Source organism: Vreelandella sedimenti (assembly GCF_013416325.1).
In the GTDB taxonomy this organism is placed as follows: domain Bacteria; phylum Pseudomonadota; class Gammaproteobacteria; order Pseudomonadales; family Halomonadaceae; genus Vreelandella; species Vreelandella sedimenti.
On record NZ_JACCGK010000007.1, the window covers coordinates 115344 to 229315 of the forward strand.

The following is a 113972-nucleotide window of genomic DNA, read 5'->3' on the forward strand; positions in this document are numbered from 1 at the left end:
GATAGAAAGATACGCTAGAAAGCCAATAAACGCCTCCATCCCTGCACGGGCTGAATCACCAGAGATCTGTGCAATGGTGATTGGCCCGGACAAATTGGAAGGCGAGATAAGCCCGACAAACATTTTGCGTATGGCATCTAAGGTTAAGAGCGTCATCTCTCCAGTGCGCGAGACAGCTTGGCCTACCGCTTCGATAGGGCCGTAACGGATTTCACGCTGAAACGCTGCTGGCCACTCAACCTGCTCGGCGCCTGCGCCGATATAACCAATTTCAACCCCATTTTCCAAGCGGTTACGCACAGGGGTTAAGTCGACATTCGACTGTTCCCCGTTACGCTCATAGGTAAGCTGCAGGGTTTCACCAGGACTACTTCGCACCATATTAACGAAGTGCATCCAATCATCTACTGGTTCGCCATTAATCGCCACCATCCTATCGCCCGCCTCAAGACCTGCTTGCTCGGCGGCCTCTCCGCTCACTACTTGGCCTAAAACGGCCGGAAATTCCGGCTGCCAAGGAGTAATACCCAGCGATTGCAGCGGCTGTGGCGGGTCTTGGCGAACCAAATAATCAGCCACCGATAAGCCAAAACGTTGAGGGTCGCTCGCGCCTTCGGGGCGGGCGTCTATATCCAGCTCACCGCTGAAACCAATAATCGATACCAGCTTAAGGTTAACATCTTCCCAGGAACGCATCTCATCGCCCTGAATGGCGACAATCTCATCGCCATTGGCAAGTCCGGCTTCAGCGGCAGGCGAGTCAGGCGCAACGCTACCGACCATTGGCGACACCACCGTGGTGCCCGCCACGAACAGTGCCCAGTAAGCCACAATCGCTAACAGGAAGTTAGCGATTGGCCCTGCCGCCACAATCGCAATGCGTTGCCACACCGTTTTGCGGTTAAACGCCTGGTCAAGTTGCTCTTCCGGTACCGGCGCCTCACGCTCATCGAGCATTTTGACATAACCACCCAATGGAATGGCGGCTATCGCGAACTCGGTGCCGTGGCGGTCAACCCGAGACCATAGCGGCTTACCAAAGCCTACAGAAAACCGTAGCACTTTGACCCCACAGCGCCTCGCCACCCAAAAATGGCCAAACTCGTGGAAAGTCACTAACAGGCCCAACACCACTATGACCGCTAAAATATTCTGTATAAGGCCCACACTGAACTCCTTAATGCCCCGCTCTAACGACCAGCCCAGCGAATGCTTAAGCGTATCATTTTGTTACCAGTTCCAGCGCCTGCTGTCGCGCCCACTGATCCGTTGCTAATACGCTATCAAGGCTATCAACACAGCCTTGATAGGGGCGCGACAAGACGTCGGCGACCAGTTGCCCAATGGCTGTAAAGCCGATTCGCCGCTGCAGGAATGCTTCAACCGCAACTTCATTGGCAGCGTTGAGCACAACGGGTGCCATGCCCCCTTGCCGCATCGCTTCACGGGCAAGCCCTAAACAGGGGAAGCGAGTTTCATCGGGGGCTTCAAAATCAAGCCGCGCCACCTGAAAAAGATCCAGTGTCTCAACCCCGGCATCAATTCGCTCCGGCCACGCTAGACCGTAGGCGATGGGGATGCGCATATCAGGATTACCCAACTGTGCAATCACCGAACCATCTTGATACGCCACCATGGAGTGAATCACGCTTTGCGGGTGCACCACCACCTGGATTTGTTCGGGCGTGGCGTCAAATAGCCAGCAGGCTTCAATAAGCTCTAGCCCTTTATTCATCAGTGTGGCGCTATCCACAGATATTTTACGCCCCATTGACCAGTTCGGGTGAGCGCAGGCCTGTTCGGGAGTGACATTGTTGATATCCGCCTGGCTCCAGGTACGAAACGGCCCGCCAGAGGCCGTTAGCAGCAGTTGACGAACCCCGTGCCTGACAAGTCCGCCGCGGTGCTCCGCAGGTAGACACTGGTAAATGGCATTATGTTCGGAATCAATCGGTAGTAATGTTGCGCCAGAGCGGGAGACGGCCTCCATAAACAGCGCGCCGCTCATCACCAGCGCCTCTTTATTGGCCAATAGCACGCGCTTGCCTGCTTCCGCAGCGGCTAGGGCAGGCAGTAAGCCCGCCGAGCCGACAATGGCCGCCATTACGCAGTCGACGCTGGCGTCCCGGGCAACATCACACAGCGCCTCTGGGCCTGCGCTCACGTCAGTTGACTGCCCAGCCCGCTTAAGCTCTTGGCGCAGCCAAGCGGCATCGGCTTCATCATCCAACACGGCGACCGCAGGACGATGCGCCAAGCACTGTGCTAGCAGAGCCTCTTTTGAGGTGTGCGCGGTCAGGGCATGCACGCAATAGCGGTCTGGGTGACGACTAATCACATCCAGCGTGCTAGTGCCCACAGAGCCTGTCGAGCCGAGCACGGTCACACGTTGCATATTAGCGAGTCGGCTCATAGCGGCGGCACCCGAGCAAATACCTCAACAAGTACTTCCACATAGAACAGCGCAAACAGCGGTATCGCCGCGGTGAGGCTATCAATGCGATCCAGCACACCGCCATGACCGGGAAGCAACTGGCTCGAATCTTTGATATTACGATGGCGCTTGAGCATGCTTTCCAGTAGATCCCCTAGCACAGAGGCCAAAGTGACCACAGCGGTGATGAGTATCAGGGTAATTCCCCCCACCAGGCCCAGCGGCAACCACAGCGCAAAGAGGATAGCCAGAATAGTGGTCGCCGCTAAGCCGCCGTACACGCCCTCCCATGATTTGCCAGGACTCACGTGGGGAGCCAATTTTCGCTTGCCCCAGTGACGCCCCACAAAGTAGGCGCCGATATCCGCGCACCAAACCAGCAGCAGCACAAACAGCAGCCAAGCCATACCGATGTCACGCAGAACGTTAAAGCCCACCCAGCAGGGCAATAGCACCCACAGGCCCATCGCCAGGCGCCGCACGGTGGCCTGCCACTGTTCACCCGCTGCAGGGTAGCGGGTTACCCAGTAGAGATTCACCAGCCAACCGGCAGCGGAGAACCAAAGCGGCCATATTGATGCGGCGGCCCCGGCCAGCCACATGACCAACATCAACACTGCCATCACGGCCACTAGCTGAGCACGCTGCGCCGCACGGGTAACGCCCGCCAGATTGGCCCACTCCCAGGTGGCGAGTAGCACCATCAACGCCGTAAATAGCGCAAAAGCGCCGCCGTCTAAACCAAACAGGCCAGCTAGCACCAGGGGTGCTAGCCAGGCTGCGGTGATAATCCGCTGTTTAAGCACCCTGCGCCTCTATTTGTTCGTCCGTCATGCCAAAGCGACGACGGCGCTGGCAGAAGTCGTTTAATGCCGCGTCAAACGCATCCGCACCGAAATCGGGCCATAGCAGCGGGGAAAAGTGCAGTTCAGCATAGGCCAACTGCCAAAGCATAAAGTTGGATAACCGCTGCTCACCACTGGTACGTATACACAGATCCACCGGCGGCACGTCATCAGCCCCCATGGCAGTGTCGAAGCACGCTTCATCGATTTCCTCAGGCGATAACTCCCCAGCCGCCACCTGTTCGGCTAAGGTGCGCGCCGCCCGCGCGATATCCCACTGCCCCCCATAGTTGGCGGCAATCACCAGATGCATCCCCGTATTGTCTGCGGTTAACGCTTCAGCACGCTGAATATGCTTTTGGATGGCGTGGGAAAAGCCTCGCTGTTCGCCAATGATCGAGAGGCGCACATTACGTTCATTGAGCTTTTTGACTTCACGCTTAAGCGCCATCAAAAACAGCTCCATCAAGGCGTTGACCTCTGCGGCCGGACGCTTCCAGTTTTCGCTGGAGAAAGCAAACAGGCTGAGCGTTTGCACTTCGCGCTCGGCGGCTCGCTGAATCACCGCACGAACGGTTTCCACTCCGGCCCGGTGCCCACGCACCCCCGAAAGCCCGCGCGCGCGCGCCCAGCGGTTATTGCCATCCATAATGATGGCAACGTGAGACGGCGGGGCCTCCCCGGCCAGAGAAGACGCGCTGGCGTCGTCCGGCTGTTTTTCAGGAAGCTGCGGTGACGTCATGGATTCTCGCACCAAAGATCAGTCATAAAAAAACCAGCCAGAGTGTGGCAAAACGGGCAGCCAAAGCTGCCCGTGGCTGAATAAAGCACAGGTTTATACCTGCATGAGATCCTGCTCTTTTGCAGTCAGCGCTTTATCGATCTCAGCAATATACTTGTCGGTCAGCTTTTGAATCGCATCTTCGCCTTCACGCTGATCGTCTTCGGTAATCTCTTTATCTTTTAACAACGACTTGAAATCACCGTTAGCATCACGACGTACGTTACGTACGGCAACGCGAGCGTTTTCAGCTTCGCTACGCGCCTGCTTGATATAACCTTTGCGGGTCTCTTCGGTGAGCATCGGCATTGGCACACGAATCACGTTGCCTGCACTGGCCGGGTTCAAGCCAAGATCAGAGGTCATGATGGCCTTTTCGATCTTCTGCACCATGCCCTGCTCCCACGGCGCAATTGTCAGCGTGCGGGCGTCCTCAACGTTGACCGATGCTACTTGGCTAAGCGGCACCTGGCTGCCGTAATAATCCACGGTAACGGCGTCTAAAATGCTCGGGTGAGCACGACCGGTACGAATTTTATTGAAGTTGCTATGCAGCGCCTCAACGCTTTTTTGCATGCGCGAATCGGCATCTTTCTTAATATCGTTGATCACGTCATTACCCTCTGTATATCAGCGTGCCTTCCTTGCCCCCTACGACCATATTCAGTAGGGCACCAGGCTTATTCATATCAAATACCCGCACCGGCATATTATGGTCACGTACCAGGCAGATAGCGGTCAAATCCATAACGCCCAATTTTTGATCCAGAGCGTCATCGTAAGAGAGCTGGTCGTACTTCACCGCATCCGGATGTTTTACCGGGTCTTTATTGTAGACGCCATCGACCTTGGTCGCTTTGATCACTACGTCGGCGTCCACTTCAATACCGCGCAAACAAGCTGCAGAATCGGTGGTGAAGAAGGGGTTGCCTGTGCCTGCAGAGAACAGCACTACGTCCCCGGAGGTTAAGTAGCGAATGGCCGTGCGACGGTCGTAATGCTCTACAACGCCGCTCATTGGTATAGCCGACATCACGCGCGAGCGGATATTAGAGCGCTCTAACGCATCACGCATTGCCAGCGCATTCATTACGGTCGCCAGCATGCCCATATGGTCACCGGTGACGCGATCCATGCCAGCCTCATTGAGCGCCGCACCGCGAAACAAGTTGCCACCGCCAATCACGATGCCTACCTGCACCCCAATACCGACGAGCTGGCCGATCTCTAACGCCATCCGATCAAGCACTTTGGGGTCAATACCAAAATCGTGTTCACCCATCAGCGCTTCGCCAGAAAGCTTGAGCAAAATACGTTTGTATTTTGACTTCGAACTCTCAGCTTTGCCTTTGCTGGGTGCTACTGGGGTAGGCTCTTGAACATCACGCGACATGGCATCTCTCCTGAGGCAGACCTGAACACAGGCAGGCGGGGCAGCCCCGCTGTATAAACCCGTTATCAGGGTCGGCTAACTAACACCGGTTATACAGGGGCCGGATACGCGAAGGCGTGCGCTCAAGCGCACGCCATCTTTTTTCTGAAACCTCTGACCTCAGCGACGGCCAGCCTGTTCCATAACTTCTTTAGCGAAGTCGACTTCTTCTTTCTCGATACCTTCACCAACTTCAAAGCGTGTGAAGCTTACCACTTCGCCGCCTGCGGCTTTCACGTACTCAGCCACAGTCTGGTTCGGGTCTTTAACAAACGGCTGCTCGGTCAGGCTGTTTTCTGCCAAGTACTTTTTCAAGCGGCCCTGAACCATTTTCTCTGCGATCTGCTCCGGCTTACCGGCCATATCCGGCTGCGCCAGAATAATCGCTTTTTCCTGATCCAACTGCTCTTGGGGCATATCGGCAGGATGCGCAACCGCAGGATTGATCGCCGCCACATGCATCGCAACGTCTTTCGCGACTTGCGAATTGCCGCCTGTTAGCACGGTCAGAACGCCAATACGGCCACCGTGGACGTACTCGCCTACCAGGCCACCGTCAACAGCGTTCACTACGATGGCACGACGCACACCGATGTTCTCACCGATTTTCTGAACCAACTGCTCGCGGGCAGTTTCCAGCTCGCCAGCCATAACGGCGGCAACATCTTCGCTTTTCGCGGTGAAGAAAGCACCGGCGATTTTGTCAGCAAACGCGATGAAGTTGTCATCACGAGCAACAAAGTCGGTCTCGGAGTTGATTTCAACCATTACGCCGTAGCTGCCATCTTCCGCTACACGCGTAACCACTACACCTTCTGCGGCGATACGATCGGCTTTCTTCGCTGCTTTTAGGCCGGAGCTTTTGCGCAGGTTTTCAATCGCAACTTCGATATCACCGTCGGCTTCGGTGAGTGCTTTTTTACACTCCATCATGCCGAGACCGGTACGTTCGCGAAGTTCCTTGACCTGAGAGGCGCTGATAGCTGCCATGAGAATTCACCTCTGAAATGGTTCTATGAGAGTTAGACGCAACACAGAGTATAGGCATGATAAATGACCATCATGTATCACACTGCCCTATGTCTCTCTGTATTGCGGGGCCGGTATTGAGTGCCGGCAAATTCGTCCGCTCAGACAGTTCATCTGTAGCGGGAAAAAGGGGGCAAAGCCCCCTTTATCTTGATGCGGCACACCTGCTCACCGCACCCACTGCTGCGATTACTCGGCGGCAGTGTTGTCTTCAGTTGCAGCGGCCTCTTCGGTCACTTCAACAAACTCTTGAGCGTTGGCTTCTTTAGCACGGCCACACGCATCCGCAATCGCTTTTACGTAGATCTGGATAGCGCGGATAGAGTCATCGTTGCCGGGAATTACGTAGTCAACGCCATCGGGGTTGGAGTTAGTATCCACCACGCCGATAACCGGGATGCCCAGCTTGTTGGCTTCGTTGATCGCGATGCGCTCGTGGTCAACGTCGATCACGAACAGTGCGTCCGGTAGGCCGCCCATGTTCTTGATACCGCCGATAGAACGCTCAAGCTTGTCCTGCTCGCGAGTCGCCATCAAGACTTCTTTCTTGGTCAGCTTCTCGAAAGTGCCGTCTTCGCGCATGGTTTCAAGATCACGCAGACGCTTAATGGACTGACGGATGGTCTTGAAGTTAGTCAACATGCCGCCCAACCAGCGATGGTTGACGAAAGGCTGACCAGCACGGTTAGCTTCTTCTTTAATTACCTTGCTAGCGCTGCGCTTGGTGCCAACAAACAAAATTTTGTTGTTGGATGCCGCCATCTTCTCGACCACATCGATCGCTTCGTTCAGCGCCGGAAGGGTGTGCTCAAGGTTGATGATGTGAATCTTGTTGCGCGCGCCGAAGATAAATTTGCTCATCTTCGGATTCCAGTACTTGGTCTGGTGGCCGAAGTGAGCACCTGCTTTAAGCAGGTCACGCATATTAACGTGAGACATGGTAGAACTCCTAAAACTCGGGTTAGGCCTCCACGCACCCCATGGATCCGACCGTTGACCACGTTAGACGCTGCCAGCGGCACCCGGGACCATGTGCCGGTGCATGTGTGTTTTTAAGGCTTGATAGTAAGCATCGCGCCCGTAAGTCGAGCACGCTGCGGATTCATCGCCCTGCCCTACTGCGTACTTCCCAGCCAAGAAGCTCGGAATCACGATTGCAGGAAAGCGCGCGGCTTTATACCATAGATCATTGCCAAGATGAAGTCGCACCCCGTTTGACGGTCTTAAATTGCGCCATTCAATTTTCCATTCTGCATTCATATCGAGCATTCATGAACGTTCCTATCAAGACGCCTTCTGAAATCGAACACATGCGCGAAGCCGGGCGCCAAGCGGCTAGCGTGATTGAAATGATCACCCCGCACATCCAGGCGGGCATTAGTACGGGGGAGATCGACCGTCTTTGTCATGAGTATATTGTTAACGAGCTGGGTTCGACCCCTGCACCGCTGAACTACCATGGTTTTCCCAAGGCGACCTGCACGTCGATCAACCATGTGGTGTGCCACGGCATCCCCGACGACGCCAAGAAGCTCAAAAATGGCGATATCATGAATCTGGATATCACCGTTAAGACCACCGACGGCTACCATGGCGACTCCAGCGTGATGTTCGTAGTGGGTGAGACGATTCAGGGCGAACGGCTGTGTCGCATTACTCAGGAATGCCTGTATAAAAGCATCGAGCTGGTGAAGCCCGGTGTGCGCCTCTCGGAGCTTGCCCGCGTGATTCAAAAACATGCCGAAAGCAACGGCTACTCCGTCGTTCGCGACTTCTGCGGCCACGGCATTGGCGCCGAATTCCACGAAGAGCCGCAGTTTTTACACTACGACGGCTACGCACTGGATGCCGACATTCAGCTCGCCGCAGGCATGTGCTTTACCATCGAGCCGATGATCAACGTCGGCGGGTATAAAACCAAGGTGCTACGCGATGGCTGGACCGCCGTTACCAAAGATCGTAGCCTTTCAGCGCAGTGGGAACATACGCTGCTGGTGACCGAGGGCGGTGTAGAAGTACTGACCGCGCGTGGCGATGAAGACTTCAGTTTTCTACCCAACTGATGCTACTACACCACCACCGGTTTGAGCCGGACACCACGCTTTACGACCTGGATCTTTTCCGCACTGAGCTGGCCGGATCTCGCTCGCCGGTAGCCCCCTTTAAGGCCGCGCTGCGCGAGCTACAGGCGCGTCTGGACGACCAGTTTCGCGCTGGTGCAGACATTCGCGACCTTGTGCGCGGCCGCGCCTGGTACCTGGATCAGCTGCTGGCGATTGCCTGGGCACAGCATGAGTGGCCCGACGATGGTATTGCACTGGTGGCGGTAGGCGGCTATGGCCGTGGTGAGCTACACCCCCACTCTGATATCGACCTGCTGCTGCTACTGGAGCAGGACGATGATACCGCCTATCGTGAACCGCTGACCGCCTTTATTACCTTCTTGTGGGATATTGGCCTGGAAATTGGTCATAGCGTTCGCTCGCTTAGCGACTGCGAGCGGGAAGCCGAAGCAGATGTCACGGTGATTACCAACCTGCTCGAATCTCGCCTGATTGCGGGACCAGAGAGTCTGCGCGAAGCGATGCGCGAACGCCTCAGCGCCGAACATATTTGGCCCGCCGACCGCTTTTTTGAAGCCAAGTGGCAGGAGCAGATTTCCCGCCACTACCGCTACAACAACTCCGAGTACCACTTAGAACCGAACCTTAAAAGCTCCCCCGGCGGGCTACGCGATATCCAGATGATCGGCTGGGTGGCCAAACGCCACTTCGGTACAGAGCAGTACACCGATATCGTCGCAAACGGCTTTATGAACGATGCCGAACTGCGCATTTTAAGCCAAGGGCAGGCGTTCTTGTGGCAGGTGCGTTATGCCCTGCATATGCTTACCGACCGCGCCGAAGACCGCCTGCTGTTTGATCACCAGCGCACCATCGCTGAAATGTTTGGCTTTCGCGATACGCCGGAACGTCTGGCGGTTGAACAGTTCATGAAGCGCTACTACCGGCATGTCACCGCGCTGGCGGGACTCAACGATATGCTGCTGCAGCACTTTGACGAGGTCATCCTGCGCGGCAAAGAGGCGCTGGAAACCGTCAAACTCAACGAGCGCTTCGAGACCAAAGGCGGCTATATCCAGGTGCGCTCGCGGACACTTTTCCGTGAACGCCCTGCGGCGATGCTGGAGCTATTCCTGCTGATGGCCAAGCACCCCGAAATCGAAGGAGTGCGTGCCGATACCATCCGACTAATTCGCGATCATCGCCACCAGATTGACGACCACTACCGGGAAGATCCGCGCCATCAGAGGCTCTTTATGGCTATTCTGCGCGCCCCCGGCAATGTACCCCGCCAGTTGCGGCGCATGAACCGCTACGGGATTCTGGGCAAATACCTGCCCGAATTTGGCCGCGCCATAGGGCTGATGCAGCACGACCTTTTCCACATTTACACAGTCGATGCCCACACCCTGCTGCTGCTCAAATTTCTGCACAATTTCCGCAAACCGGAAGCGAAGGGTGACTTTCCTGTGGCGGTGGCATTGATGCAGCAGTTGCCCAAGCTCGACCTGCTGTGGATCGCCGGACTGTTTCACGACATTGGCAAGGGGCGCGGCGGCGATCACTCGGAAATTGGCGCCCGGGACGTTGAGCATTTTTGCCAGCGCCACCACGTCTCGCCCCACGACACTAACCTGGTCAGTTGGCTGGTTGAGCACCATCTATTGATGTCGATGACCGCGCAAAAGCGCGATATCAGCGACCCCGATGTGATTCGTGATTTTGCCTTGATCCTGCGTAACGAAACGCGCCTGGACTACCTTTACGTGCTCACCGTGGCCGACATCAATGCCACCAACCCCACACTGTGGAACGGCTGGCGGGCGTCGCTGCTGCGCCAGCTGTACGCCGAAACCAAGCGTGCCCTGCGCCGCGGCCTGAATAATCCGCCCGACCGCGACGACTGGGTGCGGGAAACGCGCACCGAAGCACGCTCTTTGCTGCAAACCATCGGCGTTAATCGTGAACAAATCGATCATCTTTGGGAATCGCTAGGGGAAGACTACTTCCTGCAGTACGCCCCCAGCGAAATCGTTTGGCAGACCCAGGGCATTCTCAATCACAACCAGTCGCCGCTGCCGCTGGTGCTGATCAGCGCGCCGACTGCGGACATGTCCGAAGGCGGCACCAAAGTGTTTATCCACACCCGTTCGGTGGACGACCTTTTCGCGGCTACCGCCGCTGCCATGGAGCAGTTGGGGCTCTCGATTCACGATGCGCGCATTGCGACCTCCCACAACGATTGGACGCTAAACACTTTTATCGTGCTCGACAGCCATGGTCAGCCCATACGTGACCCAGGCCACATCGAAGAGATGCGCCGGCACCTGGTGGAAGAGCTCGATGACCCTGATGATTACCCGGATATCGTCACCCGCCACACGCCGCGCCAGCTCAAGCATTTCAAGGTACCCACGGAGGTGCTGATTGAGCAGGATCCGGCCAATGAGCGCACGCTGCTGGAACTAACGGCCCCCGACCGCCCCGGCCTGCTGGCCCGGGTGGGGCGTATCTTTATGGAGCAGGATATCTCGCTTTCCGCGGCAAAAATCGCCACCCTCGGCGAGCGGGTAGAGGACGTCTTTTTCATCACCACCAAAGCAGGCGAACCATTAACCGACCCCGAGCGCCAGCAGCAGCTACGCGAACGCCTGATTGAAGTGCTGGGGGTTTAAGAAGCAACTGCGTTTAAGAGTGCAGGTAACTAGGTGCCGTGGGCAGGTTGGAGCGAGGGTCTTTCGCCAGGGCCGGAAAATGTTCCCAACAATTCTGGCATTTCCGCCATCCATGGCGGTCAGATGTCGAAAGTAGCGCCCACGGACGGGTTCACAGCGCCCTCGCGGAAACCTGCCCTCGGCACCGACAAGCCAGTTCACGAACTATGATCACCCAGTTAGGTTTGAGCCTGCCACGGGGCTTGCCTATAATCGACGGTTTACGCCGCCAGCCATCAACGGACACATCATGAACGCCGACCTCGACGCCCTGCATCCCTACCCGTTTGAAAAGCTGGCCGCGCTGAAAGCCGAATTAACGCCCCCGGCTGACTTGGCGCATATTCCGCTGACCATTGGCGAACCCCAGCACGCGCCCTTTCCTGCAGCGCTTGAAGCGCTGGTGACGCACCAGCTGGAAATGGCCCGTTATCCCGCGACCAATGGCCTGCCAGCGCTCCGCCAAACCATCGCCAACTGGGCAAGCCAACGCTTTCAACTGCGCGAACTCGACAGCGAACGACACGTGGTGCCCGTTAACGGCACTCGGGAAGCCATTTTTGCCTTTGTGCAGGCAGCGTTGGATCGCAGCCGCCCGGCGAAAGTTGCGGTGCCCAATCCGTTTTATCAAATTTACGAAGGTGCGACGCTGCTGGCAGGCGGCGAGCCGCTTTATTTAGACTGCACCGCTGAGAATAATTTTCGACCTGACGTTAACGCCGTGCCCGCCGCGACGTGGCGCGACGTGCAAATCGTCTTTATCTGCTCGCCGGGCAACCCCACCGGTGCAGTCACGTCCCTTGATGAATTTAAGCAGCTGATTGCCCTCGCCGACGAACACGACTTTATTATCGCCTCGGACGAGTGCTACTCGGAGCTCTACCTCGACGAAACCGCCCCACCGCCGGGGTTGCTGCAAGCCTGTGCCGAGCTGGGTCGTGATGACTACCGGCGCTGCGTGGTGTTTCACTCGCTCTCCAAGCGCTCCAACTTGCCGGGCCTGCGCTCGGGCTTTGTCGCAGGGGATGCGACACTCCTCACGCCGTTTAAGCGCTACCGCACTTACCATGGCTGTGCCATGTCGCTGCCGTTGCAGCACGCCTCCATCGCCGCCTGGCAGGACGAGCAGCACGTCCGCGCCAACCGCGACGCCTACCGCGAAAAATTTAGCGCGGTCACCAAGGTGCTTGCCCCAGTCATGGATTTTCCCGCGCCACAAGCTAGCTTTTACCTATGGCCTGCGGTGCCCGATGGCGACGATATCGCCTTCACACAGAGGCTGTTTGCCGAGCAGCACGTTAGCGTACTGCCCGGCAGCCTAATGGGACGCAGGGGTGAAAATGGCGTTAACCCCGGCGCGGGGCGCTTGCGCCTAGCGCTGGTGGCTGAGCTAGCGCCCACTCTTGAAGCCGCCCAACGAATTCGCCATCTCGTCGAGCGAGGTTAACAACATTCTCTGGTTCAACATTCTCAGGAGGTCGTATGCTGACGCTGTATATCATCGATAACTGCGATACCTGCTGCAAAGCGCGTAAAGCGTTGGATGAAAAAGCGCTGCTGTATAAAACCCACGATCTGCGCAAAGATGGTCTATCTGCTGCGCTACTAGAACATATTTTACATCGCGTGCCGCTTGTGGAGGTCATTAACAAACGTAGCAAAACCTGGCGTGAACTTTCCGATGAGGAAAAAGATTACGACGCCAACTCGGCCCGCCAGCTACTGATGAAACACCCCACGCTGCTGAAGCGGCCGCTGCTCGAAGTAGACGACTCCACTATTTTAGTCGGCTACCGCGAGGGCGATTACGACAAGCTCGGCTAAGTACTCAAGTGGCTAAGTGCTTCAGCAACTAGAGACTTGAGAAACTAAGCACTTAAGCAACTAGGCACCTTGGTTTTGCCTGCTTTTCTTCACTATTTATCACTACAGGACACCTTCTTATGCTGAGCTTTGCGCTTGGAATCGGCACCCAAAACACCCAGGGCGACTGGCTGGAAATCTACTACCCGGCGCCGTTGCTCAACCCACCAACCAGCCTGGTGGAAGCCGCTAAACAAGCTTTGGACGCCCCCCAAGGCAACGCCGCCATCAGCTTTTTGCCCGAAGACTGCACACGCCTGGCCAAAGCGTTAGAAGCCGCGGGGCACTCCGCCCAGGCAGAGCTTGCCGAAGCGCTCTCTGCCAGCCAGCGCCCGCTGGTCGCCATGTTCCTGGAGAGCGACGAATCGCCACAAACCGCGCCAGAGGTGTATTTAAAGTTACACCTGCTGTCGCACCGCTGGGTCAAACCTCACGGCCTCGATCTCACCGGCATGTTTGGCCTGCTGCGCAATATTGCCTGGACCAACGAAGGCGCCATCGACATTGAAGAGCTGCCTATGCGCCGCTTGAAGGCACGTATGGCGGGCCGCGCGCTGTCCGTCGACTGTGTCGATAAATTCCCCAAAATGACCGACTACGTGGTGCCTACCGGTATTCGCATTGGCGACACCGCCCGTGTACGTCTGGGTGCTTACCTGGGCGAAGGCACTACCGTCATGCACGAAGGCTTTGTCAACTTCAATGCGGGCGCCGAAGGCCCCGGCATGATCGAGGGCCGCATCTCAGCTGGCGTGATGGTCGGCAAAGGCTCCGACTTAGGCGGCGGCTGCTCCACCATGGGTACTCTCTCCGGCGGTGGCAATATCGTCATTAAGGTCGGGGAAGGCTGCTTGATCGGCGCCAACGCGGGCATCGGCATTCCCCTGGGTGACCGCTGCACGGTAGAAGCAGGGCTGTATATCACCGCTGGCTCCAAAGTGACCTTACTGGATGATCAGGGCCAGGAAGTCAACACCGTTGCCGCCCGCGAGCTGGCCGGGCAAGACGACCAGCTATGGCGCCGCAACTCCCAGAATGGCCGCATTGAGTGCTTGACCAATAAAAGTGCTATCGCCCTGAACGAGGCGCTGCATGCCCACAACTGAGCCTGAAGGACTGTCGCCGACGCTCACGCTCGCCTTTGAACTGCTCAGCCGGGCCTCGGTGACGCCGGACGACGAGGGCTGCCAGGAACTCATGATCGAGCGCTTAACGGCGCTCGGTTTTCATATTGAGCGGCTACCGTTTGGCGACGTAAAGAATTTCTGGGCGGTTCGCGGTCATCACGGCCCAGTGGTGGCCTTTGCCGGTCACACCGACGTGGTGCCCAGCGGCCCCTATACCAACTGGCAGTACCCACCGTTTGAGCCCTGCATTGATGATGAGGGTATGCTGTGCGGACGCGGTGCGGCGGATATGAAAGGCAGTTTGGCCTCAATGCTGACCGCCGTTGAGCGCTTTGTGGCCAACCACCCGGATCACGATGGCCGTATTGCTTTTCTGATCACCTCCGATGAAGAAGGGCCGGCAGTCGACGGCACCCGCGCGGTGGTCGAGCACCTGCGCGAGCGTAATGAGCGGCTCGACTACTGCATTGTCGGCGAGCCATCCTCGACCACGCGCCTGGGCGATGTGATCAAAAACGGTCGCCGCGGTTCACTGGGCGCCACGCTGCACATTAAAGGCGTGCAGGGCCACGTGGCCTATCCGCATTTAGCGCGCAACCCCATTCACCAGGCCATGCCAGCGCTGGATGCGCTAGTCAACGAGCACTGGGACGCGGGCAATGACTTTTTCCCCGCCACCAGCTTTCAGATTTCCAATCTGCGCGCAGGCACCGGGGCCACCAACGTGATCCCCGGCGATGTGGAAGTGGTGTTTAACTTTCGCTTCTCCACCGAGGTGACCTCTGATGAGCTCAAAGCGCGCACGGAAACCATTCTCGACCAGCATGGATTGGAATATCAGGTAGACTGGACGCTCAACGGCGAGCCGTTTTTAACCGCAGAGGGCGCGCTGGTCGACGCCGCCATTAAAGGCGTTGAAGCGGTGACCGGCGAGCGACCGGCGCTCTCTACCAGCGGCGGCACCTCGGATGGCCGCTTTATCGCCACCCTTGGCGCTCAAGTGGTCGAGCTAGGCCCGCTCAACGACACCATCCACAAGGTCAATGAGCGCGTTCGCGCCAGCGACCTGGACGACTTAAGCCGGATTTACGAAGCGACACTGCAAGCGCTACTTTCCTCCGGCGAGGTAAACCTATGATGGAGCGTTACCCCGATATAGAGATTTACCTGGCCAGCGTGTCGCTTGATGCGCTCAATGAGTGGTTGAAAAGCACACTAATCGCGCCACCGCTGAGTCCTGCAGGCAAAGGCAAATGGCAAACCCGCGGCCAATACCAGGGTGACTGCGTGCCGGTATTGCTGGTAGACAAAGCCGCTGATGGCTTTGCCAGTCTATGGTTTGATAGCAACCACACGCCGTGGATGACCGACCAAGAGTGTGCCCAGCAGGCCGCAGAAGCGCTGCAAACCGAAATACGTTGTTCACTGGGCGGCTGGCACCCCGGTGATGACCCTGACCGCTTCTGGCAAGTGCTGCCCGGTGGCAAAGAAGGGGCAATAGAGTGGCCCGATTCAGGGCGTTAATCGAGTACTTAAACGTAAACGACCCCGCCGAAGCGGGGTCGTTACTATCCAACGATCAATTTAACTAGCCGTTGGGCTCACTCAATAATACTGACATCGTCGGCCTGCAAACCACGCTCATTTTTAATCACGTGATAACGCACGATTTGGCCTTCTGCCAGCATACGCGGGCCACGACCACGAATTGCACGGAAGTGTACAAACACATCTTCGCCATTATCGCGGGTAATAAAACCGTAGCCTTTGTTGGTATTGAACCACTTTACCTCACCCTCTTCGCGGCCATCGTTAGGATCGATGATGTCTTCCTCCTCATCATCGTCCAACGGTGCGGCCGCTTGGGGTTGGCGCGTTGCTGGCTTGGGACGAACCACAGCATCGGACGCCACCACGATCGAGGGCGCAAAAGCGGCAGACGCTAATGTGCCAATACACAGAACAATAAAACTACCTATCGCAACGGCAATATAGACACCGCTAACTCCACTGATTGCCAACTCGGCCATCCACAGCTCGGCGAGGGCACTATCGGTTAAATGAACAATCCCCGCCAGCAAAAGTGGCGTGGGGGCGGCAAGTAATACACTGATTAAGAAACAGCGAAACACAACTTTTGGGTTCATAGAAAAAAAAAGCTCTCTTGTTGTATGGGTAACAGACGAAGGACAATACCCGCACTATCAGGCCCATTCCCAATAGCACCGGCATACTACTACATAAGGTTGCAATGTTATCATGACCCACGAATTATCGCCTGTTGACCTGGCTCAACGTCTTGAATCTTTAGAGAGTCGCATAGCCCATCAAGAGCACTGGCTGGATACCCTGGATCAAGCGGTGGTACAACAGGAGCGCCGCCTGGAGAAACTGGAGCAGCTCAGCGGCCTAATGCGCGAACGCCTGCGCGAGCAGCACCAGGCACTCCAGGCAAGCGAACCTCAGGGCGGCCAGCGCCCCGAGGATGAACTTCCGCCCCACTACTGAGCTAACGCCGGCCCCGGATGCGGCTAATTAATTAGCCGCCAGCCGTTTGCTTCCAAAAGCTTAGCTTCCAACAACGCTCGCAGGATCGCTGCTTTCCAGCCCAAAGACATCCGCTACGGCCTGGTAGGTGACTTGACCCGCGTGCACGTTTAGGCCCGGTAGGAAGTGTGGGTCGTCACGCAGCGCCTGCTGCCAGCCCTTATCTGCCAGGGCGAGTACAAAGGGCAGCGTGGCGTTGGTCAGCCCCTGGGTGGACGTACGTGCTACCGCGCCGGGCATATTGGCCACGCAGTAGTGCACCACCCCATCGACGATATAGGTCGGCTCGGCATGAGTAGTGGGCTTACTGGTTTCAAAACAGCCGCCCTGATCGATCGCAACATCGACCAGTACGCTGCCAGGCTTCATATCGGCCAGCATACTGCGAGTGATTAGTTTTGGCGCAGCGGCGCCGGGCACCAGCACCGCCCCAATGATCATGTCAGACTCACGGGTGGCCGTTTCCAGCGCGTCTGCGGTGGAATAAACCGTTTTGATGCGGCCCTGATAACGGTCATCCAGTACTTCAAGCCGCGCTAACGACTTATCCAGAATGGTGACCTCTGCACCTAACCCTAGCGCCATGCGGGCAGCGTTCTCACCCACTACACCACCACCAATCACGGTCACCTTACCTGGTGCCACACCCGGCACACCGGGCAACAGCACGCCCGCACCGCCCTGGGCCTTCTCCAGGCTGTGGGCCCCAGCCTGGACCGCCATTCGTCCCGCTACGGTGCTCATAGGCGCCAGCAGCGGTAGGCCACCGCGGGCATCGGTAATGGTTTCGTAGGCGATACAGGTGGCACCGCTTTCCATCAGTCCACGGGTAAGGGGCTCTTCGGCGGCCAGGTGCAGATAGGTGAACAGCGTATGCTGTGGGGTGAGTCGCACCACCTCGTCCGGCTGCGGCTCTTTCACCTTGAGGATCAGCTCGGCGTTGCGCCACAAAGTGTCCACATCCGCTTCTATTTGTGCACCGGCGGCTTGGAAATCAGCATCGCTAAAGCCTGCACCTTCACCGGCTCCGGCCTGAACACTCACCTGATGACCGCGCCCGGCTAATTCCCGTGCGCCGGTGGGTGTTAAGGCCACGCGATACTCGTGATTTTTGATCTCTTTGGGGACGGCGATTTTCATTGGATTTTTCCTGTGCTTTTAAAGGTCAGTCATGTTGTTAAGCAAATTACAGCACAGCTAACGTTGACCACCACCCCAGGAACGCAAAACAAAAAAAACGCCGGTTAAGGCGTTTTTTAGGAGAAAAATCTAGCGACTGCCGGTTCTGCACGAAAAAATCCACTTCGTTTTGCGTCACTACTCCACAATAACTGCGTTGCCGTAGATACGCCGATACTCCTCGGGCAGGCGTTTGGGCCGCCCCGTTGAAAGCGCCACGCAGGCAAAGCGTGTACGGGCGTAAAGCAACGTTTTAGCGTCTTCGACACGCACCAGCTGAAAACGGCGGGTCAAACTGAAGCGCTCGTCACAATCGACAATCCAGGTAGCCAGCTGTAGTTCGTCGCCTGCAAAGGCAGGCGCAAGATAATCCAGCTCGTGGCGGTGAACCACCATGGCCCGGTCAAGCTCTCGGTAACGCTCGATAGAGAGGCCGAGCGCGACCGAGTGCGCCCAGCTAATCTGCTCAACCCAACGCAGGTATTCGCTGTTGTTGACGTGCTGATAAGCATCGATCGCCTCATCAGCTACGCAGATATCGATCACAAAGGGATCGGGCAGCGCCCACTCCATCACCTAACTCCTGTGTACCTTGACTCCCCTGTACTCGGGCTTCGCTGAATCCTAGCCGCCTGAACTAGTCGCGGAACACACGCACGCCCAGCGCCTTCAGGTAAGACGTTTCAGGGATAGCCGGATGTACAGGGTGATCAGGCCCTTGGTGACCTTGGAAAATCACCTGTCCGTGACGATCCTGGTGGCGAACTGCACCACGCACTACGTCCATTAAACGCTCGGGCGCCAGATGCATGGAGCAGGAGGCTGACATTAGCAAACCATCGCGACCCAGCAGGCGCATAGCCTCGCGGTTCAGGCGAGCGTAGGCGCGCTCGCCATTGGGAATATCCTTGCGCTTTTTGATAAACGCGGGCGGGTCAAGAATGACTACGTCAAACTCTTCGCCTTCTGCCTTCAACGCCGCTAACGCTTCAAACGCATCCCCCTCACTAACAGCTACCTTATCCTGTACGCCGTTCAGCTCGGCATTCCGTGCAACCTGGTCTAGCGCTGGGCCTGACGAGTCCAGGCACAGCACTTCTTTCGCGCCATGAACGGCAGCTTGCACCCCCCAACCGCCTACGTAGCTGAATACGTCCAGCACGCGCTTACCTTCTACATTGCGATTGACCCATTCGCGATTAACCCGGTGATCAAAGAACCAGCCGGTCTTCTGACCGTTAAGCACCGGCACCACAAAGCGGGCACCGTTCTCTTCGAGCACCACTTCGTCAGGCAGCGTACCTTTGATGACGTCAACATGGGCCTCAAGACCTTCCTGACGACGGCCGCCAGTATCGTTACGGAAAACGATCACTTCCGGTTTGATGACTTTTTCCAGCGCATCGACAATTTCATCCGCCAGCGCCTGCATACCCGCGGTATTGAGCTGCACGACGAGGACATCACCAAAACGATCAATCACCAAGCCTGGCAACAGGTCGCCTTCGCCGTGAATCAAGCGATAGAACGGCTGTGCATAAAGGCGCTGACGTAGTGCCAACGCTTGATTAAAGCGGTGCACAAACAGCGAGCGATCCAAACGCATCTCGGGGTCGCGAGACATCACCCGGGCGGCAATTAACGAATGGGGATTCACATAAGCGACGGCCATCACTTTGCCATTGGAGGCTTCTACCAGTGCAGTTTCGCCTGCCGCAAAGTTTTTCAGCGGCGTCTCTTTGATATCCACCTCATTGGAGTAGATCCAAAGATGGCCCGCTTTCAGGCGACGGTCGGCATTTTTATTCAGGCGCAGGCGTTGGGTCACAGCAATCTCCAAAAATTTTGTCTTAAAACCTTGTCTTAAAAACCTTTGTCTTAAAAACCCGTGTCTTAAAAACCTGGGCTTAAAAACCTGGGCTTAAAAACAGAGGCAAGGTAAAAAGATGAGGCAAAGCAATACTTAAATAAAACAGTAGCACTTACTAGATAAGCATTAGCGCTGGCAGCCGGGGCAGAACACACTAGCACGCTGGCCAAGCGTAATGCGACGAAGCTCAGCGCCACAGCGCAAACAAGGCTGGCCGTGGCGACCATAAACATTAAGGCGCTGAGCAAAGTAGCCGGGCTCACCCTGGCCACTGACAAAATCCCGCAGCGTGGTGCCACCTTGTATAATCGCCGCTGCCAGCACTTCTTTCACGGCCAGGGCCAAGGCGTCATAGCGAGCACGGGAAACTCTTCCCGCCGCACGGCGCGGATCAATACCGGCCATAAAGAGCGCTTCTGCCGCATAGATATTCCCGGCACCAACAACCACCTGGTTATCCATCAAAAACGGCTTTACCGCCACGCGCTTGTTGCGCGAGAGCGTGTAGAGCCATTTGCCGTTAAACGCATCAGACAGCGGCTCTGGGCCCAAGTGAGCAAGACGTTTATCCTGCGCTGCGTCTGCGGCCTGCCAATCCACAAAGCCAAACCGACGGGGATCATGATAGCGCAGCACATAGCCGCTGGCAGTCACCACGTCCACATGGTCATGCTTTTTAGGCAAATCCCCCACCCGGGCAATCCGCAGACTGCCCGACATACCCAAATGCCATAGCAGCGTCGCGCTAGCGTCACCTTCAAGCGCACCGCCAGCCTGGATAGGGATCTGCAGGTATTTTGCCCGCCGCATCAACACTCCAATGCGCGCACCGATCAGCCGCTCGGCCAGATCATCGGGTACGGGCACACGCAGCCGCGGCTGACGCACCAGCACTTCGGTGACTTCCTGACCTTCAATATAGGGAGCAATCCCGCGTCGGGTGGTTTCAACTTCAGGAAGTTCGGGCATATTTAGATATCGTACCTGCCTGTAGTGACAGCCTAATGAAGGTGGTTTAGCGAAGCATCCGACACACGAAAGACATGCATGCAAAAACCCGGCTTGAGGCCGGGTTTTTGAACAGGCACTCGCCTGCAGTGGAAGCTGATCAACATCGCAAAAGCGATTACTTGATCTTGGCTTCCTTGTAGATCACGTGCTTACGGATGACCGGGTCGAATTTCTTGAATTCGAATTTATCCGGAGTGTTCCGCTTGTTCTTATCAGTGGTGTAGAAGTGGCCTGTACCGGCACTGGACACCAACTTGATTTTATCGCGCATGGTTTGACTCTCCCAAAATGCGTGGCCCAAAATGCTTGGCCCAAAATACCTGGCCCAAAGGGCTTTGTATAATAAAGCTGGCTTAGATAGCGTCGCCACGCTTACGAATAGCAACCAAAACTGTGTCGATACCTTTCTTGTCGATGATGCGCATTCCTTTAGTGGAAACGCGCAGCTTGACGAAGCGGTTCTCAGACTCAACCCAAAAACGATGGGTGTGCAGGTTCGGCAAGAAACGACGACGTGTCTTACGCTGGGAGTGTGAAACGTTATTTCCAGTTACCGGACGCTTGCCGGTAACCTGACATACTTTGGACATTAGAGCCTCCAACTGCTTGGCCAGGATATAATAACCTGAGTGTTCAAAACTGTCGGGCAAACCGGAGCAGGGAAGGTGTCGACGCCGTTAACCGCCAAGCTTTATCCAAATCCGTTATTCAACCCAAGTTTAAAGGTGGCACTTTATACCAGAGCACCCGACTTACAGCAAGCAAAACCCACAAAAAAGGCCGGAAAAGCACTTTTTTGCTCATTTTACTTAATCAATACTGCATGGAGCAGTGCATTCTGATGCTGCTTATAGCCAGCCGCGCTCGGCAAAAGAGATCACTTCTCCGTCCCCCACCACGAAATGATCCAGCACGCGCACGTCAAAAAGTGCCAGCGCCTCTTTGAGGCGTTCAGTGATACGTCGATCAGCATCGCTTGGCTCTGCCACACCAGAAGGGTGGTTATGCGCCAGGATAACGGCGCCAGCGCTCAACTCTAACGCGCGCTTGGCAACTTCGCGTGGGTAAACGGAGGCGCTGTCTAGGGTACCGCGAAACAGCGATTCATAGCGAATAATTCGGTGCTGAGTATCCAAAAAAAGCACCGCAAACTCCTCATGCCCTAAATGGCGTAGCTGCGAACTCAGATAGTGGCGCACCAAGGCGGGTGATGTCAGCGCACTGCCCCGCGCCAACTGGCTGGCTAAATGGCGCCGCGATAGCTCAAGCGTCGCTTGGAGCTGAGCGTACTTGGCGCTACCTAACCCACGAGCAGCACAGAAGCTTTCCTGATCGGCCTCTAACAGTTGGCGCAAACCACCGAAGCTGCTGAGCAAGTCCCGCGCTAAATCGACCGCCGAACGCCCCTGCACGCCAACGCGCAAAAAAATTGCCAGCAACTCAGCATCTGAGAGCGCCTGGGCGCCAGTATTTAATAGCTTTTCCCGGGGCCGCTCACCTTCCGGCCAGTGATTGATTCCCATCACACCTCATCCGCGCTGCCCATCTTACGTCCACCGAAGCCAGCCTCAATACGCATCGCTTAACAGTAATAAGCCTCATTAAACCTAGCTTAACCTTGTTTGTGCTCAATATGCCAAATTGTTGGTGCCAATGGTATGGTAAGCCTCCTTACGAACGCGGATATGGATCACTGACCATGACCTCTGCTGTTAACTCGACAAGCGCGTCGACGCTCGCTGGCAAACGCGTACTGCTCGGCGTCAGTGCGGGTATCGCTGCCTACAAAAGCGCGCTGATTGTGCGCCTGCTCAAGCAGGCGGGCTGCGAGGTGCGCGTGGTGATGACCGACGGGGCCCAGGCCTTTATTACCCCGCTCACGCTTCAGGCGCTCTCCGGCGAGCCTGTGCGCACCTCTTTACTCGACCCCGAAGCCGAAGCCGGTATGGGTCATATTGAGCTGGCCCGCTGGGCGGATATAGTGCTGATCGCTCCGGCGACTGCCGACCTTATCGCTCGTTTGGTGCACGGTATGGCCGACGACCTGCTCACTACGCTCTGCCTAGCCTCAGAAGCGCCTAAATTGATTGCCCCGGCGATGAACCAGGCGATGTGGCGCCACCCCGCCACCCAGCGCAACGTAGCGCAGCTTGAGCGTGATGGCTGGCAGCCGATAGGCCCCGCCGCCGGTGACCAAGCCTGTGGCGATGTGGGGCCGGGTCGCATGAGCGAGCCTGAAGAGATTTTTAGCGCGGTAACGGCGCTGCTTGCAGCCCCTATCACCACAACGCCTCGCTCACATGGTCCCCATATTGTGATTACCGCTGGCCCTACCCGTGAGCCACTGGATCCCGTGCGCTACATCTCCAATCACAGCTCGGGGAAAATGGGCTTTTCCCTGGCTGCAGCCGCGGTAGCTGAAGGGGCCAAGGTGACGCTGATCAGCGGGCCGGTTAACCTACCCACTCCCCAGGGCGTCACGCGGATTGACGTTGAGTCAGCCGAGCAGATGCACGCTGAAGCTCAGCGGCTAGCGCCTCAAGCGGCACTGTTTATCGGCTGCGCGGCTGTCGCCGACTATCGCGCGGCAGCCCCTGCCGAACATAAGCTCAAAAAGCAGGATGATAGCGACACACTCACCCTGACCCTGGTTAAAAATCCCGACATTATCGCTGGCGTCGCGGCACTGCCCGCCAAACAGCGCCCGCTGGTGATCGGTTTTGCCGCCGAAACCCAGGAGGTTGAGCGCTACGCACGGGATAAATTACAGCGCAAAGGGCTGGATATGATCGTCGCCAACGACGTCTCCCAGGCTGGCCTGGGCTTTGGCAGCGACCAGAACGCCGCCTGGATACTCTGGCGCACCCCTCAAGGCGTCGAGAGCCGCTCAGAAGCAGCGCAGCCGAAAACCCAGCTGGCCACCACCATCATCCGTCAAGCGCTCGCCCTGCTACCCACAACAGCCCCTACGAAAACATCTGGAGAATCCCCATGAGTGCCCGCCCCCGCCTTCAGTGCAAAGTATTAGATGAGCGTTTGCACGACTACCTCCCTGCCTACGCGACAGCTGGCTCGGCGGGAATGGATCTGCGCGCCCTGCTGGATGAGCCGTTAATATTAGCGCCCGGCGATTGTCAGCTCGTACGCACCGGCATTGCCATCTATATTGAAGATCCGGGTTTGGCAGGCATGATCCTACCGCGCTCCGGTTTGGGGCATAAACATGGCATCGTGCTGGGCAATTTAGTGGGTTTAATCGACTCAGATTACCAGGGCGAACTAATGATTTCGGTCTGGAACCGTGGTCAGAGCTCGTTTACGCTAGCCCCCTTCGATCGGCTGGCACAGTACGTGCTTGTGCCTGTAGTACAGGCCCAACTCTCCTTGGTGGACGCGTTTGAAGACTCCTCAAGGGGCGGCGGCGGGTTTGGCAGTACGGGCAGTCAGTAACGAGTGGACGCGCCTGTTTAGGAACCCTCTTAAGGAAACGTCTATTTAGCTGGGAAGCCCTATGAACGCACAGTCTGTACCCGCTTCGATTTTCCGCGCCTACGATATTCGCGGTATCGTTGACGACACGCTCACTGAAGAGACGGTAGAAATGATCGGGCGTGCTGTCGGCTCTGAGGCCGCCGCGCGGGGCGAATCCAGCGTGGTAGTCGCCCGCGACGGTCGCCTTTCAGGCGCTCGGCTGCAAGCGGCGCTGATGCGTGGCCTGAACACCGCAGGGCGTGACGTGATCGATATCGGCATGGTGCCCACCCCGGTGCTGTATTTCGCCACTCACATACTGGAAGGCACCCACTCAGGCGTAATGGTCACCGGTAGCCACAACCCGCCTGACTATAACGGCTTTAAAATTGTGCTGAGCGGTGAAACGCTCTCTGGTGATGCAATTACTGCCCTGTTTGAACGTATCCAGTCCGGCAACCTAGATAGTAGCTTAGACAGTGGTCATGGGAGTATCACCCAGCAGGATGTTCGTGAACGCTATTTAACGCGCATTTTAGGTGACGTTAAGATCAACCGGCCGATCAAGGCCGTGGTCGACTGCGGCAACGGCGTTGCCGGGGAGCTCGGCCCGCAGTTGCTGGCAAGGTTAGGTATTGAGACCATCCCGCTGTTTGCGGAAATTGACGGCCATTTTCCCAATCACCACCCTGATCCGGGCAAGCCGGAAAATGTCCAGGATCTGATCCGCAAAGTGCACGAAACCGGGGCCGACATTGGCCTTGCCTTCGATGGTGATGGCGACCGCCTGGGCGTTGTCACACCCACTGGCAAGCTAATTTATCCCGACCACCTGCTGATGGTGTTTGCCACCGATATGCTCGCGCGCCAGCCCGGGGCCAAGGTTATTTTTGATATTAAGTGCACCGGCAACCTGGTCAAAGTGATCAGCAAGGCCGGCGGCGAACCGGAAATGTGGCGTACCGGACACTCGATGATCAAGGCGCGTATGCAGGAAACCGGCGCTCAGCTTGGGGGAGAGATGAGCGGGCACATTTTTTTCAAAGAGCGTTGGTATGGCTTTGACGATGGCCTCTATGCCGCCGCTCGGCTGGTGGAGATTCTCGCCAACCAAACCGACGACGCCGATTCATTTTTTGCCAACTTCCCCCAAGACGTTGCCACACCGGAAATTAATATTGCGGTTACCGACGATAACAAATTTTCTGTGGTGGATAAGCTTGCTCGCGAGGGCGACTTCGGCGAAGGTATCAAAACAACTTTGGACGGAATTCGCGTTGACTACCAGGATGGCTGGGGGCTGTGTCGCCCCTCTAATACCACGCCTGCACTGGTCATGCGCTTTGAAGGTAAAGACGAGACCGCGCTAGCACGCATCAAAGCAGTTTTTAACGACGCGCTTCGGCGCGTCGCGCCAGACATTGAGCTACCCGACTAGACAGATAGCCCTTCAAATATCTCTTAAGATAGCTCGGCAAATAGCTCTTAAAATAGTTAGGCGCTGAAGGGATCGCGACCACCTAGAAAGCGCGACCCTCACCACTCAATCAGCATAAACGTTAGCAGCATAATAAACGTTCGCAAGGGACAACCTCATGAGTTCAGCCAGTCGCGATCCCCAGGTCGTTGTGGAGGTGCTTTCCGAAGCCCTCCCGTATATTCAGCAGTTCTCCGGCAAAACCGTGGTGGTCAAATATGGCGGTAACGCCATGACCGAAAGCACCCTGATCGACTCCTTTGCCCGCGATATCGTGTTAATGAAGGAAGTCGGCATCAACCCTGTGGTGGTGCATGGCGGCGGGCCGCAGATCGGAGACCTGCTCAAAAAGCTCAACATTGAGTCACGCTTCGTCAACGGCATGCGCGTTACCGACTCGCAAACCATGGACGTGGTCGAGATGGTGCTGGGCGGCTTGGTCAACAAAAGCATCGTCAACCTGATCAATCAAAGCGGCGGTAAAGCGATTGGCTTGACCGGTAAAGATGGCTCACAAATTCGTGCCCGCCAGCTCAAGGTTGAGCACCAAAGTCCCGAAATGACGGCGCCCGAGATCATCGATATAGGCCATGTCGGCGAAGTGGAATCGATCTCAACCGAGCTTATCGAGATGCTGGCAGCGCGTGACTTTATTCCGGTGATTGCACCGATTGGCGTCGACGCCGCAGGCCACAGCTACAATATCAACGCTGACCTGGTAGCGGGCAAGATCGCCGAAGCGCTCAATGCAGAAAAGCTGATGCTGCTCACCAATGTCGCCGGGTTAATGAACACCGAAGGAGAAGTGCTCACCGGTTTAAGCACCGCTCAGGTGGATGACCTGATCGCCGATGGCACGATTTATGGCGGCATGCTGCCCAAAATCCGCTGTGCGCTGGATGCAGTGAAGGGCGGCGTGAACAGCTCGCACATTATTGATGGCCGTGTCCCCCACGCGGTGTTACTGGAAATTTTCACCAATGCTGGGGTAGGTACTCAAATCAAGGACGCGAGCTAACCGCGACGGAGGTCACATTATGAGCGAAGATCAAAAACCTCGCCGCCGCGAGCAAATTCTCCAAGCCCTGGCATTGATGCTCGAGGAAGATAGCGGCAAGCGCATTACCACAGCCGCCCTCGCCCGCCAGGTAGGCGTTTCAGAAGCGGCGCTCTACCGCCATTTCCCCAGCAAAGCGCGTATGTTTGAGGGGCTGATCGACTTTATTGAAGAGAGTATTTTTGCCCGCATCACGCGTATTTTAGAAGACGTTCCCGACGCTACCTCCCGCTGCGGTACCATACTCGCGCTGCTGCTGGGCTTTGCTGAGAAAAATCCTGGCCTGGCACGGGTGATGGGCGGCGACGTACTCACCGGCGAAACCGCCCGGCTACGCCAGCGGGTCAACCAGCTGTTTGAACGCCTGGAAATGCAGCTTAAGCAGATTCTGCGCGAAGCCGAACTGCGTGAAGGCCTACGCCCCACGATTCCGGCCTCTGCCGCTGCCAATTTGTTAGCGGCCCAGGCGGAGGGGCGAATTTCACAGTACGTGCGCAGCGACTTTAAGCGCCTGCCCACCGAACACTGGGAAGATCAGTGGTCGCTGCTATCAGCCCACTTACTACGCGCCACGGCACAGCCTGCTTGAGCTCGCGTGCTGGCTGCACAAAAAACCGGCTCCCTTTTATTAAAAGGGAGCCGGTTTTTTTAATGCTGAAAAGCCACAAATTGTGCGTTCAGTGTGGTCTTAGGCGACCATCTCTTCACCCATTTTCTGACGCAGTTTTTTCATGGCATTTTTTTCGAGCTGGCGAATACGCTCCGCGCTGACGCCGTAAACGTCGGCCAGATCATGCAGCGTCTCTTTACTATCGGCTAGCCAGCGGCGCTGGAGAATATCCCGCGAGCGCTCATCAAGGCCTTCGAGGGCAAGCTGCAAACGGCGCGTCGAGTCTTCCTCGAAGTTGCTATCTTCCAGCTGTGTGGCAGGGTCGGAGGCAGAATCATCGAGGAAATGCACCGGTGCTTGATAGGTGCTCTCTTCATCATCGCCTGCCGGGGCATCATAGCCTGCATCGTAAGACGACAAGCGCCCTTCCATATCGCGCACAATCTCGGGCTTAACGTCGAGATCTTTGGCGATGGCGGCCACTTCGTCGTTGTTCAACCACGCCAAGCGCTTCTTCGCACCGCGTAGGTTAAAGAACAGTTTGCGCTGGGCTTTGGTCGTGGCAATCTTAACGATCCGCCAGTTACGCAGCACAAATTCGTGAATTTCCGCTTTAATCCAGTGCACGGCAAATGAAACCAGACGAACGCCCTGGTTCGGATCGAAGCGCTTGACGGCTTTCATCAAGCCAACGTTACCTTCTTGAATCAGATCCGCTTGAGGCAACCCATAGCCCGAATAGCTACGCGCGATATGCACCACAAAGCGCAAATGCGACAGTACCAAACGACGAGCGGCTTCCAAATCGCCTTCATCATAGAGGCGATAAGCGAGTTCGCGCTCTTCATCGGCCGTTAATACCGAAATTCCATTGACCGCGCGGATATAACCGCCCAGATCGCCGCCGGGCGAAAGCTGCCCCACCGGTAGAAGACTAGTGCTCATGTGCAGGTGGTCTCCCCTGTAACCCATCGTGGTTGACGTAGCACGTTATCAATAACCTATTACAAAACCGTGATACTAATTCAGTCATACACATTCAGTCATACGAATGTCTGCGCTACTGAGACCTTAACGCAAGCATAAAGTTCGCAGGTTAAGCATTACCAGCAGTATCGCATTAACTGCCTAAAATCCATCAATTATCTTGGCCGAATACTCGAAAGGTGACGAGTCACCGCCAACCAGGCACCCAACCAGCCTAGTAGTGTACTGCAAGATAGCAGAATTGTAGAGCCTGTCACGTCGAGTTGGGGTAAAGAAAAACTCGCCCCGTAACTTGCCGCCAGAGCGGATACCGGCAGGGAAAGCCAGTGATTGCCCAGATCTAACAAACCCAGCGCCAACAGCCCTCCGCCTAAGCCGTACCAAGCACCGCTGTATAGGAAAGGCCGTCGCACAAAAGCATGCGTGGCACCAATAAGCATCACGACTTCAATTTCCCGGCGACGACTCTCCACCGAGAGACGAATGGTATTACCGACCACCAGCAGCACGCCTAAACCAAACAGCACCCCTAGCGCCAGTGCTACACGGCGACCTAGCTCGGCTAAGTTTCTCAGTCGCTCTACCCAGGCCAGGTCAAGACGCACCTCATCCACCCCAGCGAGCGCTTCAAGACGGGTGGCCAACTGCTGCATGGCAACCGGGTCAACGCTTTCCGGGCGCACCACCATACTAATAGGCAGCGGGTTACTCTCCAGCCCTGCCAAGGCATCATCGAGCCCCAGCGACTGCTGGAACTCCGCCATACCCTGCTCGGCGCTGATCAGTTGGGTTTCGAGCACGTCCGGTTCCGCGTTGACCGCCTCTTCAATACGCAGCGACTGGGCATCATCGGCACTCAACTCCAGGTAGACCGTTAGGGTGGCGCTCTCATCAAGCTCAGCATCCAGCAGGCGGGCACTATCCAGGGTTAGCCACAGCGCCGCAGGTAGCACCAGTGCAATAGCGATCGCCAGCATGGTCAGAAGATTACCCAGCGGATAGCGTATCAAGCGCTGAAAGCTATCCCACCCCATGCTGCGGTGATGGCGCCCCCATGCCCGCAGGCGACTGGAAAAGCGCGTTTGCTGCGACCTGGCGCCTCGCTGTGGCGCTTGGGCTTTCTCCACCGCTGGTTTAACAGCGGCTTTGTGAGGCGTTTTTAATGCTGCTCCCTGACGACGCTTGGGTGTCGCGGATGACCTCATACCGCCCCCCCATCGGCTACCAGCCTGCCGTCGCTTAAGCGCAGGATGCGGTGGCGCAGTCGGGCAATTAGAGCCAAATCGTGGCTGGCGATCATCACCGTGGTACCAATCCGATTAAAGTCCTCAAACAGCGCCATTATATCCGCCGAAAGCTGGGGATCCAGATTGCCCGTTGGCTCATCAGCCAGCAGCAGCGCGGGCTTATTAACCACCGCCCGGGCAATGCCTACCCGCTGCTGCTCGCCGCCGGAGAGTTCTATGGGCAACGCCTTTTCACGATGCAGCAGCCCCACTTTATCTAACGCGGCACGCACACGGCGGGCGGCCTCCCGAGGTTCAACCCCTTGAATCTCCAGCGGTAGAGAAACATTGTGAAAAATGCTGCGATCAAAGAGCAGTTGATGATCCTGAAAGACCACACCGATTTGGCGCCGATAGAACGGCACTTGGCTGGCATGCAGCTGAGCAATGTCATGCCCCGCTACGACGACGCGCCCACGGCTAGGTTTCTCAAGACGCATCACTAAGCGTAGTAGCGAGCTTTTCCCCGCCCCGGAGTGGCCGGTAAGAAACACCATTTCGCCCCGGGCAACCCGAAAGTTAAGATGCGCCAGCGCTTCAAAGCGTCCACCGTAGCGTTTTCCCACATGCTCAAAGGCGATCATGCGCTGGCATCGTCCCCTTGGCGGTCAAATAGCGCTTGGACAAAATCATTGGCCTCGAAGGGGCGCAGATCGTCAATACCCTCCCCCACGCCAATAAAACGAATTGGCGTTTCCAGCTGTTTAGCCAACGCGAAAATAATCCCACCTTTTGCGGTGCCGTCCAATTTGGTGAGCGTGATCCCGCTGACCGGCACGGCGTCATTAAAGGTGCTGGCTTGGGAAATCGCGTTTTGCCCGGTGCCCGCATCCAGCACTAGCATCACTTCGTGAGGCGCGGTGTCATCTAGTTTCTGCATCACCCGGTGAACTTTTTTCAGCTCTTCCATCAGATGGCTTTTGTTATGCAGCCGACCGGCGGTATCGGCGATCAGTACATCAACACCCCGCGCAGTGGCGGCCGCTACCGCATCGTAAATCACCGAGGCGCTGTCCGCGCCGGTGTGTTGGGCGATGACCGGCACCTTGTTGCGCTCGCCCCAGACTTTGAGCTGCTCGACAGCGGCGGCACGGAAAGTGTCACCGGCCGCCAACATAACGCTTTTGCCTTCGCGCTGAAAACGCTGGGTTAGCTTACCGATGGTGGTGGTTTTACCCACGCCATTAACACCCACCACTAAAATAACAAACGGCCCCTTGCCTCCTTTTGCCAGCACAAGCGGCTTGGCGACCGGCGCCAGCATGGCGGACAACTCTTCTTGCAGGCCACGGTAGAGAGCTTCTGGGTCGTTCAACTCTTTGCGCGAGACCCGCGCCTCTAGGCGACCAATAATCTCAGTCGTCGCGTCAATGCCCACGTCGGCCATTAACAGCTGCGTTTCCAGATCTTCCAGCAGTTCGTCATCGATCTGTTTTTTACCTAAAAACAGATCAGCGATGCCATCGGTTAAGTTGGCACGGGTTTTCCCCAGGCCTGACTTGATACGCGCAAACCAGCCTTTCTGGTCGCTTTTGGCAGCCACCGGTTTCTCTTGCAAGGCGGGCGTTTCACGGGCTGGCTCTGGCTCTGGCTCTGGCTCTGGCTCTGGCTCTGGCTCTGGCAAAGTTTCTGGCGCTTTTGAGGCCTCTTCAACAACGCCCGTGGAGGTCTCGGGCGTCGCAATGTCCAGCTCATCGGTTTGCTCTTGAGGCTGTTCCTTTAACTGCTCCTCCTGCGCCTGCTTGTCTTGAGGCGCCTGCTGCGGATCTTGCTTATTCTTGCGTTTAAAAAAACCAAACATGAGTGCTACCCGACATAAATAGTGAACATTAAGGTTATGCTAACACCGTAACCCAAGACTTTGGATAAACAGCCCGTTACAATCCGCTTCATGACACGACAACGCCCCCCTCGATCCTCTACATCCCGCCGCACACCAGCTAAGCGGGGTGGTCAACAACTTGGCAAACCTATTGGTAAGCCACTTGGTAAGTTACGCATCATCGGCGGTGAGTTCCGTCGCCGTCAGTTGCCGGTGCTGGATAGCCCTGGTTTGCGTCCAACCCCAGACCGCGTGCGTGAAACGCTGTTCAACTGGCTCGGCCAACAGCTTTACGGCCAGCAAGTACTCGACCTGTTCGCAGGTACCGGTGCGCTAGGCATTGAAGCGGTGTCTCGCGGCGCCTCCTGGGTCGATTTTGTTGAGCGCGACCCACAGGTAGCGGCGCAGCTGTCGACCAATCTGGCATCGCTCAATATTACCGCAAGCGCGGTGCATGTTAACGATGTTCAGGCCTATCTGACGCGCCCAGCCAAGCCCTATACACTGGTCTTTCTTGATCCGCCGTTCCATCAGCAGTTGGCCGCGCCCTGCTGCTCGGCATTGGAAACTAGCGGCTGGCTGGATAACGAGGCAATGATTTACCTGGAAACCGAGACGTTGCTGGCTCCCAAGGTGCCCGCCAACTGGCTATTGCACCGCGAAACCCAGGCGGGCGAAAGCACTGCGCGGCTCTATCAACGTCAAGCACCGTAAACAGCGCTTGCCGCCACGCGGCGGTGGCGTTACGCTCGCCTCATTCGCCCCTACTGACAAGCTTTGTTTTTGTTTATTTGGGTGCCTTTTTATGACCTATTTTGGGTTTTTGTTTTTACGCTAGGGAGAGATACATGAGTCTGGAGCTATTTAATCAACTTGAACAGAAAGTCACCGACACCGTTGATGCACTGGAGATGATGAAACTGGAAAATGAAGAGCTGCGCGGCGAAAACGCCAAGCTGAAAGAGGAGCGCGAAGAGTGGGAGCGTCGCCTCAACAGCCTACTCAGCAAGTTCGACAGCCTAGAAACAACTAGCGCTTCGTAACTAGCTTTGCGCTACTTGGAGTATCTGCGACATGAGTAGCGCGTCTTCTCGCCCAGCAGGCCCTTTGGCCGCTGGGTAATAGCCTTTGCGCCGCCCATCTTCGCTAAGCCCGCAGCACTGGTAGAGCCGGATAGCGCTAAGATTCCCCACCCGCACCTCTAGCAGCAGTCGCTCACTCAGCCAGCCGCGTGCGGTCGACAGCACGACCTCCATCAACGCGCGACCTGCTCCACTGCGACGCTGCTCTGGGTGTACTCCAATGGCTTGCAACTCCGCTTCAAACGGCAGTCGCGCCACAATGGCATACCCTAACAGCTGCTCATCCTGCCACCAGCCCAATACACAGGTATCCTGGCCGCCCAACGCTGCCAGCATTTGCGTCTCGGAAGTGCCGCTCTGCGCCCGCTGCTCAAGCGCGAGCAGCAGGGCCAGGTGCTCGACGTTGAGTTCAGTGATCATCAGCAGTCTGCTTAGCGCCAGCCGCCCACTGCTGGCCTAACGCCTGCAGCGCTGGCCAGAGGTCGCGCTTACTATGGCTACCGTCGAGGAGCGACCCAAGTGAGGGGCCCTGCCATAAGGGCAGCGAAAGCGTTTGGCTTTGACCTTCAGCCACGTTCAGTATGCGCTCCAGCGGTGCTTGTTCAGCCCCAGATTCGGTATCAGGCTCGGCTTCCAACTCACCCCACCAAAGTAATCGCTCTAATCGCCACCCTTGACGGCTCGCGCTTCCGGCGATAAACGCCGCCAAGCCCTCGCGGGCTTCGTCCAAGGGATCCTCTACCGCAAAGGCGTTGGCCATTTGCGGCCAAGTGAAGTGGCTCACTTCCGGCAACGCTCCACGCTGAATGCCCGCGGCCTGCAACAGGTTAACCAGTAGCTGCTGCTCAAGCGGACTCATTTCCCCCGCCTGCAGCACCATCCAGCGGCCCTCAAGACAAACGCAGGAGAGCGCGAACTTAAGAGGTTTGGCTGGCACCACTTCCGCGCTGGGAGTCGCCGTCTCCGGGTTGGCAATCGCCGGCTTATTTTGGCTCGGCTTGTCCGCACGTTGCTTGTCTTGACCTAGCAGTGCCCGCACCGCCGAGGGTGAAGCAATGGCTTCGCCTGAGGCCTGGGGGTCGGAAGATTGAAGCTCGGGCGGTTGAGGTTTGGACGTTTGACGCTTGGGCGCAGGGGCGTCGTCCAGCAATGCCTGTAGCCGCTCCCGAGGCGGCGTAGGAGCAGGCGTCGAATCTTCCCACTCACAGGCCTCGGTGGGCAGCGCATTAGGCAACTGGTATTTAGCGGCCCAGGCGGTAATGCCCATGGCGTCCAGGTAGTGGCGCCGAGTAACTTCTTGATTCACTTCCCGCCGCCGCGACAGTTGGGTGAGTTCGGGCGTTCACCGCCGCGTGCCTGCCACTCGCTGGGGGTATAAAGATGCAGCGCTAAAGCGTGCACCGGTCCGGAAAGCTCATCGGCCAACAGCGCATAAATTTGCTGGTGACGCTTCACCGGCATCATGCCATCGAAGGAGTCACTCACTAGCGTCACTTTGAAGTGGGTTTCAGAGTTCGCGGGCACGTTGTGCATGTGGCTTTCGTTTTCAACCTGCAGCACGTCTGGCGCGAGTGCCGTTAACTTCTGCTCAATCTGTGTCTGCAGCGTCATAAGGTTCTCCTTGAGAGATCACAAACCATTTTATTGTACGCGCTTACTGGCCCGCAGACGATGCCCGTCGAGCGTGTAACGCACGCCTTGCCAGCGGCATGCGCGCCACGCTTGCCAAGAGCGCCAGCAGCGTAGTCGCCGCCCCTAGCCAGAGCGTTACCTGTACCGGCCAGCCTAGCGCCAACGCTGCACCGACTAAGGCCACGCCAAACGACTGCCCGACGGTACGTGTGGTGCTCATGACGCCAGAGACGTTGGAACTGCGCTCCGGCGGCAGGCTGCCCATCATTTCGCGGTTGTTAGGCGGCTGGAACAGGCCAAAGCCAATACCGCATAGCGCAGTGCGCCATAGACTTCCCGCCACACCGGTCGACTCATCGACCAGCGCCAGCGCAATCAGGCCAATGATAAGTAGGCCAAGCCCCGTACTGGAGAGAATACTGGGATTAATACGGTCGGCTAAGCGCCCCGCTACAGGGCCAACGAACATGATAGCCAGTGGCCAAGGAGTGAACAGCCAAGCGGTTTCCAGTGGCGAAAACCCCATCTGCTCCTGATAGAAAAACGACAGGGCTACAAACGTAAGGCCCTGACCTATAAAGGCAAGTCCAGAGGCAGATACCGCCAGTGTAAAGCGCAGCTCGGCAAATACGCTAAGCGGCAACAGTGGATAAGGTGCGCGACGCTGACGCGCAATAAACCCAGCACAGGCCAATACCGCCAATAGCACCCAGCCACCGCTTTGCCAAACCGGCGCGGCGTGGCTCACGGCGTCCATGGCAATAAAGAAGCTGGCCAGCATAACGATCGAGAGCAGCGCCCCAGCCACATCAAAACTGCCTTTGCGTGGTTCTTCTCGGGGCAACGCACGCTTGGCGAGCCATAACGAGCAAAGACCCAGCGGCACATTGAGCGCAAACAGCCAGGGCCAGTCGGCAAAGGACAGGATTACCCCACTCAGCGTGGGCCCTGCCGCGTAGCCACCGGCCACCACCAAGGCACTCAAGCCAAGGGCGCTGCCCAAGAGGCGCGAGGGGAAAATGGCTCGATAGAGCGATGGGCCAATCGATAGCGTGGCCGCAGCACCTAGCCCCTGAAAGGCACGAAACACTAGCAACGTTTCTAAATTGCGCGATAGCGCTGCCCCTAGCGCGGCAGCGACAAAGGTGGCCAGCCCAAACAGGTAGAGCCTGCGACGTGTGATCAATTCACTAATGCCCGCAAACACGAGCAAAAAAGCCGCACAAACGACCTGAAACAGGTTGGTAATCCATACCGCTCGGGATGCCGACACATTCAAGTCGGCGGCAATAGAGGGCAGCGCCAGGTTGATCATGGTGGTATCGACCACCGCCATCAAGGTACCGGTCACCAGCGCCATCACAGCAAGGGCGCGTTCAGGCCCAGGCAGGCCATCGTCGCCGGGGCGGGTTTCAAACAGTCGCATGCAAGCGTTCCTAGGCAGGAGAGATCTTAAACAAAACGGTGAAAAAGAAACGACTCAAATAGTGGGGTTCAAAATCCTGTCTTAAAAACACAGAAACCGGCCTAAGCCGGTTCCGAATTGCGCTATTTCGAAGTGCGCTAGCTGGCTGTTAGCAACCAGCTGTTCAGGCAACCACTAAGCTTAAATAATACTAGGCTTGCCTAAATACTAGCACGCTAACGGCTAATCCTGCTCGCTGTCGAGCAGTAATGCATCATCGACTTCTGAGATTTCCAGCGCCGTTTCGTCGTCCAGATCAATGGCCAGGTAGCTGTGCTCGACGCGCACAAACTCCTGGAACAATGCCCAGTCGAGTTTATCCGGCCACTGCCGTTCGTCCTCTTCCCAAGCGCGCAGCTCAGTCTCAAGAATTTCCACGTAGCGGTCACGCACAAACGTTTCCAGCGCTTCTGGGGTATCCATCTCTGGAATCAGGTAAATGGTACTTTCACGTTCGACGTCGTCCAGGGTCAGGTCGTCGTCTCCCATGGTGGGTTCCAGCGCGTTGATCCAGTCCACAAAGGGCTGGGTCGGCCTGACGCTCAGTGCGGAGCGGTTAAGCAGTTTCATGGGATTCTCCTCGCCGTCGAAACGTTGACCATTATGGGCGCTATAACGCGCCCTTACCAACTTTTCATCCGTTATCGTAGCGTGTTAGTCCACTTCAGGGCGCATCGCCGGGAACAGCAACACATCGCGAATCGATGCGCTGTCGGTGAACAGCATCACCAAGCGGTCAATACCGATGCCTTCGCCCGCGGTGGGCGGCATGCCGTACTCCAACGCACGTACGTAATCTGCATCGTAGTACATCGCTTCCAGGTCACCGGCATCTTTTTCCGCGGACTGGGCACGGAAGCGCTCCGCCTGATCTTCGGCGTCGTTAAGCTCCGAGAAGCCGTTGGCGATTTCGCGTCCCCCCACAAAGAACTCAAAGCGGTCGGTGACGAAGGGATTAGCGTCATTACGCCGGGCAAGCGGACTCACTTCAGCCGGGTATTCGGTGATAAAGGTCGGCTGGTCGAGCTTATGTTCGGCAACTTCTTCAAATATCTCCGTTTGCACCTTGCCCAGACCCCAGCTCTCTTTGACCTTGATGCCCAGTTTCTCAGCGGTTGTCCGCGCCGCCTCGAGCGAATCCAAATCGCTATCGGCAATGCCGTCGCCATGATCAAGAATCGCCTGACGTAGCGTTAAGCGGGCAAAAGGTTTGCCGAAATCGTAGCTCGCGCCCTGATACTCAATCACTGCGTTACCGAGCACTTCTTCAGCGGCGGTGCGCAACATCGCTTCGGTCATATCCAGCAGGTCACGGTAATCCGCATAGGCCCAGTAGAACTCCACCATGGTGAATTCTGGGTTGTGGCGCGTCGATAACCCTTCGTTGCGGAAGTTGCGGTTAATCTCGAACACCTTCTCAAAGCCGCCCACCACCAGACGCTTGAGATAAAGCTCAGGCGCAATACGCAGATACATGTCGATATCCAGAGCATTGTGGTGGGTAATGAACGGCCGTGCCGCCGCTCCGCCGGGGATCGGCTGGAGCATTGGCGTCTCTACTTCCATAAAACCACGGGCTTCAAAGAAGCGGCGCATGGAGCTAATGACCGCTGCGCGGGTTTCAAACACCTTGCGCGACTGCGGATTCATGATCAGATCCACATAGCGCTGGCGATAGCGGGCCTCCATATCGGTGAGGCCGTGAAACTTATCCGGCAGCGGGCGCAGGCTCTTGGTGAGCAGTTGCACCTCCTTCATCATCACGTACAGATCGCCCTTGCCGGATTTATGCACCGGCCCGTGGGCAGCGACGATGTCACCGATATCCCAGCTTTTAACGTCTTCCAGTACGTCGGCGGGCAGGCCTTTTTTATCCACGTAGAGCTGGATTTGCCCGGCTACATCCTGAATGACGATGAAGGGGCCACGTTGACGCATCACACGACCTGCCACAGCGGCGTGGTGATCCAGCGCTTCAAGCTCAGCCTTGTCTTTATCGCCGAAGGCATTTTGCAGCTCGACGGTTAAGCTGTCGCGGCGAAAATCATTGGGAAACGCACTCTTTCCCTGCTCAGCGGCGCGCTCGCGGCGAGCAGTCAACTTGGCTCGGCGCTCGGCAATCAGGTGGTTTTCGTTGTCTGCAGGAGACGCGTCTTGGTTAGCCATGGGGCACCCTGTTCATGTTCAAACGCTAAAAAAATTACAAACCTTGCTTCAAGCTGGCGACGATAAATTGGTCAATATCCCCGTCGAGCACTTTATCGCAGTTACTGGACTGCACGCTGGTGCGCAAATCCTTGATGCGCTGATCATCCAGCACGTAAGAGCGTATCTGGCTGCCCCAGCCGATATCAGCCTTGGAGTCCTCGGCCTCCTGCTTGGCGGCGTTGCGCTTTTGCATCTCGTGTTCCCACAACCGCGCTTTCAACTGCTTCATGGCAAAATCGCGGTTGGCGTGCTGGCTGCGCTGGCCTTGACAGGCCACGACGATCCCGGTCGGCTCGTGGGTAATCCGCACGGCCGAATCGGTGGTGTTTACGTGCTGACCGCCCGCACCGCTGGAGCGGTAGGTATCGACGCGCAAGTCCGAGGGATTAATTTCTACCTCGAAACTGTCGTCAATTTCCGGGGACAGGAATACCGAGGCAAACGAGGTATGCCGACGGCCACCGGAATCAAACGGGCTTTTACGCACTAGGCGGTGCACGCCGGTTTCAGTACGCAGCCAGCCGAAAGCGTAATCGCCCTGGATATGCACCGTGGCCGACTTAATGCCCGCCACTTCGCCAGCAGAGATTTCGGTGATATCGGCTTTGAAGCCGTGACTCTCCGCCCAGCGCAGGTACATGCGCAATAAAATATTGGCCCAATCCTGGGCTTCGGTGCCACCAGAGCCGGACTGAATTTCCAGGTAAGCGTTGTTCTGATCCATTTCACCGGAGAACATGCGACGAAATTCCAGTTTTTCTAACGCCGCCTGCATGCTATCCAGCTCTTTGCACACTTCTTCGACGGTGCCTTCGTCCTCTTCCATTTCGGCAAGCTCAAGCAGATCCCGGCTATCGCCAAGGCCCTGCTCAAGTTCATCAATGGTAGCCACTATGGCTTCGAGGGAGGCGCGCTCTTTGCCTAACTTCTGCGCATAGTCTGGATCGTTCCAGACATTGGGGTCTTCCAGTTCGCGGGTGACCTCTTCTAGCCGATCTTTCTTCTCGGCATAGTCAAAGATACCCCCTAAGAACGTCTGTCCGCTCAGACAGGTCCTTGAGCTGGTTGTGAATCGGATTGGTTTCCAACATGGGATCGCCCTAGCTTGGTCTACTCGGATCGTACAGAAGTGTATCGATCAGAAAAGCGCATAGTGTAACGAAAGCCGACACGCCCCGCATCCAATGGCCTGCCACTAGGTAATAAAAAACCCGGCATGCGCCGGGTTTCATTGGAGTTTGGTTCTCTAGGACTTAAAAGCGATAGGTTAACTGAGCACCAAAACCGTGAGCTTCGTTTTTGTAGTCGGCTGAGTAATTAGTCCCACCTGCTCCAGCTAGCGAATCAAAACGCTGCTGATCCACAAAAGTGCCACGCTCGGTTAGATAGGAGTAAGCAAAGTCTAATGTCATATCAGGCGTAGGGCTCCAGCCTGCGCCTAGGGAAAAAATACGGCGATCATCAGAGGGAATGCGTACGCTACGGTCTTCATCATTAGATGGCGTAAAGTCTAGTGTTACCCCCGCGCGGAGCGCCAACGTCGACGTTAACTGGTACTCACCGCCTGTGGCAAAGGCCCAAACATTTTCATAGTTTTGCGGCTCTTGGGTAATAAGACCACCCTGATCATTAACAACCCGGATTTCTTCAAACTGGCTCCAGCGTACCCAAGAGGCGCCAAACATCAGTTTAAGGCGATCAGTCATCTGTTGAGTTAGTGAGAAATTAACTGTTTCAGGTGTGGTTAAATCTAAATTAGCGTTACTTTGAAGAGGAGCTCCTGTAATTGGATTTGGGGCTGTTGTGCCATCCGGAGCAATGGCTCTATAGTCACCTTCAAGCTCATAGTCAACTTTCGAACGGTAAGTGAGACCCAGCGTAGTTTCGGGTACCGGGCGATAGATAACACCTAAGTTATAGCCCCATGCATCATCTTTACCGTCAACACGTGCATCAATGTCATTAGCAGGATCGAAGTCAGCGCTGCCTGGCACCTGACGACGAAGCTCACCTTCCACACGGTTGTAAGTCACACCAGCCCCTACTGACCACTGGTCATTAAAACGGTAAGAAACCGTTGGCTGAGCACTCATTACAGTGAGTTCGGTATAGTTACCAAAGTACCTGCCTTCAAATGTGTCTTCATAATCGGTCTTAGACCCAAAGGGTGCGTAAACACCAAACCCTAAAGCCAAGCGCTCATTCACTGGGTGTGCATAGAATGCAAATGGAATTAAGGTTCCCGGCACCATATCACCATTATTTGTGCCTTGTGCTGCTGGGCCGAGAGCCCCTACAGCAGGACCACCAGGAGTGTTTGCAAAAGTTTCATAATTTACATTTTCAATCTCAGTATTAACATTTAAAAAAGTCCCACCCGCCGTAATCTGTGCACGGTCTAAAAACGACATACCCGCCGGGTTGCCGTACACAATGGTTGCATCATGAATGTTAGAGCTTCGCCCGGCGTGACCATAGCCCTGCCCACTCACGCTCTGCTCGTTGATTTGATACCCGCCCGCGTGGGCTTGGCTGGCGAAGACGGCCGCGATGGCAGCAGCCAGGGTGAGCTTATTAAATTTATTATTCATAGTGGGCCTCTCTTCCCGATGATCCAGTGGATACCGACGATCCACTCTCTTTATTTTTACATGACTGTTTTCTCGCAACTGAGCCAAAGGTTCAAGGGCAAACGTTCGTTTTATTTTATTTTTGGCTTATACATTAGTCGCACGCTCGTTTTAAATCAGTGTTTTAGTCATTTCGGCTGATTGAGCAAAGGCACTCTTGACCTATGGGTAACCCATAGGTTCTAAACTACCGTGGTTACTATTTAACCGGTCGGGAGAACAGGCCATGAAGGTTAACGAGCTTGCTAAACGCGGAGGGGTTACCGCTGAGACCGTGCGCCACTACGCTCGTGAGCGTCTACTTGCCCCCCAGCGCCACCCGGATAATGGCTATCAGCTATTTTCGGATACCGACCTAGAGCGGCTGCGGTTTATTCAACGGGCACGCAAATTAGGTTTTAGCGTGGCGGAGATTCGCGACATCCTGACCCACGCCGACCAAGGTGACTCCCCCTGCCCATTGGTACGCGACTTACTTGCCAGCCGACTACCGCAAATCCGCGCACGCATTGCCGAGCTGGAAGCACTAGCCGAACGAATGGAACAGGCCATGGAGAGCTGGCAGCAAATGCCCGATGGCTCCCCCGACGGCCACAGCGTGTGCCGTCTGATTGAGAGTTTTCCTGACGCCACGCCTACCAAGGAGACCCCATGAGCGACGCCTCTACCGAAGCCACCTCAAGCGTGAGCCCTGCCAATGGAGTCACCACGCGAACTATTCCTGGCATGAATTGCCAGGGCTGCGTCAAGCGTATGCGCGAGGCAGTACAAAATGGTGACCCAAGTGCCGACGTGATCGGCACGCCTAGCGAAAAACGCCTAGAGGTTGTTTCATCGCTAACCGACGCCGAGCTTGATCAACGCTTGACCGAGGCGGGCTACCCGCCAGGCGAAGCAGCTCTGGAGGAAACAACCCCAGACGGAGCAACTAAGCAACCAGATACCACGCCACCCGCTAAGGCTGAAAAGGCTGCAAGTCCCCCTTCCCAAGGCCAAGGTAAAAAGCAGCGTCTGGCGATTAGCGGGATGACCTGCGCCAGCTGCGTTAAGAGCGTGCAGAAAGCACTAGAGCGAACTGAGGGAGTCGACACCGCCAGCGTCAATTTTGGCACCCACTCCGCCCAGGTGTTTGGCAGTGCAAAGACCCAAGCGTTAATCGCCGCCGTTGAGTCAGCCGGCTATGGCGCCGAACCGATTGTGGATATGCGGGAAGCAGAACGCACTCGTGCAGAGCAGGATGCCAAGACTTACCAAAAACGGCTGCGCGGCAGCGCGATCTCGCTGGCACTGGCCATTCCGCTGATGCTCAGCATGCTTTTTTTCCACCCTCACCCGATGGGGCTGGGGCGTCTCTACTGGTTAGTCATTGGCCTATTAACCCTGGGTATTATGGCCTTCCCAGGACGCCACTTTTTCGTCAACGCCTGGAAGCAGCTTAAGCACCACCAAGCCAATATGGATACCTTGGTCGCTATGGGCACTGGCGCCGCCTGGCTATATTCCATGGCCGTGGTGCTGTTTGCGCCGTGGCTGCCAGAAGTCGCTCAGGGGATCTATTTTGAAGCCTCAGCCATGGTGATCGGGCTGATTCTCCTCGGCAATGCCATGGAGCTACGCGCCCGGGGCCGCACCAGCGATGCGCTAAAGCGCCTGCTTGACCTACAGAGCCGCACCGCGCGGGTGATTCGCGACGGACACGAGCACGAGATTGAGATTGACGCGGTGCGTGCTGGCGACCACGTACGGGTACGCCCCGGCGAGCGCTTACCGGTGGATGGTGACGTCATTGAAGGCCAAAGCCATATTGATGAGTCAATGCTTACCGGCGAGCCACTCCCCATCGCCAAAAACGCGGGGGATGAAGTCAGCGCAGGCACGGTGAATGGCAAAGGGGGCTTGATCTATCGCGCCACGCGGGTGGGCACCGACACTCGCCTGGGGCAGATTACCGAACAGGTAGCGAGCGCTCAAAACTCGCGCCCTCCGATTGGCGAGCTAGCCGACCAGGTCTCCAGCGTTTTCGTGCCTGCGGTAATGATCATTGCCGTATTGACGGCCCTGGTGTGGTTCAACCTAGGGCCCGCTCCTCAGGTGATTCATATGCTGGTGACGGCGACCACCGTGCTGATTATTGCCTGCCCCTGCGCGCTGGGTCTGGCGACGCCAATCTCGACCATGATCGGCGTCGGTAAAGCGGCAGAGCATGGGGTGCTGGTACGCAGCGGCGAGGCGCTGCAAACCGCCAGCAAGCTGACCACGCTAGTCGTCGATAAGACCGGCACGCTCACCCAGGGCAAGCCCAGCGTCACCGATGCGCAGATGTTTGGCGTAGAGCAATCCACCGTGCTGGCGTTGGTGCACGCGCTGGAACGCAGCTCCGAGCACCCATTGGCGGCGGCGTTAATGACCTACGCGGAGGAACACGACGCTAACCCTGCCGAGATTAATGGTTTCGATAGCGTGACCGGTGGCGGGGTGAAAGCCAAAACAGCCGACGGCAAAGCGCTGCTGCTGGGCAATGCGCGTCTGTTAAACGAAGCCGGTGTAGATCTCAAGGCCGGTGAAGAGCAGGCCCGTGCTCTGGAGGAGCAGGCCCGCACACTGGTGTACTTGGCGGTGGATGGCAAATTGGCCGCTCTGTTTGGCATCAGCGACCCGCTTCGCCACGACACCGTGGCCGCGATCAAGCGCCTGCAAAAAGACGGCTTAACCATCGTTATGCTTACAGGCGATAACGAGCACACCGCCAGGGCCATCGCCCAGGAAGTGGGCATTGATGAGTTTCGGGCAGGGCTGTTACCCGAGGACAAGCACGCCGAGATCGAGCGCCGCCAGAAGGCGGGAGAAATCGTTGGCATGGTGGGCGATGGCATCAATGATGCCCCGGCGCTGGCCAGGGCGAACGTGGGCTTTGCCATTGGCCAGGGCACCGATGTGGCCATTGAGAGCGCGGGTATCACGCTAATGCGCGGCTCGCTGCACGGGGTGGCGTCAGCGATAGAGATCAGCCGCGCCACGCTGCGCAATATCAAACAGAACTTGGTCGGCGCCTTTGGCTACAACCTACTGTGTATTCCCATCGCGGCGGGCGTGCTCTACCCGCTCACCGGCATGCTGCTTTCACCGATGATTGCGGGTGCTGCCATGTCACTCTCTTCCATCACCGTGGTGAGTAACGCCAACCGTTTGCGGCTATGGAAAGCCAGCCAGGAGGACGCCTCATGAGCTTATTGATCAACTTGGCAGGCTTCGGTCTAATCGCGCTAATTGTGTGGTGGTTCTGGCTTGGCTAAACGTTTTTAGGTCACTCCGATGTAACGCCCTGGCTTATGGTTCAGGGCGATAATCAGGTTGAGCGTAAGCGCCCCTAGTACCGAATAGCCCACGCGATCCCACGGTAGTTGGGTCAGGGCTACCAGCAGGATAACGCCATCGATGGCCAGTTGAACGTAGCCTGCGCGCAGGCCGTGTTTATCCTGTAAGTAGAGCGCGAGGATATTGATACCGCCCAGGCTGGTGCGGTGGCGAAACAGCATCAGCATGCCGATGCCCATCAGCGCGCCGCCCATCAAGGCGGCGTAGATCGAGGGCACGTTGGCAAATTGCACCCAGCCTTGGGTTAACTCTGAAAACAGCGATACCAAGCCGATGGCGGCAAAGGTGCGTAGGGTAAAACTCCAACCCATCCTCTTCACCGCCAAGTAGTAAAACGGCAGGTTAATGGCAAAAAAGTACACCCCAAACCCCCAGCCGGTAACGCTGCTGGTGATATAGCTCAACAGCAGCGCCAAGCCTGCCGTACTGCCGGTCAATAGCACCGCATGGGTGTAAAAGGTCACCCCCAGCGCGACAAAGAACGTGCCCAGCAGCATCGCCATCATATCTTCATAGGGGCGATGTTGATCCTGGGGTAAATCTTCCACGCGCATGGGGCTTCCTTACTTAAATTGTCAGTAGATGATGCGATGCAGAACTTAAATTGGGCTGGCGTGTTCAACCATCAACTGCAGCGTCTCGCGGCCCCGCCAGCGGTTGCGGTTAAGCTTGTAAGCACAGTGGAGCGTATCCCCCACGTTAAACCCAGGCAGTTCCCCAGGCGTTAAGGCACGAAACCAGATGGCTTTGCAGGTCACAGGTCCTGTGGAGAGTTCCAGCATCAGGTGCGCGCCGTCAGCACCCACCGGGCGCAGCGCCTCGACAATAAAGCGACCTTCAAACAGCGGCGGATCAAACTCCCGCCCGTAGGGCCCAAGGGTTTCTATCTCTTGCAAGGTGGTCAGCGAAAGCTGTGCCGTGGAGAGTTCGCCATCCGTCCATAGGCGCGGATAGAGCGTTCGTCCCTCCAGCTGTTCGCCGACGGCCCTCAAGAAAGCCGCTTTAAAGACGTCAAGCTGATCCCGTGGCACGCCCACCCCTGCCGCACCACTATGGCCGCCAAAGCGTGGCAGCGACTGGGGAGCAAGCTCAAAGGTGCGCTGTAAGGCATCGCGCAGGTGAAGCCCGTCAATCGAGCGGCCGGAGCCGGTTAGCATGCCCGGTGCCGAGGCTTGTGTTAGCACCAGCGCCGGGCGCCCGTAGGCCTGCACCAATCGCGAGGCGACGATTCCCTGTACGCCGGCGTGCCCGTCTTCAAGCAGCACCACCACGGCGGGCTCATCGGCGTCCAGAGCCACTGTGGCGAGAGCGCGCGCCTCGGCGGCCATATCGGCCTCAATCGCTTTGCGGGACTGGTTATCCTGATCCAGCACGTCGAGCTGGCGATTGGCGACCCCATCATTCTCGGCCAGCATAAAGTGCAGCGCCGCGTAGGGGTCGTCCAGCCGCGAGCGGGCATTAATCCGCGGCCCCATCTGAAACGCTAACGTCTCGGCGTTAAACGGCACGCTGTCAGCGCCTAAGCGCGTGGCCATAGCGCGCCAGCACGCCGCATCCATACGATTGATCAGTTTTAACCCTTGATTGACCACCGCGCGGTTGGCGGGGCTGCCGCCCAGGGAGACACAATCCGCTACCGTGCCCAGCGCTACGTAGGAGAGCCAGGGCGACAGCTTGGGCGTCGACGCTGATAGCGCCCCCCACTCAATCAGCACACCGCGGGCAAGTGACATCAGCAGCCACGCCACCATACAGCCAGCGATGGTTTTGTCGGGATACTCACAGTCATCACGGGTAGGGTTAACACAGGCGAATGCCGAGCTTGGCGGCCCCTCAATGGGCAGGGCGTGGTGATCGCTGACTACCACGTCGATACCTGCCGCTTTTAATCGCGCGATACGCGGCTCATCAGAGCTGCCACAATCGGCGGTAATCACCAGGGTGGGAAACGGCTTTTGCGCAAGGGTGCGCTCTACCAGCGGTAGGCTAATGCCATAGCCATCGTGAATGCGGTGGCCAATCAGGCTGTGCAGCTTGCCTTCCGGGACTCCAAATAGCTCCACCAGCGTGCGCCTAATCACCACGTGGGAGGTAATGCCATCCACGTCGTAGTCGGTGAGAATGCCGATGGCCTCACCCTCTGCCACCGCCTGAGCGATACGCTCAGCGGCGCGGCGACCATCGGCCAGTTTTTCCGGATGGGCCAGGTAGCGCAGGCTGGGGGCAATTAATGGTAGCAATTCGCCTCTATAACCAGGCAAACGTGAGGCCAGCAGTCGCGCCTGCAACTCGCTTAATCCTTCCGCCTGGGCACGGGCGTAGAGCGCCTCGTCCACAGGACGAGGCTCTAAGCGTGGTCTGGTTGTGCTAGAAGACAGCGTGCTTTGGGGTAAATCTGTCACTGCGGTCATCGATGTCTCAAAAGGTAGGTCTCAACGCCGATTTTCCACGACAAACTGCTGCACGGCGGTAAGCTCTGCGGGCAACACGGTGTAACGCTCTTCGCGTTCAATAAGGTCTTCCATATGCGGCGGCAGCGGTACACCCAGGAAGCCTGCTTTCACCACGGCCTCGGCGAATTTAGCCGGATGCGCAGTGGCGAGGGTAATCATCGGCGTTGTTTGATCAGCACGAGCACGCTCGGCGGCGCGATAGCCGGTGGCGGTGTGCGGGTCGAGCATTTCGCCGGTGCGCTTATGGGCATCGCGAATCACTTCCAGAATCGTCGCATCATCCACGCTGTAGCTGGAAAACTTCTCGCGCAGCTTGGCCAGCGGCGCATCGGCCAGCGCCGTGGGCTCCTGCTGGAAGCGCTCAAGCAGCGCCGCCACGGCCAAGCCATCGCGGTCATAGGCGTCAAACAGCAGGCGCTCAAAGTTAGACGACACCACGATATCCATGGAAGGCGCTAAAGTAGCCGCCAGCTCTTTTTTGGAGAAGTCGTTGGCGGCCAGCGTGCGGTGCAGAATGTCGTTGGCGTTGGTGGCGATGATGAACTGCTTCACCGGCAACCCCATTTTGTAGGCCATGTAGCCCGCAAAAACGTTGCCAAAATTAGCCGACGGCACGCAGAAACTCACCTCACGGTGCGGCGCACCCAGGGCAACGCCTGAGGCAATGTAGTAAACGATCTGCGCCATAATGCGCGCCCAGTTAATCGAGTTGACTGCGACTAGGCGGGTGCCATTAAGGAACGTCTGGTCGGCAAAACTGGCTTTGACCATCGCCTGGGCGTCGTCGAAATTGCCTTCAATGGCAATGTTAAAGACGTTATTGGCCAGCACCGAGGTCATTTGCCTGCGTTGCACTTCCGAGACCCGGTTGTGCGGGTGCAGGATAAAGATGTCCAGGTTGTCGCAGTGGCGACAGCCTTCAATCGCCGCCGAGCCGGTATCGCCCGAGGTCGCGCCCATGATCACCGCACGCTCGCCGCGCTTTTTCAGGAAGTGATCGAGCAGGCGGCCAAGCAGCTGTAGCGCTACGTCTTTAAACGCCAGGGTCGGGCCGTGGAACTGCTCAAGCAGGAAGTGATTGGCATCCAGCTGTTTGAGCGGCAGCACGGCGTCGTGATTGAAGGTCGCGTAGGCCTCGGTCACGATGTTGCGGAAGGTCGCGTCGTCGATCTCACCGTTCACAAACGGCTTCATCACCCGAAAGGCGATTTCCGCGTAGGAGAGCCCGGCCATGTCGGCCAGTTCTTCCCGAGAGAACTCAGGCAGTGTTTCCGGCACATAGAGGCCGCCGTCGCTGGCCATACCGGTGAGCACCACTTCTTCAAAGGAGAGCGCGGGCGCCTGCCCACGCGTGCTGATATAGCGCATCTAGGCTTACTCCCCTTCGTCCAGGCTTTCTACGCGAATGCGCGTTAACGACCCGGCAATATCGGCCATGGATTCGATTTCGCGGATCGCTGCGTTCATCTGTTTCTCTTTGGTGCGGTGAGTCAGCAGAATGATCGGCACCAATTCGCCCTCGGTCGCCTCTTTCTGGATCAGCGCTTCGATAGAGATGCCCTGCTCGGCCAGAATAGTCGCCACCCGTGCCAGTACGCCGGGGCGATCCACCGCCAATAGGCGTAGGTAGTATGCCGTGATGATGTCTTCCATCGGCATGATGGGCAACTGGCTGACATCTTCGTCGATGCCGCTAAACGCCAGGTAGGGAACCCGGTAGTGGTGGTCGGTGGAGATATCCCGCGCCACGTCGAGTAAGTCGGCCACCACCGCTGATGCAGTCGGCTCGGCGCCGGCGCCAGCGCCGTAGTAAAGCGTCGGCCCTACCGCGTCGCCCATTACCGCAATGGCATTTTTTACGCCATGAACATTGGCCAGCAGACGCTCTTTAGGAATCAGCGTGGGGTGAACCCGCAGTTCCAGGCCTTGATCGGTACGCTTGGAGATACCCAAGTGCTTGATTACGTAGCCAAGGTTGTCGGCTTGTTCGACATCTTCTGCAGTAATCCGTGAAATGCCTTCGGTGAAAGCTTTCTCGAACTGCAGCGGCACGCCGTAGGCAATCGAGGCCAAAATAGTCAGTTTGTGCGCCGCGTCGATACCTTCCACGTCAAAGGTGGGGTCAGATTCGGCGTAGCCTAGCGCCTGAGCTTCCGCGAGCACGTCCTCAAAGGCGCGGCCTTCATCGCGCATATGGGTAAGAATATAGTTGCCGGTGCCGTTGATAATCCCCGCTACCCACTCAATGCGGTTGGCACCCAGGCCTTCGCGCAGCGATTTGATCACCGGAATGCCGCCTGCGACTGCAGCTTCGAATGCCACGATGACGCCCTTTTCGTGAGCGGCCTTGAAGATTTCGTTGCCGTGCACTGCAATCAGCGCCTTATTGGCGGTGACCACATGCTTGCCGTTTTCAATGGCGGTGAGCACCAGCTCGCGGGCGATATCGTAACCGCCAATGAGCTCTACCAGGACATCCACATTGGGATTGGTCGCTACTTCAAACACATCGGAGGTGGCATTGATGCCGGTAATATCGCAGTCAGGATGAATACTGCGGTGAGCAACCTGCTCAATCACAATAGGGCGGCCAGCACGACGCGCAATATCATCAGCGTTGCGAGTCAATACGTTAAAGGTGCCGCCACCGACAGTACCTAGACCACAAATACCTACTCTTACCGGTTTCAAAATACTTCCCCTTTCGTGTTGTGCACCTGGTGGTGCTGGCCTTAATTACGGTTTTGAATTCGATCTTAAAGACCGCGCCTCAGCGCTTTGCATTATCTTTCAATGTGACGTTATTCGTCATCCAAGCCTAACATGGCAGAGAGCCGCTCGGGGGGCACAAAGCCCGGCACCAGTTGCCCATTGGGCAAAATAATTGCTGGCGTGCCCTGTACGCCCAGCGCCTTGCCCAGATCATACTGCCCCGCCACAGGATTGTCGCAGTCTGCTGCGCTGGAAATAGCCTCGCCCTCTTTGGCTTGAGTCATCGCTTCGCTGCGATTATCCGAGCACCATACCTGCTGCAGCGTGGTGGCAGCTTGGCTGCCCATGCCCGCACGGGGAAACGCCATATAGTGAACGGCGATACCACGCTCATTCAACTCCGGAATGGTGTCGTGTAACCGCGCGCAGTAGGGGCAAGTAGGATCGGTAAATACCGTCACTGTTGCTTTCGGTTCATCGGCACCGCGGAAGATCACTAGCTCACTCTCAGGCACTGCCGACAACGCATCTGCACGCTCTTGGTTCTGCTCTTGCTCGGTTAAGTTGACCAACCCGTCGGGTGCGTTTTCATATAGATCGCCGACCAGGAAGTGGCTGCCGTCTGCATTGGAGTAGAAAGATTCGCCGTTCTCCAACCGCACGTGATAAACGCCATCCATAGGCGTTTCGGTGACCGCTTCCACGGGCATCGACTGGCCATTGACGCTAAGCGATTCAGCCAAACGATCTGCCACGTCGTCAGCCTGTGCAGCGGAAGGTAGCAGGCTGGCAGTTAGCAAACACGCCAGCATCGAGGAAGGTGTCAGTAAAGGTAGTGTTACAAAACGGCGTTGACGCATCATCAATTCAACCTCGTGGGTGATGTTCAGCATGTAGGCTTTCCAAGCGCGCCTGGGCTACATGGGTATAAATTTGGGTCGTCGACAGATCGCTATGACCCAGCAGCAGCTGTACGACCCGCAAATTGGCCCCATGATTCAATAAGTGGGTGGCAAATGCATGGCGAAGCGTATGGGGCGACAGTGGCCGGGTAATCCCTGCCGTTATGGCATGCACCTTAATCCGGTGCCAAAAGGTTTGCCGGGTCATGGCTTTGTTTCCCCGCCCGGGAAACAGCGCGGGGCGTGTTGGGTCGCTCATCAGCGCCAACCGTGCAGTCTGCATATAGTGCGCCAGCCAATCTGCGGCCTCTTCGCCCATGGGAACCAAGCGGTCTTTATCGCCTTTACCGCGCACCCTAACCACGTTTTGGCGCAGGTTGACCGCATCGCCGGTGAGTCCGACCAATTCAGATACCCGCAAGCCACAGGCGTACAGTAGCTCCAGCATGGCACGGTCACGAACCCCCAAAGGAGTCTCCGTATCCGGCGCTAAGAGCAGACGTTCAACTTCGTCCTCTTCCAAGGTATTAGGTAAGCCGGGTATGACCCGCGGCAGCTTGATGTCGGTAAGGGGGTCGCTTTCCACTTGGTTGTTGAGACGCCCCCAGCGGTAGAAGCTGCGTAGAGTCGACAGCAGCCGGGCATTACTGCGCAGTTGATAGCCCTCCTCCCGGCGGCTGGCCAGCCACTCACTGAGGCGCTCCGGCGGCGGCGCCAAGAGGGCTTCGCCGTGACTCTCCAAGTGGGTTTGCCAGGCGGTTAAATCACGCCGATAGGCGGCTAACGTATGATCGCTGGCGCCCTGTTCAAGCCAGAGAGCATCTAAAAATGTATCGATAACGCTCATACGTTAGTCACCTCAAACCGCTTTTATTGAGCGGCATAAACAAAACCCCGCCCCGCAAAGCGGTGACGGGGTCTTGGTATCCGGACGCAACATCTGTTCGAGAACAGCGTGCGCCCGAGGAGCAGTGGCGTTTAAGCCAGCTTTTCCTTGATACGTGCAGAACGACCGCTGCGCTCGCGCAGGTAGTAAAGCTTGGCTTGACGCACGTCACCACGACGCTTGACTTCGATCGAGTCAACCAGCGGGCTATAGGTTTGGAAGGTACGCTCAACGCCAACGCCGTGAGAAATTTTACGCACGGTGAAAGCGGAGTTCAGGCCACGGTTACGCTTACCGATGACTACACCTTCAAACGCCTGCAGACGCTCGCGAGTACCTTCTTTTACTTTTACCTGAACGACAATGGTGTCGCCGGGGGCAAAGGGAGGAATTTCTTTGCCCATTTGCTCAGATTCGATCGCCTGGATCACTTTGCTTTTACTGCTCATCATCATACTCCTGAATAACGTGTTGGCTTGACCGCTCAATCATGGGTGGCGGAAGCCGTGATCCCGGCGCTCGAAACGAGCTACGCGGGAGTCGTTATGGGTGACACAGGTGCGCATACGCCCTGCACCGCCGCTCTGGCCTACTCAGTTTTAGCTGACAGAGCGTGTTCCTCGATAAACTCGTTCAACAGCTTACGCTGCTCGGCATCTAACGATCGCCCTTCCAACAGGTCTGGACGACGCTGCCATGTACGCCCGAGTGACTGCTTTAACCGCCAGCGCTTGATGGCTGCATGATTACCGCTTAACAGCACATCCGGCACTTGGCGCCCGTCGATGGCTTCTGGACGGGTATAGTGCGGGCAGTCTAACAGGCCGTCATTAAACGAGTCTTCGATAGCGGAATCCTGATGACCCAGTACACCGGGGATCAGCCTTGCCGCTGCATCAATCAGTACCATCGCTGGCAGCTCACCGCCGCTCAACACATAGTCGCCAATCGACCACTCTTCATCAATGTCACTCTCCACCACGCGTTCATCAATGCCTTCATAGCGCCCCGCCACAACCACTAAAGGCCCGGCGGAAGCCAGTGCTTGAACGCCCTGCTGATCCAGCTTACGCCCCTGGGGTGAAAGGTAGATCACCGTCGGCACTAAGCCGGTGGCTTTCTGCGCCCGCTCCCGGGCTGCAAAGATCGCTGCACGCAGGGTGTCGACTTTCATCAACATGCCTGGACCACCACCATAGGGGCGGTCATCGACGCTGCGGTGGCGGTCAGTGGCGTAATCCCGTGGATTCCAAAACTCCAGTGCAATACGCTGCTTCTCTACCGCTCTGCCGACCACGCCCTGTTGCGTTAGCGCGTCAAACATCTCGGGAAACAACGATACAACGCCAATCCACATCGCTGGGCCAATCCACGTTGCAGGCACTGCTGCTTCGCTCGCCGTTTCCGGCGCGTTGCCACTATCCAACTCAGCTGAGTCGGTAGATGCATCATTGCTCAAACTGTTCATAAGTTTGGTCAAAACTCAGGATCCCAATCGACGACCATACGGCCCTCTTGGGAACTGATTTCGATAATGACGTCGTCTGGCAAAAATGGCAGCAGTCGCTCGCGCTTGTCGATTGAGTCTGAATCGCCGCGAATCACCATGACATCGTTGGCGCCGGTTTCAAACAGGTAGCTTACCCGTCCTAGCCGTTCGCCGGCCTGAGTGAAGACCGCCATGCCTTCAAGCTCATGCCAATAATACTCATCGTCGGAAAGCTCAGGCAGCGCCTCTTTGGGCATCAGAATGTCCGTTTGGGCTAATGCTTCCGCCGCACTACGGTCATCGACCCCTTCAAGCTGCACCACAAGTCCTTTGCCCTGCCGACGCCCTTGAACAATGCTTATGCGCTTCAGGGCTTCACCTTGGCGCACCCACCATTCCGGGTATTCAAGAATGCTGTCCATTGGGCTAGTGTAGGAGTACACCTTGAGCCAACCTTTCACCCCATAAGGGCTAGTCAGCTTGCCTAGCACCACATGCGTGTCGTCAGTTTGGCTTATTTCAAAACGCGTCATCGACGACCTCAGCTACCCAGCACTCACTTTCTCACACAATAAGCCTTAGACAACAAGACTCAAAATCAGGCTTAAGCCTGTTTGCGTGCTTCTTTTACCAGCTCAGCAACACGACCAGACAGCTGGGCGCCTTGGCTCTGCCAGTGAACAACGCGGTCTAGGTCGACGCGCAGACGCTCTTCCTGACCACGGGCAACCGGGTTGAAGAAGCCGATACGCTCAATGAAGCGACCGTCGCGAGCGTTACGCGAGTCGGTAACGGTCAGGTGGTAAAAGGGACGCTTCTTGGCGCCACCACGGGCCAAACGAATGGTAACCATACGATAACTATCCTTCGGTTGAGGTTACGAGAGTGTGTTTATAGCGCTAACCGCTATCGGAACACTCGTCGTGCTGTTTTCTTGGCGCTAAACTGGCACACAGCCACATAAAAGCGGCTTGCATGACTTTTTTAGCACCATAAAGGCCTTCATTGAGCGCTGCTACTGCTACGTTTTGACGTATTTGGGCAGCACCCACGCATGAAGAGGCCGCATTCTACGCAAATGCGCTCGGCTTGGAAAGCCTGTCAGCCAGAAAACTGATAGGTCGTCAACCTCACCAAGCGCATCAGCACTTTACCATCGGCGTCTTAGCGTCGCGGTAAACCACCGGGGCCGCCCATGCCACCAGGGCCTCCCATTCCACCAGGCCCACCTGGGCCTCCGCCGCCCATCATGCCAGACATGCCACGCATCATCTTCTGCATGCCGCCCTTCTGACCTGCTTTCTTCATCATCTTCTGCATCTGCTTATGCTGCTTGAGCAGACGATTCAGATCGGGCACTTGCAGGCCTGCACCGGCGGCAATGCGGCGTTTGCGCGAGCCGTTGATAATATCTGGCTTGCGGCGCTCTTTAGGCGTCATGGAGTTAATCAGCGCCTCCAGCTTGCCCAGCTCTTTCTCAGGGCCGGGACCTTGGGCCATCTCGGCCATCTGCCCCATGCCGGGCAACTTACCCATCAGACCACCCATACCGCCCATTTTCTTGAGCTGCTGGAGCTGGTCGCGAAAATCTTCCAGGTCAAATCCGTCACCCTTCTTGACCTTTTTAGCCAACTTCTCGGCTTTGGACTTATCGACGGTGCGTTCGGCTTCCTCGATCAGCGACAGCATGTCGCCCATCCCCAGGATGCGCGAGGCGACACGGTCTGGGTGGAACGGTTCCAGGGCGTCGACTTTTTCACCGACCCCCATAAACTTGATCGGCTTACCGGTAATGTGGCGCACAGACAGTGCTGCACCGCCGCGAGCATCACCGTCTGCCTTGGTCAGGATCACACCGGTTAGCGGCAACGCTTCGCTGAACGCCTTGGCGGTATTGGCAGCATCCTGGCCGGTCATGGCGTCGACGACAAACAGCGTTTCCTGAGGCGAGACCGCTTTATGCAGCGCCTGGATCTCCGCCATCATGGCTTCATCAATCGCCAGTCGACCGGCAGTATCAATCAGCACCACATCGTGAAACTGGATTTTGGCGTGCTTGATGGCCGCTTCGGCAATGGCTACCGGCTGCTGGTCAGAGCGCGAAGGGAAGAAATCCACTTCGACTTCTTTGGCCAGGGTTTCGAGCTGGTCGATGGCTGCCGGGCGATAAACGTCGGCAGACACTACCAAGACCTTCTTCTTCTCGCGTTCGCGCAGGTAGCGGGCCAGTTTGGCCACAGAGGTGGTTTTACCCGCACCCTGTAGGCCGGCCATCAATACAACGGCGGGGGAACCCTTGAGTACAAAGCCGTCGTTGGCTTCGCCCATAATCGCTTCCAGCTCTTGCTGAACGATTTTGACGAACTGCTGGCCTGGCGACAGGCTTTTAGATACTTCCTGCCCGACCGCCCGCTCGCGCACGCGTTCAATGAATTCCTTGATGACCGGCAGTGCTACGTCGGCCTCAAGCAGTGCGCGGCGTACTTCACGCAGGGTATCTTTAATATTGTCGTCGGTCAGGCGAGCCTGACCCTTGATCGACTTTAACGTCTGGGAAAGACGCTCACTTAGATTCTGGAACATGGGGCCTCTCTGCCTCCGTCACTGCCGTCGGCGCGCACGCCCTGGACTAATTAGTAAAAAGATTATACGCGCTCATGCTTTGAGTCTCCATGGGGTACATTCAGCACCCCTGGCTATTTTCGTACGCCCACCCCGCTGGGCGACGCCGCTTGGATTAGTTATAGTAGTTGGATAGATTCTCGTCGTAATCACACTTAATTCGTTTATTTATTCACAGCAACGCGCTGCAAGGCGCACGGATAGCATCATGCAGGCGCTCCCTTTCGCCACGATTGCTTTTGTTCTTTATGTTGCCGCGGCCATTTGGCAAGGCATGACGCTGTTCCGGCGTGTGCCGCCCCGCCAGGGTATGGTGCGCCTGCTCGCTGTGCTGGGCTTACTGCTGCACATTCCTGTGGTGATCAAATTAGTCGGCCAATCCCCTGGCCTACTGCCCGGCTTTACCACCAGCGCCACATTGCTGATGGCGGTCGCGGTCAACGTCGTGCTAGTTGCCAGCCTGTTTAAACCGGTGCTTAACGCCGGGATTGTACTCTTCCCGCTGGCGGGTATTGCGTTACTCGCCGCCACTTGGCTGCCGAATCAGGGCGGCCATACCGGGCTTACACCGGGCATTTTATTGCATGCGATAAGTTCAGCGCTGGCGTTTGCCGTGCTGGCGATTGCCGCCGTCCAAGCGGTGCTGGTCGGCCTACAGAACCAGGCGCTGCGCCATCATCATATTCGCGGCATTGTGCAGTCGTTACCGCCGCTCACCACGATGGAGCGAGTACTTTTTGAACTGGTATGGGCGGGAATTATTTTATTGACGCTCTCCATCGCGAGCGGGCTTATTTTTCTGGACAACTTCTTTGCCCAGCACTTGGCGCACAAAACCGTACTCTCGCTACTGGCCTGGGTAATTTTCACGACCCTGCTGGTTGGTCGTTATCGCTTTGGTTGGCGCGGCATGCGTGCCGTGCGCTGGACACTGGGCGGTTGCGGCCTGCTGGTGCTGGCCTACTTTGGCAGTAAGTTCGTACTTGAGATTGTACTCAATCGATAACGGCTCAACCGCTAACGGGGCATTAACACGCCTTTGGTTGTCTTGACACACTACTCGCCACCTTCTACAAATCGAGCCTAACCCGCCACAAAGGACTTTTCGACTTGAGCGACGACTTCCCCCTGGGGTTACTGTTCGGCCTGCTAGCCTTACTGATACTGCTTTCTGCGTTTTTCTCCAGCTCTGAAACCGGCATGATGTCGATTAACCGCTACCGCTTGAGCCATCAAGCCAACAGCGGTGACCGCAGAGCCAAACGGGTCATGCGCCTGCTCACCCGCCCAGACCGCCTGATTGGCGTTATCCTGATCGGCAACAACTTCGTCAACAACCTGGCAGCCTCAATTGCGACCATTATCGCCATTCACTTCTTCGGCGACGTATCTGGGCCTGCAATTTCTACTGCTCTATTGACCATCACGATTCTTATTTTTGCCGAAGTAACGCCGAAGACCTACGCCGCGATTAAACCCGAGCGGATCGCCTACCCGACCTCCTACGCCCTTGAGCCGCTGCTAAAGCTGCTCTACCCGCTCGTATGGCTGGTTAACGTGATGTCTAACGGCCTGCTCAGGTTGGTGGGCGTTAAAAGCGTTGATAACGGGGGCGATAGCCTGACCCGTGATGAGCTGCGCACGGTGGTTCACGAAGCGGGCACGCTGATCCCCTACCGCCACCGGGCAATGCTGCTATCGATTCTCGATCTTGAGAACGTCACCGTGAACGACATCATGGTGCCGCGCCACGAAGTGTTGGGTATCGACCTGGATGATTCGCTCGAAGATATCTTGACCCAAATTCGCACCAGCCAGCATACCCGGCTACCGGTTTATAAAGGCGATATCAATAATATTATCGGCATGCTGCATCTGCGCAACGCGGCACGCTTTCTCTCCCGGGACGAAGTTACCAAGGCATCGATTGTTCAAGAGGCACGGGAGCCCTACTTCATTCCCGAATCCACGCCGCTACATACCCAACTGCTCAACTTTCAAAAGCAGAAGCGGCGTATCGGCATTGTGGTGGATGAGTACGGCGACGTAGAGGGTTTGGTCACCCTGGAAGATATTCTGGAAGAGATCGTGGGCGAGTTCACCACCGATGTCTCTGAGGATGAAGAGATTCACCAGCAGGATGACGGCAGTCACGTGATTGAAGGCACCGCCAATATTCGTGAGATTAACAAGATGCTCGGCTGGCAGCTGCCTACCGATGGCCCCAAAACGCTCAACGGGTTAATTCTTGAGCACCTTGAAGCTTTTCCAGAAGGCCCAGCATGCCTACAAATCGGCAATATGCGCATGGAGATTCTGGAGATCCGCGATAATCTCATTACCTCGGCGCGCTGCTGGCAAAAGCTGAGGGCGCCACGGCGCTAGTCAGTCATAAACGAATTAGCGGCGGTTAGCCAGATCCTGGTCAGCCGCCGCCTTTAGCGCCCTAACCCGCGCTTCGAGGAACCGCCGCAGCGCTATGTCATCGGCGTCCAGGCGGTTGATCGGGGGCCCAAAGTGCAGGCTCACCGGCGCCCGAAAGCGCTTAGGGCACTTTTTTAGCGCCTTGCCATCATGGTGAGAGGTCCACGACCCCCATAAGCCTGCCAGTCCTGCCGGAATCACCGGCACATCGTCCCGAGCGAGAATAGCCTCTAGGCCGCGCCGAAAGGCGTGAATTTCGCCATCAGGGGTCAATCGCCCTTCAGGAAAGACCATCACAACCTGCCCCTGGCGCAGCGCTGAGCTCACGTCATCCAGGGCGCGCCTCAGGGCGCCTGGGCTGCGCCGTTCAGACTCAATAGGGATTGCGCCAACCAGCTGAAACCACCATTTAAGCCAAGGCGAGTCAAAAATCGGTTGATCCATCACAAAGCGCAACGGCCGGGGGCTAGCACCGCCTAACACCAAGGCATCCATAAAACTGACGTGGTTACACACCACCAGCGCGGCCCCCTGCTTGGGGATATGCTCACGCCCATGCACCTGCAGCCGGTAACAGAGGCGCATTGAGACAAAAATCAGCCAGCGCAGCGCTTGGCGAGCCGCATTGACCCACCCAGTCACGTCGCCGCCTCACGATGGCGTAGGCCCGCCAGAATGGTACTCATCAGTTGATCCAGCAGCTCATCTACTTTTAATTGCTGCCCCTGCCAATAACCCAATCGCTCATTAAGCCCTAGTTGGACTAATCCATGAACGCTGCCCCACAGCGTACGCCCCAAACGGCGGGCTTCGAGATCATCCAGCGCTGGCTGGTAAGATTTAAGCGACGCTTCTACTTGAGTAAACAACGCTTCGATCAAATCGCTCTGGCGCTGATCAAGCTCGCCTTCTTGGGCCAGGGGATAATCAAACAGCAGCTGCCAGCGGTAACAATCCTGCTCGGCGAACCGCCAGTAGGCACGTGCCAGCGAACGTAACCATGGCTCAGGGTCATCGTCGATCAGGCTGGTAATGGTGTGCTGTAAACGCGCCAACGTTTCCACATTGACGTGCTGCAATAAATTATTGAAGCTGCCATATAGCTTCAATAGGGTACTGGGGGCACAGCCGACCTCTCTGGCCAGGGCACGCAGTGAGAGACCATGGACTGGCTGCTCAGCCAACCACTCATCACAAGCGTGCATGACCTGCGCATGGAGGGCATCGGGCGCATGCTGTCTAGGACGGGCCATGGCGATCTCTTAAGGTCAACGGCAAACAAGAAGGAAGCCTCACTGCGCTTTAGCGGGAGCAAGGGATACGATAGGATACCTTACATCGAACACTGTTTTCGACACTAAAACGCTACATTTCGTGCTTTATTGCCCGAAGTCCCCCGCCATCCAGGTACACTTCCACGACGATTCTGCTTAAGGAGATAGCTATGACGGGGCGATTGCATGTGCAAAATTTACCGCTGACCCGCTTATTGCCAACGCTAGCCACTCCTGAACCGTTGATTGAGTCGCCTAACCTAGCACCTCGTCGGCCAATCTCCGCTATTCGCTTAGAGCAGGGGCAGTACCGGCTCTCGTCGCTATTCTGGGGCCTGACGCCACCCTGGCTGGAAGTGCTGGATCATGCCCCCCACTGCGCCCGGGCGGAAACCCTTGAATCACGGGCGATGTTTCGCGATGCCTTTAGCGCTCGCCGCTGCGTTATTCCGGTAAGCGGTTTCTATGTATGGAAAACCCAGCCCCGCAGCAAGCAACCCTATTTGGTGACCCAGGTATCCCGGGCGCCGCTGCTATTGGGAGCACTATGGTGCCGCTACCACACCACGTTAACGGCGTTTACCGACTCTGCCGCACTGATCACCGTGCCTGCCAATCTGCTGTTATCGCCGTTAACCGACCGCCTGCCGGTCACTATACCCAGCCATGCGTTATCCGCCTGGCTCACCCCAGACACCGATACCGAAACGCTTAATTCACTGTTAGCACCCGCACCGTTGGAACTGTTGGGCGCTTTTCCGGTATCTAAACATGTCAATAATCCCGCCTACCAGTCATCGGCCTGTGCCCACCCTACCGGGTCGATGCTGCGTTGGGCTGTGTCACAGGAGCTGTAATGTTGCTATCCACTTGCATAACCCACTGGCGTGTTTTCCCGCAGTGCGCAGTGATTGGCGTTATCGCCAGCATCGCGTTAACGCCGCTGGCCTTCGCGGCCACCGATGACGCCGTTGCGGATGCCATTGCTGACACGGTCACCCCGATCATTAGCCCCTATGACAGCCGTGATTACCGGGTTTTGACGCTCGAGAACGGCCTCAATGTGCTGCTGGTCAGCGACCCGGAGGCGGACAAGGCGGCAGCGTCGATGAATGTGCGAGTAGGCAGCGCCCAAGATCCTGATGACCTTAAGGGGTTAGCACACTTTCTAGAGCACATGCTGTTTTTAGGCACCGAGCCCTACCCGGAATCTGATGCCTACCAGCGCTATATTTCCAATAACGCGGGCTCTCACAACGCCTTTACAGCGCAGCAGGATACCAATTACTTCTTTGATATTGAGCCCTCGGCACTGCCGGGTGCACTGGATCGTTTCAGCGAATTTTTCCTCTCACCGCTGTTTAACGCCGACCACCTGGAGAGCGAGCGCAATATCGTTCACTCGGAGTATATGGCGCGTATTCGTGATGAGTCCCGACGCGAAAACGATGTGCTCAACCAACTGCTCAACCCTGACAATCCCACCACCGGATTTGCCGTGGGTAGCCGGGAAACCTTAGCCCGCCCGCCTGAAGGCGAGGCAACGCTACGCGAGCGAGTAATCGATTTCTATCACCAGCATTACGACGCCAATGTAATGAACCTGGCGATTGTGGCACCACAGCCGTTGGATCAGTTGGAGGAGTGGATAGCCGAGCGCTTTGCCGATATTCCCGACAACGACTTAAGCGTGCCGACGATTGACGCGCCGCTGGTTGATTCAGACACGCTCCCCCGCTATATCGAGCGCCAGTCGCTGCAGGATCGTCGCCAGGTGAATTTCTACTTCCCGGTGCCCGACCCCACCGACGATTACCGCACAAAACCGACCCAGATAATTGCCCACCTGCTTGGCGATGAAGGTGAAGGTAGCCTGTTAGCGGTACTGCGTGATGCAGGATTGGCCGATGGGCTTTCCGCCGGTGTGGGCCGCGGCGATGGCAACGAAGCACTATTCACTATCTCCATCAGCCTGACGCCCGCAGGCGCCGAACGCTTGGACGATATTGAAGCCACCCTGTTTGCCGCCATTAAGCAACTGCGTAATGATGGCCTCGCCGAATGGCGCTACGAAGAGCAAGCAAAACTCAATGAGCAGGCCTTCCGCTTCCAGCAGTATGGCGCCCCCCAGCAGGAAGCCACTCGCCTTTCTATGAGCCTGTCTCGCTACCCGGTAGAGGACGTGCAGTACGCGGCCTACCGTATGGATGGCCCCGATGCAGAGCGCCAGCAGGTTTATCTTGACGCGCTAACGCCGGATAACATGCTGCGCTTCTACTCAGCGCCGGATATCGAAAGCGACACTGTCTCCCCTTGGTTCAACACCCAATGGGAAGAGCAAGTGCCCGAACAGCCGGGCCAGCCCCTGAGCGGTTTGGCACTCCCAGGGCCCAACCCCTTTATCGCCAGCGACCTGACGCTGCTGGAAGGCCAGGATAAGCGCCCTAGCCTGCTGGTCGATACGCCATCGTTTAGCGCCTGGCATATGCAGGATGAGCGCTTTAACACTCCCAAAGTTGAGTGGCGGGTCAGCCTACAAAGCCCCACCGCCAGCTACTCCGCCCATGAAGCAGTGCTCACTCGGCTGCTAGCCAGTTGGCTCAACGATAGTTTGAATGAATCCCTCTACCCCGCGTGGCTGGCCGGGCAGTCGTTTAGCGCTTACCCTCACGCCAGGGGCATGACACTATCGTTCTCAGGCTGGCGTGATGGCCAAACCCCGCTGATTGAACAAGCCCTTGAGCAGTTAGAGAGCGCAGAAATCACCGACAGTGCTTTCGAGCGGGTGCGTTATCAGTTGCAGCGCGAGTGGCGCAACGCGCCCCAGGCGTCACTCTACGGTCAAGCTAGCCGCACGCTGGGCGAAGCTTTACTCACACCACAATGGTCTACCGCTGAACTGCTCGCCGCTAGCGAGCGCTTTGACCGTGGCCACCTGGAAGATTTTCGCCAGCGCTTTCTAGATGACCTGTACGTCGATGCCATGGCGGTGGGCAATCTGAACGCTGACCTAGCGCGTGAACAAACACAGCTGATGCGTGCCAGGCTAAAACCGCGGTTAAACCGCGACGATATTGCCAACCTCACCCCACTTGCAGCGAGTGGCGAGCACAGCGTGCTGCACCCTCACAGCTCTCGGGATGAGTCCTTGGTACTGCGCTATCTGCAAGGCCGCGATCAGACGCCAGAGGAACAAGCCACCACCGCGGTGATCGCCCAGTGGCTGGAAACGCCGTTCTACCAGCAACTGCGCACCGAGCAGCAGCTCGGCTACATCGTGAACGCCGGCTATTCGCCGCTGCTCGAAGCGCCAGGGATTGCCCTTATGGTGCAATCACCTGACGTGGAGAGCGGCACCATCGCCGAGCGTATGGATGTGTTTCTTGATGAGGCTAACCAGCGTCTTGAACAACTCAGCGACGCTGACTTAGCGCCTTATCGCCAGGCAGTTCACGACCAGTTGCGCCAGCGCGATACCAGCCTTGCGGGAATGGCCAATCGCTACTGGCAAGCCACAGCGTTGGAAGACGTGCGCTTTGATCGCAGCGACCAACTGGCCGAGCGGGTGCTAAACGTTAGCCTTGAAGATATTAAGGCCCTATGGCCATCGCTGCGCGAGCACACCCTGGATATACGCTTTAATCCAGGCGACGAACCCAGCGATGTCAGAGATTATCGTGAAGAGCGCTCACCCTTGCCCAAAGTGCGTGATGACAGTGCGTAAAGAGAACTCTCTACAGGAGTGACCTAAACGGGCACCGGCTCAGGCGTCAAATGCTTGAGCCGGCATCATGGCTTCCACGAACATCACCAGCTCTTCCAAAATCTGGCGCTCGCGATCCGTAAGGGTTTGCTGATTGTACTGAGCGATTTCCCGCGCAAACGCCTTGAGGGTAAAGCCCGCCAGGGCCGGATCATTGATCCGCATCCAACGAAACGCTTCCCACTGCTCGCGCTCTTCGCCTTCCAACGTGTCGGGATAACTGCGCGCACGAAAGCGAAACAACATCTCTTCCAAGCGCGGATCCTGAAACGCAAAGCGCTGCCCTACCAAATCCCACGGCTCCATCTCTCGTACTCGCTCCATCTGCTGACGGTCGGCAGCAGAGAAGAAACTGCCCGAGTAGAGCATTAGATCAGGGTCTTGCGGCGCATCGTCGTAACCTGCACTAAACACCTCGGCGACCTTAGCGGCGACACCGCTGGCATCGCGCAGGGCTTTCCAGTGCTGCCGACAGGCCACCACATCCAAGCCTAAGCGCGCGACAATGTTGCCATACTCACCCTGCTGAGGCCCCTCAACGTCTTTCAAGGCACTGGCGGGAAACACCACCGGGCAGCGGTTGATATGAATCACCTTTAGCGGAATACGCACCTCGCCTTCTGCTAAATCCTGCTGACTGACAAACACGCGCTCACGAACCTGCTCCGCCGACATACTCAGCATATCGCTGGGATCAACGCTCAAATCGTAAACGATCACCCCATTAGGGTTTGCCGGGTGTTCAGCCAGCGGCATGACTAACGCACTACAGCCCCTGCTGGCGGGATAACGACGGGAGATATGCAGCAGCGGTTTGGCGTTGGGCAGGTCAAGCTGCTTGGCCACCGCGCGCTTACCGCGCAGACCGAGTAAATAGTCGAACAGCTTCGCATTGCGCGCCTTGAGCAAGCGGGCCAACGCGATCGTGGCCCGTACATCGGCTACCGCATCGTGGGCCCCCTCATGGGCAATGCCGTTAGCCGCAGTTAAGTGCTCAAGCTTGAAGCTGGGCGCGCCGTCTTCGCGCAGTGGCCACTCAATGCCATCAGGACGCAGCGCATAAAAGGCGCGCACAACATCGATTAAATCCCAGCGGGAGTTGCCGTTTTGCCACTCACGGGAATAAGGGTCGAGCAAATTACGGTAAAATAGGTGGCGGGAGACTTCATCATCAAAACGCAGGCTGTTGTAACCCACCACGCAGGTGCCCGGCTCACTCATATGGCGCTGAATCTCGCCCGCGAATTCTGCTTCGGGTAAACCATGACGTTGGGCTTTTTGAGGCGTAATACCGGTGATCAAACAGGCGGCAGGATGAGGCAGGTAATCATCGGCGGGCTTGCAGTAGAGCTCGATCGGCTCGCCGATCTCGTTCAGGTCAGCATCAGTGCGCAGGGCTGCGAACTGAGCGGGCCGATCGCGACGCGGATCCGCCCCGAAGGTTTCATAGTCATGCCAAAGAAAACTGGCAGGGGCAGCATTGGGTGGCGCCATGAATAATCACTCCGCTGGGCAGTTAAAAGCCCAAGCCTAGCACACCCGCCACCCCTTTCGCCGCGTCTTCAACGCTTAGGGTTAGCTTTTGGGGAGCGTAACGTTCAGTTCAAGCACTGAGCAGTTGTCTTCGCTGTCCAAGGAAATTTGAATGGCGTCGTCATCCACATGGACGTAGCGACGGATCACCTCAAGCAGCTCGCGCTCAAGCATCGGCATATAGTCGGGCTGCCCGCGCTGGCTACGCTGATGCGCCACAATAATTTGCAAACGTTCTTTGGCTACCGAGGCGGATTTTCTGCGCTCACGCTTCAAGAACTCAAGCAGTTTCATCGACGACCTCCCCCGAACATACGGCTGAGCAGGCCTTTGCGTTGCATTTCATGGAAACGCAGCGGCATGTCTTCGCCGAGCAGGCGCGATACCGTATCGCTGTACGCTTGGCCCGCATCGCTGGAGATATCGTGGGTAACGGGCACGCCCTGGTTAGAGGCACGCAGCACGGCCTCAGACTCAGGAATCAAGCCCAGCAGGTTAATCGCCAAAATTTCGCGGATATCGTCGAGCGTCAGCATATCGCCGGAGGTCACGCGCTCGGGATTATAGCGAGTCACCAGCAGGTGCTCTTTGATAGGGTCTTCGCCCCGTTCGGCACGTCGGGTTTTCGAGGCCAGTAGCCCCAAAATACGGTCAGAGTCGCGCACTGACGACACTTCCGGGTTGGTGACCACAATCGCCTCGTCGGCAAAGTACATGGCCAACTGCGCACCACGCTCAATACCGGCGGGGGAATCACAAAGAATGAAATCGAAATCTTCTTTCAATTTTTCCAGAATCTCCGCGACCCCCTCTTGGGTCAAGGCGTCTTTATCGCGGGTTTGAGAAGCTGGCAAAATAAACAGATTCTCGACGCGCTTATCACGAATCAGCGCTTGGTTAAGCCCCGCTTCACCTTGAATCACGTTGACTAAGTCATACACCACGCGTCGTTCGCAGCCCATGATCAGGTCGAGATTCCGCAGGCCCACATCAAAATCGATTACGACTGTTTTTTTACCGCGCAGAGCAAGCCCCGTAGAGATGGCTGCCGCGCTAGTGGTTTTACCGACCCCTCCTTTACCAGAGGTCACTACAATTATCTTGGCCAAGAGTCACTTCCTTCTTGAAGTCGTTCGTCGCGAGCGCGAGTCAGTTGGCGCTCTGCGCATAACGGGAACGTCAATGTCATCAACATGCCATACTGTAACGGATAGCGTCTTCGGCGTCGCTAGGCATGTAGCACCAACGCAGCCTCATACAAATACATTAGCCCAGTGGCTTAATTTCAAGCTGTTCTTTTGTAAAGTGAACTTCTGCGGGCCGCCCCAGAAGTTGAGCGTCGATATCTTCAGAGCGTTTGTAATTACCTGCCACTGAAAGCAGTTCAGCCTCCAATTCGCGGCAGTAAATACCCGCTTGGGTATTGCCATGAATACCCGCCAGCGCACGGCCACGCAGCGCACCATAAACATGAATACTACCAGCAGCTAGCACTTCTGCCCCAGCATTCACCGCCCCAATCACCACCAAATCTCCATCAGAGGCACTTACTTGCTGCCCCGACCGCACGGTACCCCGATAAAGCCGCGTAGCGAGCGTTGGCGCTTCCGCCTCACTCAGTTCCTCCTCACGGGCAACTTCTTGCACTGGCGAGTTACTGACACTTTCAAGCACCCGGGCACGGCCCTCTGCTACCGGTGGAAACCACCCCAACCCCAGCGCCCAGGACGATTGGCGAACCGGCTCGGTGCCACCGCGTACGGCCACCGGCAACAGCTTATGGTCACGGCACACGGCACAAATGCGCTCAAGGGCTAAGTGGGGTTCATCGAGTTTTTCCACGCTGAGCACAACCGGTGTATGCTGAAAGAAAGCGGGCGACTGGGAGAATTTGCCAGCCAACTGCTGCCGGATTTGCTCCGGATCAGCACTACTTAGCTCCATGACGGTCATCGGCAACATGCCGCCTTTGAAGGTAAAGGCCACTGCGGCACTATCCACGTTAAGGCTCATGGCCAAACTCCCCGTCATGTTCAGATAAGATAAAGGTAGCGTACTATCACGCATTTCGTCGTCTAGAAACACTGTAGTCTAAAAACAGTGTGGTCTAGAAGCAGTGTGGCCTAGAAAATAGACGTTTATCACACCATAGTAAGGCCAAGCTAAGCGACAGCGCCGGTGACTGCAACCACTGAGCCACTTTTTTCATGCTACGCATTTCATACTAGCAGGATGATTCATGCACGGACTGTTAAGACGCCTGTTCGCACCTCGGTGGCAGCACCCTGACCCCGAGGTGCGCCGTCAGGCCCTCCAGCGATTGAACCCTGAGCAAGCAGAGCAGCGCCAAGCGCTGCAGTCGCTCACTCAAGATAGTGACAGCCAGATTCGCCTAGCCGCGCTGCTGGCCCTGGATGACTGCGGAGGCCTGGTCGACGCTTACTCGCACCACCAGCAGGATGAGGCCTGGTTCAATGCCGTTTGCCAACGTCTCAGCGGGCGTGAAGGCCATACCGACTTGCACCAACGCCAATCCTTGGTGGAGCAGATCGAAGAGCCGCGGGTACTGAGCGCGGTTGCCCTGCAGGGTGACAACCTTAATCTACGCCTGACCGCACTGAGCAAGCTGGGCGATGAGAATGATCTGATTCAGCAAGCTTGCCACAACGGCGTGGCCGCCGTTCGCCATCAGGCTGCCGAACGCATTGAGGGCGAAGAGGGACTAAAACGGTTGTTAAAAGAGGCCCGCCGCGACCGCCAGGTGGTGCGTCTGGCACGGGAACGCCTCAACCGCTTACGTAGCGACGCCCAGTGGCTGGAAGCGGAAGCGCAGCAGCGCGAAACACTTCTGAAACAGCTGGAACAGCACGCCCGTGCGCCCTGGGAACCACTTTATGGCGGCCGCTTTCGCCATCTTGAACGCCAGTGGGAACAGCTGAATCAACCGCCAAGCGTGGAGCAAGAGCAGCGCTTTCATCAAGCGGTGCTCAATTGCCGCAAGACGCTTCACGACCACGAAACCCAGGAGCAGGCGCGCCAGCAGAGCGACGAGCGCCGTGAAGAAGCCGAAAACACCCGCGAACAGCTGCTTGAAGGCATCGAAGAAACCCTTGATGGCTTGCGCCACGCCTCAGCCATGACCGTGCAGGATATCGACAGCCTGCGCGCCCAGCGCCAACTGCTAGGCCAACGCTGGCAGGGGCTTTCTGATCTCCATCCGCCCAGTGAGACCATGCGCCAGCGCTACACGTTGTCGATTCATCACTACGACCAGTGCTTAGAGGCATGGCAGCGCTGGTGCGCGGTAAGCGCCCCCATCGAAACCGCACTGGCCAACGGCGACCACGCTACTCTCGCCACGCTGATGAGCGAATGCCAATGGCCGGATGCCTTAACGCCGCCCGCGCTGCTCGGCCGTGCCCAAGCGGCTCTCAACGCTGAGAACACCGCACCCTCGCAGCCGACAGAAGACAACGCCACTTTAAAAGCACATGGCGCAGAACTCGACACTTTTGAGCACTTGTTAGAGCGCGGCGCCTTTAAAAGTGCCAGCCGTCTGCATCAGCGGCTAAAGCCGCGCCTTGAAGCGCTGGAAAGCCCAGCCGCTCAACCGCTCAAAACACGCTTAAAGCACTTAGCCGCCCGGCTCGCGGAATTACGCGACTGGCGGGGGTTTGTCGCCGGACCAAAGCGCGAGCAGCTATGTGACAGCATCGAAACCCTCGCGAATGACCGCCATATGGCGGAAGAAGCACTTGATCGCCACCATCGCCAACTGGTTAAAGAGTGGAAATCACTGGGAGATGCGGCGGCTAACCGCGAACAGTCTGCTCGTTTTCGCAGCGCCTCGGATCGCATTCACGAGCGTCTCGCCCCCTGGCGAGACCAGCTCAGCGAAGAGCGTGAGGCAAACCTTCAAGCCCGCGAAGCGCTGTGCGATCAGCTGGAAAACCTGCTGGCTCAGCCCGCCGAAGACGCCGACCCTGATGTGCTAAGGCAAATCCGCGACAAAGCTCGCCACCAGTGGCGGCACTACAGCCCCGTTCCCCGTGAACGCTCCGAGGCCGTTGGGCGGCGCTTTGGTATCATTCGCCATCAGCTACAGGCGTTGATCGATCAGCGCGCTGAAGCTATCGCCGCGCAAAAACGGGATCTGATCAGCCAGGTGAGCTCGCTGCGCAGCGATGAAAGCCAACCTCTTGCACAGCGCATTCACTTGACCAAACAGCTGCAGCAACAGTGGCGGGCCCTAGGCCGGGCACCCAAAGGTGAAGAGCAAACGTTGTGGAAAACCTTTCGCCACGAGTGTGATCAACTCTTTGCCCAGCGCGATGCACATAAACATGAGCAGGCAGCGCGCCAGCAAAAGCAGCTTGATGAGATGCAAGCCCTCATCGACGAAATGGATAGCTGGCAGCCGATTGAGGCGAGTGAGTCGGCCACGCTGGAGCGCTTTATCGAACAAGCCAATCAGCTTGAGCCGTTGCCACACAATCGTCGCAGTGAAGGCATGCAGCGGCGGATGAGTGGCATCGTGCGTGCGCGCCGAGAACGCTTAAACCGTCTGGCGGTTGCCGATACGGTTCAACAGTGGCATGCGATCATGCCATTAGTGAACGCTCACCTGGCTGCCGACCATCGCTACCTCGGCGAGGGAACACCAAGCGATGTGGACGCGCAAGCGGTTCTCGGCACCTCACCGCCTACCGCCTTTAATGAGGCTCATAACGCACGCAATCAACAGCGCCATAGCGTAGCGGTACCGCTATCAGACGCTGATCACGCTCGCATCGCCGACTCCCTCGCTAGGCTAAGAGTGCACCTCTCGATGCTGGCTTTGGGTAGCGTGCGGCAGAGCGATGAACCGCTGCGCTTGGCGATTCAGGTAGAGCGTTTGAATGAAGGCTTCAATCAAGATCGCAGCCGTGATCAAGAAGTGATCGACATCTTGGTCGCGCTATTGGCGCTAGGGCCAATGCCAGCCACGCTATGGAACACTGAAGTAGAAGAGCTGGATAACCTGCTTAGCCGACTAGCGCGAGTCCCGCTGCCTTAGCATTAGCAAGAAAACGGGAGGCTTATAGCCTCCCGTTTGCGCTCTCCTCTTGGGCTAATCACTAGCCCATAAACTGACCACCGTTGATATCGATGTTCGCACCGGTGATAAATCCTGACTCCTTATCGGCTAAGAAGGTAACCAGTCGACCAATCTCCTCTGGCGTGCCATAGCGCTTCACCGGGATTGTTTCCCGGATTGCTTCGCGCACTTTTTCTGGAATATTCATGATCATATCGGTGGCGATATAGCCAGGCGATACGGTATTGACGGTAATCCCTTTGGTCGCTGTTTCCTGTGCCAGCGACATGGTCAAGCCATGCATACCGGCTTTCGCCGCCGCGTAGTTGACCTGGCCAAACTGACCTTTACGACCGTTGATGGATGAAATATTAATAATTCGACCATAGCCATTCTCAAGCATCATCTCAATGACACTTCGGCAGGTGTTAAAAACGCTGTTGAGATTGGTATCGAGCACTTCGTACCACTGCTCGTAAGACATTTTTTTCATGGTGCCATCACGGGTGATCCCCGCACAGTTCACCAACACACTAATCGGGCCATACTTGTCGTGGATTTGGCGGGCTCCTTCCAGGCAGGCACTGTGGTCAGAAAGGTCGACACCCGACAATTCGATATTGCGATAGCCGTCGGCGTGCTGCGTTTCTAGCCAGGTCTTGGCCTTGTCGGGATTGCGATAACCCGCCACGACCAGATATCCCGCATCTGCCAACGAACGACAAATTGCCGTACCGATACCACCAGTTCCACCAGTTACCCAGGCGACGGGGGCTTGATTGGCCATTGACTACCTCCCTGAAATGACAAATGGCTTGGATCTCAAAGCGCGCACATTGCGCCGCAAGCCTTTGTGAATAAGCGCGACTGCGCTTGTATTACCCTAGTGCATAATTTTCTTGAACAATGCACCAACGTAAGCTTTTTGTTATGGCTATATAAAGCATAGCTGCACTTACCCCATGTTGCCGCAGGTCATAATCAACGGCTATAAGCCAAACGTGTTAATCACACTATTGACTTCGCCTAAAACTTCTGTAGAATACGCCACACGTTGATGCGGGGTGGAGCAGTCTGGTAGCTCGTCGGGCTCATAACCCGAAGGTCATCGGTTCAAATCCGGTCCCCGCTACCAATATTTTGAGAGGCAGATCAGTTGCTTACTGATCTGCCTTTTTTTGTTGCCCGTCTATTCAAATTCCTCTGTGCCCATATTGTGCCCATACCGTGCCCAACATTTTCATTGCCCCTGAAGATCAAAAATTTGCATGACCTTCAGGCACCTGACGGCAAATTCCTACCCCACCATTAATTTCCATACTACGTTCTTAGTCGGACACTGGCGCAGATCTATCTTTAGTCTCCTTGATATGAGTCACCAACTGCTCGATCTCACAATCAAAGTAGTCGCAGAGCTTATCTAGGTTATCCGTCACCGTACTATGCCCTGGATGGTTGATGATCTTAGACAACGTCATCCGATTAATACCCGTTTCTTTTGCTATCTCGCCTATCGTAATCCTGCGCCGTTCTTCAAATTCTTTCTCCGCAATCAGCTCTTTTAAGTGATACCGAATCATCTCTTTGTCCAGTGTGATCATTAAAATTATCAAAAAGGTGTTGAAATAATCATTTGATCGTTTATATTTATGATCGAACGATTAAAAATATTATCAAATGATTACTTGATCTAGGAGATAGTCTCATGGCCTGCACTTTTTTGACAACAGAAGAGCTAGCATCACTTATCAAGTACGATGCGCGTACTATCCGCCAGCAACTCAAAGATAGTGTGCTCATTGAAGGCACTCATTACATCCGCCCCTTTGGGCGTCGGAAAATCCTTTATATCTGGGAAACTATTCAGGAAGAAATGCTGAAAGCGACTCCTCGTCAGCAAGCAATCGCCATTCCAATGGCTAACGGAGGAGTATGCCATGGGTAAGGTTCGTGCCCGCCGAGAGAGCAAGAAGCTTTTTATCGACTTCAGGTATGACGGGCAACGTTTTCGTGAACAAACGCTTCTAGACGACAACGCAAAAAATCGTAAGCAGTTGGAACAGCTATTACAGCGCATGGAAGCAAAAATGCTGCTCGGCGAATTCAATTATGCAGAGTTCTTTCCTAATAGCATCAACTTGCAGAAACTGAAGACCCATCAGCCTACCAATACAGCTGAGCCTCAAGTTGTCAGCGATTTAGACACACCGCTCTTCAACGATTTTTCTGATCAGTGGTTCGACGAAAGCAAAATCCAATGGCGTGCCTCTCACGTACGCAATGTGAGTTCGATCTTGGATAGCTCGTTGAAGCCAGCGTTTGGGAAAAAGCCCATCGGAGATATAACTAAGGCCGACATCATGGCGTTCCGCACCAAACTAGCCAAACGCAAGGGCCGTGGTACCACAGGGCTGGTTTCGTCCAAAACGATCAACAGCCATATGTCCATATTGCGTATGGTGCTCGATGAGGCTGCCGAGCGTTTCGATTTTGAGTCCCCGTACAAGAACATCAAGCCGTTAAAGCTGCAGAAGACGCATATTGAGCCGTTTTCGCTACACGAAGTACAACGCATCATCGATAACGTCCGCTCAGACTATTGCAACTATTACACAGTGCGGTTCTTTACCGGCATGCGCACTGGTGAAGTTGATGGATTGAAGTGGAAGAACATTGATTTTGCTAAGCGAGAAATCTTGGTACGCGAAACATTGATCAATGGCAAAACGGAGTACACCAAGACCGATGGCTCGCAGCGTGAAATCCCCATGTTTGGTCAAGTGTATGACGCGCTAAAAACGCAGTATGCCGCCACTGGGCATATGAGCCAATACGTGTTCTGCAATCAGTTGGGGCAGCCACTTGATCACAACAATGTGACGAAACGCGTGTGGTATCCCTTGCTCCAGTCTCTTGGGCTAACCAAACGCCGCCCTTATCAAACACGCCATACTGCCGCGACACTTTTTTTGGCTTCTGGCGAAAATCCAGAATGGGTGGCGCGAATGCTGGGCCACAGTTCAACCGAGATGCTGTTCAAGGTGTATTCCCGCTACGTCCCCAATGCCACACGTATGGATGGCTCAGCCTTTGAGCGTTTGCTCGGCAATACCACTTCTACCAAGCCCCAGAAGGAGCATCGTCATGAAACGGCTTGATAACGTCCCTACTCACCTGTCTCGCACCTTCACGGGCACTTACCGCCTTACTGGGCGTGTGGTGGAGTTTGATAACGCGAAAACGCCCTTCTTAAAGCTGCGGCTAAGCGATTGCCTGGGGGATCAAATTGCGATGCTCAACTTGAGCAAAACAACGGTACCTGAGCGCATTGGCCACCTGGACTTTGTTACCGCTTCCGGAGTGAAGTGTTTGTCAGGCCAATTCATTCTTGATGAGTTCCGCAGGGCGTCCCGGGATGAAGTGACCTCTATGGATACCCTGCAATCGTTGCCACGGGTGTACTCCCCGGTGCCAGAGGTATTCGATAAGTTAGTTGCGACCGTTCAGTCGCTTCAATCAGAATGCCTTCGAGCGTTTTTGACGCGGGTACTGGAACGCAAGGATCGTCTTGAAGCTTTTTTGAATGCGCCGGCCAGCGTCAATTATCACCATGCCTACCCGGGCGGCTTGCTAGAGCATTCGTTGAACGTCGCTAACAATGCCGTGGCAATGCTACGTCTTAACGAGCCCGCTATGTCGCGCCTAATGCAGGAAACATGCTTTGTCGCGGGGTTATTGCATGATATTGGGAAGACCTACACCTACGACTCTAAAGGCAAACCGAATGCCGCCTGGAAGCTTTGCAGCCACGATGCCTTTACCTTAGAAGCCTGCGCCTATGGGCTAGCGTATTTGGATAAGCACGCGTCCGACCTAGCTATCATGCTACGGCATATTTGGACATGCGCGTCACCAGGTGCGCGCTACGGCCAGAAAGCCGCCATAACACTCGCTCGTTATATTCGTGATGCCGACGGGCAAAGTGCAATGGCCGATAACCAAATACGAGCGTTTCGTACCAAAAGCCACTGGGGCTTTAGTCGGCTTGGCCAAAACCTATTCTGGCGACCAGAAGTATCGGCCTTACAGCCTCAATAAAACCACATATTAAACCGATCTAATGCCGCCCGAAATTTCGCTCGGCGGCTTTTTTGTACACTCTATCTGAATGGTTTAGCGAAATTTTATGTAACACCACCTTACTAGATGAAAAATCCTTACTCAGAGCTCAAATTATCCAGTCAGGCAACCGGGGGGGCCTCCTCAAAACCCAAGTACAAAACCTAATGGTGTCTATGAAACTCGGGGCGACTCATTCCTATAAAAATTAAACTGCCTGGTCACTCTAGCCACCTGTTGCATTCATAAACCTCACGGTCTGAACCTCACCATCCGTAGTGAAGTGATGACGCTCAGGTTTTTTCTTCATTGCCGACACAATGCTCGACTTAAGTCGCTGGGAATCACCGGGATTACGCCGCATTACGGCGCGCAAATCTACCGAATGCTCGTTACCCAAGCAGAGTAACAAACGCCCCTCGGCGGTCACCCGGACACGGTTACAGGCTCCACAGAAGTTATCGCTATGAGGAGAGATAAATCCAATACGTGAATCGCTGTCGGCCATACGGTAATAGCGTGACGGCCCCAGGGTGGTCTCGGTGGTGGGCAAGAGCGGATGCTGCTCTTCTATTAAGTTGCGCACCGTATCGCTGGAAAGAAAGGTCTCACTACGATTATGCTCGCTGATAGCGCCTAGCGGCATTTCCTCGATAAAACTGATATCCACTTCTTCATCACGTGCAAAGTTTACCAAGTCGAGAATTTCGTCGTCGTTACGCCCCTTGAGCAATACGGCGTTGAGCTTAATCGACTGAAAGCCAGCGCGGCGAGCTGCGCGGATACCTGCGACCACCTGGCTAAGGTCACCTGTCCGGGTTAATGCTTTAAAGCGCTCGGGCTTGAGTGAGTCGAGACTGATATTGAGGCGATCAAGCCCACCTTGGCGTAAAGCATCGGCATGTTTGACCAGCCCTGAGCCGTTGGTGGTCATAGCCAGCTCGCGCAGGCCTTCCAATTCACCTAGTTTTTTCACTAACGTTAGTACGCCCTGGCGTACCAGCGGCTCCCCGCCAGTTAGGCGGATTTTTTCCACCCCCAGCTCGACGAAGGCCTGCGACAGCGTGGCTATCTCTTCAAGGGTAAGCAGTTGGGCCCGAGGCAGGAAGGTCATCTCCTCAGCCATGCAATAAACACAGCGAAAATCACAACGATCAGTCACCGATATGCGTAGGTAACGCACCGTACGGCCAAACCCATCGACTAGCGCACTCATTCTGAGGGCTCCTCTGCTTGGGCACTGGCGTTAACGGGTAGCCGAGCTATGAGCCCTTTCACCTCGGCGGAGACCTTTGCAATGGTTTCCTCATCATAAAATTGGCCCCGCCGCTTGCGCAGGCCGTTTTCATACAGCTTTACGTGCTCAGTGGGCATCACATCTGCTTTGGCAAGACAGTGGCTGGCGCAATGCATCTGACACCCATCAATGGCTACGATAGGCCGCCCGGAGCGGGCAATGCGTACCAGACTAGGCACACCACCGCCTACACCCGCAATACACGACATTTCTGCCTCTCCTGCATGGTCAAGACGCAGGGCAACACTATTGGCCAGTTGCGCAACATCAGAGCAGCCGGAGCAGGCATAAATCAGTGCGCGGGGTTTGTGATGTGAAGACATACCCTCTCCTATAAAACTAACGAAATCAGTGGCCACGACTACAAAGCGATTCAAGCGGCGAACTGATTGAGGGGGTAGTAGTGGTAAGAACTCCCTTCAGTTACCTGCGTGGCTGGGTTAATCATCAAATAGCCATGGGCCTGGCTAGCCGCGCTGAGCATATGCGAGCCCTGCCCGCCTGCTAACTGCGCTACGGGGACCCGCTGTGACCAATCCAGCACCACCCGTAGTAGCTCGCAGCGGCCCTGGGGGCCACGCTGGGAAAAGCCCGCTTTTACCGGGTAACGCTGCAGAGCCGCTACATCTCTACCTTGCATGGCATGTATAAACGGTAGCGCCAGCAGTTGCCAGCCCACCAGGGATGCTACGGGGTTGCCCGGCAGCGCTATTAACGGTGTGGAAGAGGAAAGCTCCGCGCCCAGGTAACCGAACGCAAAGGGCTTTCCTGGCTTCATCGCGACACCATGAAAATGCAGCCCACCGCGCTGCTCAATCACTGGGCGAACATGATCCTCCTCGCCTACCGAAACGCCCCCGGTGCACATCACCACATCCGCCACGGTTTGTGCGTGCTCAAAGGCTTGATGCAATGACTGCGGCGAATCAGCGATGACGCCTAAATCCAGCACATCGCACTGAGCTTGCGCTAGCAGTACGTTAAGCATGGCGCGATTGCTGTCGTATACCTGACCCGGTGATCGCACCGTGCCTGGGGCAATCAGCTCATCGCCGGTTGAGAGCAGTGCCACCCGCAGGCGCCGTTTGACGGTCACAGCATTTATCCCATGGCTCGCCAGCAGCGCAATCGACGCGGCATCAAGAAACGTACCTGCAGCGAGTAGCGAGGTTCCAATGCGGGTCTCCTCGCCCTGGCGGCGAATATTAGCGCCTACCACCAAGCCACCCTTGAGGTGTATATGCCCTCGCTGATTAAGTGTTACCCGCTCTTGAGGTACTACAATATCCGCACCCATGGGTACCGGCGCGCCGGTAAAAATACGCGCGCAGCCTCCTTGGGGTAACAGCAATACCCCCGCCCCGGCGGGCACGCGCTGAAGAACCGGCAGCCCTTCACCGCCAGGAGTAGCTTGGTAGTCGGCCAGGCGCAGCGCGTAGCCATCCATGGCGCTGTTATCTACCCCCGGCATATCAAGTGGTGCAACCACTGTTTCAGCCAATACTCGCCCCGCCGCTTGTTCAAGGGTAACTTCTTCTACTGCATCAAGCGGCATGGCGGCGTCGATAAGCCATTGGCGTGCATCAAACACGTCCAGCAAGCCGGGCGTTACTATCTCGCCGCACTGGCAGTTCATAAAGTAGCTCCCAATCCATTAGTCACCTGACGGCTGGCGCAACCGGGGACTTCAGTCAATACCATCGCCGCGAAGTTACATGGCCGAGTGCGGGCATCAAGCTGCAAGGCAATAATCCGCTCCCATGCCATGCTGCACGCCTTGGGCGAGCCGGGCATGGCGAAGATCAGCGTTCGATTGGCCACTCCCGCTAGGGCACGAGACTGAATCGTCGCCGTACCGATGATCTTCAGCGAGTAGTACCGAAACAGCTCGCCGTAACCCTCGATTGCCTTGTCGAACAGGGGTGTCAGTGCCTCAGGGGTGGTATCGCGAACCGTAAAACCAGTGCCGCCGTTAACCAGGATTGCGTGAATGTCTGGACGCGCGATCCATCCCGAGGCCACGGCGCGCACCTGGTAGATATCATCAGAAACGATGCGTCGTTCTACCAGGCTATGGCCACTCGCGCTCAGGTGTTGAACGAGCAGGTCACCACTGCCATCTTCATCGAAGCCACGCGTATCGGACACCGTTAGCACCGCAATACCAAGCGGAGTGAAAAGAGCATCTACAGGAACATGGGACATCAAGCCTCTCCTATTAGCTTTCCTATTGCATCAAACTGCCGCCAGCGTCGTCATCCAGAATAATCCCTTCGACGCCTATTTCGCTTTCCAGCGCCAGTAAATAGTGGCGCAGCGCGCGCCGGGTAGCCTGCTCCCGCAGGCTGTGACGCACTCGGTCGGCCACCTGATCGAAAGGTAACGCCCGCCCTTCACGCCGTTCGTCAATGCTCACTACATGCCAGCCATAGCGAGACGCCAAGGGACGCTCGTGAAGACCTTCGGGCAAGTGCTGCAAAGCGCGATCCAGCTCAGGGACGGTCTGGCCTGACACTAGCCAGCCCAAATCACCATCCATCTCTTTTGAAGGGCACGCGGAATGGTGTTGAGCAAATTCGGCAAACCGCTCGGGTATGGAATTGAGTTCTTTAAGCAGTTTCTCGCCAAGCTGGTACGCGTCGTCGCGGCCCTGGGAGTCATCGGGTGCCGCTGCTAGCAAAATATGCCTTACACGTAGCTGGGCCGGTTCGCTGAAGCGCTCACGGTGGGTGTCAAAAAAGCGTTGGCAATCCGCTTCTCCCGGTTCGGGCACCTCAAGCTCCTGTTCGAGCAAGGCAGCAATCGCCGCATCCTCCTGCGCTTCGCTGGCTTCCTGTGTCGATAAGAGACCCAGGACGTTAGCTCGCTGGCGCAGCAGCTCTCTAACCACTAAGGCACGGGCCGCCTGAAGCTGGGCCTCTCCCGCCGTTTCAGCGGGGTGATACTGCATCTCCAACGCAATCGTTGCTTCATCGATACTGGCGTCGCCGACACGTACCGGAGGCGGAGCAATGCCCCCGGGTAGCTGTTCGATATCAATCATCTGCATGGTATTTCTCCTCTTTGCATAGTCGAGCACAGTAAGTGTTTAGGCGCGCCGGCGGACAAGCTGATACCGCCGGGTAACATAGCCAAACGGTACGCTCCATACATGCACCAAGCGCGAGAAGGGGAACAGCAGAATGATGGTCAGGCCGAGGAAGATATGGAGCTTGTAGATCCAAGACACTTCCTGCATATAGTCCGCCGCGCCGCCGCTGAAGAAGACAATCGACTGCGCCCAGCTGGAGAGTGTCAGCATCATCTCGCCGTCCATATGCCCTAGCGAGAAGATGATAGTGACCATCCCCAGGCCCGCCTGAAACACGATCATCCCCAGGATCAAGGTATCCATAAACGTGGAGGTTTGACGTACCCGCGGATTAAAGATGCGGCGATGCAGCAGCATGGCACCGCCCACCAGACACATGGCACCGGCAATCCCGCCCACCACGATGGCTATCAATTGTTTAGTACCGGCATGCAGGAACGGTGCATAAACCCAGTGCGGTGTGAGCATGCCCACCAGATGACCGAAGAAAATCACGATAATACCGATGTGGAACAGGTTGCTGCCCAGGCGCATGTTCTTCGATGACAGCATCTGGCTGGAACCGGTCTTCCAGGTGTATTGACCATGATCGAAACGGAGCAGACTACCCAGCAGAAACACCGTGCCCGCCAGATAGGGGTAGTAACCGTAGATCAGATGGGTGAAATATTGCGCAATCGCGTCGTACATAGCGGTTCTCCTATTAACGATTGGCAGAAGAGGTGGGTGAGGTAGCGCTCATAATGCGAACGGCCTCGCTCTTAACGGTATTCTTGCGCTCGGCAAGACGACGGCCTTCGGCGGACTGCAGCGCGCAATCTTCGTCAGAGGTCGCCGAGAAGCGCACCGCTTCTTCTTCCCATACGGCATCCAGCGCTTCTGGCGTGTTATCAGGCGCTTCTTTCTTGACCTGGGGCCGATGCTCTTCGACATCCCCCTCGGCACCGATCAACGCCAAGAGTGACAGTGGCACCAGGGCGTGATCCGCCCCCCGCTCCTCCAGCCGCGCGGTGAGCAGCGCCAGTATATGGCGTATTTCGCCCAGCCAACGGCCGATCTCGGCGTCGTCGCACATCGAAAGGTATTCGAGAAATACCGGTATATGGTCCGGCAGCTCCCTGGCATCCAGCTCGAAACCGGCCGCGCTGTATTCGGCCATAAGATCGACCATGGCCTGACCACGATCGCGAGACTCGCCGTGAACGTGCTCGAATAGCAGCAGCGACGTAGCGCGCCCCTTATCGAACATGGCAACGTACTCGGCCTGCAGCTCAAGCAATTCACTCTCATGAAGTCGTTGGCACCACTCCATTAGTGACAACTTGAGGCCCGCGCCCAGGCGGCTCTCGGCATTGAGGATTTCGATGAGTTCGCCGCAGGCATCTTGCAGTTCCTGAGTTGGGTAATCGAGTAAGCGGGCCAGTACACGCAGGCTACGCATGCCTTGTGCTGGCTCGAACGACGCCTCTACCGGAGCGGCTGAGACAGACAATTGAATAGCGGCTTCACTCATGACGTGACTCCTCAAGTTGTGGCTGCGGGTCGAAGACCTCTACCGGTTTTACCAATACGCTGGTCTGCTTACGGCCGTTAAACAGGTTGGGCTGGCTCTCACCGTGGCAACCATCACCAAAGGTAAAGCCGCATCCACCCCGCTCGGGGAAGGCTTCGGTAGCCATTTCGCGATGGCTGGTGGGGATCACGAAGCGATCCTCGTAGTTGGCAATCGCCAGGTAGCGGTACATTTCTTCCACCTGGGCTACGCTCAGCCCTACGGCGTCGAGTACCTCGGCATTAGGGGCGCCATCCACATGCTTACTGCGCATGTAAACGCGCATCGCCATCAACCGCTTGAGTGCCAGCACGACGGGCTCCTCCTCGCCGGCGGTTAGCAGGTTGGCTAGGTACTTCACTGGAATACGCAGCGATTCGATCTTGGGCAGGATGCCGTCGAATTCCACATGCCCCGCTTCAGCGGCGGATTGAATCGGCGACAGCGGCGGCACGTACCACACCATCGGCAGCGTGCGGTATTCCGGGTGCAGCGGCAGCGCCAATCCCCAGTCGATAGCCATCTTGTAGACCGGTGAGGCCTGGGCGGCTTTGATGACGTTATCCTGGATACCATCCCGCTTGGCCTGGGCAATCACTTCCGGATCATTGGGATCTAGGAAAATCTCACACTGGCGGTGGTAGAGGTCACGCTCGTCAGGGGAGCTTGCCACCTCTTCAATGCGATCCGCGTCATACAGCAGCACACCGAGGTAGCGAATGCGGCCCACACAAGTCTCGGAGCAGATGGTCGGCTGACCGGCCTCGATACGTGGGTAGCAGAAGATGCACTTCTCGGACTTACCGCTTTTCCAGTTGTAGTAGATCTTTTTATAGGGGCAGCCGGAGATACACATCCGCCAGCCTCGGCACTTGTCCTGATCGATTAGTACGATGCCATCCTCTTCCCGCTTGTAGATCGCCCCGCTGGGGCAGGCCGCCACACAGGTGGGGTTCAAGCAGTGCTCGCACAGGCGCGGCAGGTACATCATGAAGGTGTTTTCGAACTGGCCGTAAATATCCGCCTGGATCTTGTCGAAGTTGGCGTCTTTACGCCGCTTGGCGAACTCGGTGCCCAGGATCTCTTCCCAGTTCGGGCCCCACTCGATCTTTTTCATGCGCTTGCCGGAAATCAGCGAGCGTGGGCGCGCCACCGGCTGGTGTTTACCGACCTTGGCGGTATGCAGGTGTTGGTAGTCGAAGGTGTACGGCTCATAGTAGTCGTCCATTTCGGGTAGGTCGGGGTTGGCGAAAATGTTCGCCAGCACCCGCCATTTGCCACCAATACGCGGTTCTATCCGGCCATCGGTACGGCGCATCCAGCCGCCCTTCCACTTGGCCTGGTTCTCCCACTCTTTGGGATAGCCGATACCGGGCTTGGTCTCAACATTGTTGAACCAGGCGTACTCCATTCCTTCGCGACTGGTCCAGACATTTTTGCAGGTCACCGAACAGGTGTGGCAACCGATACACTTATCAAGGTTGAGAACCATGCCTACCTGGGAACGAATCTTCATTTCACGGCCTCCTGAACGCTGTCATTGCCTTCACCATCCAGCCAGTCAACGTGTTTCATCTTGCGTACCAACACGAACTCATCGCGGTTTGAGCCGACGGTGCCGTAATAATTAAAACTGTAAGAAAGCTGCGCGTAGCCACCGATCATATGGGTTGGCTTGGGGCAGACACGGGTGACCGAGTTGTGAATACCACCCCGCGTGCCGGTGATCTCAGAGCCGGGGACATTCACGTTGCGCTCCTGAGCGTGGTACATCATCACCATGCCCGCTTTAACCCGCTGGCTGACCACGGCCCGTGCCGCAATCGAACCGTTGGCGTTGTAAACCTCGATCCAGTCGTTATCCTCAATCTCGATTTCCGCTGCGTCCGCCTCGGAAAGCCATACCACAGGGCCGCCACGGTTGAGCGTCAACATCAACAGGTTGTCCGAGTAAGTGGAGTGGATGCCCCACTTCTGGTGCGGTGTGAGGAAGTTCAGCGCCTTGCTCTTGAAGCCGTTGTCGGCGGGCAGCGTGAAGCCTTTGGCCGCCTTGGTGTCGATGGGTGGGCGATAGACCAGCAGGCTTTCGCCGAACGCACGCATCCAGGCGTGATCCTGATAGAACTGCTGACGGCCACTCACGGTGCGCCACGGGATCAGCTCGTGAACGTTGGTATAACCGGCGTTATAAGAGACGTGCTCATCTTCGAGGCCGGACCAGGTCGGGCTGGAGATAATCTTGCGCGGCTGGGCGACGACATCGCGAAAGCGGATTTTTTCGTCATGCTTGGGCCTTGCCAGGTGGGTATGGTCGCGCCCGGTAATTTTGGAGAGTGCATCCCACGCTTTTACTGCCACGGCGCCGTTGGTTTCCGGTGCCAGGGTCAGAATCATCTCGGCGGCATCGATCGCGCTGTCGATCAACGGGCGCCCTTTATGCGGGCCATCCAGCTTGCGATGGTTGAGTTTGCCCAGCAGTTCGACTTCAGCATCGGTATTCCAGGCGATGCCCTTGCCGCCGTTACCGATGCTTTCCAGCAGAGGCCCAACAGAGGTGAAGCGCTCATAGGTTTCAGGATAGTTACGTTTGACCTCAATCAGCGATGGCATGGTCTTCCCAGGGATCGGCTCGCATTCGCCTTTTTTCCAATCCATCACCGCTGGCTGGGCCAATTCTCCTGGCGAGTCGTGCTGCATCGGCAGCGTGACCAGATCGGTCTCCTCGCCCAGGTGGCCTACACACACCTTGGAAAACGCCTTAGCAATACCCTTGTAAATATCCCAGTCGCTACGCGATTCCCAGGCCGGGTCGGTCGCCGCTGTCAACGGGTGAATAAATGGGTGCATATCGGAGGTATTGAGATCGTCCTTCTCGTACCAGGTCGCCGTGGGTAGCACGATGTCTGAGTAGAGACACGTGGTGGACATACGGAAGTCCAAAGTCACCAGCAGGTCGAGCTTGCCTTCCGGCGCCTCGTCACGCCACACCACTTCTTCGGGCTTCTGGCCGCCGAAGTCGCCAAGATCCTTGCCCTGAATACCGTGTCGAGTACCCAGCAGGTACTTGAGCATGTACTCATGGCCCTTGCCGGAACTGCCCAGCAGGTTGGAACGCCAGATGAACATATTGCGCGGGAAGTTCTCAGGCGCATCCGGGTCTTCTGCAGCAAAGCGCAGTTCACCGCTCTTGAGCTGCTGAACGGCATAGTCGGCGGTAGACATGCCCGCCGCTTCGGCTTTTTTCGCCAGGCGCAGCGGGTTAGTGTCCAGCTGAGGTGCTGACGGTAGCCAGCCCATACGCTCGGCACGCACGTTAAAATCAATCAGGCTTCCCGGGTAGTCCTCAACCTTGGCCAACGGCGAGAGGATTTCCTTGATTTCCAGCTTCTCGTAGCGCCACTGGGAGGAGTGACTATAGAAGAAGGAGGTGGAGTTCATATGACGCGGCGGACGCTGCCAATCAAGACCAAAGGCCAGCGGGGTCCAACCAGTTTGCGGGCGCAGTTTTTCCTGGCCAACATAGTGAGCCCAACCACCACCGCTCTGGCCGATACAACCACACATGACCAGCATGTTGATCAGGCCACGGTAGTTCATGTCCATGTGGTACCAGTGATTCATGCCGGCACCGACGATGATCATGCTACGGCCGTTGGTCTTGTTGGCGTTGTCGGCAAACTCACGGGCAATACGGGTACATTGCTCAGCCGTTACGCCGGTGATTTTCTCCTGCCATGCCGGGGTATAAGGACGAATCTGGTCAAACGACGAGGCGCCATCGTCTTCGCCGTCTCCAACAAATCCACGGTCGATGCCGTAGTTGGCACACATCAGATCAAAAACAGTGACGGCCAGCATCTCGCTGCCGTCGGCTTTCTTCAGCCGCTTGGCGGGCAAATTATGAAATAGCAGGTCATCAGCGGCGCCAACACCGGCCCCTTTTACGTGCTCGAAGTGTTCATGTTCGATGCCACCGAAGTAGGGAAACGCTACCCGCGCGACGCTGTCGTGATGGTCAGCCAGGCTCAGTAGCGGTTTGATTTCAGTGCCTGCAGCGTCAAGCGACTCCAGGTTCCACTTGCCCACTTCATCACCGGTTTCACCCCAGCGGAAGCCAATCGATCCACGCGGCACCACCAGTTGGTCGCGGGTTTCATCCCAGGCAACGGTTTTCCACTCGGGGTTGTTTTCCTGGCCAAGGGCAGCATCAAAATCACTGGCCCGCAATTGGCGACCCGGTGCGAAGCTGCCATCTTCACGCACTTCCAGTTCCACCAGGAACGGCATGTCGGTATAGCGCCGCACATAGTCAGTGAAGTAAGCACTCGGGTTATCGAGGTGGAACTCTTTGAGGATGACATGGCCCATGGCCATCGCCAGGGCGGCATCGGTGCCCTGCTTGGCGGACAGCCATTCGTCGGTCAGTTTGGAGACTTCGGCATAATCCGGGGTGATCGAAACCGTCTTGGTGCCCTTGTAACGTACTTCGGTAAAGAAGTGGGCATCCGGGGTACGCGTCTGGGGCACGTTGGAGCCCCAGGCGATGATGTAGCCGGAGTTGTACCAGTCAGCGGACTCGGGAACGTCAGTCTGCTCGCCCCAGGTCATTGGCGAGGCTGGCGGCAAGTCGCAGTACCAGTCGTAGAAGCTCATGCAGACGCCGCCAATCAGCGACAGGTAGCGGCTACCCGCGGCGTAGCTGACCATCGACATGGCAGGAATCGGCGAGAAGCCGAGAATGCGGTCAGGGCCGTACTGCTTGGCGGTGTAAACGTTAGAGGCAGCGACCAGTTCGTTGAGCTCGTCCCAGTTACCGCGAACGAAGCCGCCCATGCCGCGAGCACGCTTATACTGTTTGGTTTTGGCGGGGTCTTCGACAATCGACGCCCAGGCGTCGACCGGATCGGGGTTTGCCTTGAGCGCTTCGCGCCATAGCGCCAGCAGCGGCTTACGAATCAACGGGTACTTGAGGCGATTAGCGCTGTACAGATACCAGGAGTAGCTGGCACCGCGCGGGCAGCCACGGGGTTCATGGTTAGGCAGGTCGGGACGGGTACGCGGATAGTCGGTCTGCTGGGTCTCCCAGGTAACCAGGCCGTTTTTGACGTAGATCTTCCAGCTGCAAGAGCCGGTGCAGTTCACCCCGTGGGTGCTGCGTACCACTTTGTCGTGCTGCCAGCGGGCACGATAACTATCTTCCCACTGGCGGGATTCGCTGCGTAGTTCGCCGTGTTCGTTGGCAAAAGGCTCGCGGGACTTGCGGAAGAAATTCAGCCGATCTATGAAGTGACTCATGGTCGATCTCCAGGCTCCTCGGAAATTTGCTAACCCGTCAGTGCGGGTTCCATGGAGTGGATTCTGCGTGATCGACAAGCGAATTACTGCGTGATTACCTCCATATACACCCTGTCTACCCCCAAGGTGATAGAGCGGCCAACGTAAAGGAATAGACAGTTGGCACTGTTGAAATTACACCGTCCGCGAATAACGGTTTTCCGTTGGCTTCAGGTAGGCGTCGAACGCCATGGCCAGGTTGCGGATCATCAATCGCCCCGAAGGCAGCACCTCGATTTCATGGTCGCGCAAAGCAATTAGCCCGTCGTCCGCCATCTCTTCGAGGCTCGCCAAAGCACTCGCGAAGTAGCTGCGAAAATCGATAAGGAATAGACAGTTGCCACTGTTGAAATTACACCGTCCGCGAATAACGGTTTTCCGTTGGCTTCAGGTAGGCGTCGAACGCCATGGCCAGGTTGCGGATCATCAATCGCCCCGAAGGCAGCACCTCGATTTCATGGTCGCGCAAAGCAATTAGCCCGTCGTCCGCCATCTCTTCGAGGCTCGCCAAAGCACTCGCGAAGTAGCTGCGAAAATCGATATTGTGCTGGGCCTCGATAGAGGCAAATTCAAGTCGGCCGTGACACATCAGTGTATTAATGACATCGCGGCGCAGACGGTCGTCATCGCTAAGGCGATAGCCACGGAAGACCGGTAAACGCCCTTCATCCAAACGATGCTGATACTGGGCAGTTTCCTTGACGTTTTGGCTATAGGTATCGCCCACCTTGCCAATCGAAGTAATGCCCAGCCCAATCATGTCGCAGTCGGCGTGGGTAGAGTAGCCCTGAAAATTGCGCTGCAGAGTGCCATTTTCACGGGCCAGGCTCAGCTCGTCATTAGGAAGGGCGAAGTGGTCCATGCCGATATAGGCATATCCTGCGGCCGTCAGGCGGTTAATCGTTAGCTCCAGCAGCTCCAGCTTGCGCTCGGGTGGCGGCATGTCTTCAGGGCGAATTAGCCGCTGGGCTTTGAATAGCTCGGGCAGATGAGCGTAACTATAAGCGGCTATACGGTCCGGTTGCAGATCAATGATCTTCGTCAGCGTGGTATCGAAACTCTTCACAGTCTGCAGTGGCAGGCCATAGATCAGGTCGACGCTGACCGATTCAAACCCTGCCTCGCGGGCGGCTTTAACAAGGGATACCACCTGCTTTTCACTTTGGACGCGGTTGACCGCTTGTTGCACGTCGTGATCGAAATCCTGTACACCGAAGCTCAACCGATTGAAGCCCAGCGCGTACAGTTCATACACCTGTTCGGGTGTCACAGTGCGCGGATCTACTTCCAGCGAAAATTCACGCTCTTCAGGTGCAGCGAAGTGAAAGGCATCGTCCAACGCCGCCATCAGTTCACCCAGTTGGGCATTGCTTAAATAGGTTGGGGTGCCGCCGCCCAGGTGCAACTGCGTCATTTGCCGGGTGGTATCAAACAGCGCTCCCTGAACACGTATCTCCTGTTTTAACCACTGGAGGTATTCGTCGGCTCGCTCGGTGTTGTGGGTAATGATTTTGTTGCAGGCGCAGTAATAGCACAGGCTCTTGCAGAACGGGATATGCACATAGACCGAAAGCGGCTTGGGTGCTGCGGCCCGGTTACTGCGCTTGGCGGCGCTACGGTAGTCATCCTCAGCAAACGCCGCATGAAACTGCGGAGCGGTGGGATAAGAGGTGTACCGCGGGCCTGGGCGGTCATATTTCTCTACCAAGGGGCGATTGAAGAGCAGTTCATCTTGCATGATCGTGAGGGGTCTCTGGAAGTGGGTACAGCAAGCATTGGTTAACATTCATACAATATACGTTTTAAAAACTGCCTGCATCCAGCTTGCCTACCTTGCAGCGCTATCCACTTTTAAAAGCCGCACCCTTATGACCTGTGTCAAAAGCCGACAAAAAATAGGTGACTAAAATGCTCGGACTTTCCACGCAAGGAGTCTCGCTATGGAGCTTGTATGTCCCGCTGGTAACCTGCCCGCCTTAAAGCGCGCCGTCGATGAAGGTGCCGACGCCGTCTATTTCGGTTTCCAGAATATCACCAACGCACGCCAGTTCGCCGGGCTAAACTTTTCCGACAAACGCGCCCGCGAGGGTATCGATTACGCCCACCGACATGGCAAACGCGTTTTTTGCGCCATTAATACCTATCCCCAGCCCGATGGCTGGCAACACTGGACTCGGGCCGTGGATCAGGCGGCCGAACTGGGCGTGGATGCGCTGATTCTGGCCGATATGGGGCTGCTCGACTACGCGACCCAACACCACCCCGAGATCTCGCGGCACCTTTCAGTGCAGGGTTCGGCGACCAGCCATGAAGCGCTACGCTTTTACCACCAGCATTTCGGCATCAAGCGCGCCGTGCTGCCACGGGTGTTGTCAATCACTCAGGTACGCGACCTCGCCAAGCAAACACCGGTAGAGCTGGAAGTGTTCGCTTTCGGCAGTCTGTGCATCATGGCCGAAGGACGCTGCTATCTCTCCTCCTACCTGACCGGCGAATCGCCCAATACCCGGGGCGTCTGCTCGCCAGCTGCCCATGTCCGCTGGGAAGAAACGCCTGAGGGCTTAGAGTCGCGCCTTAACCATGTCCTTATCGATCGCTACGCCGAAGGTGAGCGCGCGGGCTACCCCACCCTATGCAAGGGTCGCTTCGAGGTAGCGGGTGAGACTTACCACGCCATCGAAGAACCCACCAGCCTCAATACCCTAGAGCTATTGCCGGAACTGCGCGACCTGGGCATCAGTGCGGTCAAAATTGAAGGTCGCCAGCGCAGCCCTGCCTATGTCTCGAAAGTAGCCAGCATTTGGCGTCAGGCGCTTAACCGCCTAGAGGCTGAACCTGAGCGCTTTCATCCAGAACCTATCTGGATGTCCGGCCTTGCCGAGCTTTCCGAAGGCGCCATCACCACCTTGGGCGCCTACGAACGGCGCTGGAAATAGGAGCTAAAGATGTCGAGTACCATACTCCCCCTACAACCGACTTCATCCACTGATCCTCTGCAACTCTCTCTCGGGCCAGTGCTTTTTTACTGGACTCGGGAGCGCTACGCCGACTTTTACCGCGAGGCGGCCGACTGGCCGGTAGAGATTATTACCCTGGGCGAAACCGTCTGCTCGCGGCGCCGCGATATGAAACTGGACGACTGGCTAGGCATTGGGCGCGAGCTCACCCAGGCGGGCAAGCAGGTAGTACTCGCCAGCCAGACACTGATCGAGTCTGAGGCCGATCTGCGTGACTTACGCAAGCTGTGTGACAACGGCAACTTCATTGTCGAGGCCAATGACCAGAGTGCCCTGCAGCGCCTCTCCAGTGCCGGACTGCCTTTCATCGCCGGTGCTGCGCTCAACCTCTACAACCCGGCGACACTGGGCGTCATGGCGCGTGCAGGCATGCGGAGTTGGCAAGCGCCGGTGGAAATGTCAAAGAAAGACCTGGCTCGACTTATTAACGATAGCCAACAGGCAGGCGTGTCCCACCCATGCGAAGTATTCGCCTACGGGCATCTCCCCTTGGCCTGGTCGTCACGCTGTTTTACTGCTCGGCGCCATCAAACACCCAAGGATCGCTGCAAGTTTGTCTGTCAAAAATACCCCGAAGGCCTAGTGCTGCGTTCACAAGAGTCTCGCGATGTTTTCACCCTGAACGGTATTCAAACCCTTTCCAGCGCCTGTCAGGATCTACGCCATGAGCTTACGGCCATGGCGGATATGGGGGTATCAGTGGCGCGTCTCAGCCCAAGAGCGGAAGGCATGGCCGAGGTAGTCAACGCCTTCGATCAGGCCCGACACGGTAGGTTGCCTGCTCCCGACCCGTTGGCATTGGTGGAGGCCGACATCTGCGACGGTTACTGGTACGGCCGACCGGGCATGGATAATACCCGCACGATGATCGACTAAAGCAATAGCCTAAGCGCCGCCTCGCCTTACTATTTTTCTTCATCGCTTTTGATCTGGGTCATTCTTTGAAAACCCTGAACGCTTATCCTAAAACACAACATATAGTATTTATTTTCATAGATGTGTACATATATAGGTGAATTAGGTGAAAGACTCCACCAGCGTTCAGGTAGCAAAGCGTCATATTGATGTCGCCTCAACGGTCAACGAGTACCTCCAACGCGCCGACTGGCGTGTTCATGCCAATGCCAACCAGGGCTACTCATTGGGTGGTTTGATACTCAATGTATCGGGCAAGTTGATCGCTAATTACTGGCTCGATGAAATTTATCCACACGCCGTGGGGGAAGCCCATCGGGAAGGTGATTTGCATATTCACGACCTGGATATGCTGTGCGGCTATTGCGCCGGCTGGTCGCTGCGTACTTTGCTGCATGAAGGATTCAATGGGGTGCCGGGGCGCGCCGAAAGCCATCCACCCCGCCACCTTTCCAGTGCCCTGGGGCAAATGGTCAACTTTCTCGGCACCCTGCAGAACGAGTGGGCCGGGGCACAAGCCTTCAGTTCTTTCGATACCTATCTGGCACCTTACTTGCGCAAGGACGGCCTCACTTACGCGCAGGTCAAGCAGGCGCTTCAGGAATTCATCTACAACCTCAACGTGCCGTCGCGCTGGGGTAGTCAGACACCCTTTACCAACCTGACTTTCGACTGGGTCTGCCCCGACGACTTGCGCCAGCAGGTGCCAGTTATCGGCGGCGAGGAGCAGCCGTTCAGCTACGGTGAACTGCAGGTTGAAATGGACCTAATGAACCGGGCCTATTTGGAAGTCATGGAGGCCGGGGATCGCCACGGGCGTGTGTTCACCTTCCCTATACCCACTTATAACATCACTCATGATTTCGACTGGGAAAGCGACAACGCCGAGCGGCTCTTCGCACTGACCGCCAAGTACGGCCTGCCCTACTTTCAGAACTTTCTAAATTCGGATCTGGAACCTCACATGGTGCGTTCCATGTGCTGCCGCCTGCAGCTTGATTTGAGTGAACTGCTCAAACGCGGCAACGGTCTGTTCGGCAGCGCGGAGCAAACCGGATCGCTGGGGGTAGTAACGATCAATTGCGCCCGGCTGGGCTACCGCTTCGCCGGCGACCGGGCCGGGCTACTCAGCGAGCTGGATCGCCTAATGTCGCTCGGGCGCGATAGCCTCGAACTCAAGCGCAAGCGCATTCAGCAACTGATGGATCAGGGGCTCTACCCCTTTACCCAGCGCTACCTGGGCACGCTGCGCAATCATTTCTCCACCCTAGGAGTGAATGGGCTCAACGAAATGGTGCGTAACTTCACAGGAGATCGCTGCGATATCGCCGATTCAGAGGGGCTACAGCTGGCACTTGATCTGCTTGACCACGTCCGCGAGCGAATGCGCGAATTTCAAGAACAGACCGGCCATATGTACAACCTTGAAGCCACACCGGCGGAAGGCACGACTCACCGTTTTGCGCGGGAGGATCTGGCTCGTTTTCCTGACATTCTTCAGGCCGGTACACCCGAGGCGCCCTACTACACCAATTCCAGTCAATTGCCGGTGGGCCATACCGATGACCCCTTTGAGGCGCTTAGCCACCAGGATCCCTTACAGACGCGCTATACCGGCGGCACGGTATTGCATCTCTATATGCGCGAACGGATTACCTCGGCCTCGGCCTGCCGCAAGCTGGTAAAAACGGCGCTCTCTCACTTTCGCTTACCCTACCTCACAGTGACGCCGACCTTTTCGATCTGCCCGGTACATGGCTACCTGTCCGGTGAGCACGAGTTCTGCCCCAAGTGCGATGAAGTACTCTGGGCGCAAACGGCGAATGCAACCAACATCGCCACAGCATGAGGCTATTGCCTCGCTTTTATTAACTCATTTAAGGAACACACTAATGCAAACCACTCAATACGCTAGCTTGCCCACTGAACAGCGCCAGCGCTGCGAAGTCTGGACCCGTGTTATGGGTTACCACCGCCCGGTAAGCCAGTTCAATATCGGCAAACGTGCCGAACATCGGGAGCGCCGCCATTTTACTGAGAATGCCGCCTCTCGGTAGCTGACCCTCCTCTTCCTTTCACAACGGCTGGGTGCCCGGCAACGGGCGCCCAGCAGGGTTATCACTATGTCGCTTATAACGACCCTTGACGCCAGCAATGAAACTGCCACGGTTCGGCTGCCTATTGCCGGCCTTGTCCCCATAACGACCCTGGACTATCCCGATCATCTGGCGTGCGTTGTCTTTTTACAAGGCTGCCCGCTACGGTGCGGCTACTGCCACAATCCCACCATGATCGCGCCGCGACGAGGCGAGCTTCATGAGTGGCAGGCGGTGCTGGAATTCCTGGCCACTCGCCAAGGCCTGCTGGAAGCCGTGGTTTTCAGCGGTGGAGAGCCAACCCTGAATACCGGTTTGCCAGCGGCGATTAAGCAAGTAAAAGCCATGGGCTTTAAGGTAGGGCTGCATACCGCCGGCGTTTATCCTGAACGCCTAACGCGGCTACTGCCAGACCTTGACTGGGTGGGATTGGATGTTAAAGGGCGTGGAGAAGCATTTGACCGTATCTGTGGCCGCCCCGGCATGTGGCAGCTGCATGCCCGCAGTTTGGGGGCCATAATTGAAAGCGGGGTCAGCTTCGAGTGCCGCACCACCATCCACTGGCAAGATTTTCAGCTTGGCGACGTGGAACGCCTGGCGCTAACCCTTGCCGACTGCGGTGTACGCCACTACGCGCTACAGCTGGCTCGCAGCGAGCAATGTCTTGACCCCACCTATTCTCAGCGAGTTGCCAATATTCCATCTACAGCTCAGATGAGCGCACTGATCAACCGTTTGAAACCGCACTTTGAGCAGCTTGAGCTAAGACACTAACGCTGTCTTTCTTGACCCAGCTCAGCATCAGTACACCTATGTTCTTATTGCAACTTACTGAACATTCATACAACATGTTTGTTTTATAGATTGGCTACTATCGGAGCACAGCGCACTCCATGCATCTCACCCGATTCACCGATTATTCAATACGTGTATTGATATTTCTTGCCGTAAAAGGCGAAGAGCGCTCTACCATCAATGAGATCGCAGAGACCTTTGATATCTCCCGCAATCATTTGATGAAAGTCGTTCAAGAGCTTAGTCAGAAAAACTACGTGACAGCTATCAGAGGCAAGAATGGCGGCTTATTGCTCACACGTGATCCTGCGACTATCGTGCTGGGCCAGCTTGTGCGTGAAATGGAACATGGCATGGAGTTAGTCGAGTGCTTTCATAGCGACAATAGCTGCATTATCACACCCTCATGTCGGCTACGACCCATCTTAAACGAAGCATTGACAGCGTTCCTGGCGGTACTTGACCGTTATACCCTGGCAGATGTGTTGACCAACCGTTACCCGCAGCTGGCGGGATTAATGCGTATACCCACCGTCAACACCTGACGATCACTAGAAACAAGCCTATTGATGTCAGACAGGAAAGCCCTCCCTAGTTGCACTACAATAAATGCATTATAGATACACTTTAAGCTCACTATTAATGATCTCCACTTTGTCCAATGAGGTTGTCTATGGCTATCACTCCCCCATCCATGCCCTCCGTTGCTCAATCTGAAGCGTCACTAACTACAGACGCACCTAATAGCTTTAAGAAATGTCGCGGGCGCGGCGTAGCTATCATTGTGTATATGCTCTTTCTGGGTAGCGTGTTGGCTATCGTGACCGCTCCCATCGGGGCGCTCATCGCCCATATGAAAAAAAACGACGCCGAGGAATGGGTCGCTTCCCATCTGCAATTTCAGATTAGAACGTTCTGGTTAGGGCTATTAGGCGGGGTACTGTTCACGGCCATTTGGCATCTACTGGGCTGGATCGGGCTACCCGCAGTAGCCCCCTGGGCACTAGGCTATCTCTATTTTACAGCCTGCCTGATATGGATGGTGGGCCGTTGTGGGGTAGGCATCACCCATCTCACCAACAACCGCCCGATAGCCAACCCGCGAAGCCTTGCCTTTGGCGGTGCCCGGGTCACCCTGGCTGATCGCTAATGAGCGTTTGAATACCTCAATGGTTTTAATACGCCTACATCCGGACGGATGCAGGCGCCATCTATTATTCGTTCAGCCATCCTGACCGTCGACTCTCGCCTGCATCAACGGCCAAGTGTAGTGCACGACGAATATTGCGTAGGCCACGCACCAGAAGATGATGCTCAGCGTATAGGTCCAGTGGGTGATCTGGGGAAATACCGCCAAGACGGGTGAGCGCACCAAGGCGGCGATTAGCATTAAGCCCAGTGCCACACCAATACCGGGCAACGTGCGTATGGGGCGGCCCGTATGACCTAGCGAAACCCTGGCCATCATGGCCAACATCATGGTGCCCATGCCACCAATGGTCAGGGCGTGCACGGCAAGCTCAACGCGCATCAGCCCCATGAGTGCCAAGACCCACATGATAAGCCCTAGCGGAATGCAGGCGTAGCTACCGTGAAGCCCCCAAAGTAAAGGTTCACGCCAGCTATGCAGCCCTCCCCAACGCGCCATGCGAACAGTGTTGGCCAACGCCGCTAAGAGCATCACTCCCCCCATTAATAAAGCAGGAATGGCAACCCCCAACATGATGACCAGCTGCAGCACGACAACGCCAGCCGTACTTACCAGCGTTACTCCTTCGAGTAAAGGAATAGGTACAGGTTTGGTTCGTCCCAAACGGTTGGCGGTAAACATGGCAATCACCCGCCCGCCAACGACGGTCATCATCAGTGTGATTAACAGCACGGCTAAGTAGGCAGCTTGGCGAATTAACTCGGCGTCACCCTGTATCACTCCTAAGTGCATCGCTAGGTTAGCAACGGCAAACAGCAACAGCACTGGTATAAAGATCAAGTTGCGCCAACGCTTTGCGGTGATAACTAGACGCGCCATAACAATGGCGACCATTGGCAGAAACGCAAGATCAACCGCCAGCAGAAGCCATCCCGGCAAATCCATAGGGAAAGCCATCAGCACCCTACCCAATAGCCATAGCACCACCAGACCCAGTAGCGGCGCGCCGCTTAAGCTCGGCAATCCGGTCCAGTTTCGTACAGCGGTAAGCAAAAACCCCCCCACCACCGCCGCGGCAAAGCCAAACAGCATTTCATGCTGATGCCAGAACACCAAACCACCATACGGGCGCAGCAGAATATTGCCATGCCAAAAGGCTAACCAAACCAGGAGAGAGGCGATACTGAACAGTGCAGCTAACAGGAAAAAGGGTCGAAAAGCCAGACGCAACAACGGTAGCTGCTTGAGCTTAGAGGCCGGTTGGGAGGAGGTGATCGTCGACATAGCTTAATACCTCACTGATTTGCTTGGATATGCATTGTGCGTCAGGCCAACAACAAAAACCATGACAAGTATCAATAATGCATCTTTACGCTTTAAGTAAGCTAGACTCTGGATAATGACAGGTGTCTTTGCAACCCAGCCACCTGCTTCAGGCTGGAAATCGAGCCCGATGCTGAAAAAAGTATGTGCGTTTACATGCCTTAATTTAATTCTGATTGGTGAGGTAAACTATGCCTATTCTGCCCTTTAAGAACTGCTCCACAACCGTTGTTTGTCTGCTTCTGCCTTTATGCTTCGCTGCCACTCAAGCGGCGGCAAACGAAAACTATGACCTCACTTTTGAAGGTGACGGCACCTTCTTGATTCCACATCAAGGCAACAGCGTTCACGCGGCTATCGTCGACATTCATGCCAACGAAGTAGTTGCCAAGCAGTCGGACACTATTTCAGGTACCGGCGAACCCGCTTTCACCTTTCAATTCTCTGAGATATTCGAAGAAGGCAAACTCTACGATCTGCACTACTGGATCGATTCCAATTTCGGTGAAGGCAGCGTAGGAAGTTGCGACCCTATCGATATTGACCACCAATGGCGTATTGCCTTCACTAATATCAGCGACAATATCACTGAAGTGACACAGCTCGCCCCTGAAGAACAGGCGCCCGTTTGCGCCACATTTGAATAACTGCCGTTTGCTTAGCCAATCCTGGAGAAAAGCATATGACTCATTGATGCCTACTCGCGTTTATGCAGTAGCCATAAACCCATTTCTATACCGAAACCTGCTTCGTGGTTGGCATTTATAATCTTCAGGCGTTAAGATGCATGTGTAATGAATCTTAACGCCTGAGGTATTATTCGTGCTAACACATGAGCAGGAAAAACTGATCAACGCGACAGCTCCCGTCGTGGCCGAACACCTGAATGCGATTACCCAGCGATTCTATCCGCTGATGTTTACCCGTTACCCAGAGGTCAAGCCGCTCTTTAATGAGGTTCACCAGCAAAGCGGTGGTCAGCCCCGTGCCCTGGCCAACGCCGTGTTGGCCTATGTCCAACTACGCAACAATCCTGCTCAAGCGCGCGCCACGCTGGATGTTGTGGTCAGTAAACACGTCTCGTTAGGCATTCTTCCCGAGCAGTACCCTATTGTCGGTGAATGCCTACTGGCGGCGATTGGCGAAGTGTTGGGTGATGCCGTCACCCCGGAAATCGCCGATGCCTGGGGCGCTCTATATAACGAGCTTGCCGCCCTGTTAATCGACCTCGAAGACCAGCGCTATCGTGAGTTTGAGCAGCGCCCGGGCGGGTGGCGCGGCACACGCCGTTTCAAGATTGCCAGTACCCAGCAGGAAAGTGCTCTAATTCGCTCTTTTATCCTTGAGCCCGAGGATGGAGGCCGTGTGGCTGACCATGAGCCAGGTCAGTATATCGGTGTGCGTCTAACCATTAATGGCGAGCTGGTTTATCGGCATTACAGCCTCTCAGATACACCAAATGGCCAAAGCTATCGAATCTCGATCAAACGCGAAGAGCAGGGGCAAGTCAGCCGCCATTTCCATGATGTGCTAAAACCAGGCGACACCTTGGAACTGTTACCGCCGGCAGGTGACCTAACGTTAATTGAGGGTGACGAACCTCTGCTGCTTGCCAGCGGCGGCGTTGGGCAAACGCCCCTGCTTCCCATGGCACGCCACGCCTTGTCCCTTGGGCGGCAAGTCATCTATCTACACGCTGCCCTGGATGCCGAACACCAGGCCTTTAAAGGCGAACTAGAAGCACTGAAGAGCGAGTATCCTCAACGTCTTAAGGCTATCCGTATTCATGAACGCGGCAACGAAGCCGAACATATCGGTCGTATCGACCGCGGCTTATTAGCTCACTACTTGCCTGGCCTTAAGTCGCGCTGCTACTTCGTCGGCCCCCAAGGGTTTATGACGGCGATTAATAGTGCTTTGTCTGAACTGGGTGTCGACGAAGATCGCCGACACTTTGAGCACTTTGGTCCTTCACGCCCCCTCGACGCAGCTTAATAATGGCCGGCCTCGGGATATCCCCGGGGCCGCTTGTGAACAGTTCAGAAGCCTGGATCATTCTTTACGTACTAAACGCTCCAGCCCCAACAACAGTTCACCCAAATGCCCTTGTGCAAGGCCTTCCTCGCAACCGTCAAGCAGATTCTTGAGCGTCAACCCCAGTTCTGTATCCCCTTCAATGATTAAGCGACGCTGGAAAAACAGGCTGTCGGGATCCTCACGGCGCGTGGCAAGGCACAAGAATTCACGCCAACCACCACGAATGGTTGCCTCGCCTTTCTCGCGACATAATATCAAGCGCTGCGATTCAAGCGTCAGGCTTAGCGTCACACCTAAATCGGCGATGGCGAGACTAATGCGCCGACCTTCCAAAGCATCGAATTCCCCCTCTGCGAGCGGTATAGCAAAAGTACGGTTGAGTAAAGGCTCGACTATACGTTGCTTAATTGTAAAAGGTACCCGTGGATCAAGGAGACGTATCAAATGGCCAGGCGTCATAGGAGGAGAAATTGAAAAAGAAGGCATGGAAAAAGGTAAAGACAGCAATGACATAGCAGTCACTCCGGGGCAAAGGCATCATCGGCAAACACTAGGCCACTGATGCTAAGCGTTGCTGAGACGCACGGTAATGACATGCGTCAAGACTATGCATTGCGCAAGCATTAAGATGCATATAAAGTGTATCTTAATAAAATTATCTTTTTTTAGCGTATTAACACCTCAGTTGTAAGCTAACGTTGCTTCAGCATTGACCCTGCCAGGCCAAGAGATGCACATCAAAGCATCCGAATTGGAATCATAGCGCCCACGACCGTAAAAAAGTGAGGAGAACCATGATGAAACCATTATTTACTGCCCTTATCGCCGCTGGTGCTGCCATGGCGTTTTCAGTCGCTGCTCAGGCGGAGGCTGATGGCGAGGCGGTTTACAACCAGGCCTGCATGGCCTGCCACATGACAGGGGCTGCTGGTGCGCCTATCAAGGGTAATAAAGAGGCCTGGGAGCCCCGAATCGAAAAAGGCATCGACACCCTCTATGAGCACTCGATCAATGGCTTCAACGCCATGCCGCCCAAAGGTGGAAACATGAGCCTTAGCGACGAAGAGGTGCAAGCAGCCGTCGACTTTATGGTTGAAGCAGTCGAATAGACCTACCAACGATGCGGAAAGTCGTGACGAATCGTCATCAGCCAAAACCACTGTCTGATGGTGTTCAACGTAGCTCGAAAAATGCTATCAGAATTGCCGGGATTCCTTATGCAACCCGGCTAACCGCTTACAGAGTGGAGGGTTAATGAGGCGCGACCTGCCCAATCCCGGCTGGGGGCCGCTTTCAGCGCTACCCGGCAATCCACTGATGTGGGTATTGATACTGAGCGAAATGCTGGTTTTCACCGCCTTCTTTGCGCTCTATGCCGGTCAACGCGCCCTTGACCCTGCACTATTCAATGAATCCCAACGTCAGCTTGACACGGTGCTGGGCGGCCTCAATACCCTGGTGCTCTTGACCAGTGGACTTTTTGTAGCCTTTGCCGTTGAGGCGATAAGCGCTAAGCGCATACAGCGCAGCCGACAGTGGTTAGGCGCCGCTATACTGTTGGGCCTGCTGTTCTGTCTCATTAAGGTTTTTGAGTATACAAGTAAGTTTGCCGCTGGAATAACGCCAGAAACGAACGCTTTTTTTGGTTTTTACTATGGTTTAACCGCCTTCCATTTTGCTCACGTTGTGTTCGGCTTAGCGCTACTAGGCTTAGTGAGCTGGCGCACCACCACCGAGAACGTAGAAACGGCGGCAGCCTTCTGGCATATGGTGGACTTGATTTGGATCCTGCTTTATCCACTAATTTATCTGATGAGATAATTTTGTGAGGAAACAATGAGGGCACTGCCCGGTACACGACGTTTACTGATTACTTGGGGCGTATTAATGGCGCTGACCCTGGTTTCCATGTTTTCCGCTCGGCTAGATCAGACCACCGACTGGCAGGCGCTTCCCCTATGGTCAGCCACCATGATACTGATGGCGACCGGTTTCAAAGCCCACCGTGTGCTAATGGTCTATTTAAACTTGCGCGCCGCGACCCCAGCCTGGAAGGGGGTTTTCATTGCCCTGACACTATTAACGTTAACGCTGATTGCCGCGGGCTACCTGGCCGGTCGATTTCATTTAGTGGGGTAACCTCACAGGATTGGATTTAGCGCAGTGTAGAATCGGAACCCGGAGCATCTGAAGGCCGCTGCGCGGCATTTGCCCAGGCTTCCAGCAACCGCCCCAGCCGCATCAAGCCATAAACGATAAAGGGAACCAGCAACATCAGCGCCACGCCCCAATCACGGTTATTGATAAGCCATACCAGCGGCACGACTATTCCTAAAGCGACTAAAGACCACAGACTAATCGCCACTACGAGGCGCAAGCGCAACATAGATAACCTCCTTAGGAAGCAATAATCTGGCGGTAGATACTTGGCAGCGCCAAGGAGAGATGCTCCGGACGCTGGACAATGGCATAACCACCCCGCCCGAACAGGTGAGGAATATAGCGCCCCGCCTCCCGGTCAATCGTTACCCCGAACACGCGCACTTCTTCTCGTCGCGCTTCAAGTACCGCTTTGCGTGTATCCTCGATACCATAACGCCCTTCATAATAGTCGGTGTCATTAGGTTTGCCGTCGGTCAATAGCAATAGCAACCGGTGCCGATTGGGCCGTTTGGCAAGTGCTTGGGAAAGGTGCCGAATAGCGGGCCCCATACGCGTGTAGTGGCCTGGCTTGAGCGCTGCGATCCGCCGTGACACCCGTTCGCCCATTGGCTCATCGAAACTTTTCAGCGTATTGACCCAAACACGGTGACGACGGTGCGAGGTAAAGCTGTGAATGGCATAGTCATCGCCGCAACCCGCAAGGCCGTGGCCCAATACCAGCAGCGCCTCTTTGGCCACATCCAGCACCCGCCGGTCTTCCAGCCAGGCCTCAGTGGAAAGTGATACATCGACCAGGATTGAAACCGCCAAATCCCTCGCCTGGGTGCGGCTAGCTTGGTAAAGACGATCGCTGGCTTCCCCGGTAGCCGCTAGATCACAGCGGGAGCGAATCACGGCGTCCATATCCAGCTCGCTGCCATCCAGCTGTCCACGTAGCGTCTCACGACGCGGCCTAAGTGCTTCAAACTCGCGCCGGACTCGGCGAATGCGCCGTTTTGTCGTTTCGTCCGGCTGCCAGTTCTCCCCCTCCTCGCTCTGGACATCGCTGAGTACCACACAGTGGTCAGGCATATAGATTTGCTTACGATGGTTCCATTCTGGATAGGTATGGCGCCCACGCAGCCTTCCCCCACTCACCTCATCGGGCGCCAGATCAAGATCAAGTTTTAGCTTGGAAGCCGCCTTCTTACGGTTAGCACTGAGCACAATTTCATCAATCTGATCGGCCGCCTGTTTGGCCTCATCATCGTCTTCATCCTCTACATGACGATTGAGATTGACCATTTCGGCCCAGGAAAGCATCTTTTCGGATGCATTGAGCATTAAAGAGTCATCGCGGTCGGCCTGATCCTGCTCGCGCCGGTCAGCCTTACGCTTACCGTGGTCATCTTCCGGCGAATCCTTGCCCGTGACCGGTGCCTCATCATCTTCCTGCTCGGTTCGTGCTTGTTTATTAGTCCCCAGGGCTACGGCTTGCCCCCATAGCGGCACCGGAAGTGGCGGCCGGTATCCACGCGGCGCATGGAAGTTGTCCAAAGGAAGGGAGTCATCAAGGATGGCGATATGCATCACTTCGACCCAGCCTGCCTCGGGAGGCGTTTTTCCAAGCTGGGTGCAGAGAACCGATTCCAGCGCCGCTTCCATCGGCGGCAAGCGCTTGCGCTGGGGACGAATGGCCAGTAATGCCTGACACAACCTGGCGTGGCGCTGAGCGAGCCCAGGGAAGTGGGCCAACACTGCCCGAGTCGCCCGGTTTACTTCACGTAGTTGGAGAAGGTCTTGCTGCAACGGATCTTCGACGACTCGCACATGTCGGGTCAGCGCCAGGTACGCTACCAGCCAAAGGTAGAGATCCCGGTTCAAGGAAGCCTCAGCGAACAGGGCGATACGTGGTGGTAATAACAACCCCTCTTCGTCACGGCGTGCTTGATCGAGCACCTCCTCATCAAGCCCAAGCCTCTGACGTAAGGATAAGCGATGCGACGAACTACGCCCCGCAATAGCGGCAACATCGATACCCGCCTCTCCGCCACTAGCGCGGAAAAAGACGCCGAGCATGGGCCGCAGCGTTTCAAGTTGCACTGCGGCTTCGGGATGGTCAGGGTAGCTTGCCGCACTGGAAGCCCAGCGGTGCCAATGGCGGCCTACAAACTCTTCGACTTCAAGAAAATCAAGCATGCAGTGCCCTCACCCAAAGGTTGCTTGAATGGCTTCCATCAGCCCTTCCTGAACATCTGCGTCATCGCTTAGCGGCTCCACTAAGGTAGCGCGGGCAGCTTCCAGTATGGGCACCCCAGCGGCAATTAGGGTAGCGCAGTAAACCAATAGACGAGTAGAAACGCCCTCTTCTAAATCCTGCCCCTTCATGGCCCGCAGGCTGGCGGCAAGATTGACCAGCGCAGCGCACTGTTCACCCGGCAGGCCGCTTTCCCGCGCGACAATATCGCGCTCGACTTTGGGTGGTGGAAAATCAAATGACATGGCCAGGAAGCGCTGGCGGGTACTCGGTTTAAGCGATTTGAGAATATGCTGATAGCCAGGGTTATAAGACACTACCAACATGAAGTCATCCGGCGCTTCGAGCAGTTCCCCGGTACGTTCCAACGGCAGTAGTCGGCGGTCATCGGTGAGCGGGTGAAGCACCACAGTGACATCTTTACGCGCCTCCACCACCTCATCGAGATAGCAGATGCCCCCTTCGCGCACTGCTCGAGTAAGCGGGCCATCGATCCAGCGGGTCTCACCGCCCTGCAATAGATAGCGGCCTGTAAGGTCGGCTGAAGTCAGATCGTCGTGACATGAAATAGTGAATAGCGGACGGCCCAGCTTCGCGGCCATATGGCTAACAAAACGTGTTTTACCACACCCGGTAGGGCCTTTAAGTAACAGCGGCAAACGTTGACGAAAGGCATGCTCAAACATAGCGCATTCGTTGCCGACATTCTCGTAGAAAGGTATTTCACGCTCATCGATAGGATTAGCGACAGAAGAAAGAGGCATGGGAAGACTCCATTGCCGGAAAATAAATAAAGAAAGCAAAAACGGCCCCGCAGGGCCGTTAAGTTCAGGCCGAGCCTGCCCCAGCAGTAATTTGTGTGCCACCAGCTGGCACCTGCTCTCGGGCGGGCCCGAAGAAGGAGTAGAGCAGCATGATCGCCCCCACTGCCACGGCCACACCAGCGCCCAGACGCATGATGTAGAACAGGCCTAATTGATCCTGCACTTCCATGTAATTCATGCCCAGGACGCGTTGCAGGTGAGTCTGCACGACCCCGGCGAATGTCAGGGTAAACGTCATGAAACACATGGCGCTGGTGACGATCCAGAAGCCCCACATGTTCAGTACTTGGTTATAAGGCTGCACACGGCGGATCTGCGGCATGGCGTAGGTAATCACGCCAAGAATCAGCATCACATAGGCACCATAGAAAGCCAGATGGCCATGAGCGGCGGTTACCTGAGTACCATGACTGTAGTAATTCACGAACGATAGGGTATGCATAAAGCCCCAAACACCAGCGCCAAAAAAGGCAATGGTTGGGCAGCCTAAGGCCCATAGCATGGCCGCTTTATTCGGGTGGTTACGACTGCCCTTCCAGAACATGGTAAAGGCGAATACCACCATGGCGAAGAAAGGCGCCACTTCAAGCGTCGAGAAGATACTGCCGATGGGCTGCCAGTAGCCAGGTGCGCCAATCCAGTAGTAGTGGTGGCCAGTGCCCAACAGGCCGGAGAATAGCGCCAGCCCGACAATGATATAGAGCCATTTCTCGATCACTTCGCGATCCACGCCGGTCATTTTGATCAGCAGGTAACCCAGCAGTGAAGCCATGATCAATTCCCATACGCCTTCAACCCACAAGTGCACCACCCACCACCAATAGAGTTTATCTACCGCTAGATTGGTCGGATTGTAGAAAGCGAATAACCAAAACACTGCCGCTAGCCAAAGACCCAGCATTAACACCAGATTAATAGCGGTCTTGCGCCCCTTGAGTAGCGTCATGCTGGTATTGAACAGAAACATTAGAAAAGAGATGGTGATGAGTATTTTCACCCAGAACGGTTGCTCAAGAAACTCACGCCCTTCGTGGATTCCGAATTGGTAGCCGACCAGAGCAGCAACACCAGCAAAAGCAAAGATCGCCAGTTGGATATACGCCAGATTGGGACTATGAATTTCCCGCTCGGCTTCCTCTGGCATCAAATAATAGGTACACCCCATGAAGCCAATCAATAGCCATACAATCAACAGATTGGTATGACTGACACGCATGATATGAAAGGGCATCACTTCGGTCATGAAGCTAGGCCATGCATAGACGGTGGCGGCCAGCAGCCCGAAGACTATTTGTAGCGTAAATAGCGCCATGGCCACCATAAAAAAGGGTAAAGCAACCTTCTGGGTTTCATATTTCATTGTGCGGTTCTCCTTTATTCATCCTTCGGCTGTTTGCTTTAGCCAGCGGGATGTGGGGGCCAGTCCTGGTCGTCGATGCCATCGGTCCATTCGAGAAAGTCGATTAGCGAGTTCATATCTTCTTCGCTAAAGTCATACGCTGGCATTTGGCGACGACCTTCGATTCCCAATGGCTGGGCACGGATCCAGCCGGTAATTCCTGACCGGGCGGCTTCAGGGTTGTCGTGACCTCCATAGCGTTCCCAGACATTCCCCAATTCAGGAGCAAAGTAAGCACCCTCCCCCATAATGCTATGGCAGTTGATACACATGTTCTTTTCCCACACTTCTTTGCCATGCTTCACGGAATCGGTGAGACCTTCGCTGTCCGTGGAGACATTGACCATATACCAATGGCTATGAGCCGTTAGCGCGGCAAAGAGCAGGAAGAAGAACAGCGAACCACCGTAGAAAATATTGCGGGCCGCTGATTTAGTCAGTCCATCAGCCATAAGCCATACTCCCTTGCTAGTCTCAATTGGCCCTAAGCTGAGCAGCCAAGGGCGTCTCTTTTTTAAGATTCATTTGATTTACAACTTTATATTAGCAGAAGAATATCCCCAGCAACCTTGCCACAGATCAATTTTTGACAAGCCGCTTATAAAAAGGATGAATTCATCTTAGAACTTGCCAAAAGGTTGTTCTGTCGCCTCAAGCTTCCTCTTGGATATCGTATGTTTAGCTACCATGCGACAACAGCATTGCTTTGATATGGCCAATCGCGCGCATGGGATTGAGCCCCTTAGGACAGACCCAAGTGCAGTTGGCAATCTGGCGGCAGCGAAACACGCTGAAGGGGTTCTCCAGATCAGCTAGACGCTCTTCGGTGGCGGTATCGCGACTGTCAATGAGAAAGCGGTAGGCTTGGATCAGACCCGCCGGGCCGATGTACTTATCTGGATTCCACCACCAGGAAGGGCAAGCGGAGCTACAACAGGCGCATAGAATACATTCGTAGAGGCCGTCTAGTTTCTCACGATCCTCAGGGCTTTGACGTCGCTCAATTGTTGTGGGAGGATCGTCGTTGATCAGCCAGGGACGAATCTTCTCAAACTGTCGAAAGAAGAGAGCCTGATCCACCACCAGATCACGAATTACCGGCATGCCTGGCAGTGGTCTAAGCGTCAAGGTCTCCGACCTTCCCAATACTTCTGCGACAGGCGTGATGCAAGCTAGACCATTTTTGCCGTTGATGTTCATCCCGTCGGAGCCGCACACCCCCTCCCGGCAAGAACGACGGTAGGTTAGACAGGCATCCTGTTGCTTGAGGTGCTCGAGTACGTCGAGCACCATGGACTTGCGAAAACGCTCATCCACCTCCCACCTTTCCATACGAGGCTTTTCATCAAACTCAGGATGGTACCGGAAAAGCTGCACCTTGATCATCGAAGCTGTCCTTAACATAACCCTTAATGCGTATTGTCACGCCTAGTCGCGCCCCACTCACACCAAGAGTTGTTAGCAGAAGCCATGGCAGGGGCTTTGCACGCTTAGAATTATTTTCTATTTTAAAATATATTTAATATACATTTTAAAGATTAGCCAAAGATTGAACCCTGTCAAGACAACGTATCGCGCCTTACCAAGGTGTTAAGGTGGACGGAAAGTTAACCAGGTTTTCTCGAGCACGCCCGAGCACTCTATTAAGATCGCTTAAATTAATTAAAATAAAGCTGACTAAACTGAAAATACAATCATTGGGAGCTCCACTATGTCGCATCTGCGATCGCCAGACCTCGGTGCCGCCACCCTGGCCATCCACAGCCAGCAGCAGAAAGATGCCTTCGGTAGCTCCCACATACCGATCTACGAAACCACCACTTTCACCTATCCGGGTACCGCCGCCCTGCTTGAGGTGACCGAAGGGCATCGACGCGCGCCTCTTTACTCCCGGTACGGCCACCCCCCCCTCTACGCACTGTAAAAAAACGCTGGCCGCACTGGAAAACGCCGAAGTGACCTGGGCATTTTCATCCGGCATGGCCGAGATCGGCCTGACCGGCACAGCCATCGGCAAGTATAACCTCTACCTGGGTGGTGATGAGCGCGGTCAGCGCATTAACCGCCTCTTCCGAGAGAACATCGACACTACCACTATTCTTGATACCCTCGATCCAATGCTTGAGCGCTACGTTGCCGAGCGCAAGGCAGCCGAGGGTTTCGGTGATTTCCTAGTGCGTGTTGGCATTGTCGATGGCGAACGTACGCCTGAGGTATCCATAAGGCTTATTCAGGCTGATATGCCCGCTCCGAGCCGGATTATCTCAGTTGGGGTAGCGTGAGTATTGAGCAGCAGGTTCCAGCTTAGGCATGGTAATTGTGTAGGCACAGGCGCCTCTCCCAATTGGCAACAAGGCAATTAAACAGTAATTTATAAGCATGTTTAAAGATAAAATGAAACCGCGACCTAGCTCAGGACAGCGCTTACCGGCTTGGCACTGGTTTTTCCCGCTAGCAGCCGTGCACGCAGCCCTTATGGTGCCGCTCTCACTGCTGGCGCTTTACCATCAATTTGACCTACTCCCGCAGCTCGCTTCTTCGATGGGGCACGCCCGTGAATTGGTCTTCGGTTTCGCACTATCGTTGATCGCGGGTTACCTGCTGGGCCCGCTGCCGCGTCGACAGCTTGCAGGGTTAGTCACTTTATGGGTGGTGGGCCGTTTAGGAGTAATGGCAGCGCCGTTAATGCATGTCGCTACACTGGCCGACGGGCTGTTTGCCGTATGGGTCGCCTGTTTGTTGGTACCGCGTTTTATGGCCGCCAAGAAATGGCGCAATCGCATCATTGCGCCACTGCTGGGCCTAATATGCCTGCTCGGCATAGTCACTCTCACATGGCGCTACCTGGGCGACATGCTCATTACGGCGCCGCTGATGCACCTGAGCGTGCTGGGGTTGGTGCTGCTGATGACCTTCATGGGCGGTCGCATCATCGCCCCCGCGGTGAATGGCTACCTGATTCGGCGCCATCGCTTGGCGGGAGCCGGTGTACAACCGCGCCTCGAAGCAGCGTTAATCCTGCTACTGGGAACCACGCCCTTGCTGACGCTGTGGCCTCGGCTTCAGCCTTTCGCAGCCATGCTGGTACTCCCTGCTGGGGCACTGGTACTGCTTCGGATCTACCACTGGAAGCCGACCCTATGCCGCGAGCGGCCCGATTTACTAGCATTGATGGCTGGCTATGCCTGGCTAGGCGCGGGTTTACTGCTGATGGCGCGCGCTTGGTGGCTGCCGACCCATGATAATGCACCGCTACATGCTTTTACCATCGGCGCCCTGGGTACGCTAGCCAGTACAGTGATGCTGCGCCAGGCGATTCTGCGTGCCAAGGCACAACCGGAGTGCGAATGGGCCTTGCTGCTTCTGGCGGTGCTGTTCGCCACGGCAACCATCCTGCGCCCGCTTGCGTTGGAAACCGGCGCTGCCTGGCTAGATATGCTATGGGCCGCAGCGCTGGCCTGGAGCCTTGCTTGGCTGCTAGTGGCCAGTCGGCTGTGGTACTGGATCCATCGACTCCCGGCACCGCACCCTTCAGCGAAATGATCCCGCACACCAAAGGGGCATTCAGCTTGTCCTGCTAGCCTACTTACTGACGCGTACTTTTAACGGCACCTCTGAATAACCACCTGCGGGATAGAGGGCACGTATCGCAGGACGCCCTGGTATGGGTGCCAGCTCAACGGTCGCTTCCAACAGCGCCTCCATGAAAAATTGAAGCTCCATTCGCGCCAGCGGAGCGCCGGGGCAGACATGGATGCCAGCACCGTAAAGCAGGTTGTCCTTGGGGTCACAATCCAGCTTCACCTCGTCGGGATTGCCAAACACTGCCTCGTCGCGGTTAGCCGAACCCCATAAAATCGTCAGACGTTCACCAGCCGCTAAGTGCCGCCCACCAACTTCCACTGGGCAGGTGGTAATACGTCGGTTCGACATCAACGGTGCGTCGAGACGCAGGATTTCATCAATTGCTGCTGTTAATAATGATGGCTCCACACGTAAACGTGCCTGTAGTTCGGGGTTGAGGGCCAGGTAGTTCATCAAAATACCGATGCTTGCCGAGATAGTGCCAAGCTCACCTACCGTCCAGTTACGCAGGATGCTGACAATCTCCTCGTCACTAAGCGGGCGCCCTTCTACCGTCTCTCGCATGATCCTGACGGTCACGTCGTCCGGAGCTGCACCCTCCATGGCTCGACGGCTTGCTAATTGCTCGCGAATTACGCCGTCAAATTCCAGCGCCAGTCCGCCTAACGCTTCTCGGTCGCCAGCCAGCGTGGCAGCCTGCTGGCGCTTCACCCAGTCGCGCAGCGGCTCATGCAGGCGCGTGGGCCATCCCATGAAGGCACACTGAATCTCCAGAGCGAAGTCTTGGCCCATTTCAGACATCGCCTCCACCTCACCGTCGGAAGGTAGCCGACCCACGACTGCCTCGGCGATGGCCCGGCACTCGGGGGCGAATTCGCGCATGGCATCAGCACCGAAATAGGGCTCTATGAGTTGGCGGAAGTGGGTATGCTCGGGAGGATCCATGGCATTAGGCACCGACAGGTGACGGCTTGCCGCGTTGCTGAAGGTATCGTGGTCATTGAGTACTCGCATCACGTCTTCGTGACGGAAGAGCGACCACTGCAGGTAATCGCTGAAAGCCACCGGACAACGATCGCGCATTTCGTCATAAGCAGCGATTTGATCATCCAAAACGCTCTCCGCGCGGGGGTCCCAATCCTGCTGATTCGTATGGCTCATGATATCTCCTCAAGATAAAAGCTGGCTATCTCTTGACAGAACCCCGCAAGAGTCCTAATCCTTAAAATATAATATCACGACATGATATTTTAAGCCCACAACGATCACAACTGACTGCGAGGCTAGACAATGAACCCTCTAACCATTATTCAACTGCCCTTTACCCATTTAGCGGGATGGAAAGACCTTCAGCAACGCCATCCTTCAATCGCCACTCTGGCTTGGTGCGTCGTGCTGCCCATGTCGTTGTTACCTCCCGTGATGCTCTATTACGCGGGTACACACTACGGGGATATCTTCGCTCTGGGCTTCGCTGACCGACAGTGGCGTTTCATCACTACCATTCTGTTCCTGGCCGAGCTGCTCACCTTCTTTGTAATGGGGTGGCTAATTCACGCGGTGGTCAATAGCGATCATGATCTCTCAATTAGCTACCATGACGCTTTTCTGTTGGCAGCCCTAGCACCTTTGCCACTTTGGTCAGCAGCGATCGCTCTGCTGATCCCTAGCCTGTTGTTCAATGCGCTGGTAGTACTGGTGGCACTGGGCATCTCTTGCAGCTTGGTCTACCACGGGCTGCAGGCTCTGTGTAAACGCTCAGCGAATGACGTAACAACGATGTCCGCTACTTACACTGTTATGGCCGCCGGGGTGCTGGCATGGGGCTTGCTGATGGCTATTGTCTGGGCTTACTAGGATTCAAGTAGAGTGGGACCGACTCACTAGCTAGGCTTAAAAGGAAACTCATTGACTTGCGAGATAGCGATGAATATTGAATTAAAGCGTGCCTATGACTCACCTCAGAGCAAAGATGGTTATCGTGTCCTCGTCGACGGTATCTGGCCGCGCGGGGTGTCCAAGGAGGAAGTCAAAATCGATGAATGGCGCAAGGAGGTCGCCCCAAGCAGCGAACTTCGCAAAGCATTTCATAATGGCTCTCTCGACTGGAGTGGCTTTCGCCGTCACTATCTCAAAGAGTTAACCTCTTATCGCGAGTCTCTTCGTGATCTTGCACAACGTGCCAGAAAAGAGCGAGTTACTCTGGTATTTGCCTCTAAGGAAGAGCGCCGTAACAATGCCGAAGTCCTGCGCCAGTACTTGAACATGTTGAAATAATCCGCGCTGTAAAAAACATTTCTACATCACCACGCCCCTAGCACCGTGGTGCACAGCCAAGCGTCTGAATTTCGAGTTGAAATCACAATAACTACTGACGTCATCGCCTACCCACTAAGGGGTAAGCTAATGCTCTGCAGGGGTACGCGAGACTAAAAATGATCCAGATCAACATTAGTCCCCCCTTATTTCTTTAAAGTGAACTTCATACCTTTTCTCGTACTGAGAAATCAGTACCCAGCAACTCGTATACCTCTATAAACCACCTTGCCACGTTGCCGAATTGGGAATTTCAACTAAAAAGATGCATAAGGAATACTTCAATGAAAACCCTCGTGTCCATACTGTTGCTAGGCGTTGTTGCTTCTATTTCGGTTACCGCTCATGCAGATGGCGAAGCCACCTATAACCAAGCCTGCATGGCTTGCCACATGACGGGCGCCGCAGGTGCTCCCATTCGCGGCAATGCCGAAAACTGGGAGCCACGCTTAGAAAAAGACATGGACACCCTGTACGACCACGCGATTAACGGTTTTCAGGCAATGCCGCCGAAAGGAGGCCAATTGGGCTTGAGCGATGACGAAGTGAAAGCTGCCGTCGACCACTTGCTAGAACCGGTTCTATAACGCTCTTGACCCGAAAGGAAACTACGATGTCTCCTGTGGCTTGCCCGCGCCGTCTAACCGGCATCTGGATTAGCTTACTGTTATTCCTAGCGATAACACTGCCCGCCCAAGCTATAGAACTGGAGCAGGTACGCGAGGGGTTTCCCACGGTAGAGCGTCTTGAAACCGCGGATTCACAATGGTCGGTAAGCCGTGTACTCGCCAGCGACGATGAATTGCTCGGCTACGCTTTTGAGAGTGTGGATGTCGCTCCGATCCCCGCCTACTCGGGCAAACCGGTCAATGTACTGGTGGGGATTGATCTGGATGGGCAAATTGTACAGGCCGACGTCCTCAGTCATTCAGAGCCGATCATGCTGGTGGGCATTCCCGAGTCGAAGCTAAATAGCTTCGCCGATGAGCACGAATCGGCCCACGTCAATGACAGGCTCAGGGTCGGCGACAATCTTGACGCTATCTCTGGCGCCACCGTGACCGTCATTGTCGTCAGCGACACCATCATGCGCAGCGCCAGGCAAGTGGCCGCTGAACAGCAGCTCATTGCCGACCCCTTCCAGACACCACCGGCACGCGTTCGAGAAGACGTTTTCGCCCCTGCCAACTGGGATGAACTGACCGGCGACGGCACCATTCGCCGTTTGCAACTGACCCATGGCGAGGTCGATGAGAGCTTTGTAGGTACGCCCGCCGAAGATTACCTGCGCTCGCCACAGCCCGCCGATAAAATCTTTATCGAGCTGTTTTACACCTACCTCAACCCACCAACCGCTGGCCGCAACCTGCTCGGCGATACTGGCTATGACCAACTAATGGTCGAGCTGAAGGATGGCGAGCACGCCATTGCCGTCATGGGGCGTGGTGACTACTCATTCAAGGGTTCAGGGTATGTACGCGGCGGCATCTTCGATCGCATCGAGCTTTCACAGGGCAGCACTCGGGTCAGCTTTCATGATCGCGATCACATCCGCCTGGGTGACCTGGCTCTCGAAGGAGCGCCCTCACTTGCCGAGCGAGACATCTTCATCGTCCGCGAAGAGGCGGGCTTCGACCCCGGACAACCCTGGCAGCTAGAATTACTGGTTCGCCGCGCCTCTGGCCCCTTGGATACCGAGTTCAGCCGCTTTAGCGCCGAGTACAGTGTTCCCGAGGCCTTTATAGAGCGGCCTGAGCCACCGGTGGAAGAGCCTATCTGGGTACAAGTATGGCGCGACAAGGCTTTCCAGATCGCTGTGCTATCCGCCGGATTATTGGTGCTCACTGGCATCATGCTGTTCCAGGATATGCTGGCGCGCCACCCGCGTGTACTGAACCCACTGCGTCTGGGTTTCAAGATATACACCTTAGTATTTATCGGCTGGTACTCGCTGGCCCAGCTATCAGTCGTCAATATCCTTACCTTCACCAACTCGCTGATAAGCGGTTTTAGCTGGTCCTCATTTTTGATCGACCCAATGCTATTTATTCTCTGGTCGTTCGTGGCGGTGAGCCTGCTGCTGTGGGGCCGTGGAGTTTTCTGCGGCTGGCTATGCCCATTCGGCGCTTTACAAGACCTGGTCAACCAAGTCGCTCGCAAACTAAACGTTAAGCAGATTGAGGTGCCCTTTGGGCTCCATGAGCGCCTATGGGCGATTAAATACATCATTCTGCTGGCCTTGTTCGCAGTCTCGCTACATTCGCTTGGCACCGCGGAACGCTATGCCGAAGTGGAGCCGTTCAAGACCGCAATCACCCTGCGTTTCCAACGTGACTGGGCCTTCGTTATTTATGCTCTGGGACTGGTGGCGATTTCTGCCTTCAACCACAAATTCTACTGCCGCTATCTATGTCCGTTGGGTGCCGGGTTGGCTATTCCTTCGCGTTTACGCCTGTTCGACTGGCTCAAGCGCCACCGCGGTAGCTGCGGTACCCCGTGCCAAATCTGTGCCAATGAATGCGAAGTGGCCGCTATACACCCGGACGGCCGCATCAATGCCAATGAGTGCCACTACTGTCTCGACTGCCAAGTGACCTACCACGACGACCAGCGTTGCCCGCCCATGGTCAAGCGCCGCAAGCGCTATGAAAAGGCGGCCAATATGTCCTCGCGCGGTAATAGCGTTGAGACCCAACGGGATACCGACGCCAGCGGCAAACAGGCCGCATGGCAACGCATCCCTCTTCAACAGCAAGACTGATCTCAGGGGAATCAAGCATGAGCGATAAAAAAGACCACATTCAAAATATCGGCCGTCGCCACTTCTTGCGCAATACCGCCGTCACCGGCGTTGCCGGAGCGGGCCTGGCCGGTGGTTTCGGCGCAGGCGCACTGCTCAATAGCCGACAGGTACAGGCGGCTGGCGGCAACGGTGTTGAAGTTGCACCGGGCGAACTCGACGATTACTACGGCTTCTGGAGCGGTGGCCACTCGGGCGAGGTTCGGGTACTCGGTGTCCCTTCAATGCGCGAACTGATGCGCATTCCGGTATTCAATGTGGATAGCGCCACCGGCTGGGGAATCAGCAACGAGTCGAAGCGAATACTCGGCGAATCGAGCCGTTTTCTTAACGGCGACTGCCACCACCCCCATATTTCAATGACCGACGGCAGCTACGACGGCAAGTACCTATTTATCAACGACAAGGCTAACACCCGCGTTGCGCGCATTCGTCTCGATATCATGAAGACGGACAAGGTCACCACCATCCCCAACGTCCAGGCGATTCACGGTTTGCGCCTGCAGAAGGTGCCTTACACCAAGTACGTCTTCGCCAATGCCGAACTGCCGATCCCCCAGATCAATGACGGCCGCGACCTGGAGAACCCTGACAACTACTTCACTATGTTCAACGCTATCGATGCCGAAAGCATGGACGTGGCTTGGCAGGTGATCGTCGATGGCAACCTCGATAACACCGATGCCGACTACACTGGTCGTTTCGTCGCCTCTACCTGCTACAACTCAGAAAAAGGCATGACCCTGACCGAGACCATGCGCAACGAGCGCGACTGGGTCGTGGTATTCGACGTTGAAGCGATTGAAGCCGCAGTGGCGGCCGGGAACTACAAGACACTGGGTGAATCAAGCGTCCCGGTACTGGATGGGCGCAAGGGCTCGCAACTGACACGTTACATCCCTATCCCCAAGAACCCCCACGGCGTGAATACCTCACCGGATGGCAAATATTTCATCGCCAACGGCAAGCTATCCCCCACTTGCTCAATCATCGCCATCGACAAGTTACCTGAGCTGTTCGACGACAGTATCGAACCGCGCGATACCATCGTGGGTGAACCGGAACTGGGCTTGGGCCCGCTTCACACTACCTATGATGGCCGGGGCAACGCCTATACCACGCTGTTCATCGATAGCCAGGTAGCCAAGTGGAATATTGAGGATGCCATTCGCCACTACAATGGCGAAGACGTCAACTACCTGCGTCAGAAGCTCGATGTCCACTACCAGCCTGGGCATAACCACGCCAGTCTCACCGAATCCCGCGATGCCGACGGCAAGTGGCTGGTGGTGCTGTCGAAGTTTTCCAAAGACCGTTTCCTGCCGGTAGGCCCTCTGCATCCCGAAAACGATCAGTTGATCGACATCTCCGGTGAGGAAATGAAACTGGTGCATGACGGCCCCACTTATGCCGAGCCCCACGACTGTATTCTGGTACGCGCCGACCAGATCAACCCAAGCCGAGTATGGACACGAGACGACCCCTTCTTCGCCGAGACCGTGGCCATGGCCGAGGCAGACGGCGTCAACCTGGAGGGCGAAAGCAAGGTAATCCGCGATGGTAATAAAGTACGCGTGTACATGACCTCCATCGCACCGCAATTTGGCCTGACCGAATTCAAGGTCAAACAGGGCGATGAGGTGACCGTGGTCATCACCAACCTTGACCAGGTCGAGGATCTGACCCACGGCTTCTGTATGGTTAACCACGGTGTGCAGATGGAGATCAGCCCCCAGCAGACCGCTAGTGTCACCTTCACCGCCGACAAAGCCGGGGTGCACTGGTACTACTGCAACTGGTTCTGCCACGCAATGCATATGGAAATGACTGGTCGCATGCTAGTCGAACCCGTCTGACGCCACAATGCGGGCCGATTCCTTCGGCCCGCTGCGGGAGAACACTATGAAACGACACCCTGGCCATTTAGGTTGCCTGCTGGCACTGCTATGGCTTTTTTGGCTGCCTAGCGGGGTTTATGCCGCCAACTGGTTCGCCACGCCTGGTGAGCCGTTACAGCCGTTGATCGAACGGGCTACCGACGGCGATCAATTGCTGCTGCCTGCAGGACGCTACCCTGGGCGTGTGGTTATTGACCGCACGCTGCATATCCGAGGCGAGTTGCAAGCCATACTCGATGCAGGAGGCCACGGCCATGCGGTGGTGCTGGCAGCTCCCGACATTATATTTGAAGGTGTCCGCATTGAAGACTGGGGGGACAACCTGACAGCACTGGAGGCCGCTATTTTTGTCGAGCCCAGCGCTCACGGTAGTACCATACGAAATAACCAGCTAAGCGGGCCTGGCTTCGGCATCTGGCTCGATGCTGTCAATGACGTCAGTGTGATAGGCAATACCATTCGTGGCGATACCCGACTGCGTTCCCAGGATCGCGGCAACGGCATTCACCTCTATAACGTTAGTCACTCGATTATTGAATCCAACGATGTCGCGCAGACTCGCGACGGCATCTATCTCGACAGCAGCCGCCACAACGTGCTGCGCGACAACACCCTGCATGACCTGCGCTATGGCGTGCACTACATGTACTCCTTTGACAATCGTCTTGAAGGCAACCTGACCCAGCGAACCCGAACCGGCTACGCCCTGATGCAATCCAAACGCCTGGAAGTCGTTGATAACCGTTCGGAAGCAGACGACAACTACGGCATTTTGATGAACAACATCACCGACTCCCTATTGAGCGGCAACCGTGTCGAAGGCGTCACCCAGCCCCTGGGAGCAGATGGCGAGGGGCGTCTAGCTGGCGGCGACGGCAAGGCACTGTTCGTTT

At 56.1% G+C, this 113972-nt stretch carries 114 protein-coding genes and 1 tRNA gene (2 of these 115 cut by a window edge); 47 read left to right on the plus strand and 68 right to left on the minus strand.

What is annotated here, in order from left to right:
- From rseP to HZU72_RS09490, 9 genes are all read right to left on the minus strand, one after another.
- Window positions 1-1167, minus strand: the 5' portion of a protein-coding gene (gene rseP / locus HZU72_RS09450; protein WP_180091568.1) for an RIP metalloprotease RseP. It extends 192 nt beyond the left edge of the window; 1167 of the gene's 1359 nt are visible here — the first part of the coding sequence; its start codon is at window positions 1165-1167; the stop codon falls past the left edge of the window.
- A gap of 55 nt (window positions 1168-1222) precedes the next feature.
- Window positions 1223-2413, minus strand: a complete 1191-nt coding sequence (gene ispC, locus HZU72_RS09455) for a 1-deoxy-D-xylulose-5-phosphate reductoisomerase (RefSeq protein ID WP_180091569.1) — start codon at window positions 2411-2413, stop codon at window positions 1223-1225.
- On the minus strand, window positions 2410-3240 hold the full coding sequence (locus HZU72_RS09460) for a phosphatidate cytidylyltransferase (RefSeq protein WP_180091570.1): 831 nt from the start codon (window positions 3238-3240) through the stop codon (window positions 2410-2412). The genes ispC and HZU72_RS09460 overlap by 4 nt, the downstream gene beginning before the upstream one ends.
- The gene (uppS, locus tag HZU72_RS09465) at window positions 3233-4021 is read right to left on the minus strand and encodes a polyprenyl diphosphate synthase (protein WP_180091571.1); all 789 of its coding nucleotides are present in this window, start codon (window positions 4019-4021) and stop codon (window positions 3233-3235) included. Before uppS ends, HZU72_RS09460 begins: the two co-directional genes overlap by 8 nt.
- A 93-nt stretch (window positions 4022-4114) precedes the next feature.
- Entirely contained in the window at window positions 4115-4672 is a 558-nt protein-coding gene (gene frr, locus HZU72_RS09470; protein ID WP_009288629.1) for a ribosome recycling factor, read from the minus strand.
- 4 nt (window positions 4673-4676) lie between these two features.
- Window positions 4677-5453 carry a UMP kinase gene (pyrH, locus tag HZU72_RS09475; RefSeq protein WP_180091572.1) on the minus strand — a complete coding sequence of 259 codons (777 nt, stop codon included), beginning with the start codon at window positions 5451-5453 and terminating at the stop codon, window positions 4677-4679.
- Between the two features lie 159 nt (window positions 5454-5612).
- On the minus strand, window positions 5613-6482 hold the full coding sequence (gene tsf, locus HZU72_RS09480) for a translation elongation factor Ts (RefSeq protein WP_009288628.1): 870 nt from the start codon (window positions 6480-6482) through the stop codon (window positions 5613-5615).
- A 228-nt stretch (window positions 6483-6710) separates the two neighbouring features.
- A complete protein-coding gene (rpsB, locus tag HZU72_RS09485; RefSeq protein WP_180091573.1) occupies window positions 6711-7460 on the minus strand; it encodes a 30S ribosomal protein S2 in 750 nt (249 codons plus the stop codon).
- A 63-nt stretch (window positions 7461-7523) separates the two neighbouring features.
- Window positions 7524-7790, minus strand: a complete 267-nt coding sequence (locus HZU72_RS09490) for a hypothetical protein (RefSeq protein ID WP_027957764.1) — start codon at window positions 7788-7790, stop codon at window positions 7524-7526.
- A gap of 2 nt (window positions 7791-7792) precedes the next feature.
- Here HZU72_RS09490 and map point away from each other — a divergent pair, with 2 nt between their 5' ends.
- The 7 genes from map to HZU72_RS09525 all read left to right on the plus strand — a co-directional run bounded on the left by map (window position 7793) and on the right by HZU72_RS09525 (window position 15812).
- Window positions 7793-8584 carry a type I methionyl aminopeptidase gene (gene map / locus HZU72_RS09495; RefSeq protein ID WP_180091574.1) on the plus strand — a complete coding sequence of 264 codons (792 nt, stop codon included), beginning with the start codon at window positions 7793-7795 and terminating at the stop codon, window positions 8582-8584.
- The gene (locus tag HZU72_RS09500; RefSeq protein ID WP_180091575.1) at window positions 8584-11259 is read left to right on the plus strand and encodes a [protein-PII] uridylyltransferase; all 2676 of its coding nucleotides are present in this window, start codon (window positions 8584-8586) and stop codon (window positions 11257-11259) included. Before map ends, HZU72_RS09500 begins: the two co-directional genes overlap by 1 nt.
- Window positions 11260-11548: 289 nt before the next feature.
- A complete protein-coding gene (gene dapC / locus HZU72_RS09505) occupies window positions 11549-12745 on the plus strand; it encodes a succinyldiaminopimelate transaminase (protein WP_180091576.1) in 1197 nt (398 codons plus the stop codon).
- Between the two features lie 35 nt (window positions 12746-12780).
- On the plus strand, window positions 12781-13122 hold the full coding sequence (locus HZU72_RS09510; RefSeq protein WP_180091577.1) for a Spx/MgsR family RNA polymerase-binding regulatory protein: 342 nt from the start codon (window positions 12781-12783) through the stop codon (window positions 13120-13122).
- A gap of 119 nt (window positions 13123-13241) precedes the next feature.
- Window positions 13242-14267 carry a 2,3,4,5-tetrahydropyridine-2,6-dicarboxylate N-succinyltransferase gene (gene dapD / locus HZU72_RS09515; RefSeq protein ID WP_180091578.1) on the plus strand — a complete coding sequence of 342 codons (1026 nt, stop codon included), beginning with the start codon at window positions 13242-13244 and terminating at the stop codon, window positions 14265-14267.
- A complete protein-coding gene (gene dapE, locus HZU72_RS09520; RefSeq protein WP_180091579.1) occupies window positions 14254-15426 on the plus strand; it encodes a succinyl-diaminopimelate desuccinylase in 1173 nt (390 codons plus the stop codon). The genes dapD and dapE overlap by 14 nt, the downstream gene beginning before the upstream one ends.
- On the plus strand, window positions 15423-15812 hold the full coding sequence (locus HZU72_RS09525; RefSeq protein ID WP_180091580.1) for a hypothetical protein: 390 nt from the start codon (window positions 15423-15425) through the stop codon (window positions 15810-15812). The genes dapE and HZU72_RS09525 overlap by 4 nt, the downstream gene beginning before the upstream one ends.
- Before the next feature lie 77 nt (window positions 15813-15889).
- Here HZU72_RS09525 and HZU72_RS24120 read toward each other — a convergent pair whose 3' ends face one another.
- Window positions 15890-16435, minus strand: a complete 546-nt coding sequence (locus HZU72_RS24120; protein ID WP_022520199.1) for a cold-shock protein — start codon at window positions 16433-16435, stop codon at window positions 15890-15892.
- A 112-nt stretch (window positions 16436-16547) separates the two neighbouring features.
- Here HZU72_RS24120 and HZU72_RS09535 point away from each other — a divergent pair, with 112 nt between their 5' ends.
- On the plus strand, window positions 16548-16796 hold the full coding sequence (locus HZU72_RS09535; RefSeq protein WP_022520200.1) for a SlyX family protein: 249 nt from the start codon (window positions 16548-16550) through the stop codon (window positions 16794-16796).
- 60 nt (window positions 16797-16856) lie between these two features.
- Here HZU72_RS09535 and ald read toward each other — a convergent pair whose 3' ends face one another.
- The 7 genes from ald to radC form a co-directional block, all read right to left on the minus strand.
- Window positions 16857-17975, minus strand: a complete 1119-nt coding sequence (ald, locus tag HZU72_RS09540) for an alanine dehydrogenase (RefSeq protein WP_180091581.1) — start codon at window positions 17973-17975, stop codon at window positions 16857-16859.
- A gap of 177 nt (window positions 17976-18152) precedes the next feature.
- The gene (locus tag HZU72_RS09545) at window positions 18153-18587 is read right to left on the minus strand and encodes an acyl-CoA thioesterase (RefSeq protein ID WP_180091582.1); all 435 of its coding nucleotides are present in this window, start codon (window positions 18585-18587) and stop codon (window positions 18153-18155) included.
- Between the two features lie 64 nt (window positions 18588-18651).
- Window positions 18652-19842 carry a class I SAM-dependent rRNA methyltransferase gene (locus tag HZU72_RS09550; protein ID WP_180091583.1) on the minus strand — a complete coding sequence of 397 codons (1191 nt, stop codon included), beginning with the start codon at window positions 19840-19842 and terminating at the stop codon, window positions 18652-18654.
- Between the two features lie 168 nt (window positions 19843-20010).
- The gene (gene mutM, locus HZU72_RS09555) at window positions 20011-20853 is read right to left on the minus strand and encodes a bifunctional DNA-formamidopyrimidine glycosylase/DNA-(apurinic or apyrimidinic site) lyase (protein ID WP_180091584.1); all 843 of its coding nucleotides are present in this window, start codon (window positions 20851-20853) and stop codon (window positions 20011-20013) included.
- Between the two features lie 157 nt (window positions 20854-21010).
- Window positions 21011-21166, minus strand: a complete 156-nt coding sequence (gene rpmG, locus HZU72_RS09560; protein ID WP_022520204.1) for a 50S ribosomal protein L33 — start codon at window positions 21164-21166, stop codon at window positions 21011-21013.
- An 82-nt stretch (window positions 21167-21248) separates the two neighbouring features.
- A complete protein-coding gene (gene rpmB, locus HZU72_RS09565; RefSeq protein ID WP_022520205.1) occupies window positions 21249-21485 on the minus strand; it encodes a 50S ribosomal protein L28 in 237 nt (78 codons plus the stop codon).
- Between the two features lie 258 nt (window positions 21486-21743).
- Window positions 21744-22418, minus strand: a complete 675-nt coding sequence (gene radC / locus HZU72_RS09570; RefSeq protein ID WP_180091585.1) for a RadC family protein — start codon at window positions 22416-22418, stop codon at window positions 21744-21746.
- 176 nt (window positions 22419-22594) lie between these two features.
- On the opposite strand from radC, the gene coaBC reads away from it, so the two are divergent.
- From coaBC to slmA, 5 genes are all read left to right on the plus strand, one after another.
- On the plus strand, window positions 22595-23890 hold the full coding sequence (gene coaBC, locus HZU72_RS09575) for a bifunctional phosphopantothenoylcysteine decarboxylase/phosphopantothenate--cysteine ligase CoaBC (protein WP_180091586.1): 1296 nt from the start codon (window positions 22595-22597) through the stop codon (window positions 23888-23890).
- The gene (dut, locus tag HZU72_RS09580; protein WP_180091587.1) at window positions 23887-24345 is read left to right on the plus strand and encodes a dUTP diphosphatase; all 459 of its coding nucleotides are present in this window, start codon (window positions 23887-23889) and stop codon (window positions 24343-24345) included. The genes coaBC and dut overlap by 4 nt, the downstream gene beginning before the upstream one ends.
- 61 nt (window positions 24346-24406) lie before the next feature.
- Window positions 24407-25804 (plus strand): phosphomannomutase/phosphoglucomutase, encoded by a 1398-nt coding sequence (locus tag HZU72_RS09585; RefSeq protein WP_180091588.1) that lies wholly within the window; start codon window positions 24407-24409, stop codon window positions 25802-25804.
- A 157-nt stretch (window positions 25805-25961) separates the two neighbouring features.
- Window positions 25962-26861 (plus strand): acetylglutamate kinase, encoded by a 900-nt coding sequence (gene argB, locus HZU72_RS09590; protein WP_007111740.1) that lies wholly within the window; start codon window positions 25962-25964, stop codon window positions 26859-26861.
- Between the two features lie 19 nt (window positions 26862-26880).
- On the plus strand, window positions 26881-27489 hold the full coding sequence (gene slmA, locus HZU72_RS09595; protein ID WP_022520209.1) for a nucleoid occlusion factor SlmA: 609 nt from the start codon (window positions 26881-26883) through the stop codon (window positions 27487-27489).
- Window positions 27490-27588: 99 nt separating this feature from the next.
- Here slmA and rpoH read toward each other — a convergent pair whose 3' ends face one another.
- The 4 genes from rpoH to ftsY all read right to left on the minus strand — a co-directional run bounded on the left by rpoH (window position 27589) and on the right by ftsY (window position 31584).
- A complete protein-coding gene (gene rpoH / locus HZU72_RS09600; RefSeq protein WP_180091589.1) occupies window positions 27589-28455 on the minus strand; it encodes an RNA polymerase sigma factor RpoH in 867 nt (288 codons plus the stop codon).
- Window positions 28456-28652: 197 nt separating this feature from the next.
- Window positions 28653-29702 carry a permease-like cell division protein FtsX gene (gene ftsX, locus HZU72_RS09605; protein WP_180091590.1) on the minus strand — a complete coding sequence of 350 codons (1050 nt, stop codon included), beginning with the start codon at window positions 29700-29702 and terminating at the stop codon, window positions 28653-28655.
- A complete protein-coding gene (gene ftsE / locus HZU72_RS09610; RefSeq protein WP_180091591.1) occupies window positions 29699-30367 on the minus strand; it encodes a cell division ATP-binding protein FtsE in 669 nt (222 codons plus the stop codon). The genes ftsX and ftsE overlap by 4 nt, the downstream gene beginning before the upstream one ends.
- Entirely contained in the window at window positions 30364-31584 is a 1221-nt protein-coding gene (ftsY, locus tag HZU72_RS09615) for a signal recognition particle-docking protein FtsY (RefSeq protein ID WP_180091592.1), read from the minus strand. Before ftsY ends, ftsE begins: the two co-directional genes overlap by 4 nt.
- A 90-nt stretch (window positions 31585-31674) precedes the next feature.
- On the opposite strand from ftsY, the gene rsmD reads away from it, so the two are divergent.
- Both rsmD and zapB read left to right on the plus strand, forming a co-directional pair.
- A complete protein-coding gene (gene rsmD, locus HZU72_RS09620; RefSeq protein ID WP_180091593.1) occupies window positions 31675-32319 on the plus strand; it encodes a 16S rRNA (guanine(966)-N(2))-methyltransferase RsmD in 645 nt (214 codons plus the stop codon).
- Window positions 32320-32453: 134 nt separating this feature from the next.
- Window positions 32454-32648 carry a cell division protein ZapB gene (zapB, locus tag HZU72_RS09625; protein WP_133730983.1) on the plus strand — a complete coding sequence of 65 codons (195 nt, stop codon included), beginning with the start codon at window positions 32454-32456 and terminating at the stop codon, window positions 32646-32648.
- On the opposite strand, the gene HZU72_RS09630 is transcribed toward zapB, so the two are convergent.
- From HZU72_RS09630 to HZU72_RS09665, 8 genes are all read right to left on the minus strand, one after another.
- Window positions 32649-33107, minus strand: a complete 459-nt coding sequence (locus HZU72_RS09630) for a GNAT family N-acetyltransferase (RefSeq protein WP_180091594.1) — start codon at window positions 33105-33107, stop codon at window positions 32649-32651.
- On the minus strand, window positions 33097-33993 hold the full coding sequence (locus HZU72_RS09635) for a hypothetical protein (protein ID WP_180091595.1): 897 nt from the start codon (window positions 33991-33993) through the stop codon (window positions 33097-33099). The genes HZU72_RS09630 and HZU72_RS09635 overlap by 11 nt, the downstream gene beginning before the upstream one ends.
- Window positions 33990-34298: a BolA family protein gene (locus HZU72_RS09640; protein WP_022520218.1), complete on the minus strand. Its 309-nt coding sequence runs from the start codon at window positions 34296-34298 to the stop codon at window positions 33990-33992. The genes HZU72_RS09635 and HZU72_RS09640 overlap by 4 nt, the downstream gene beginning before the upstream one ends.
- 43 nt (window positions 34299-34341) lie before the next feature.
- Entirely contained in the window at window positions 34342-35745 is a 1404-nt protein-coding gene (locus HZU72_RS09645) for an MFS transporter (RefSeq protein WP_180091596.1), read from the minus strand.
- Window positions 35746-35967: 222 nt separating this feature from the next.
- On the minus strand, window positions 35968-36354 hold the full coding sequence (locus HZU72_RS09650; protein WP_022520220.1) for a hypothetical protein: 387 nt from the start codon (window positions 36352-36354) through the stop codon (window positions 35968-35970).
- Between the two features lie 84 nt (window positions 36355-36438).
- Window positions 36439-37950 carry a lysine--tRNA ligase gene (lysS, locus tag HZU72_RS09655; protein ID WP_180091597.1) on the minus strand — a complete coding sequence of 504 codons (1512 nt, stop codon included), beginning with the start codon at window positions 37948-37950 and terminating at the stop codon, window positions 36439-36441.
- A gap of 34 nt (window positions 37951-37984) precedes the next feature.
- A protein-coding gene (gene prfB / locus HZU72_RS09660; RefSeq protein WP_138800386.1) for a peptide chain release factor 2 occupies window positions 37985-39083 on the minus strand; the annotation gives its coding sequence in 2 pieces (ribosomal slippage) (window positions 37985-39007 and window positions 39009-39083; 1098 coding nt in all).
- A gap of 162 nt (window positions 39084-39245) precedes the next feature.
- On the minus strand, window positions 39246-40583 hold the full coding sequence (locus tag HZU72_RS09665) for an OmpP1/FadL family transporter (RefSeq protein WP_180091598.1): 1338 nt from the start codon (window positions 40581-40583) through the stop codon (window positions 39246-39248).
- A 265-nt stretch (window positions 40584-40848) separates the two neighbouring features.
- Between HZU72_RS09665 and HZU72_RS09670 the strand changes: the two genes are divergently transcribed.
- On the plus strand, window positions 40849-41277 hold the full coding sequence (locus tag HZU72_RS09670; protein ID WP_180091599.1) for a MerR family transcriptional regulator: 429 nt from the start codon (window positions 40849-40851) through the stop codon (window positions 41275-41277).
- Entirely contained in the window at window positions 41274-43847 is a 2574-nt protein-coding gene (locus tag HZU72_RS09675) for a heavy metal translocating P-type ATPase (RefSeq protein ID WP_180091600.1), read from the plus strand. The genes HZU72_RS09670 and HZU72_RS09675 overlap by 4 nt, the downstream gene beginning before the upstream one ends.
- 74 nt (window positions 43848-43921) lie before the next feature.
- On the opposite strand, the gene HZU72_RS09680 is transcribed toward HZU72_RS09675, so the two are convergent.
- The 11 genes from HZU72_RS09680 to ffh all read right to left on the minus strand — a co-directional run bounded on the left by HZU72_RS09680 (window position 43922) and on the right by ffh (window position 55022).
- Window positions 43922-44551, minus strand: a complete 630-nt coding sequence (locus HZU72_RS09680) for a YitT family protein (RefSeq protein WP_180091601.1) — start codon at window positions 44549-44551, stop codon at window positions 43922-43924.
- 45 nt (window positions 44552-44596) lie between these two features.
- Entirely contained in the window at window positions 44597-46408 is a 1812-nt protein-coding gene (locus HZU72_RS09685; protein ID WP_180091602.1) for a single-stranded-DNA-specific exonuclease RecJ, read from the minus strand.
- A 21-nt stretch (window positions 46409-46429) separates the two neighbouring features.
- Window positions 46430-47818 carry a threonine synthase gene (gene thrC / locus HZU72_RS09690; protein ID WP_180091603.1) on the minus strand — a complete coding sequence of 463 codons (1389 nt, stop codon included), beginning with the start codon at window positions 47816-47818 and terminating at the stop codon, window positions 46430-46432.
- Window positions 47819-47824: 6 nt separating this feature from the next.
- Window positions 47825-49141, minus strand: coding sequence for a homoserine dehydrogenase (locus HZU72_RS09695; protein ID WP_180091604.1), 1317 nt, complete (start codon window positions 49139-49141; stop codon window positions 47825-47827).
- Between the two features lie 110 nt (window positions 49142-49251).
- A complete protein-coding gene (locus tag HZU72_RS09700; RefSeq protein WP_180091605.1) occupies window positions 49252-50055 on the minus strand; it encodes a DsbC family protein in 804 nt (267 codons plus the stop codon).
- On the minus strand, window positions 50030-50911 hold the full coding sequence (gene xerD / locus HZU72_RS09705) for a site-specific tyrosine recombinase XerD (RefSeq protein WP_180091606.1): 882 nt from the start codon (window positions 50909-50911) through the stop codon (window positions 50030-50032). Before xerD ends, HZU72_RS09700 begins: the two co-directional genes overlap by 26 nt.
- 131 nt (window positions 50912-51042) lie before the next feature.
- Window positions 51043-51399, minus strand: coding sequence for a 50S ribosomal protein L19 (rplS, locus tag HZU72_RS09710; RefSeq protein WP_027957738.1), 357 nt, complete (start codon window positions 51397-51399; stop codon window positions 51043-51045).
- Between the two features lie 140 nt (window positions 51400-51539).
- Window positions 51540-52307, minus strand: a complete 768-nt coding sequence (gene trmD, locus HZU72_RS09715) for a tRNA (guanosine(37)-N1)-methyltransferase TrmD (RefSeq protein ID WP_180091684.1) — start codon at window positions 52305-52307, stop codon at window positions 51540-51542.
- A gap of 119 nt (window positions 52308-52426) precedes the next feature.
- On the minus strand, window positions 52427-52972 hold the full coding sequence (rimM, locus tag HZU72_RS09720; protein WP_180091607.1) for a ribosome maturation factor RimM: 546 nt from the start codon (window positions 52970-52972) through the stop codon (window positions 52427-52429).
- A gap of 71 nt (window positions 52973-53043) precedes the next feature.
- The gene (gene rpsP / locus HZU72_RS09725) at window positions 53044-53292 is read right to left on the minus strand and encodes a 30S ribosomal protein S16 (RefSeq protein WP_007111767.1); all 249 of its coding nucleotides are present in this window, start codon (window positions 53290-53292) and stop codon (window positions 53044-53046) included.
- A 311-nt stretch (window positions 53293-53603) separates the two neighbouring features.
- Window positions 53604-55022, minus strand: a complete 1419-nt coding sequence (ffh, locus tag HZU72_RS09730) for a signal recognition particle protein (RefSeq protein ID WP_180091608.1) — start codon at window positions 55020-55022, stop codon at window positions 53604-53606.
- Window positions 55023-55269: 247 nt separating this feature from the next.
- Between ffh and HZU72_RS09735 the strand changes: the two genes are divergently transcribed.
- Both HZU72_RS09735 and HZU72_RS09740 read left to right on the plus strand, forming a co-directional pair.
- Complete coding sequence (locus HZU72_RS09735; protein WP_180091609.1) at window positions 55270-56067, plus strand: cytochrome C assembly family protein; 798 nt, start codon at window positions 55270-55272, stop codon at window positions 56065-56067.
- A gap of 104 nt (window positions 56068-56171) precedes the next feature.
- Complete coding sequence (locus tag HZU72_RS09740) at window positions 56172-57446, plus strand: HlyC/CorC family transporter (RefSeq protein ID WP_009288263.1); 1275 nt, start codon at window positions 56172-56174, stop codon at window positions 57444-57446.
- Window positions 57447-57461: 15 nt separating this feature from the next.
- Here the strand turns inward: HZU72_RS09740 and HZU72_RS09745 are convergent, their stop codons facing one another.
- Together HZU72_RS09745 and HZU72_RS09750 are read right to left on the minus strand one after the other, a co-directional pair.
- Window positions 57462-58127 carry a 1-acyl-sn-glycerol-3-phosphate acyltransferase gene (locus tag HZU72_RS09745; protein ID WP_180091610.1) on the minus strand — a complete coding sequence of 222 codons (666 nt, stop codon included), beginning with the start codon at window positions 58125-58127 and terminating at the stop codon, window positions 57462-57464.
- On the minus strand, window positions 58124-58738 hold the full coding sequence (locus tag HZU72_RS09750; RefSeq protein WP_027957733.1) for a TetR/AcrR family transcriptional regulator: 615 nt from the start codon (window positions 58736-58738) through the stop codon (window positions 58124-58126). The genes HZU72_RS09745 and HZU72_RS09750 overlap by 4 nt, the downstream gene beginning before the upstream one ends.
- Before the next feature lie 191 nt (window positions 58739-58929).
- On the opposite strand from HZU72_RS09750, the gene HZU72_RS09755 reads away from it, so the two are divergent.
- Window positions 58930-59616, plus strand: coding sequence for an SOS response-associated peptidase (locus HZU72_RS09755; RefSeq protein WP_180091611.1), 687 nt, complete (start codon window positions 58930-58932; stop codon window positions 59614-59616).
- Window positions 59616-62483 carry an insulinase family protein gene (locus tag HZU72_RS09760; RefSeq protein ID WP_180091612.1) on the plus strand — a complete coding sequence of 956 codons (2868 nt, stop codon included), beginning with the start codon at window positions 59616-59618 and terminating at the stop codon, window positions 62481-62483. Before HZU72_RS09755 ends, HZU72_RS09760 begins: the two co-directional genes overlap by 1 nt.
- A 39-nt stretch (window positions 62484-62522) precedes the next feature.
- On the opposite strand, the gene sbcB is transcribed toward HZU72_RS09760, so the two are convergent.
- The 4 genes from sbcB to minC all read right to left on the minus strand — a co-directional run bounded on the left by sbcB (window position 62523) and on the right by minC (window position 66068).
- Window positions 62523-64016 (minus strand): exodeoxyribonuclease I, encoded by a 1494-nt coding sequence (gene sbcB, locus HZU72_RS09765; protein WP_180091613.1) that lies wholly within the window; start codon window positions 64014-64016, stop codon window positions 62523-62525.
- 81 nt (window positions 64017-64097) lie between these two features.
- The gene (minE, locus tag HZU72_RS09770) at window positions 64098-64349 is read right to left on the minus strand and encodes a cell division topological specificity factor MinE (RefSeq protein ID WP_007111776.1); all 252 of its coding nucleotides are present in this window, start codon (window positions 64347-64349) and stop codon (window positions 64098-64100) included.
- Window positions 64346-65164: a septum site-determining protein MinD gene (gene minD / locus HZU72_RS09775; protein ID WP_180091614.1), complete on the minus strand. Its 819-nt coding sequence runs from the start codon at window positions 65162-65164 to the stop codon at window positions 64346-64348. Before minD ends, minE begins: the two co-directional genes overlap by 4 nt.
- A 157-nt stretch (window positions 65165-65321) precedes the next feature.
- Window positions 65322-66068 carry a septum site-determining protein MinC gene (gene minC, locus HZU72_RS09780; protein ID WP_180091615.1) on the minus strand — a complete coding sequence of 249 codons (747 nt, stop codon included), beginning with the start codon at window positions 66066-66068 and terminating at the stop codon, window positions 65322-65324.
- 226 nt (window positions 66069-66294) lie between these two features.
- Here minC and HZU72_RS09785 point away from each other — a divergent pair, with 226 nt between their 5' ends.
- A complete protein-coding gene (locus HZU72_RS09785; RefSeq protein ID WP_180091616.1) occupies window positions 66295-69111 on the plus strand; it encodes a DUF349 domain-containing protein in 2817 nt (938 codons plus the stop codon).
- Window positions 69112-69172: 61 nt separating this feature from the next.
- Here HZU72_RS09785 and phbB read toward each other — a convergent pair whose 3' ends face one another.
- Complete coding sequence (gene phbB, locus HZU72_RS09790; RefSeq protein WP_180091617.1) at window positions 69173-69919, minus strand: acetoacetyl-CoA reductase; 747 nt, start codon at window positions 69917-69919, stop codon at window positions 69173-69175.
- 271 nt (window positions 69920-70190) lie between these two features.
- Here phbB and HZU72_RS09795 point away from each other — a divergent pair.
- Window positions 70191-70267 (plus strand) — tRNA-Met (locus tag HZU72_RS09795).
- Between the two features lie 193 nt (window positions 70268-70460).
- On the opposite strand, the gene HZU72_RS09800 is transcribed toward HZU72_RS09795, so the two are convergent.
- Window positions 70461-70733 carry a helix-turn-helix domain-containing protein gene (locus tag HZU72_RS09800; protein WP_208458017.1) on the minus strand — a complete coding sequence of 91 codons (273 nt, stop codon included), beginning with the start codon at window positions 70731-70733 and terminating at the stop codon, window positions 70461-70463.
- A 104-nt stretch (window positions 70734-70837) separates the two neighbouring features.
- Here HZU72_RS09800 and HZU72_RS09805 point away from each other — a divergent pair, with 104 nt between their 5' ends.
- Genes HZU72_RS09805 through HZU72_RS09815 form a run of 3 tightly spaced genes read left to right on the plus strand, consistent with a single transcriptional unit; the run spans window position 70838 to window position 73230 of the window.
- Entirely contained in the window at window positions 70838-71077 is a 240-nt protein-coding gene (locus HZU72_RS09805; protein WP_180091618.1) for a hypothetical protein, read from the plus strand.
- Window positions 71070-72290: a tyrosine-type recombinase/integrase gene (locus tag HZU72_RS09810; RefSeq protein WP_180091619.1), complete on the plus strand. Its 1221-nt coding sequence runs from the start codon at window positions 71070-71072 to the stop codon at window positions 72288-72290. The genes HZU72_RS09805 and HZU72_RS09810 overlap by 8 nt, the downstream gene beginning before the upstream one ends.
- Window positions 72277-73230 (plus strand): TraI domain-containing protein, encoded by a 954-nt coding sequence (locus tag HZU72_RS09815; protein WP_180091620.1) that lies wholly within the window; start codon window positions 72277-72279, stop codon window positions 73228-73230. The genes HZU72_RS09810 and HZU72_RS09815 overlap by 14 nt, the downstream gene beginning before the upstream one ends.
- 247 nt (window positions 73231-73477) lie before the next feature.
- On the opposite strand, the gene moaA is transcribed toward HZU72_RS09815, so the two are convergent.
- The 11 genes from moaA to hemN all read right to left on the minus strand — a co-directional run bounded on the left by moaA (window position 73478) and on the right by hemN (window position 86263).
- Entirely contained in the window at window positions 73478-74467 is a 990-nt protein-coding gene (moaA, locus tag HZU72_RS09820; protein WP_180091621.1) for a GTP 3',8-cyclase MoaA, read from the minus strand.
- A complete protein-coding gene (locus tag HZU72_RS09825; RefSeq protein WP_180091622.1) occupies window positions 74464-74871 on the minus strand; it encodes a putative zinc-binding protein in 408 nt (135 codons plus the stop codon). Before HZU72_RS09825 ends, moaA begins: the two co-directional genes overlap by 4 nt.
- Window positions 74872-74921: 50 nt before the next feature.
- Complete coding sequence (locus tag HZU72_RS09830) at window positions 74922-76184, minus strand: molybdopterin molybdotransferase MoeA (protein ID WP_180091623.1); 1263 nt, start codon at window positions 76182-76184, stop codon at window positions 74922-74924.
- Window positions 76181-76753 (minus strand): molybdenum cofactor biosynthesis protein B, encoded by a 573-nt coding sequence (gene moaB / locus HZU72_RS09835; protein WP_180091624.1) that lies wholly within the window; start codon window positions 76751-76753, stop codon window positions 76181-76183. Before moaB ends, HZU72_RS09830 begins: the two co-directional genes overlap by 4 nt.
- 22 nt (window positions 76754-76775) lie before the next feature.
- Window positions 76776-77597, minus strand: coding sequence for a peptidylprolyl isomerase (locus HZU72_RS09840; RefSeq protein WP_180091625.1), 822 nt, complete (start codon window positions 77595-77597; stop codon window positions 76776-76778).
- Between the two features lie 39 nt (window positions 77598-77636).
- Window positions 77637-78329, minus strand: a complete 693-nt coding sequence (narI, locus tag HZU72_RS09845) for a respiratory nitrate reductase subunit gamma (protein ID WP_180091626.1) — start codon at window positions 78327-78329, stop codon at window positions 77637-77639.
- 13 nt (window positions 78330-78342) lie between these two features.
- Window positions 78343-79152 carry a nitrate reductase molybdenum cofactor assembly chaperone gene (gene narJ / locus HZU72_RS09850; RefSeq protein ID WP_180091627.1) on the minus strand — a complete coding sequence of 270 codons (810 nt, stop codon included), beginning with the start codon at window positions 79150-79152 and terminating at the stop codon, window positions 78343-78345.
- On the minus strand, window positions 79145-80707 hold the full coding sequence (gene narH, locus HZU72_RS09855; RefSeq protein WP_180091628.1) for a nitrate reductase subunit beta: 1563 nt from the start codon (window positions 80705-80707) through the stop codon (window positions 79145-79147). Before narH ends, narJ begins: the two co-directional genes overlap by 8 nt.
- On the minus strand, window positions 80704-84486 hold the full coding sequence (locus HZU72_RS09860) for a nitrate reductase subunit alpha (protein WP_180091629.1): 3783 nt from the start codon (window positions 84484-84486) through the stop codon (window positions 80704-80706). Before HZU72_RS09860 ends, narH begins: the two co-directional genes overlap by 4 nt.
- A gap of 174 nt (window positions 84487-84660) precedes the next feature.
- Window positions 84661-84819 (minus strand): hypothetical protein, encoded by a 159-nt coding sequence (locus HZU72_RS09865; RefSeq protein ID WP_180091630.1) that lies wholly within the window; start codon window positions 84817-84819, stop codon window positions 84661-84663.
- Between the two features lie 58 nt (window positions 84820-84877).
- Window positions 84878-86263 (minus strand): oxygen-independent coproporphyrinogen III oxidase, encoded by a 1386-nt coding sequence (gene hemN, locus HZU72_RS09870; RefSeq protein WP_180091631.1) that lies wholly within the window; start codon window positions 86261-86263, stop codon window positions 84878-84880.
- 202 nt (window positions 86264-86465) lie between these two features.
- On the opposite strand from hemN, the gene ubiU reads away from it, so the two are divergent.
- The 7 genes from ubiU (at window position 86466) to HZU72_RS09905 (ending at window position 92498) form a co-directional block, all read left to right on the plus strand.
- Window positions 86466-87461: a ubiquinone anaerobic biosynthesis protein UbiU gene (gene ubiU, locus HZU72_RS09875; protein ID WP_180091632.1), complete on the plus strand. Its 996-nt coding sequence runs from the start codon at window positions 86466-86468 to the stop codon at window positions 87459-87461.
- Between the two features lie 9 nt (window positions 87462-87470).
- Window positions 87471-88418, plus strand: a complete 948-nt coding sequence (locus HZU72_RS09880; protein ID WP_180091633.1) for a U32 family peptidase — start codon at window positions 87471-87473, stop codon at window positions 88416-88418.
- A gap of 145 nt (window positions 88419-88563) precedes the next feature.
- Entirely contained in the window at window positions 88564-90306 is a 1743-nt protein-coding gene (locus tag HZU72_RS09885) for a ribonucleoside triphosphate reductase (protein WP_180091634.1), read from the plus strand.
- Between the two features lie 43 nt (window positions 90307-90349).
- On the plus strand, window positions 90350-90514 hold the full coding sequence (nrdD, locus tag HZU72_RS24000) for an anaerobic ribonucleoside-triphosphate reductase (protein WP_180091635.1): 165 nt from the start codon (window positions 90350-90352) through the stop codon (window positions 90512-90514).
- A gap of 66 nt (window positions 90515-90580) precedes the next feature.
- On the plus strand, window positions 90581-91327 hold the full coding sequence (locus HZU72_RS09895) for an anaerobic ribonucleoside-triphosphate reductase activating protein (RefSeq protein WP_180091636.1): 747 nt from the start codon (window positions 90581-90583) through the stop codon (window positions 91325-91327).
- 119 nt (window positions 91328-91446) lie between these two features.
- Complete coding sequence (locus HZU72_RS09900; RefSeq protein WP_180091637.1) at window positions 91447-91893, plus strand: Rrf2 family transcriptional regulator; 447 nt, start codon at window positions 91447-91449, stop codon at window positions 91891-91893.
- A 128-nt stretch (window positions 91894-92021) separates the two neighbouring features.
- Complete coding sequence (locus HZU72_RS09905) at window positions 92022-92498, plus strand: DUF4870 family protein (protein ID WP_235976055.1); 477 nt, start codon at window positions 92022-92024, stop codon at window positions 92496-92498.
- Window positions 92499-92570: 72 nt separating this feature from the next.
- Here HZU72_RS09905 and HZU72_RS09910 read toward each other — a convergent pair whose 3' ends face one another.
- Window positions 92571-93782, minus strand: a complete 1212-nt coding sequence (locus HZU72_RS09910; protein WP_180091639.1) for an NnrS family protein — start codon at window positions 93780-93782, stop codon at window positions 92571-92573.
- 230 nt (window positions 93783-94012) lie between these two features.
- Between HZU72_RS09910 and HZU72_RS09915 the strand changes: the two genes are divergently transcribed.
- The gene (locus HZU72_RS09915; protein ID WP_180091640.1) at window positions 94013-94468 is read left to right on the plus strand and encodes a hypothetical protein; all 456 of its coding nucleotides are present in this window, start codon (window positions 94013-94015) and stop codon (window positions 94466-94468) included.
- A 175-nt stretch (window positions 94469-94643) separates the two neighbouring features.
- Window positions 94644-95816, plus strand: coding sequence for an NO-inducible flavohemoprotein (hmpA, locus tag HZU72_RS09920; protein ID WP_180091641.1), 1173 nt, complete (start codon window positions 94644-94646; stop codon window positions 95814-95816).
- Window positions 95817-95873: 57 nt separating this feature from the next.
- Here hmpA and ubiT read toward each other — a convergent pair whose 3' ends face one another.
- A complete protein-coding gene (ubiT, locus tag HZU72_RS09925; protein WP_235976056.1) occupies window positions 95874-96371 on the minus strand; it encodes a ubiquinone anaerobic biosynthesis accessory factor UbiT in 498 nt (165 codons plus the stop codon).
- Between the two features lie 284 nt (window positions 96372-96655).
- Here ubiT and HZU72_RS09930 point away from each other — a divergent pair, with 284 nt between their 5' ends.
- The 3 genes from HZU72_RS09930 (at window position 96656) to HZU72_RS09940 (ending at window position 97997) form a co-directional block, all read left to right on the plus strand.
- Complete coding sequence (locus HZU72_RS09930) at window positions 96656-96967, plus strand: c-type cytochrome (protein WP_235976057.1); 312 nt, start codon at window positions 96656-96658, stop codon at window positions 96965-96967.
- Between the two features lie 145 nt (window positions 96968-97112).
- A complete protein-coding gene (locus HZU72_RS09935) occupies window positions 97113-97679 on the plus strand; it encodes a cytochrome c oxidase subunit 3 family protein (RefSeq protein WP_180091643.1) in 567 nt (188 codons plus the stop codon).
- Between the two features lie 15 nt (window positions 97680-97694).
- The gene (locus tag HZU72_RS09940; protein WP_180091644.1) at window positions 97695-97997 is read left to right on the plus strand and encodes a cytochrome C oxidase subunit IV family protein; all 303 of its coding nucleotides are present in this window, start codon (window positions 97695-97697) and stop codon (window positions 97995-97997) included.
- 16 nt (window positions 97998-98013) lie between these two features.
- Here HZU72_RS09940 and HZU72_RS09945 read toward each other — a convergent pair whose 3' ends face one another.
- From HZU72_RS09945 to HZU72_RS09970, 6 genes are all read right to left on the minus strand, one after another.
- Window positions 98014-98244, minus strand: a complete 231-nt coding sequence (locus tag HZU72_RS09945) for a hypothetical protein (RefSeq protein ID WP_180091645.1) — start codon at window positions 98242-98244, stop codon at window positions 98014-98016.
- Between the two features lie 11 nt (window positions 98245-98255).
- Complete coding sequence (locus HZU72_RS09950) at window positions 98256-100199, minus strand: nitric oxide reductase activation protein NorD (protein ID WP_180091646.1); 1944 nt, start codon at window positions 100197-100199, stop codon at window positions 98256-98258.
- Between the two features lie 9 nt (window positions 100200-100208).
- Window positions 100209-101021 (minus strand): CbbQ/NirQ/NorQ/GpvN family protein, encoded by an 813-nt coding sequence (locus HZU72_RS09955; protein ID WP_180091647.1) that lies wholly within the window; start codon window positions 101019-101021, stop codon window positions 100209-100211.
- A 64-nt stretch (window positions 101022-101085) separates the two neighbouring features.
- The gene (locus tag HZU72_RS09960; protein ID WP_180091648.1) at window positions 101086-102441 is read right to left on the minus strand and encodes a cbb3-type cytochrome c oxidase subunit I; all 1356 of its coding nucleotides are present in this window, start codon (window positions 102439-102441) and stop codon (window positions 101086-101088) included.
- Window positions 102442-102479: 38 nt separating this feature from the next.
- Window positions 102480-102932, minus strand: a complete 453-nt coding sequence (locus HZU72_RS09965; protein WP_180091649.1) for a c-type cytochrome — start codon at window positions 102930-102932, stop codon at window positions 102480-102482.
- 226 nt (window positions 102933-103158) lie between these two features.
- Complete coding sequence (locus HZU72_RS09970; RefSeq protein WP_286902780.1) at window positions 103159-103863, minus strand: succinate dehydrogenase iron-sulfur subunit; 705 nt, start codon at window positions 103861-103863, stop codon at window positions 103159-103161.
- A 328-nt stretch (window positions 103864-104191) separates the two neighbouring features.
- Between HZU72_RS09970 and HZU72_RS09975 the strand changes: the two genes are divergently transcribed.
- The 3 genes from HZU72_RS09975 to HZU72_RS09985 all read left to right on the plus strand — a co-directional run bounded on the left by HZU72_RS09975 (window position 104192) and on the right by HZU72_RS09985 (window position 106023).
- The gene (locus tag HZU72_RS09975) at window positions 104192-104404 is read left to right on the plus strand and encodes a PLP-dependent transferase (protein WP_180091651.1); all 213 of its coding nucleotides are present in this window, start codon (window positions 104192-104194) and stop codon (window positions 104402-104404) included.
- Window positions 104405-104435: 31 nt separating this feature from the next.
- Window positions 104436-104762, plus strand: a complete 327-nt coding sequence (locus tag HZU72_RS09980; protein ID WP_180091652.1) for a hypothetical protein — start codon at window positions 104436-104438, stop codon at window positions 104760-104762.
- A 112-nt stretch (window positions 104763-104874) separates the two neighbouring features.
- Entirely contained in the window at window positions 104875-106023 is a 1149-nt protein-coding gene (locus HZU72_RS09985) for an NnrS family protein (protein WP_180091653.1), read from the plus strand.
- 39 nt (window positions 106024-106062) lie between these two features.
- Here the strand turns inward: HZU72_RS09985 and HZU72_RS09990 are convergent, their stop codons facing one another.
- A complete protein-coding gene (locus tag HZU72_RS09990) occupies window positions 106063-107226 on the minus strand; it encodes a cytochrome P450 (RefSeq protein ID WP_180091654.1) in 1164 nt (387 codons plus the stop codon).
- Between the two features lie 129 nt (window positions 107227-107355).
- On the opposite strand from HZU72_RS09990, the gene HZU72_RS09995 reads away from it, so the two are divergent.
- The 6 genes from HZU72_RS09995 to HZU72_RS10020 all read left to right on the plus strand — a co-directional run.
- Window positions 107356-107922: a YIP1 family protein gene (locus HZU72_RS09995; protein WP_180091655.1), complete on the plus strand. Its 567-nt coding sequence runs from the start codon at window positions 107356-107358 to the stop codon at window positions 107920-107922.
- A 69-nt stretch (window positions 107923-107991) separates the two neighbouring features.
- Complete coding sequence (locus tag HZU72_RS10000) at window positions 107992-108342, plus strand: DUF488 domain-containing protein (RefSeq protein ID WP_180091656.1); 351 nt, start codon at window positions 107992-107994, stop codon at window positions 108340-108342.
- 323 nt (window positions 108343-108665) lie between these two features.
- Window positions 108666-108968, plus strand: a complete 303-nt coding sequence (locus HZU72_RS10005; RefSeq protein WP_180091657.1) for a c-type cytochrome — start codon at window positions 108666-108668, stop codon at window positions 108966-108968.
- Window positions 108969-108994: 26 nt separating this feature from the next.
- Window positions 108995-111142 carry a transcriptional regulator NosR gene (gene nosR, locus HZU72_RS10010; RefSeq protein WP_180091658.1) on the plus strand — a complete coding sequence of 716 codons (2148 nt, stop codon included), beginning with the start codon at window positions 108995-108997 and terminating at the stop codon, window positions 111140-111142.
- Between the two features lie 17 nt (window positions 111143-111159).
- Window positions 111160-113037, plus strand: a complete 1878-nt coding sequence (gene nosZ / locus HZU72_RS10015; RefSeq protein WP_180091659.1) for a TAT-dependent nitrous-oxide reductase — start codon at window positions 111160-111162, stop codon at window positions 113035-113037.
- A 46-nt stretch (window positions 113038-113083) separates the two neighbouring features.
- Window positions 113084-113972, plus strand: partial view of a nitrous oxide reductase family maturation protein NosD gene (locus tag HZU72_RS10020; protein ID WP_180091660.1) — the 5' portion only. The gene runs 410 nt beyond the window's last position; the window shows 889 of its 1299 coding nt (coding positions 1-889); its start codon is at window positions 113084-113086; its stop codon lies beyond the right edge, outside the window.

What these genes read in the sequence shown, in the direction of transcription:
- ispC (WP_180091569.1), bottom strand. Translation starts at nt 2,413, where the DNA reads ATGAGCCGACTCGCTAATATGCAACGTGTGACCGTGCTCGGCTCGACA.
- uppS (WP_180091571.1), bottom strand. Translation starts at nt 4,021, where the DNA reads ATGACGTCACCGCAGCTTCCTGAAAAACAGCCGGACGACGCCAGCGCG.
- pyrH (WP_180091572.1), bottom strand. Translation starts at nt 5,453, where the DNA reads ATGTCGCGTGATGTTCAAGAGCCTACCCCAGTAGCACCCAGCAAAGGC.
- tsf (WP_009288628.1), bottom strand. Translation starts at nt 6,482, where the DNA reads ATGGCAGCTATCAGCGCCTCTCAGGTCAAGGAACTTCGCGAACGTACC.
- rpsB (WP_180091573.1), bottom strand. Translation starts at nt 7,460, where the DNA reads ATGTCTCACGTTAATATGCGTGACCTGCTTAAAGCAGGTGCTCACTTC.
- HZU72_RS09490 (WP_027957764.1), bottom strand. Translation starts at nt 7,790, where the DNA reads ATGCTCGATATGAATGCAGAATGGAAAATTGAATGGCGCAATTTAAGA.
- map (WP_180091574.1), top strand. Translation starts at nt 7,793, where the DNA reads ATGAACGTTCCTATCAAGACGCCTTCTGAAATCGAACACATGCGCGAA.
- HZU72_RS09500 (WP_180091575.1), top strand. Translation starts at nt 8,584, where the DNA reads ATGCTACTACACCACCACCGGTTTGAGCCGGACACCACGCTTTACGAC.
- dapC (WP_180091576.1), top strand. Translation starts at nt 11,549, where the DNA reads ATGAACGCCGACCTCGACGCCCTGCATCCCTACCCGTTTGAAAAGCTG.
- HZU72_RS09510 (WP_180091577.1), top strand. Translation starts at nt 12,781, where the DNA reads ATGCTGACGCTGTATATCATCGATAACTGCGATACCTGCTGCAAAGCG.
- dapD (WP_180091578.1), top strand. Translation starts at nt 13,242, where the DNA reads ATGCTGAGCTTTGCGCTTGGAATCGGCACCCAAAACACCCAGGGCGAC.
- dapE (WP_180091579.1), top strand. Translation starts at nt 14,254, where the DNA reads ATGCCCACAACTGAGCCTGAAGGACTGTCGCCGACGCTCACGCTCGCC.
- HZU72_RS09525 (WP_180091580.1), top strand. Translation starts at nt 15,423, where the DNA reads ATGATGGAGCGTTACCCCGATATAGAGATTTACCTGGCCAGCGTGTCG.
- HZU72_RS24120 (WP_022520199.1), bottom strand. Translation starts at nt 16,435, where the DNA reads ATGAACCCAAAAGTTGTGTTTCGCTGTTTCTTAATCAGTGTATTACTT.
- HZU72_RS09535 (WP_022520200.1), top strand. Translation starts at nt 16,548, where the DNA reads ATGACCCACGAATTATCGCCTGTTGACCTGGCTCAACGTCTTGAATCT.
- ald (WP_180091581.1), bottom strand. Translation starts at nt 17,975, where the DNA reads ATGAAAATCGCCGTCCCCAAAGAGATCAAAAATCACGAGTATCGCGTG.
- HZU72_RS09545 (WP_180091582.1), bottom strand. Translation starts at nt 18,587, where the DNA reads ATGGAGTGGGCGCTGCCCGATCCCTTTGTGATCGATATCTGCGTAGCT.
- mutM (WP_180091584.1), bottom strand. Translation starts at nt 20,853, where the DNA reads ATGCCCGAACTTCCTGAAGTTGAAACCACCCGACGCGGGATTGCTCCC.
- rpmG (WP_022520204.1), bottom strand. Translation starts at nt 21,166, where the DNA reads ATGCGCGATAAAATCAAGTTGGTGTCCAGTGCCGGTACAGGCCACTTC.
- rpmB (WP_022520205.1), bottom strand. Translation starts at nt 21,485, where the DNA reads ATGTCCAAAGTATGTCAGGTTACCGGCAAGCGTCCGGTAACTGGAAAT.
- radC (WP_180091585.1), bottom strand. Translation starts at nt 22,418, where the DNA reads ATGGGAATCAATCACTGGCCGGAAGGTGAGCGGCCCCGGGAAAAGCTA.
- coaBC (WP_180091586.1), top strand. Translation starts at nt 22,595, where the DNA reads ATGACCTCTGCTGTTAACTCGACAAGCGCGTCGACGCTCGCTGGCAAA.
- dut (WP_180091587.1), top strand. Translation starts at nt 23,887, where the DNA reads ATGAGTGCCCGCCCCCGCCTTCAGTGCAAAGTATTAGATGAGCGTTTG.
- HZU72_RS09585 (WP_180091588.1), top strand. Translation starts at nt 24,407, where the DNA reads ATGAACGCACAGTCTGTACCCGCTTCGATTTTCCGCGCCTACGATATT.
- argB (WP_007111740.1), top strand. Translation starts at nt 25,962, where the DNA reads ATGAGTTCAGCCAGTCGCGATCCCCAGGTCGTTGTGGAGGTGCTTTCC.
- slmA (WP_022520209.1), top strand. Translation starts at nt 26,881, where the DNA reads ATGAGCGAAGATCAAAAACCTCGCCGCCGCGAGCAAATTCTCCAAGCC.
- rpoH (WP_180091589.1), bottom strand. Translation starts at nt 28,455, where the DNA reads ATGAGCACTAGTCTTCTACCGGTGGGGCAGCTTTCGCCCGGCGGCGAT.
- ftsX (WP_180091590.1), bottom strand. Translation starts at nt 29,702, where the DNA reads ATGAGGTCATCCGCGACACCCAAGCGTCGTCAGGGAGCAGCATTAAAA.
- ftsE (WP_180091591.1), bottom strand. Translation starts at nt 30,367, where the DNA reads ATGATCGCCTTTGAGCATGTGGGAAAACGCTACGGTGGACGCTTTGAA.
- ftsY (WP_180091592.1), bottom strand. Translation starts at nt 31,584, where the DNA reads ATGTTTGGTTTTTTTAAACGCAAGAATAAGCAAGATCCGCAGCAGGCG.
- rsmD (WP_180091593.1), top strand. Translation starts at nt 31,675, where the DNA reads ATGACACGACAACGCCCCCCTCGATCCTCTACATCCCGCCGCACACCA.
- zapB (WP_133730983.1), top strand. Translation starts at nt 32,454, where the DNA reads ATGAGTCTGGAGCTATTTAATCAACTTGAACAGAAAGTCACCGACACC.
- HZU72_RS09630 (WP_180091594.1), bottom strand. Translation starts at nt 33,107, where the DNA reads ATGATCACTGAACTCAACGTCGAGCACCTGGCCCTGCTGCTCGCGCTT.
- HZU72_RS09640 (WP_022520218.1), bottom strand. Translation starts at nt 34,298, where the DNA reads ATGACGCTGCAGACACAGATTGAGCAGAAGTTAACGGCACTCGCGCCA.
- HZU72_RS09645 (WP_180091596.1), bottom strand. Translation starts at nt 35,745, where the DNA reads ATGCGACTGTTTGAAACCCGCCCCGGCGACGATGGCCTGCCTGGGCCT.
- HZU72_RS09650 (WP_022520220.1), bottom strand. Translation starts at nt 36,354, where the DNA reads ATGAAACTGCTTAACCGCTCCGCACTGAGCGTCAGGCCGACCCAGCCC.
- lysS (WP_180091597.1), bottom strand. Translation starts at nt 37,950, where the DNA reads ATGGCTAACCAAGACGCGTCTCCTGCAGACAACGAAAACCACCTGATT.
- HZU72_RS09665 (WP_180091598.1), bottom strand. Translation starts at nt 40,583, where the DNA reads ATGAATAATAAATTTAATAAGCTCACCCTGGCTGCTGCCATCGCGGCC.
- HZU72_RS09670 (WP_180091599.1), top strand. Translation starts at nt 40,849, where the DNA reads ATGAAGGTTAACGAGCTTGCTAAACGCGGAGGGGTTACCGCTGAGACC.
- HZU72_RS09675 (WP_180091600.1), top strand. Translation starts at nt 41,274, where the DNA reads ATGAGCGACGCCTCTACCGAAGCCACCTCAAGCGTGAGCCCTGCCAAT.
- HZU72_RS09680 (WP_180091601.1), bottom strand. Translation starts at nt 44,551, where the DNA reads ATGCGCGTGGAAGATTTACCCCAGGATCAACATCGCCCCTATGAAGAT.
- HZU72_RS09685 (WP_180091602.1), bottom strand. Translation starts at nt 46,408, where the DNA reads ATGACCGCAGTGACAGATTTACCCCAAAGCACGCTGTCTTCTAGCACA.
- thrC (WP_180091603.1), bottom strand. Translation starts at nt 47,818, where the DNA reads ATGCGCTATATCAGCACGCGTGGGCAGGCGCCCGCGCTCTCCTTTGAA.
- HZU72_RS09700 (WP_180091605.1), bottom strand. Translation starts at nt 50,055, where the DNA reads ATGCTGAACATCACCCACGAGGTTGAATTGATGATGCGTCAACGCCGT.
- xerD (WP_180091606.1), bottom strand. Translation starts at nt 50,911, where the DNA reads ATGAGCGTTATCGATACATTTTTAGATGCTCTCTGGCTTGAACAGGGC.
- rplS (WP_027957738.1), bottom strand. Translation starts at nt 51,399, where the DNA reads ATGAGCAGTAAAAGCAAAGTGATCCAGGCGATCGAATCTGAGCAAATG.
- trmD (WP_180091684.1), bottom strand. Translation starts at nt 52,307, where the DNA reads ATGTGGATTGGCGTTGTATCGTTGTTTCCCGAGATGTTTGACGCGCTA.
- rimM (WP_180091607.1), bottom strand. Translation starts at nt 52,972, where the DNA reads ATGACGCGTTTTGAAATAAGCCAAACTGACGACACGCATGTGGTGCTA.
- rpsP (WP_007111767.1), bottom strand. Translation starts at nt 53,292, where the DNA reads ATGGTTACCATTCGTTTGGCCCGTGGTGGCGCCAAGAAGCGTCCCTTT.
- ffh (WP_180091608.1), bottom strand. Translation starts at nt 55,022, where the DNA reads ATGTTCCAGAATCTAAGTGAGCGTCTTTCCCAGACGTTAAAGTCGATC.
- HZU72_RS09735 (WP_180091609.1), top strand. Translation starts at nt 55,270, where the DNA reads ATGCAGGCGCTCCCTTTCGCCACGATTGCTTTTGTTCTTTATGTTGCC.
- HZU72_RS09750 (WP_027957733.1), bottom strand. Translation starts at nt 58,738, where the DNA reads ATGGCCCGTCCTAGACAGCATGCGCCCGATGCCCTCCATGCGCAGGTC.
- HZU72_RS09755 (WP_180091611.1), top strand. Translation starts at nt 58,930, where the DNA reads ATGACGGGGCGATTGCATGTGCAAAATTTACCGCTGACCCGCTTATTG.
- HZU72_RS09760 (WP_180091612.1), top strand. Translation starts at nt 59,616, where the DNA reads ATGTTGCTATCCACTTGCATAACCCACTGGCGTGTTTTCCCGCAGTGC.
- sbcB (WP_180091613.1), bottom strand. Translation starts at nt 64,016, where the DNA reads ATGGCGCCACCCAATGCTGCCCCTGCCAGTTTTCTTTGGCATGACTAT.
- minE (WP_007111776.1), bottom strand. Translation starts at nt 64,349, where the DNA reads ATGAAACTGCTTGAGTTCTTGAAGCGTGAGCGCAGAAAATCCGCCTCG.
- minC (WP_180091615.1), bottom strand. Translation starts at nt 66,068, where the DNA reads ATGAGCCTTAACGTGGATAGTGCCGCAGTGGCCTTTACCTTCAAAGGC.
- HZU72_RS09785 (WP_180091616.1), top strand. Translation starts at nt 66,295, where the DNA reads ATGCACGGACTGTTAAGACGCCTGTTCGCACCTCGGTGGCAGCACCCT.
- phbB (WP_180091617.1), bottom strand. Translation starts at nt 69,919, where the DNA reads ATGGCCAATCAAGCCCCCGTCGCCTGGGTAACTGGTGGAACTGGTGGT.
- HZU72_RS09800 (WP_208458017.1), bottom strand. Translation starts at nt 70,733, where the DNA reads ATGATCACACTGGACAAAGAGATGATTCGGTATCACTTAAAAGAGCTG.
- HZU72_RS09805 (WP_180091618.1), top strand. Translation starts at nt 70,838, where the DNA reads ATGGCCTGCACTTTTTTGACAACAGAAGAGCTAGCATCACTTATCAAG.
- HZU72_RS09810 (WP_180091619.1), top strand. Translation starts at nt 71,070, where the DNA reads ATGGGTAAGGTTCGTGCCCGCCGAGAGAGCAAGAAGCTTTTTATCGAC.
- HZU72_RS09815 (WP_180091620.1), top strand. Translation starts at nt 72,277, where the DNA reads ATGAAACGGCTTGATAACGTCCCTACTCACCTGTCTCGCACCTTCACG.
- moaA (WP_180091621.1), bottom strand. Translation starts at nt 74,467, where the DNA reads ATGAGTGCGCTAGTCGATGGGTTTGGCCGTACGGTGCGTTACCTACGC.
- HZU72_RS09825 (WP_180091622.1), bottom strand. Translation starts at nt 74,871, where the DNA reads ATGTCTTCACATCACAAACCCCGCGCACTGATTTATGCCTGCTCCGGC.
- HZU72_RS09830 (WP_180091623.1), bottom strand. Translation starts at nt 76,184, where the DNA reads ATGAACTGCCAGTGCGGCGAGATAGTAACGCCCGGCTTGCTGGACGTG.
- moaB (WP_180091624.1), bottom strand. Translation starts at nt 76,753, where the DNA reads ATGTCCCATGTTCCTGTAGATGCTCTTTTCACTCCGCTTGGTATTGCG.
- HZU72_RS09840 (WP_180091625.1), bottom strand. Translation starts at nt 77,597, where the DNA reads ATGCAGATGATTGATATCGAACAGCTACCCGGGGGCATTGCTCCGCCT.
- narI (WP_180091626.1), bottom strand. Translation starts at nt 78,329, where the DNA reads ATGTACGACGCGATTGCGCAATATTTCACCCATCTGATCTACGGTTAC.
- narJ (WP_180091627.1), bottom strand. Translation starts at nt 79,152, where the DNA reads ATGAGTGAAGCCGCTATTCAATTGTCTGTCTCAGCCGCTCCGGTAGAG.
- narH (WP_180091628.1), bottom strand. Translation starts at nt 80,707, where the DNA reads ATGAAGATTCGTTCCCAGGTAGGCATGGTTCTCAACCTTGATAAGTGT.
- HZU72_RS09860 (WP_180091629.1), bottom strand. Translation starts at nt 84,486, where the DNA reads ATGAGTCACTTCATAGATCGGCTGAATTTCTTCCGCAAGTCCCGCGAG.
- hemN (WP_180091631.1), bottom strand. Translation starts at nt 86,263, where the DNA reads ATGCAAGATGAACTGCTCTTCAATCGCCCCTTGGTAGAGAAATATGAC.
- ubiU (WP_180091632.1), top strand. Translation starts at nt 86,466, where the DNA reads ATGGAGCTTGTATGTCCCGCTGGTAACCTGCCCGCCTTAAAGCGCGCC.
- HZU72_RS09880 (WP_180091633.1), top strand. Translation starts at nt 87,471, where the DNA reads ATGTCGAGTACCATACTCCCCCTACAACCGACTTCATCCACTGATCCT.
- nrdD (WP_180091635.1), top strand. Translation starts at nt 90,350, where the DNA reads ATGCAAACCACTCAATACGCTAGCTTGCCCACTGAACAGCGCCAGCGC.
- HZU72_RS09895 (WP_180091636.1), top strand. Translation starts at nt 90,581, where the DNA reads ATGTCGCTTATAACGACCCTTGACGCCAGCAATGAAACTGCCACGGTT.
- HZU72_RS09900 (WP_180091637.1), top strand. Translation starts at nt 91,447, where the DNA reads ATGCATCTCACCCGATTCACCGATTATTCAATACGTGTATTGATATTT.
- HZU72_RS09905 (WP_235976055.1), top strand. Translation starts at nt 92,022, where the DNA reads ATGGCTATCACTCCCCCATCCATGCCCTCCGTTGCTCAATCTGAAGCG.
- HZU72_RS09910 (WP_180091639.1), bottom strand. Translation starts at nt 93,782, where the DNA reads ATGTCGACGATCACCTCCTCCCAACCGGCCTCTAAGCTCAAGCAGCTA.
- HZU72_RS09915 (WP_180091640.1), top strand. Translation starts at nt 94,013, where the DNA reads ATGCCTATTCTGCCCTTTAAGAACTGCTCCACAACCGTTGTTTGTCTG.
- ubiT (WP_235976056.1), bottom strand. Translation starts at nt 96,371, where the DNA reads ATGTCATTGCTGTCTTTACCTTTTTCCATGCCTTCTTTTTCAATTTCT.
- HZU72_RS09930 (WP_235976057.1), top strand. Translation starts at nt 96,656, where the DNA reads ATGAAACCATTATTTACTGCCCTTATCGCCGCTGGTGCTGCCATGGCG.
- HZU72_RS09935 (WP_180091643.1), top strand. Translation starts at nt 97,113, where the DNA reads ATGAGGCGCGACCTGCCCAATCCCGGCTGGGGGCCGCTTTCAGCGCTA.
- HZU72_RS09940 (WP_180091644.1), top strand. Translation starts at nt 97,695, where the DNA reads ATGAGGGCACTGCCCGGTACACGACGTTTACTGATTACTTGGGGCGTA.
- HZU72_RS09945 (WP_180091645.1), bottom strand. Translation starts at nt 98,244, where the DNA reads ATGTTGCGCTTGCGCCTCGTAGTGGCGATTAGTCTGTGGTCTTTAGTC.
- HZU72_RS09950 (WP_180091646.1), bottom strand. Translation starts at nt 100,199, where the DNA reads ATGCTTGATTTTCTTGAAGTCGAAGAGTTTGTAGGCCGCCATTGGCAC.
- HZU72_RS09955 (WP_180091647.1), bottom strand. Translation starts at nt 101,021, where the DNA reads ATGCCTCTTTCTTCTGTCGCTAATCCTATCGATGAGCGTGAAATACCT.
- HZU72_RS09960 (WP_180091648.1), bottom strand. Translation starts at nt 102,441, where the DNA reads ATGAAATATGAAACCCAGAAGGTTGCTTTACCCTTTTTTATGGTGGCC.
- HZU72_RS09965 (WP_180091649.1), bottom strand. Translation starts at nt 102,932, where the DNA reads ATGGCTGATGGACTGACTAAATCAGCGGCCCGCAATATTTTCTACGGT.
- HZU72_RS09975 (WP_180091651.1), top strand. Translation starts at nt 104,192, where the DNA reads ATGTCGCATCTGCGATCGCCAGACCTCGGTGCCGCCACCCTGGCCATC.
- HZU72_RS09985 (WP_180091653.1), top strand. Translation starts at nt 104,875, where the DNA reads ATGAAACCGCGACCTAGCTCAGGACAGCGCTTACCGGCTTGGCACTGG.
- HZU72_RS09990 (WP_180091654.1), bottom strand. Translation starts at nt 107,226, where the DNA reads ATGAGCCATACGAATCAGCAGGATTGGGACCCCCGCGCGGAGAGCGTT.
- HZU72_RS09995 (WP_180091655.1), top strand. Translation starts at nt 107,356, where the DNA reads ATGAACCCTCTAACCATTATTCAACTGCCCTTTACCCATTTAGCGGGA.
- HZU72_RS10000 (WP_180091656.1), top strand. Translation starts at nt 107,992, where the DNA reads ATGAATATTGAATTAAAGCGTGCCTATGACTCACCTCAGAGCAAAGAT.
- HZU72_RS10005 (WP_180091657.1), top strand. Translation starts at nt 108,666, where the DNA reads ATGAAAACCCTCGTGTCCATACTGTTGCTAGGCGTTGTTGCTTCTATT.
- nosR (WP_180091658.1), top strand. Translation starts at nt 108,995, where the DNA reads ATGTCTCCTGTGGCTTGCCCGCGCCGTCTAACCGGCATCTGGATTAGC.
- nosZ (WP_180091659.1), top strand. Translation starts at nt 111,160, where the DNA reads ATGAGCGATAAAAAAGACCACATTCAAAATATCGGCCGTCGCCACTTC.